Source organism: Bradyrhizobium sp. 27S5 (assembly GCF_037217225.1).
Taxonomy (GTDB): Bacteria; Pseudomonadota; Alphaproteobacteria; order Rhizobiales; family Xanthobacteraceae; genus Bradyrhizobium; species Bradyrhizobium septentrionale.
Genome location: NZ_CP147714.1, coordinates 909,427 through 1,019,869 on the forward strand (window position 1 = coordinate 909,427; position 110,443 = coordinate 1,019,869).

At 61.7% G+C, this 110,443-nt stretch carries 107 protein-coding genes and 10 pseudogenes (1 of these 117 cut by a window edge); 67 read left to right on the forward strand and 50 right to left on the reverse strand.

All coding sequences use genetic code 11. The annotated features are described in order from the left end of the window. A protein-coding gene (locus WDM24_RS04385) for a hypothetical protein (protein WP_338830567.1) crosses the window boundary here: on the forward strand, nucleotides 1-440 show its 3' portion. 40 nt of this gene lie to the left of the window's left edge; only the last 440 of its 480 coding nucleotides appear in the window; the start codon falls outside the window, past its left edge; its stop codon occupies nucleotides 438-440. A 19-nt stretch (nucleotides 441-459) separates the two neighbouring features. Then, nucleotides 460-1,362, forward strand: coding sequence for a CoA ester lyase (locus WDM24_RS04390; protein WP_338830568.1), 903 nt, complete (start codon nucleotides 460-462; stop codon nucleotides 1,360-1,362). A 14-nt stretch (nucleotides 1,363-1,376) separates the two neighbouring features. Here the strand turns inward: WDM24_RS04390 and WDM24_RS04395 are convergent, their stop codons facing one another. From WDM24_RS04395 to WDM24_RS04405, 3 genes and pseudogenes are all read right to left on the reverse strand, one after another. Then, nucleotides 1,377-2,594, reverse strand: a complete 1,218-nt coding sequence (locus tag WDM24_RS04395; protein ID WP_338830569.1) for an EAL domain-containing response regulator — start codon at nucleotides 2,592-2,594, stop codon at nucleotides 1,377-1,379. Nucleotides 2,595-2,966: 372 nt separating this feature from the next. Further along, nucleotides 2,967-4,240 (reverse strand): annotated as a pseudogene (locus WDM24_RS04400) (MFS transporter). 439 nt (nucleotides 4,241-4,679) lie between these two features. After that, nucleotides 4,680-5,714 carry an IS110 family transposase gene (locus WDM24_RS04405; protein ID WP_338826979.1) on the reverse strand — a complete coding sequence of 345 codons (1,035 nt, stop codon included), beginning with the start codon at nucleotides 5,712-5,714 and terminating at the stop codon, nucleotides 4,680-4,682. A gap of 199 nt (nucleotides 5,715-5,913) precedes the next feature. Between WDM24_RS04405 and WDM24_RS04410 the strand changes: the two genes are divergently transcribed. Next, a complete protein-coding gene (locus WDM24_RS04410) occupies nucleotides 5,914-6,720 on the forward strand; it encodes a glucose 1-dehydrogenase (protein ID WP_338830570.1) in 807 nt (268 codons plus the stop codon). A 20-nt stretch (nucleotides 6,721-6,740) separates the two neighbouring features. Here WDM24_RS04410 and WDM24_RS04415 read toward each other — a convergent pair whose 3' ends face one another. Continuing rightward, the gene (locus WDM24_RS04415; RefSeq protein WP_338830571.1) at nucleotides 6,741-7,511 is read right to left on the reverse strand and encodes a hypothetical protein; all 771 of its coding nucleotides are present in this window, start codon (nucleotides 7,509-7,511) and stop codon (nucleotides 6,741-6,743) included. Between the two features lie 75 nt (nucleotides 7,512-7,586). Further along, nucleotides 7,587-9,131 carry a sodium:proton antiporter gene (locus WDM24_RS04420; protein WP_338830572.1) on the reverse strand — a complete coding sequence of 515 codons (1,545 nt, stop codon included), beginning with the start codon at nucleotides 9,129-9,131 and terminating at the stop codon, nucleotides 7,587-7,589. Nucleotides 9,132-9,265: 134 nt separating this feature from the next. On the opposite strand from WDM24_RS04420, the gene WDM24_RS04425 reads away from it, so the two are divergent. From WDM24_RS04425 to WDM24_RS04440, 4 genes are all read left to right on the forward strand, one after another. Further along, a complete protein-coding gene (locus WDM24_RS04425; protein ID WP_338830573.1) occupies nucleotides 9,266-10,048 on the forward strand; it encodes a hypothetical protein in 783 nt (260 codons plus the stop codon). A gap of 101 nt (nucleotides 10,049-10,149) precedes the next feature. Then, complete coding sequence (locus WDM24_RS04430) at nucleotides 10,150-12,060, forward strand: propionyl-CoA synthetase (RefSeq protein ID WP_338830574.1); 1,911 nt, start codon at nucleotides 10,150-10,152, stop codon at nucleotides 12,058-12,060. Between the two features lie 407 nt (nucleotides 12,061-12,467). Then, on the forward strand, nucleotides 12,468-12,740 hold the full coding sequence (locus WDM24_RS04435; RefSeq protein WP_166302233.1) for a hypothetical protein: 273 nt from the start codon (nucleotides 12,468-12,470) through the stop codon (nucleotides 12,738-12,740). Nucleotides 12,741-12,821: 81 nt separating this feature from the next. Continuing rightward, a complete protein-coding gene (locus WDM24_RS04440; RefSeq protein ID WP_338830575.1) occupies nucleotides 12,822-13,898 on the forward strand; it encodes an acyltransferase in 1,077 nt (358 codons plus the stop codon). Between the two features lie 214 nt (nucleotides 13,899-14,112). Here the strand turns inward: WDM24_RS04440 and WDM24_RS04445 are convergent, their stop codons facing one another. After that, nucleotides 14,113-14,811, reverse strand: coding sequence for a DUF1013 domain-containing protein (locus WDM24_RS04445; protein ID WP_029077669.1), 699 nt, complete (start codon nucleotides 14,809-14,811; stop codon nucleotides 14,113-14,115). 229 nt (nucleotides 14,812-15,040) lie between these two features. Between WDM24_RS04445 and ispH the strand changes: the two genes are divergently transcribed. Genes ispH through rnhA form a run of 3 tightly spaced genes read left to right on the forward strand, consistent with a single transcriptional unit; the run spans nucleotide 15,041 to nucleotide 17,450 of the window. Beyond that, nucleotides 15,041-16,015 (forward strand): 4-hydroxy-3-methylbut-2-enyl diphosphate reductase, encoded by a 975-nt coding sequence (gene ispH, locus WDM24_RS04450; protein ID WP_166210834.1) that lies wholly within the window; start codon nucleotides 15,041-15,043, stop codon nucleotides 16,013-16,015. Nucleotides 16,016-16,020: 5 nt separating this feature from the next. Then, nucleotides 16,021-17,001, forward strand: coding sequence for a homoserine kinase (locus WDM24_RS04455; RefSeq protein ID WP_338695579.1), 981 nt, complete (start codon nucleotides 16,021-16,023; stop codon nucleotides 16,999-17,001). Further along, on the forward strand, nucleotides 16,989-17,450 hold the full coding sequence (gene rnhA / locus WDM24_RS04460; protein WP_166302248.1) for a ribonuclease HI: 462 nt from the start codon (nucleotides 16,989-16,991) through the stop codon (nucleotides 17,448-17,450). Before WDM24_RS04455 ends, rnhA begins: the two co-directional genes overlap by 13 nt. Nucleotides 17,451-17,492: 42 nt before the next feature. On the opposite strand, the gene WDM24_RS04465 is transcribed toward rnhA, so the two are convergent. Further along, entirely contained in the window at nucleotides 17,493-18,626 is a 1,134-nt protein-coding gene (locus tag WDM24_RS04465; protein ID WP_338830576.1) for a helix-turn-helix transcriptional regulator, read from the reverse strand. 206 nt (nucleotides 18,627-18,832) lie between these two features. On the opposite strand from WDM24_RS04465, the gene WDM24_RS04470 reads away from it, so the two are divergent. After that, nucleotides 18,833-21,688: a calcium-binding protein gene (locus tag WDM24_RS04470; RefSeq protein WP_338830577.1), complete on the forward strand. Its 2,856-nt coding sequence runs from the start codon at nucleotides 18,833-18,835 to the stop codon at nucleotides 21,686-21,688. Nucleotides 21,689-21,813: 125 nt separating this feature from the next. Here the strand turns inward: WDM24_RS04470 and WDM24_RS04475 are convergent, their stop codons facing one another. From WDM24_RS04475 to WDM24_RS04490, 4 genes are all read right to left on the reverse strand, one after another. Further along, nucleotides 21,814-23,037, reverse strand: a complete 1,224-nt coding sequence (locus WDM24_RS04475) for a calcium-binding protein (protein ID WP_338830578.1) — start codon at nucleotides 23,035-23,037, stop codon at nucleotides 21,814-21,816. 532 nt (nucleotides 23,038-23,569) lie between these two features. Next, complete coding sequence (locus tag WDM24_RS04480) at nucleotides 23,570-24,055, reverse strand: peroxiredoxin (RefSeq protein ID WP_166302264.1); 486 nt, start codon at nucleotides 24,053-24,055, stop codon at nucleotides 23,570-23,572. Between the two features lie 108 nt (nucleotides 24,056-24,163). Continuing rightward, entirely contained in the window at nucleotides 24,164-24,721 is a 558-nt protein-coding gene (locus tag WDM24_RS04485; protein WP_338830579.1) for a DUF924 family protein, read from the reverse strand. Nucleotides 24,722-24,746: 25 nt separating this feature from the next. Next, nucleotides 24,747-26,429 (reverse strand): long-chain fatty acid--CoA ligase, encoded by a 1,683-nt coding sequence (locus tag WDM24_RS04490; protein ID WP_338830580.1) that lies wholly within the window; start codon nucleotides 26,427-26,429, stop codon nucleotides 24,747-24,749. Here WDM24_RS04490 and WDM24_RS04495 point away from each other — a divergent pair. After that, nucleotides 26,428-26,592 carry a hypothetical protein gene (locus WDM24_RS04495; protein ID WP_338830581.1) on the forward strand — a complete coding sequence of 55 codons (165 nt, stop codon included), beginning with the start codon at nucleotides 26,428-26,430 and terminating at the stop codon, nucleotides 26,590-26,592. The genes WDM24_RS04490 and WDM24_RS04495 overlap by 2 nt on opposite strands. A gap of 17 nt (nucleotides 26,593-26,609) precedes the next feature. Here the strand turns inward: WDM24_RS04495 and WDM24_RS04500 are convergent, their stop codons facing one another. From WDM24_RS04500 to WDM24_RS04510, 3 genes are all read right to left on the reverse strand, one after another. After that, on the reverse strand, nucleotides 26,610-28,025 hold the full coding sequence (locus tag WDM24_RS04500; RefSeq protein ID WP_166302270.1) for a D-alanyl-D-alanine carboxypeptidase family protein: 1,416 nt from the start codon (nucleotides 28,023-28,025) through the stop codon (nucleotides 26,610-26,612). Nucleotides 28,026-28,227: 202 nt separating this feature from the next. Beyond that, nucleotides 28,228-30,006, reverse strand: a complete 1,779-nt coding sequence (locus tag WDM24_RS04505; protein ID WP_338695596.1) for a glucan ABC transporter ATP-binding protein/ permease — start codon at nucleotides 30,004-30,006, stop codon at nucleotides 28,228-28,230. Between the two features lie 307 nt (nucleotides 30,007-30,313). Then, a complete protein-coding gene (locus WDM24_RS04510) occupies nucleotides 30,314-31,369 on the reverse strand; it encodes an ABC transporter substrate-binding protein (protein WP_338830582.1) in 1,056 nt (351 codons plus the stop codon). Nucleotides 31,370-31,618: 249 nt separating this feature from the next. Between WDM24_RS04510 and WDM24_RS04515 the strand changes: the two genes are divergently transcribed. From WDM24_RS04515 to WDM24_RS04555, 9 genes are all read left to right on the forward strand, one after another. Continuing rightward, nucleotides 31,619-32,056 (forward strand): hypothetical protein, encoded by a 438-nt coding sequence (locus WDM24_RS04515; RefSeq protein ID WP_166302279.1) that lies wholly within the window; start codon nucleotides 31,619-31,621, stop codon nucleotides 32,054-32,056. A gap of 116 nt (nucleotides 32,057-32,172) precedes the next feature. Next, complete coding sequence (gene hisE / locus WDM24_RS04520; protein WP_166302282.1) at nucleotides 32,173-32,568, forward strand: phosphoribosyl-ATP diphosphatase; 396 nt, start codon at nucleotides 32,173-32,175, stop codon at nucleotides 32,566-32,568. A 69-nt stretch (nucleotides 32,569-32,637) separates the two neighbouring features. Continuing rightward, nucleotides 32,638-33,219, forward strand: a complete 582-nt coding sequence (locus tag WDM24_RS04525; RefSeq protein WP_029077657.1) for a YqaA family protein — start codon at nucleotides 32,638-32,640, stop codon at nucleotides 33,217-33,219. A gap of 163 nt (nucleotides 33,220-33,382) precedes the next feature. Further along, complete coding sequence (locus WDM24_RS04530) at nucleotides 33,383-33,703, forward strand: hypothetical protein (RefSeq protein WP_166302285.1); 321 nt, start codon at nucleotides 33,383-33,385, stop codon at nucleotides 33,701-33,703. Between the two features lie 91 nt (nucleotides 33,704-33,794). Beyond that, nucleotides 33,795-34,163 (forward strand): hypothetical protein, encoded by a 369-nt coding sequence (locus WDM24_RS04535; RefSeq protein WP_338830583.1) that lies wholly within the window; start codon nucleotides 33,795-33,797, stop codon nucleotides 34,161-34,163. 172 nt (nucleotides 34,164-34,335) lie between these two features. Further along, nucleotides 34,336-35,304 carry an NAD(P)H-dependent flavin oxidoreductase gene (locus tag WDM24_RS04540; RefSeq protein WP_166302287.1) on the forward strand — a complete coding sequence of 323 codons (969 nt, stop codon included), beginning with the start codon at nucleotides 34,336-34,338 and terminating at the stop codon, nucleotides 35,302-35,304. Then, entirely contained in the window at nucleotides 35,304-36,077 is a 774-nt protein-coding gene (locus tag WDM24_RS04545) for a thioesterase family protein (RefSeq protein ID WP_338695601.1), read from the forward strand. The genes WDM24_RS04540 and WDM24_RS04545 overlap by 1 nt, the downstream gene beginning before the upstream one ends. A gap of 209 nt (nucleotides 36,078-36,286) precedes the next feature. Further along, nucleotides 36,287-38,413: an ATP-binding protein gene (locus WDM24_RS04550; RefSeq protein WP_338830584.1), complete on the forward strand. Its 2,127-nt coding sequence runs from the start codon at nucleotides 36,287-36,289 to the stop codon at nucleotides 38,411-38,413. A 223-nt stretch (nucleotides 38,414-38,636) separates the two neighbouring features. Beyond that, complete coding sequence (locus tag WDM24_RS04555; RefSeq protein WP_414645809.1) at nucleotides 38,637-39,542, forward strand: alpha/beta fold hydrolase; 906 nt, start codon at nucleotides 38,637-38,639, stop codon at nucleotides 39,540-39,542. Between the two features lie 163 nt (nucleotides 39,543-39,705). Here the strand turns inward: WDM24_RS04555 and WDM24_RS04560 are convergent, their stop codons facing one another. Next, nucleotides 39,706-41,268: an AMP-binding protein gene (locus WDM24_RS04560; protein WP_338830586.1), complete on the reverse strand. Its 1,563-nt coding sequence runs from the start codon at nucleotides 41,266-41,268 to the stop codon at nucleotides 39,706-39,708. An 87-nt stretch (nucleotides 41,269-41,355) separates the two neighbouring features. On the opposite strand from WDM24_RS04560, the gene WDM24_RS04565 reads away from it, so the two are divergent. The 3 genes from WDM24_RS04565 (at nucleotide 41,356) to WDM24_RS04575 (ending at nucleotide 43,555) form a co-directional block, all read left to right on the forward strand. Then, nucleotides 41,356-42,333: a nitronate monooxygenase gene (locus WDM24_RS04565; protein ID WP_338830587.1), complete on the forward strand. Its 978-nt coding sequence runs from the start codon at nucleotides 41,356-41,358 to the stop codon at nucleotides 42,331-42,333. Nucleotides 42,334-42,463: 130 nt separating this feature from the next. Further along, nucleotides 42,464-42,733 (forward strand): hypothetical protein, encoded by a 270-nt coding sequence (locus tag WDM24_RS04570; protein ID WP_051345929.1) that lies wholly within the window; start codon nucleotides 42,464-42,466, stop codon nucleotides 42,731-42,733. Nucleotides 42,734-42,841: 108 nt separating this feature from the next. Continuing rightward, nucleotides 42,842-43,555: a hypothetical protein gene (locus WDM24_RS04575; RefSeq protein ID WP_338830588.1), complete on the forward strand. Its 714-nt coding sequence runs from the start codon at nucleotides 42,842-42,844 to the stop codon at nucleotides 43,553-43,555. A gap of 48 nt (nucleotides 43,556-43,603) precedes the next feature. On the opposite strand, the gene WDM24_RS04580 is transcribed toward WDM24_RS04575, so the two are convergent. Continuing rightward, nucleotides 43,604-45,019, reverse strand: a complete 1,416-nt coding sequence (locus tag WDM24_RS04580) for a toll/interleukin-1 receptor domain-containing protein (RefSeq protein WP_338830589.1) — start codon at nucleotides 45,017-45,019, stop codon at nucleotides 43,604-43,606. A gap of 314 nt (nucleotides 45,020-45,333) precedes the next feature. Between WDM24_RS04580 and WDM24_RS04585 the strand changes: the two genes are divergently transcribed. From WDM24_RS04585 to WDM24_RS04595, 3 genes are all read left to right on the forward strand, one after another. Further along, complete coding sequence (locus WDM24_RS04585) at nucleotides 45,334-46,473, forward strand: patatin-like phospholipase family protein (protein ID WP_338830590.1); 1,140 nt, start codon at nucleotides 45,334-45,336, stop codon at nucleotides 46,471-46,473. Between the two features lie 113 nt (nucleotides 46,474-46,586). Beyond that, entirely contained in the window at nucleotides 46,587-47,171 is a 585-nt protein-coding gene (locus WDM24_RS04590; RefSeq protein ID WP_338695619.1) for a hypothetical protein, read from the forward strand. Between the two features lie 33 nt (nucleotides 47,172-47,204). Continuing rightward, entirely contained in the window at nucleotides 47,205-48,593 is a 1,389-nt protein-coding gene (locus WDM24_RS04595; RefSeq protein ID WP_338830591.1) for a TRAFs-binding domain-containing protein, read from the forward strand. Here WDM24_RS04595 and WDM24_RS04600 read toward each other — a convergent pair. After that, complete coding sequence (locus tag WDM24_RS04600; RefSeq protein ID WP_338830592.1) at nucleotides 48,539-49,204, reverse strand: O-methyltransferase; 666 nt, start codon at nucleotides 49,202-49,204, stop codon at nucleotides 48,539-48,541. The genes WDM24_RS04595 and WDM24_RS04600 overlap by 55 nt on opposite strands. Before the next feature lie 95 nt (nucleotides 49,205-49,299). On the opposite strand from WDM24_RS04600, the gene WDM24_RS04605 reads away from it, so the two are divergent. The 3 genes from WDM24_RS04605 (at nucleotide 49,300) to WDM24_RS04615 (ending at nucleotide 51,231) form a co-directional block, all read left to right on the forward strand. Further along, complete coding sequence (locus tag WDM24_RS04605) at nucleotides 49,300-49,932, forward strand: TetR family transcriptional regulator (RefSeq protein WP_338695625.1); 633 nt, start codon at nucleotides 49,300-49,302, stop codon at nucleotides 49,930-49,932. Between the two features lie 345 nt (nucleotides 49,933-50,277). After that, nucleotides 50,278-50,580, forward strand: a complete 303-nt coding sequence (locus WDM24_RS04610; RefSeq protein WP_338695627.1) for a hypothetical protein — start codon at nucleotides 50,278-50,280, stop codon at nucleotides 50,578-50,580. A gap of 186 nt (nucleotides 50,581-50,766) precedes the next feature. After that, on the forward strand, nucleotides 50,767-51,231 hold the full coding sequence (locus tag WDM24_RS04615) for a RidA family protein (protein WP_338830593.1): 465 nt from the start codon (nucleotides 50,767-50,769) through the stop codon (nucleotides 51,229-51,231). 229 nt (nucleotides 51,232-51,460) lie between these two features. Here WDM24_RS04615 and WDM24_RS04620 read toward each other — a convergent pair whose 3' ends face one another. Both WDM24_RS04620 and WDM24_RS04625 read right to left on the reverse strand, forming a co-directional pair. Continuing rightward, entirely contained in the window at nucleotides 51,461-52,588 is a 1,128-nt protein-coding gene (locus WDM24_RS04620) for a calcium-binding protein (protein ID WP_338830594.1), read from the reverse strand. Between the two features lie 975 nt (nucleotides 52,589-53,563). Further along, nucleotides 53,564-53,806, reverse strand: coding sequence for a hypothetical protein (locus WDM24_RS04625; protein ID WP_338830595.1), 243 nt, complete (start codon nucleotides 53,804-53,806; stop codon nucleotides 53,564-53,566). Between the two features lie 276 nt (nucleotides 53,807-54,082). Here WDM24_RS04625 and WDM24_RS04630 point away from each other — a divergent pair, with 276 nt between their 5' ends. Next, nucleotides 54,083-54,268, forward strand: a complete 186-nt coding sequence (locus WDM24_RS04630; RefSeq protein ID WP_338695638.1) for a hypothetical protein — start codon at nucleotides 54,083-54,085, stop codon at nucleotides 54,266-54,268. 213 nt (nucleotides 54,269-54,481) lie between these two features. Here WDM24_RS04630 and WDM24_RS04635 read toward each other — a convergent pair whose 3' ends face one another. The 5 genes and pseudogenes from WDM24_RS04635 to WDM24_RS04655 all read right to left on the reverse strand — a co-directional run. After that, the gene (locus WDM24_RS04635; RefSeq protein WP_338695640.1) at nucleotides 54,482-54,940 is read right to left on the reverse strand and encodes a MaoC family dehydratase; all 459 of its coding nucleotides are present in this window, start codon (nucleotides 54,938-54,940) and stop codon (nucleotides 54,482-54,484) included. 55 nt (nucleotides 54,941-54,995) lie between these two features. Further along, the gene (locus WDM24_RS04640; RefSeq protein ID WP_338830596.1) at nucleotides 54,996-55,355 is read right to left on the reverse strand and encodes a hypothetical protein; all 360 of its coding nucleotides are present in this window, start codon (nucleotides 55,353-55,355) and stop codon (nucleotides 54,996-54,998) included. 31 nt (nucleotides 55,356-55,386) lie between these two features. Continuing rightward, nucleotides 55,387-55,785 carry a cytochrome o ubiquinol oxidase subunit IV gene (locus WDM24_RS04645; RefSeq protein WP_414645682.1) on the reverse strand — a complete coding sequence of 133 codons (399 nt, stop codon included), beginning with the start codon at nucleotides 55,783-55,785 and terminating at the stop codon, nucleotides 55,387-55,389. Next, nucleotides 55,782-56,396, reverse strand: a complete 615-nt coding sequence (locus tag WDM24_RS04650) for a cytochrome (ubi)quinol oxidase subunit III (RefSeq protein ID WP_338832581.1) — start codon at nucleotides 56,394-56,396, stop codon at nucleotides 55,782-55,784. Before WDM24_RS04650 ends, WDM24_RS04645 begins: the two co-directional genes overlap by 4 nt. Nucleotides 56,397-56,410: 14 nt before the next feature. Continuing rightward, nucleotides 56,411-58,183: pseudogene (locus tag WDM24_RS04655) on the reverse strand (cbb3-type cytochrome c oxidase subunit I); the annotation flags it as partial. Nucleotides 58,184-58,524: 341 nt separating this feature from the next. Between WDM24_RS04655 and WDM24_RS04660 the strand changes: the two are divergent. Both WDM24_RS04660 and WDM24_RS04665 read left to right on the forward strand, forming a co-directional pair. Beyond that, nucleotides 58,525-59,772 (forward strand): annotated as a pseudogene (locus tag WDM24_RS04660) (SulP family inorganic anion transporter); the annotation flags it as partial. Between the two features lie 718 nt (nucleotides 59,773-60,490). Further along, nucleotides 60,491-60,799 carry a cytochrome c gene (locus tag WDM24_RS04665; protein ID WP_338832582.1) on the forward strand — a complete coding sequence of 103 codons (309 nt, stop codon included), beginning with the start codon at nucleotides 60,491-60,493 and terminating at the stop codon, nucleotides 60,797-60,799. Between the two features lie 408 nt (nucleotides 60,800-61,207). Here WDM24_RS04665 and WDM24_RS04670 read toward each other — a convergent pair whose 3' ends face one another. Next, the gene (locus WDM24_RS04670; RefSeq protein ID WP_338695646.1) at nucleotides 61,208-62,104 is read right to left on the reverse strand and encodes a LysR family transcriptional regulator; all 897 of its coding nucleotides are present in this window, start codon (nucleotides 62,102-62,104) and stop codon (nucleotides 61,208-61,210) included. Nucleotides 62,105-62,381: 277 nt separating this feature from the next. Here WDM24_RS04670 and WDM24_RS04675 point away from each other — a divergent pair, with 277 nt between their 5' ends. The 4 genes from WDM24_RS04675 to WDM24_RS04690 all read left to right on the forward strand — a co-directional run bounded on the left by WDM24_RS04675 (nucleotide 62,382) and on the right by WDM24_RS04690 (nucleotide 64,961). Further along, entirely contained in the window at nucleotides 62,382-63,116 is a 735-nt protein-coding gene (locus tag WDM24_RS04675; protein WP_338830597.1) for an SDR family NAD(P)-dependent oxidoreductase, read from the forward strand. A 30-nt stretch (nucleotides 63,117-63,146) separates the two neighbouring features. Beyond that, nucleotides 63,147-63,557, forward strand: coding sequence for a nuclear transport factor 2 family protein (locus WDM24_RS04680; protein ID WP_338830598.1), 411 nt, complete (start codon nucleotides 63,147-63,149; stop codon nucleotides 63,555-63,557). Between the two features lie 77 nt (nucleotides 63,558-63,634). Then, nucleotides 63,635-64,228, forward strand: coding sequence for a malonic semialdehyde reductase (locus WDM24_RS04685; RefSeq protein WP_338701868.1), 594 nt, complete (start codon nucleotides 63,635-63,637; stop codon nucleotides 64,226-64,228). Between the two features lie 100 nt (nucleotides 64,229-64,328). Further along, nucleotides 64,329-64,961 (forward strand): class I SAM-dependent methyltransferase, encoded by a 633-nt coding sequence (locus WDM24_RS04690; protein WP_338830599.1) that lies wholly within the window; start codon nucleotides 64,329-64,331, stop codon nucleotides 64,959-64,961. Between the two features lie 326 nt (nucleotides 64,962-65,287). Here the strand turns inward: WDM24_RS04690 and WDM24_RS04695 are convergent, their stop codons facing one another. The 3 genes and pseudogenes from WDM24_RS04695 to WDM24_RS04705 all read right to left on the reverse strand — a co-directional run. Then, nucleotides 65,288-65,611: a hypothetical protein gene (locus WDM24_RS04695; protein ID WP_338695649.1), complete on the reverse strand. Its 324-nt coding sequence runs from the start codon at nucleotides 65,609-65,611 to the stop codon at nucleotides 65,288-65,290. Nucleotides 65,612-65,682: 71 nt separating this feature from the next. After that, the gene (gene hspD / locus WDM24_RS04700; protein WP_166302380.1) at nucleotides 65,683-66,138 is read right to left on the reverse strand and encodes a small heat shock protein HspD; all 456 of its coding nucleotides are present in this window, start codon (nucleotides 66,136-66,138) and stop codon (nucleotides 65,683-65,685) included. Between the two features lie 360 nt (nucleotides 66,139-66,498). Then, nucleotides 66,499-67,047, reverse strand: a pseudogene (locus WDM24_RS04705) (histidine kinase dimerization/phosphoacceptor domain -containing protein); the annotation flags it as partial. A 187-nt stretch (nucleotides 67,048-67,234) separates the two neighbouring features. Between WDM24_RS04705 and WDM24_RS04710 the strand changes: the two are divergent. The 3 genes from WDM24_RS04710 to WDM24_RS04720 all read left to right on the forward strand — a co-directional run bounded on the left by WDM24_RS04710 (nucleotide 67,235) and on the right by WDM24_RS04720 (nucleotide 68,165). Further along, on the forward strand, nucleotides 67,235-67,531 hold the full coding sequence (locus tag WDM24_RS04710) for a GlsB/YeaQ/YmgE family stress response membrane protein (RefSeq protein WP_166302385.1): 297 nt from the start codon (nucleotides 67,235-67,237) through the stop codon (nucleotides 67,529-67,531). A gap of 57 nt (nucleotides 67,532-67,588) precedes the next feature. Beyond that, complete coding sequence (locus WDM24_RS04715) at nucleotides 67,589-67,807, forward strand: hypothetical protein (protein ID WP_166302388.1); 219 nt, start codon at nucleotides 67,589-67,591, stop codon at nucleotides 67,805-67,807. Nucleotides 67,808-67,937: 130 nt separating this feature from the next. After that, nucleotides 67,938-68,165, forward strand: coding sequence for a hypothetical protein (locus WDM24_RS04720; protein WP_338830602.1), 228 nt, complete (start codon nucleotides 67,938-67,940; stop codon nucleotides 68,163-68,165). Between the two features lie 233 nt (nucleotides 68,166-68,398). Here WDM24_RS04720 and WDM24_RS04725 read toward each other — a convergent pair. From WDM24_RS04725 to WDM24_RS04740, 4 genes and pseudogenes are all read right to left on the reverse strand, one after another. Further along, nucleotides 68,399-68,709 (reverse strand): annotated as a pseudogene (locus tag WDM24_RS04725) (methyltransferase); the annotation flags it as partial. Between the two features lie 114 nt (nucleotides 68,710-68,823). Beyond that, nucleotides 68,824-69,378 carry a hypothetical protein gene (locus tag WDM24_RS04730; RefSeq protein WP_338695658.1) on the reverse strand — a complete coding sequence of 185 codons (555 nt, stop codon included), beginning with the start codon at nucleotides 69,376-69,378 and terminating at the stop codon, nucleotides 68,824-68,826. Nucleotides 69,379-69,383: 5 nt separating this feature from the next. Beyond that, nucleotides 69,384-69,737 (reverse strand): hypothetical protein, encoded by a 354-nt coding sequence (locus tag WDM24_RS04735; protein WP_166302393.1) that lies wholly within the window; start codon nucleotides 69,735-69,737, stop codon nucleotides 69,384-69,386. Nucleotides 69,738-69,913: 176 nt separating this feature from the next. Continuing rightward, nucleotides 69,914-70,150 (reverse strand): DUF6894 family protein, encoded by a 237-nt coding sequence (locus tag WDM24_RS04740; RefSeq protein WP_166212944.1) that lies wholly within the window; start codon nucleotides 70,148-70,150, stop codon nucleotides 69,914-69,916. Between the two features lie 168 nt (nucleotides 70,151-70,318). On the opposite strand from WDM24_RS04740, the gene WDM24_RS04745 reads away from it, so the two are divergent. The 3 genes and pseudogenes from WDM24_RS04745 (at nucleotide 70,319) to WDM24_RS44305 (ending at nucleotide 71,702) form a co-directional block, all read left to right on the forward strand. After that, a complete protein-coding gene (locus WDM24_RS04745) occupies nucleotides 70,319-70,594 on the forward strand; it encodes a hypothetical protein (protein WP_166212942.1) in 276 nt (91 codons plus the stop codon). A gap of 372 nt (nucleotides 70,595-70,966) precedes the next feature. Continuing rightward, a pseudogene (locus tag WDM24_RS04750) lies at nucleotides 70,967-71,619 on the forward strand (Ku protein). Then, on the forward strand, nucleotides 71,577-71,702 hold the full coding sequence (locus tag WDM24_RS44305; protein ID WP_414645815.1) for a hypothetical protein: 126 nt from the start codon (nucleotides 71,577-71,579) through the stop codon (nucleotides 71,700-71,702). The pseudogene WDM24_RS04750 and the gene WDM24_RS44305 overlap by 43 nt, the downstream one beginning before the upstream one ends. Nucleotides 71,703-72,004: 302 nt before the next feature. Here the strand turns inward: WDM24_RS44305 and WDM24_RS04755 are convergent. Continuing rightward, nucleotides 72,005-72,148, reverse strand: a pseudogene (locus WDM24_RS04755) (IS66 family transposase); the annotation flags it as partial. A 974-nt stretch (nucleotides 72,149-73,122) separates the two neighbouring features. On the opposite strand from WDM24_RS04755, the gene WDM24_RS04760 reads away from it, so the two are divergent. After that, nucleotides 73,123-73,323, forward strand: a complete 201-nt coding sequence (locus WDM24_RS04760; protein ID WP_338695663.1) for a hypothetical protein — start codon at nucleotides 73,123-73,125, stop codon at nucleotides 73,321-73,323. A 617-nt stretch (nucleotides 73,324-73,940) separates the two neighbouring features. Here WDM24_RS04760 and WDM24_RS04765 read toward each other — a convergent pair. Continuing rightward, complete coding sequence (locus WDM24_RS04765) at nucleotides 73,941-74,204, reverse strand: hypothetical protein (RefSeq protein WP_166212946.1); 264 nt, start codon at nucleotides 74,202-74,204, stop codon at nucleotides 73,941-73,943. Between the two features lie 445 nt (nucleotides 74,205-74,649). Here WDM24_RS04765 and WDM24_RS04770 point away from each other — a divergent pair, with 445 nt between their 5' ends. Both WDM24_RS04770 and WDM24_RS04775 read left to right on the forward strand, forming a co-directional pair. Next, nucleotides 74,650-74,979 carry a hypothetical protein gene (locus WDM24_RS04770; protein WP_338830604.1) on the forward strand — a complete coding sequence of 110 codons (330 nt, stop codon included), beginning with the start codon at nucleotides 74,650-74,652 and terminating at the stop codon, nucleotides 74,977-74,979. A gap of 777 nt (nucleotides 74,980-75,756) precedes the next feature. Then, the gene (locus tag WDM24_RS04775) at nucleotides 75,757-76,503 is read left to right on the forward strand and encodes an outer membrane protein (RefSeq protein ID WP_338830605.1); all 747 of its coding nucleotides are present in this window, start codon (nucleotides 75,757-75,759) and stop codon (nucleotides 76,501-76,503) included. 322 nt (nucleotides 76,504-76,825) lie between these two features. Here WDM24_RS04775 and WDM24_RS04780 read toward each other — a convergent pair whose 3' ends face one another. Then, nucleotides 76,826-77,275 (reverse strand): hypothetical protein, encoded by a 450-nt coding sequence (locus WDM24_RS04780; RefSeq protein WP_338830606.1) that lies wholly within the window; start codon nucleotides 77,273-77,275, stop codon nucleotides 76,826-76,828. Here WDM24_RS04780 and WDM24_RS04785 point away from each other — a divergent pair. Continuing rightward, nucleotides 77,274-77,528 (forward strand): hypothetical protein, encoded by a 255-nt coding sequence (locus tag WDM24_RS04785; RefSeq protein WP_166212954.1) that lies wholly within the window; start codon nucleotides 77,274-77,276, stop codon nucleotides 77,526-77,528. The two genes, WDM24_RS04780 and WDM24_RS04785, sit on opposite strands and share 2 nt — an antisense overlap. A gap of 292 nt (nucleotides 77,529-77,820) precedes the next feature. Here WDM24_RS04785 and WDM24_RS04790 read toward each other — a convergent pair whose 3' ends face one another. Then, nucleotides 77,821-78,303 (reverse strand): hypothetical protein, encoded by a 483-nt coding sequence (locus WDM24_RS04790; protein ID WP_338830607.1) that lies wholly within the window; start codon nucleotides 78,301-78,303, stop codon nucleotides 77,821-77,823. Nucleotides 78,304-79,402: 1,099 nt separating this feature from the next. Here WDM24_RS04790 and WDM24_RS04795 point away from each other — a divergent pair. From WDM24_RS04795 to WDM24_RS04805, 3 genes are all read left to right on the forward strand, one after another. Next, nucleotides 79,403-80,410: a transporter gene (locus WDM24_RS04795; protein WP_338830608.1), complete on the forward strand. Its 1,008-nt coding sequence runs from the start codon at nucleotides 79,403-79,405 to the stop codon at nucleotides 80,408-80,410. A gap of 75 nt (nucleotides 80,411-80,485) precedes the next feature. Beyond that, nucleotides 80,486-82,363, forward strand: coding sequence for a sensor histidine kinase (locus tag WDM24_RS04800; protein ID WP_338830609.1), 1,878 nt, complete (start codon nucleotides 80,486-80,488; stop codon nucleotides 82,361-82,363). A 241-nt stretch (nucleotides 82,364-82,604) separates the two neighbouring features. Then, a complete protein-coding gene (locus WDM24_RS04805) occupies nucleotides 82,605-83,756 on the forward strand; it encodes an AI-2E family transporter (protein WP_338701873.1) in 1,152 nt (383 codons plus the stop codon). A 322-nt stretch (nucleotides 83,757-84,078) separates the two neighbouring features. On the opposite strand, the gene WDM24_RS44310 is transcribed toward WDM24_RS04805, so the two are convergent. Beyond that, nucleotides 84,079-84,426, reverse strand: coding sequence for a hypothetical protein (locus tag WDM24_RS44310; RefSeq protein ID WP_414645683.1), 348 nt, complete (start codon nucleotides 84,424-84,426; stop codon nucleotides 84,079-84,081). 189 nt (nucleotides 84,427-84,615) lie between these two features. Next, nucleotides 84,616-86,304, reverse strand: coding sequence for an aspartate:alanine exchanger family transporter (locus WDM24_RS04815; protein WP_338695673.1), 1,689 nt, complete (start codon nucleotides 86,302-86,304; stop codon nucleotides 84,616-84,618). A gap of 142 nt (nucleotides 86,305-86,446) precedes the next feature. On the opposite strand from WDM24_RS04815, the gene WDM24_RS04820 reads away from it, so the two are divergent. Next, the gene (locus WDM24_RS04820) at nucleotides 86,447-86,881 is read left to right on the forward strand and encodes an HdeA/HdeB family chaperone (RefSeq protein ID WP_338830610.1); all 435 of its coding nucleotides are present in this window, start codon (nucleotides 86,447-86,449) and stop codon (nucleotides 86,879-86,881) included. A 26-nt stretch (nucleotides 86,882-86,907) separates the two neighbouring features. Beyond that, on the forward strand, nucleotides 86,908-87,201 hold the full coding sequence (locus WDM24_RS04825; protein WP_338695676.1) for an HdeA/HdeB family chaperone: 294 nt from the start codon (nucleotides 86,908-86,910) through the stop codon (nucleotides 87,199-87,201). Between the two features lie 745 nt (nucleotides 87,202-87,946). Here the strand turns inward: WDM24_RS04825 and WDM24_RS04830 are convergent. The 3 genes and pseudogenes from WDM24_RS04830 to WDM24_RS04840 all read right to left on the reverse strand — a co-directional run. Next, nucleotides 87,947-88,249, reverse strand: a complete 303-nt coding sequence (locus tag WDM24_RS04830) for a hypothetical protein (RefSeq protein WP_338830612.1) — start codon at nucleotides 88,247-88,249, stop codon at nucleotides 87,947-87,949. Next, nucleotides 88,246-88,704: a hypothetical protein gene (locus WDM24_RS04835; protein WP_338830613.1), complete on the reverse strand. Its 459-nt coding sequence runs from the start codon at nucleotides 88,702-88,704 to the stop codon at nucleotides 88,246-88,248. The genes WDM24_RS04830 and WDM24_RS04835 overlap by 4 nt, the downstream gene beginning before the upstream one ends. Continuing rightward, nucleotides 88,701-89,072: pseudogene (locus WDM24_RS04840) on the reverse strand (hypothetical protein); the annotation flags it as partial. The gene WDM24_RS04835 and the pseudogene WDM24_RS04840, both read right to left, overlap by 4 nt. Nucleotides 89,073-89,154: 82 nt before the next feature. Between WDM24_RS04840 and WDM24_RS04845 the strand changes: the two are divergent. Then, nucleotides 89,155-90,506 (forward strand): IS3 family transposase gene (locus tag WDM24_RS04845; RefSeq protein ID WP_166208706.1). Its coding sequence is split into 2 segments (ribosomal slippage): nucleotides 89,155-89,491 and nucleotides 89,491-90,506, totalling 1,353 coding nucleotides; the frame shifts between segments, so codons are not numbered across the junction. 623 nt (nucleotides 90,507-91,129) lie between these two features. On the opposite strand, the gene WDM24_RS04850 is transcribed toward WDM24_RS04845, so the two are convergent. Further along, nucleotides 91,130-91,564, reverse strand: coding sequence for a universal stress protein (locus tag WDM24_RS04850; protein WP_338830614.1), 435 nt, complete (start codon nucleotides 91,562-91,564; stop codon nucleotides 91,130-91,132). A 1,049-nt stretch (nucleotides 91,565-92,613) separates the two neighbouring features. On the opposite strand from WDM24_RS04850, the gene WDM24_RS04855 reads away from it, so the two are divergent. The 4 genes from WDM24_RS04855 to WDM24_RS04870 all read left to right on the forward strand — a co-directional run bounded on the left by WDM24_RS04855 (nucleotide 92,614) and on the right by WDM24_RS04870 (nucleotide 94,226). Next, nucleotides 92,614-92,946 carry a hypothetical protein gene (locus tag WDM24_RS04855; protein ID WP_338830615.1) on the forward strand — a complete coding sequence of 111 codons (333 nt, stop codon included), beginning with the start codon at nucleotides 92,614-92,616 and terminating at the stop codon, nucleotides 92,944-92,946. 110 nt (nucleotides 92,947-93,056) lie between these two features. Next, entirely contained in the window at nucleotides 93,057-93,200 is a 144-nt protein-coding gene (locus WDM24_RS04860) for a hypothetical protein (protein ID WP_166299031.1), read from the forward strand. A gap of 71 nt (nucleotides 93,201-93,271) precedes the next feature. Continuing rightward, complete coding sequence (locus WDM24_RS04865; protein ID WP_165127175.1) at nucleotides 93,272-93,577, forward strand: hypothetical protein; 306 nt, start codon at nucleotides 93,272-93,274, stop codon at nucleotides 93,575-93,577. Nucleotides 93,578-94,091: 514 nt separating this feature from the next. Then, the gene (locus tag WDM24_RS04870) at nucleotides 94,092-94,226 is read left to right on the forward strand and encodes a hypothetical protein (protein WP_283843081.1); all 135 of its coding nucleotides are present in this window, start codon (nucleotides 94,092-94,094) and stop codon (nucleotides 94,224-94,226) included. Between the two features lie 601 nt (nucleotides 94,227-94,827). Here WDM24_RS04870 and WDM24_RS04875 read toward each other — a convergent pair. From WDM24_RS04875 to WDM24_RS04885, 3 genes are all read right to left on the reverse strand, one after another. Continuing rightward, nucleotides 94,828-95,508 carry a Crp/Fnr family transcriptional regulator gene (locus tag WDM24_RS04875; RefSeq protein ID WP_165127173.1) on the reverse strand — a complete coding sequence of 227 codons (681 nt, stop codon included), beginning with the start codon at nucleotides 95,506-95,508 and terminating at the stop codon, nucleotides 94,828-94,830. 1,381 nt (nucleotides 95,509-96,889) lie between these two features. Continuing rightward, nucleotides 96,890-97,417, reverse strand: a complete 528-nt coding sequence (locus WDM24_RS04880) for a PRC-barrel domain-containing protein (RefSeq protein WP_338830616.1) — start codon at nucleotides 97,415-97,417, stop codon at nucleotides 96,890-96,892. A gap of 381 nt (nucleotides 97,418-97,798) precedes the next feature. Next, nucleotides 97,799-97,990: a hypothetical protein gene (locus WDM24_RS04885; protein ID WP_029079660.1), complete on the reverse strand. Its 192-nt coding sequence runs from the start codon at nucleotides 97,988-97,990 to the stop codon at nucleotides 97,799-97,801. Nucleotides 97,991-98,327: 337 nt separating this feature from the next. Here WDM24_RS04885 and WDM24_RS04890 point away from each other — a divergent pair. Together WDM24_RS04890 and WDM24_RS04895 are read left to right on the forward strand one after the other, a co-directional pair. Continuing rightward, a pseudogene (locus WDM24_RS04890) lies at nucleotides 98,328-99,162 on the forward strand (IS110 family transposase); the annotation flags it as partial. A gap of 46 nt (nucleotides 99,163-99,208) precedes the next feature. Continuing rightward, nucleotides 99,209-100,362, forward strand: a protein-coding gene (locus tag WDM24_RS04895) for an IS3 family transposase (RefSeq protein ID WP_338832275.1) whose coding sequence is annotated in 2 segments (ribosomal slippage) — nucleotides 99,209-99,458 and nucleotides 99,458-100,362 — 1,155 coding nt in all. Because the reading frame shifts where the segments join, the coding sequence is not laid out codon by codon here. Between the two features lie 521 nt (nucleotides 100,363-100,883). On the opposite strand, the gene WDM24_RS04900 is transcribed toward WDM24_RS04895, so the two are convergent. Continuing rightward, entirely contained in the window at nucleotides 100,884-101,099 is a 216-nt protein-coding gene (locus WDM24_RS04900) for a hypothetical protein (RefSeq protein WP_338695739.1), read from the reverse strand. A 121-nt stretch (nucleotides 101,100-101,220) separates the two neighbouring features. Here WDM24_RS04900 and WDM24_RS04905 point away from each other — a divergent pair. Then, a pseudogene (locus WDM24_RS04905) lies at nucleotides 101,221-101,746 on the forward strand (TspO/MBR family protein). On the opposite strand, the gene WDM24_RS04910 reads toward WDM24_RS04905, so the two are convergent. Together WDM24_RS04910 and WDM24_RS04915 are read right to left on the reverse strand one after the other, a co-directional pair. Continuing rightward, nucleotides 101,703-102,221 carry a septal ring lytic transglycosylase RlpA family protein gene (locus WDM24_RS04910; RefSeq protein WP_338830617.1) on the reverse strand — a complete coding sequence of 173 codons (519 nt, stop codon included), beginning with the start codon at nucleotides 102,219-102,221 and terminating at the stop codon, nucleotides 101,703-101,705. The pseudogene WDM24_RS04905 and the gene WDM24_RS04910 overlap by 44 nt on opposite strands. 1,099 nt (nucleotides 102,222-103,320) lie before the next feature. Next, entirely contained in the window at nucleotides 103,321-103,644 is a 324-nt protein-coding gene (locus WDM24_RS04915; RefSeq protein WP_338830618.1) for a hypothetical protein, read from the reverse strand. A 142-nt stretch (nucleotides 103,645-103,786) separates the two neighbouring features. Here WDM24_RS04915 and WDM24_RS04920 point away from each other — a divergent pair, with 142 nt between their 5' ends. Further along, a complete protein-coding gene (locus WDM24_RS04920) occupies nucleotides 103,787-104,050 on the forward strand; it encodes a hypothetical protein (protein WP_338695752.1) in 264 nt (87 codons plus the stop codon). A gap of 180 nt (nucleotides 104,051-104,230) precedes the next feature. Here WDM24_RS04920 and WDM24_RS04925 read toward each other — a convergent pair whose 3' ends face one another. Further along, on the reverse strand, nucleotides 104,231-105,634 hold the full coding sequence (locus WDM24_RS04925; RefSeq protein WP_338830619.1) for a TAXI family TRAP transporter solute-binding subunit: 1,404 nt from the start codon (nucleotides 105,632-105,634) through the stop codon (nucleotides 104,231-104,233). A gap of 225 nt (nucleotides 105,635-105,859) precedes the next feature. Here WDM24_RS04925 and WDM24_RS04930 point away from each other — a divergent pair, with 225 nt between their 5' ends. The 3 genes from WDM24_RS04930 (at nucleotide 105,860) to WDM24_RS04940 (ending at nucleotide 106,657) form a co-directional block, all read left to right on the forward strand. Continuing rightward, a complete protein-coding gene (locus WDM24_RS04930) occupies nucleotides 105,860-105,994 on the forward strand; it encodes a hypothetical protein (protein WP_338830620.1) in 135 nt (44 codons plus the stop codon). Continuing rightward, entirely contained in the window at nucleotides 105,981-106,151 is a 171-nt protein-coding gene (locus WDM24_RS04935; protein WP_338695758.1) for a DUF1236 domain-containing protein, read from the forward strand. Before WDM24_RS04930 ends, WDM24_RS04935 begins: the two co-directional genes overlap by 14 nt. 89 nt (nucleotides 106,152-106,240) lie before the next feature. After that, nucleotides 106,241-106,657 (forward strand): hypothetical protein, encoded by a 417-nt coding sequence (locus tag WDM24_RS04940; protein WP_338830621.1) that lies wholly within the window; start codon nucleotides 106,241-106,243, stop codon nucleotides 106,655-106,657. A gap of 74 nt (nucleotides 106,658-106,731) precedes the next feature. Here WDM24_RS04940 and WDM24_RS04945 read toward each other — a convergent pair whose 3' ends face one another. Further along, nucleotides 106,732-107,157, reverse strand: a complete 426-nt coding sequence (locus WDM24_RS04945; RefSeq protein ID WP_338830622.1) for a hypothetical protein — start codon at nucleotides 107,155-107,157, stop codon at nucleotides 106,732-106,734. A gap of 875 nt (nucleotides 107,158-108,032) precedes the next feature. Here WDM24_RS04945 and WDM24_RS04950 point away from each other — a divergent pair. From WDM24_RS04950 to WDM24_RS04960, 3 genes are all read left to right on the forward strand, one after another. Further along, nucleotides 108,033-109,073 (forward strand): glycosyltransferase family 4 protein, encoded by a 1,041-nt coding sequence (locus tag WDM24_RS04950; protein ID WP_338830623.1) that lies wholly within the window; start codon nucleotides 108,033-108,035, stop codon nucleotides 109,071-109,073. 63 nt (nucleotides 109,074-109,136) lie between these two features. Beyond that, a complete protein-coding gene (locus WDM24_RS04955) occupies nucleotides 109,137-109,358 on the forward strand; it encodes a hypothetical protein (RefSeq protein WP_338830624.1) in 222 nt (73 codons plus the stop codon). Nucleotides 109,359-109,468: 110 nt separating this feature from the next. Further along, nucleotides 109,469-109,981 carry a PRC-barrel domain-containing protein gene (locus tag WDM24_RS04960; protein ID WP_338695764.1) on the forward strand — a complete coding sequence of 171 codons (513 nt, stop codon included), beginning with the start codon at nucleotides 109,469-109,471 and terminating at the stop codon, nucleotides 109,979-109,981. The last annotated feature ends 462 nt before the right edge of the window (nucleotides 109,982-110,443 follow it).

Below are 110,443 nucleotides of genomic sequence, written 5' to 3' on the forward strand. Positions count from 1 at the left end.
CGTTCATGACGCTGGCGTCAGCCGCGCAGGCCGACGAATTCAAGCTCTCCAACAACCAGCGCATCTCCTGCAGCCGCGGCCTTTCCGCCGGCAAGCTCAACACCGCGACCTGCAAGTCCTACGCCTATCTGTTCAACGCCAAGACCTCGGAATATTTCCGCTGCCAGGTTTCGCTGGCGCTGACGCGGGACAACAAGGAGGTCATCAACGTCCAGGCCGACGGCGGCTGCACCAAGAAGCCGCGCATCTTCGAGACCGACGGCAATTACACCTTCGACGCCACCGAGACCGAGCCGCCGAACACCAATTCGTTCTTCGGTACGGGCGGCTATGCGATCTGGGCGAGCGACGCCAACACCCAGAAGATCCGCGGCTGCATCACCATCTCGTCCGGCCTCGGGTCCGACATCTCGAAATGCCTCGACATGACGTTCCAGTGACGGCGGTGCGGATAGCGTGATGCGCAAGCTGCGTCCAGCCTCGCTCTGCCGCTCCTGGCTGTTTCTCGAAGGCGCCAATGAGGCGGTCCTGCAGCGGGCAGCCGCCAGCAGCGCCGACGTGTTGATCCATGAGCTCGAGGATTTCACCCCGCCGCCGCTGCGCCCGAAGGCGCGGCGACTTGCGGCCGAGCTCTATGCGGCCTGGCGCGACCAGGGCGTCGTCGTCGCGGTCCGCGTCAATCCGCTGGACCAGGACGGCATGGATGACCTGGCCGCGGTGATGCAGGGACGTCCGGATATCGTTGCATTGCCGAAGGTCGCCGAGCCGTACCATGTCGTCCGGCTTGACGAGGCGGTGACGCGGTTCGAGCGCGACTATGGCATCGCCGAGGGATCGACGTCCCTGCTGCCGAATATCGAGTTCGCGCGCGGTCTGGTGCAGACGGGCGCGATTGCGGCGGCGAGTCGGCGCACCATCGGTTGCCTGATGGCCTCCGAAGATCTCGCCGCCGATCTTGGTGCCGAGCGCGGCAGCGATGGCCTGGAGCTCGCCTATGCGCGGCAGCGCTTCATCGTCGAATGTCGCGCGGCTGGCGTCGTGGCAGTCGATTGTCCCTACACCTGGAGCGACGCTGAAGGCGTCGCGCGCGACACTGCCTGGGCGCGACGGCTGGGCTACACCGCCAAGAGCCTGGTCGATCCCGCACATGCGACAATCGTCAACGGCGTCCTCACGCCGAGCGAGGACGAGCTGCGCCAGGCGGGCAGGATCGTCGCGGCGTTCGAGGCGGCGCGGACACAGGGCCTTGGACGCGTCGAGCTCGACGGCTCGCTGCTCGAGGTCCCGACCTATTCGAACGCAAAGCGCCTGATCGCGCGCGGCGAGGCGCTGCGCGCGATCGATCGCAATGCTCAAGCCTGACCAGAGGCCGCGCCTCAGGATACGACCGGCTCTTTCTCCGAGAAGTGCATGCGTGAGCGCGCGAACTTCTTGACGCCCATCGGCTTGCCGAACAGGTAACCCTGGACCTGATCGAAATCCATCTCATGCGCGGCGAGGAAATCCGCGCGCGTCTCGACGCCTTGGGCTACGACCTGCGCGCCGCTGTCGTGAGCTAGCTCAATGACCCGCCGGCACACCGTCTGCTTCAGGCGCTGGTCCGCGCAGCCGGTGACGAATTGATGGTCGACCTTGAGCTGGACGAACGGGAAGTTCGGCAGTCCAAGCAAGGACGGCCAGTTGGCGCCGACATTGTCGATCGAGATGCCGATATTGTGCAACCGTACGCGCCTCGCGACATCGATCGCAAGGTCGAGATTGTCGACCACCTCGGTGCTGTCGATCTCGATCAGCAGGCCGGCGAAGGCCGCATGATCCGGCATGCGGTAACAGAGCTCGCGTACCGCATCGTCGTCGGCGAGAAACGACATCGGCAGGTTGATCGAGAGATCGACCGGCCCGATCTGCTCGAGGAGATAGCGCCAGTCCTCGATCGCGCGCGCGATCACGAATTCGGACAGCGCATGAAAATGCGGATCGCTCTCATCGGGGATGAAGTAGGCCGGCGGCACCACGCCCCAGGCGGGATGGCGCATCCGGATCAGCGCTTCGGCGCCGCTCGGAACCAGCGTGCGGAGATGAATTTTCTGCTGATACCAAAGCTCGAGCCAGCCGGCCTTCAGCGCTTCGGGCACATCCACCGCCGGGCTCGGCGCGGGTTCGAGCGGCAGCAGCGACGCAAGACTGTCACGCAGGGTTCCCGCGCTGAACGGCGTCGACAGTGCCGGCAGCATGACGATGCCGTATTCATCGCCGATCTGCCGGACCGCCTTGACGATGATCGAGTCCGGCTGGCCGATGACGAGGACCTTGCCGCCGTAGTCCTTTCTCACCAAAGTCTCGAGAATTTTACTGACTTCGATGCCGTCAACGGACACGCCGAGCACCAGAAGATCGGGCCGTTCCGCGTCCAGGACGGTTTCGAGTTCCAAAGCCTGGCTGCATTCACTGGTGATGAAGCCGAGGTCTTCCAGCGCCTCTGCGAGGAAGGTCCGAAGGTGTTTTTTGCTGTCCGCAATGCATGCGCGTGGGGTCAGCTTGCGATGTCCGAACCATCCGGCTCGCGCGTGTCCGATGTGACTGATGTGGTTCATGCCCCGCCTTATCCGTAATTACCCCGGCCTGACTCGTACATCCAAGAGCGGCGGCAATCATGGAAATTTCTGGCTCATACATTGATTGCGCCGCTAACCTTAAAGGATTCAATTCGAATCAAATGGCGTGGGAATCGGCGCGTCTCACCGCTGTCGCGCGCGCAACAAATGCGTCATCTGACGTTCATGAGCGCGATCGCGCCGGCTTTTGACGTCGGCAGAAACATTGCGCGCGTGTTTCATCGAGAGACGGTGTTAAGGACTGTGGTGTCGCTTCGATGCAGATGTGAATCTGCGTCATTGTCGGACATCAGATCGGTGTCACGCGGCGCGATGCGTTGATTCGCTGCCGAGTGCCGACGGCGAATCGGATCATCGGTTCTGCGGTGCCAATGCAGTTGTGCGTGACGTCGTCGTTGCCATGCGCAATGTCTCCGGCATCAACGCGCAGTAGCCGATCAGCCCGGCACAAGCGACGGCTGCAAGGAACAGGAATGCGGCGTTGTAACCGGCGTAGACGATGATGAAACCGGCGACTGCCGTGCTCAGCGCGCCACCGAGGCCGGTTGCGGTGGCGATCGCGCCCTGACTGATGTTGAAATGCCCGGTACCGTGCGTGAGATCGGCAACCACGAGCGGGAACAGCGCGCCGAAGATGCCGGCGCCGACGCCGTCGAGCAATTGCACCGAGACCAGCCAGTATGGGTTGTCCGACAACGGATAGAGCGCGCCGCGAACAGCCAGCACCGCGAGCGCCGCAGCGAAGATCGGCTTGCGGCCCCAGACATCAGCCTTGCGTCCGACCAGCATCGCAACCGGGACCATCACCATCTGCGCCGCGATGATGCAGACCGACGTCAGCGAGGTCCCGAGGTTGCGGTTGACCAATGCGAGCTTCTGGCCGACCAGCGGTAGCATCGCCGCGTTGGCAAAGTGAAAGATCACGGTGGAGACCGCGAAGATCAAAAGCGGCTTGCAGGTCAGCAGCACGCGAAAGCCGGATGGCTGGTCCTGCGCCATGCCATGCTGCTCCGCGACATCGTCGAGCCCGCGCGCGACCTGGTGGTCGATGGCGGCGGCCGGGATCGACAGCGTTGCGGCGATGCTAGCGAGCGCCATCGCCGCCAGCAGCCAGAACACGACGATCGGTCCGAACCAGTAGGCGGTGCCGCCGGCGATCGCCGCGGCCACCGCGTTGCCGGCGTGATTGAACGCCTTGTTGCGCCCGGTCCGCGCCGCGAAAGCCTTGGGTCCGACAATGCCGAGCGTCACCGCGGCGATCGCCGGCGCGAACACCGAACCGGCGGCGGCCGCGAGCGCCTGGGTCGCGGCGACCAATTCGAACCGGTCGAGCAGCGGCAGCAGCAGGCACGCGGCGGTCACGGCAATCGCAGCCGCGATCATCAGGGCGCGCTTGGCGCGGCTGCGGTCGATCAGGGCACCGGCCGGGGTCTGGGCGACGATCCCGGCAATCGCCGCGATCGACATCACTGAACCGACCATTTCCGTTCGGTCAGCAGGTAGATCGCCAGATAAGGGCCGAGCCCGTCCCGCACGTCGGCGAGGAAGAAGTTCAACGCATCAAGCGCTCGCGTGGCGGTCGTCCGGGACGGCTGCAAGTCATACCTCGCCGCGGGATTGCGCATCTCAACCCGCTCGCATGCGCAGAGTTCCCGTCGTGGCGAGCGGTGCTGCCATACGGGATCCCTGTTTGGATGGGTTGACCCAGTGGGGGTGTGCGGCCAATTTCCGGCTGAGCCTAAGGGGAGAATAGGGCTCAGCGTAATCCGGGGAGGCCGGCCCCCGGATTTCGCTGGCGCTTCATCCGGGCTTCTGTAACGGGCCTTTGTAAGTCAATCCCTTTTTGCGTGATCCACTCGCCGGGCACTTGCTTCTGTACGGGATCGGCGCGAAGGCCGTCGCCTGATGGGGTGCATTGAGGAGCCGGCCGGCCAATCTACGGAAGCGTGGTTGTGAGCCACTTCCCGGATGGCGGCCTGACCGGATCCATCGTCCCGGCGCAGGGACCTCGCTCAGGGAGAGCCTGGTGTCGTGGCCCGCCCAGAACCGATTGCTGCTCCTTGCTTAGGTTGCCGAGGCCTTGGCCATCGGGTTGAACGGTTTGGCGTCGGCGAGCATGCGATGCAGAACGACGGCGAGCTTGCGTGCGAGCGCCACCTTGGCCTTGCGCAGGCCTGCGCGCCGGGCGATCCGCATCGCCCAGCCTTTCAGCGCCGAGCAGTTCCTGACCGGCTTGGTCAGCATGACGTGAGCCGCCTGATAGAGCGCCTCGCGCACGGAGGCATCGCCGATCTTGCTGATGCGGCCGGTATAGTCGGTTTCGCCCGATTGGTACTTCTTCGGGGTGAGGCCAAAATGCGCTCCCGTCGCCTTCGAGGACCGGAAGCGCTTCGGGTCGTCGACCGCCGCGGCGTAGGTAAGCGCCACGATCGGGCCGACGGACGGTGTCGTCATCAGGAGGCGGGCTTGAGGGTGCGACCTGGCGAGCTTTTGGGTGTGCTTATCCAGGCCATTGAACTCGCGCCGCAGCACGGCGTGGGCTTCGAGCAGCGCCTGTGCCACGATCTCAAGTCCGGGATGGCCCGCTACGAGCTCCCGGATGCGTTCGGCGAACGTGCGCTCGGTGGTCGTGCCGACCTTCAGACCGAAGCCGCGGAGCACGCCGCGCAGGCTGTTCTCGATGTCGCGCAGCTTGGACTGCAGCAGCTTGCGTGCCGTCAGAACCGCCCGCGTCTCCTGCGCTTCGATCGACTTGCAGTGCACCGGCCGGAACCAGCCCAGCCGCATCAGTTGCGCGATCCCGCGGGCATCGTTGCGGTCCGACTTCACCGGCATCGCCTTGAAGGCATCGCGGACGTGCCGCGTCTCCAACAGTTCGACTGCCAGGCCCGCATCCCGCATCGCTGCGTAGAGCCATTGCGACAGCGGACCAGCCTCCAGCCCGATCCGTTCCAGCACCAACCCCAGCGACCGCAACCAGGTGATCAAGGCCTCCGGCTCACTCGCAACCCTCGCCTCGCGCAAAATCTTACCTGTCCCATCGACAAGGCAGACGCTCGAGCATTCCAAAGACACGTCGATTCCTGCATAGTGGTACATGGTCGTCCCTTAATGATGCTTGGAGCGGGCTTGCCCGACTCCGTTTATTGACACCATCAGTTTGAGGGACGACCGCCTTCCAACCAACAGGCCGCTCGCGAGCGCGCTTCCAAATCGCGCCGTAGCGAGCGGGCGGCCGGCCCGTTACCCCATCTACGGGCCTTATTCGGGCGACAAGAACAACAACGGAGAACAAACGATGGATCGGCTCAAGGGCAAGGTTGCGATGGTGGTCGGCGCGGGCTCGATCGGGCCCGGCTGGGGCAATGGCAAGGCGACCGCCGTGACCTTTGCGCGCGAGGGCGCGAGCGTGTTCTGCGTCGATCGCAACGGCGCGGCGGCCGAGGAGACGGGCAAGATCATCACCGAGGAGGGCGGCAAGGCGACCGCATTCACCGCCGACGTGTCGCGCGCTGCCGAGGTCGAGGCGATGGTCGCGGCCTGCCTGAAGGCCTATGGCCGCATCGACGTGCTCGACAACAATGTCGGCATCGCCGAGGTCGGCAGCGTAGTCGAGGTGGCGGAAGCCGATTGGGACCGCGTCTTCGCGGTCAACCTCAAGAGCGCCTATCTGTCGATGAAGCACGTCATTCCCGTCATGATCAAGCAGGGCGGCGGCTCGATCATCAACATCTCTTCGATCGCCTCGATCCGCCACGTCGGCATTTCCTATGTCAGCTACAATGCGAGCAAGGCGGCGATGAACCAGATGACGCGCTCGACCGCGGTCGAGTTCGCCTCCAAGCATGTCCGCGTCAACGCGATCCTGCCCGGGCTGATGAAGACGCCGATGGTGGCGCATTCGACCGGGCTGGCGCAGAGCTACGCCAAGGGCGACGTCGAGGCGATGTGGCGCGCCCGCGACGCGCAGGTGCCGATGGGGCACATGGGCGACGCCTGGGACGTCGCCAATGCCGCGCTGTTCCTCGCGTCGGACGAATCGAAATATGTCACCGGCATCGAGCTCGTGGTCGACGGCGGCATCACCTCCAAGTCGGGCGCGTGAAGTCGGGCACGTGAAGGTGGTTACTGCGCCAGCGCCAGGATGCCACCGGCGAACGAATGCCAGGCGGCCGAGATGCTGATCGGCCAGTTCAACAGCTTCACCGCGACCAGCGCCAATCCGCCATAGATGTAGACAGGGTGCGGACGGCCGCGGGTGCGCCAGTCGAATATGATCGCGACGACCAGCAGCAGATAGGCGACGAATGCCGGTGCGATCGTGACCGGGACCGGCGGTGGCCCCGGCGGGCCTGATGGTGCGAGGAAGGTCAGGAACCAGCGCGCAACCGCAGCGTCGAGGATCGAAATGGCCGCGAGCAGCATCAGCCGCTTGTGTGCTTCGCGGTCGCGGACATAGATGATCGCGAGCGCGAAGACGACGGCAAAGAACACGATGCCGCTGAACGGAACGATCGAGAAGGCGATGCCTTCGTTGATCTGCCCGATCGCGGCCGAGCGCTTCATGACGCTGATCGAGGCCATCAGGCCCAGCATCGTCATGGCGGTCGCAAGCGACACGCCGATCATGCCGACCCGGCGATGCCGCACGATCCGCCCCGAAGCCGCAAGCCAGCTCTGGAATACGAAATAGAGCGTCCAGGCGAAGAACAGCAGACCATGCAAATGCACGACAGGGGGCGCTGCCAGCGAACCCCGCGCCATCGGCACCCAGTAGGTCGGGGTAAAGCCGAGCAGGGCGACCGCCATGCACGACAACGCCATATAGAAATAGAAGAACTGCGCTTCGATCTTCGCCGAGGCGCGTTGTGAATTGCGATCGATGAGGATTGTCATGATGTTGGGTCTGACAAATCCGGCGATGGTTCAACCGGGCCCGGCTGCGAACGATCTTGTGAAGACGGCGGGCCGTCACGCTTCAGCGCTGAGTTCGGCGCGGTCGAGCTCTTCTTCGACCAGATGGAAGGCGTCGTCACCGATCGCCTCGGTGTGGCGCAAATTGAGCAAGGCCTGACGCGCTGCTGCGATTGCGCGCCGGCGCAGCGGATCGGCCGGCAGCTCGCCCGAGGCGATGCCGCCGTCCGGCTCGGTCTCGGCGCGCAGCAGCACCGCGCGGTATTCGAGCCGGAGGATCTCGGCCTCCTCGGAGGGGTCCGCATCGATTTCGTCCAGCGCCGCGCGAAAGGCGACGCCGCGGGCGTGCGCGGCCTCGCGCGCGATCGGATCGTCGTCATCGAATTTCATCGCCAGGATCAGCGGCCGCAGCGTCAGGCCCTGGATCACCAGCGAGCCCAGCACCACGGCAAACGCCGTCAGCAGGATCAGGTCGCGATACGGAAAATACTCCGGCAGCGCAAACGCGGCCGCCAGTGTGACGATGCCGCGCATGCCGCACCAGGACACGACGATACTACGCCGCAGCGACGGCACCGCCGCCACCACGTAGCGCGGAAGCAGGCTGCGCGCCTTCAGGGCACGCAGGAAGGCGCCATAGGACATCACCCAGGCGATGCGGACCACGACCACGACCGCGAGGATCGCAGCGGCAAAGCCGCAATATTTCCACCGCACCTCGTCGTCGAGCTCCGACCAGATCGGACGCAGCTGCATGCCGATCAGCATGAAGGCGAGCACGTTGAGGACGAAGATCACGGTTTCCCACACCGTATAGGACGACACGCGCAGCCGCGCCGATGTGCGGGCCGGAGCGGTGCGGGCGATCGTGATCGCATAGGCGATGATGGTGAGGATGCCCGACAGCCCGATATGCTCGGCGGCGATCCACACCATGAAGGTGCCGCCGAACTGGGTGATGATCGCGCTCGGCGCCTCGGTGATGCGGCGAGTGATCATCATCCAGACCTGCGCGAACAGATAGCCTGCGGCGAGGCTGCCGACCAGCGCGACCGCAAGCGACGGGACGAATTCGCGCACCTTCATGTGTTCGGCCGCGATCAGGCCGACGGCGACGCGATAGATCAGCAGCGAGCTGGCGTCGTTGAGCAGGCTCTCGCCTTCGAGGATCTTCTGGATCCGGTAGGGCAATTTGACCTGGCGCAGGATCGCGGTGGCTGCGGCCGCGTCGGGCGGGGCGACGATGGCGCCGAGCGCGATTGCAACCGGCCAGGGCATGTCGGGAAGCAGCCAGCGCGCCACCACCGCGACCGCCACCGTCGTGATGCCGACCGCGACCAGCACCAGCGTCGAGACCGGCAGCCAGTTGTTGCGGAGATCGCGCAGCGAGGTGTCGAACGCGGCATCGAGCAGCACCGGCGCGACGAACAGGGCCAGCGCCAGTTTCGGTTCCAGCGCCCAGGACGGGCCGGACGGCACGAAAGCCAGCAGCACGCCGCCGACCGCCAGGAAGGTCGGGTAGGGCACCTTGATCTTGCGTGCCAGTGCCGACAACGCAACGGCCGCGAGCAACAGGCCGATGATCCATTCGAACGTGAGCAAGGCGAACCCCCAGTGCAGCCGATCGTCGCAATTGACGTATAATCCAGCGTGTGGTTTTGCGGCAAATGGCGCGCTGCCGGAAATCGGGGACCGGTGGTTGGGTGCGGGAGAGGGATGTCTTGTCGGCGATTGGGATGCGACGCAATTCTGCAAATCTGGTCTTGAATCTGGCTTTGGCGCTGCTGTGCATTTGCCTGGCAGGCGCGCTGACAGCAGGCGTTGCGCGTGCCACGAGCAGCGAGCCCGGCAAGGATGTGCAGGTCGATGCCGGCCCCTGCATCGCGGCGGTTGCGGCGGCGGATGACGACAAGACCATCGATGTCTGCGGCGCGCTGATCGACAATGAGAAGGCGGCGAAGCCCGATCGCGTCAAGGCGCTTGTGGCGCGCGCGAGCGCCTATGATCGCAAGCAGATGATCGATCGCGCGATCGCCGATTACGACAGCGTGCTCAGGCTCGATCCCTCGCTTGCCGACGCCCATAATGCGCGCGGCGAGCTGTGGCGCCGCAAGGGCGACCGGCCGAAGGCGATCATGGATTTTGGCGCCGCCGTCAAGCTCGACCCCGATCACGCCGCCGCCAAGGCCAACTACAAATCGCTGTCGCTGGAGCTGGAGCGGATCGGCGCCATGATGGCGGTTGCCGGCAAGCCGAGCTTCGATTGCCGCACGGCACGCCGCGCGGTGGAGAAGGCGATCTGCGCCGATCCCGCGCTCGCCGATCTCGATCGCGAGATCGGCGCGTCGAGCTTTCGCGCGGTACACGAGTCGAAAGACCCGCGGCAGGCGCGCGAGCTGCAGCGTGTGCAGGATCAGTTCATCGCCCGCCGCAACGCGGAATTCGGCCAGCCGGGCTATGATTTGCAAAAGGCGATGCGCGAGCGGCTGCAGCGGATCAACGGGGTCGACGGCTACTAGCCGGACCCGGCCGAAGGTCGCGGTCATTTCGGCTTGAAACCCGGCCGCTTCCCGTGACAATGGTCGGCAAATGACGCGCGACCGCGCGAGGGAGAAACGCGATGAACAGCCAGCAGATGAGCCGGTATCATGAGGTGCATGCCCGCTCGCTTCGGGACCCCGAGGGCTTTTGGGCGGAAGCGGCGCGCGAGATCGACTGGATCGAGCCGGCGAAGAAGATCTTCGATCCCTCTATGGGCGCCTATGGCCGCTGGTTCACCGGCGCCGTGGTCAACACCTGCTACAACGCGCTGGATCGCCACGTCGCCGGCGGCCGCGCCGGCCAGGTCGCGCTGATCCACGATTCTCCGCTCACCAACACGATCACCAAATTCACCTATTCCAAGCTGCTCGAGGAAGTGCAGACGCTCGCCGCGATCATGCAGGATTTCGGCGTGAGCAAGGGCGATCGCGTCATTCTCTATATGCCGATGGTGCCGGAGGCGGTCGTCGCGATGCTGGCTTGCGCGCGGATCGGCGCGGTGCACAGCGTGGTGTTCGGCGGCTTCGCGGCCAAGGAGCTGGCGACCCGGATCGACGACGCCAAGCCGAAGCTGATCTTCTCGGCGAGCTGCGGGCTCGAGCCCGGCCGCATCGTGCAGTACAAGCCGCTGCTCGACGAGGCGATCCGGCTCGCCGGCGCCAAGCCCGAGACCTGCATCATCCTGCAGCGGCCGCAGCAGGCTTGTGAGCTCACCGCGGGCCGCGACCACGACTGGGCGACGCTGCGCCGCGCCGCGTTCGATGCCGGCAAGGCCGCGCCCTGCGTGCCGGTGCTGGCCACCGATCCGCTCTACATCCTCTACACCTCGGGCACGACCGGAATTCCGAAGGGCGTGGTGCGCGACAATGGCGGGCATCTCGTTGCGCTGAAATGGTCGATGTACAATCTCTACGGCGTCAAGCCCGGCGAGATCTGGTGGTGCGGCTCCGACATCGGCTGGGTGGTCGGCCACTCCTACATCGTCTACGGCCCGCTGATCCATGGCGCGACCTCGATCATGTATGAGGGCAAGCCGGTCGGCACGCCGGACGCCGGCGCGTTCTGGCGCGTGATCAGCGAGCACAAGGCGGTCGCCTTCTTCACCGCGCCGACCGCGTTCCGCGCGATCAAGAAGGAGGACCCCGAGGGCAGGCTGCTCAAGAGCTACGACCTCTCGAGCTTCCGCACCCTGTTCCTCGCCGGCGAGCGCGCCGATCCGCCGACCGTGGCGTGGGCGGAGCAGCAGCTCAAGGTGCCTGTGATCGATCACTGGTGGCAGACCGAGACCGGCTGGTGCATCGCGGGCAATCCGGTCGGGCTCGGCATGCTGCCGGTCAAGCATGGCTCGCCAACGGTGCCGATGCCGGGCTATCAGGTCGACATCGTCGACGAGGCGGCGAAGCCGGTGGCGGCGGGCACGATGGGCTCGATCGTGATCAAGCTGCCGATGCCGCCGGCCTGCCTGCCGACGCTGTGGCAGCAGGACGATCGCTTCAGGGACGCCTACCTCACCGAATTTCCCGGCTACTACAAGACCTCGGATGCCGGCTACAAGGATGCGGACGGCTATGTCTGGGTGATGGGCCGCACCGACGACATCATCAATGTCGCCGGCCACCGGCTCTCCACCGGCGGCATGGAGGAGATCCTGGCCTCGCATCCCGATGTCGCCGAATGCGCCGTACTCGGCGTCAAGGATGCGATCAAGGGCGAGGTGCCCTGTGGCTTCCTGGTGTTGAAGGCCGGCGTGACCAAGCAGCCCGCCGACGTCGAGAAGGAAGTCGTGGCGCTGGTGCGCGAGAAGCTCGGGCCGGTTGCCGCGTTCAAGCTCGCGATCACAGTGGCGCGGCTGCCGAAAACCCGCTCCGGCAAGATCCTGCGCGGCACCATCAAGAAGATCGCGGACGGCGAGCCCTGGACCATGCCGGCAACGATCGAGGACCCCAAGGTGCTCGACGAAATCGGCGAGGCGCTGAAGGGGAAAGCGTAGCTCCTTCGGTGCGAGAAGCGACGAAGCAATCCATTGTCACTGCCTGCCGGATCGATGGATTGCTGCGTCGCTTCTGAGAGAGTGCCCGTGTGAACCCCTCTCCCTAACCCTCCCCCGCAAGGGGGGAGGGAACCCTTCCGCCGGTGGCCTCCTCACGTAAGACGAACTGAACGGCATGCAGTTGCTGCATCATGTGAGGTGAGCACGCTGGTCAGGCTCCCTCCCCCCATGCGGGGGAGGGTTGGGGAGAGGGGTGGCCCCGGGCGCGATGATCGATGCTTGCGCGATCGTCCAACTCGCTCGCCCACTCTCGAAACGCACCCAGAAGCAAAACGGCCTTGATTTTGATGGATTGCCGGGTCATCCCGGTTTTCCAACGCCATACCCCACGAGATACGGACCCACGGATGCGATCCATTTCCGCACGCGCGCCCATTGCATTGCTGCTCGCACTGCCGCTGCTGGCAGGCTGCCTCGAACGCGGGCGATCGCCAATCGCGGAGAGCATGGGCGACGACGACCAGTACTGCCAGGCCAGCGGCAAGGTTGCGGTCGGTTCGCCCGAATATGTCGCCTGCCGCAAGGACCGCGACGTGCAGCGCCAGAACGCCGAAGCCCGCACTGATCGGCGGCAGCGCGACCTCGGCGAATACATGATGAACAATCCGGACCGGCACTAGGCGCGTGATGACGGCCCGGCCGGCGGGGTATGCGCGGACTGGACGAGACCTGATCTTGTGCGTGTGGAAGGCGAGCTCGCGTTGGAACGTGACAGGATCGGAGAGCTCGACGGGCTGCGCGCGATCGCGCTGCTGACCGTCGTCATCTGGCACTATTTCGGGACGCCGGACGGTCCGCAAGGCTCGCCGTGGAAACTGCTGCATGTCGGCCGCTTCGGCGTCGATCTCTTCTTCATTCTGTCCGGCTATCTCATCACGGATATTCTGCTGCGGCACCGCGCGGCCAAACAATACTACTCGGCCTTCTACGGCAGGCGTGCGTTCCGCATCTGGCCGCTCTACTATTTGATGTGCGGCAGCGCAGCGATCGGCTGGTATTTTTCGCTAAGCCCTCATTTGTTTGACACCAGGGGCGTGCCTGGCTGGCTGTATCTGTTCGGCTTGCAGAATTTCGGAATGGCCATGGCCCAGACCGATGGCGCCTACTGGCTGGCCGTAACCTGGTCGCTCGCGATCGAGGAGCAGTTTTATCTGCTGTTTCCGTTGCTGGTCCGGAATATCCCGTCCGAGCGGCTGTTCGCGATCTTGCTCGTCCCGATCCTGATCTGCCCGATCGGGCGCCTGATCGACAGCGCGCTGCCGGATGCCTATGGCTGGTACGTGCTCCCGCAATTCAGGATCGATTCGCTTGCGATCGGCGCGCTGATCGCCTGGTGGCGTCTCTATCGCAAGCCGGATGCCGAGATATCCGGACGCGTCGCCGCGATCCTCAAATGGTCGAGCATTTCGCTTCCCCTGCTGTGGCTGTTCGGGTGGAAGCGCTGGTCGGTGGCGTTCTCGCACACGCAGGTCGAGATCTTCTTCGGTTCTCTGCTGTTCGTCGTTCTGGAAAATCGCGGCTCTGCAAAACTCGCGATCCTGCGCAGCTCGGTCGCGAACTTCTTTGCCAGAACGTCCTACGCGGCGTACCTCACCCACCACGTCATCGTGTACCTGCTGTTCGCCGTGCTCCATGAACCCAGGACAGTCACAAGCCTCGCCGGCATCTTGCTGACCTTCGCCGCGCTTGCCCTGACGTTCGCGCTGTGTGCGCTGAGCTATCGATATTTCGAACGTCCGCTGCTCGACTTTGCCCACCGGCGTTTCTCGTTCGGGTGAGCGAAGCCGGTGAGAGCATTTTCGGTTCTGATTGAATCAGAACCGAAGCTCTAGCTTGTTGTTTGGACGCGTTTTCTTTACGCGAACCGGCGTCCACTTCGCTCGAAAACGCTATAGCGGCGCGCCGCGTGCCGGATCGGGGCAACTCGTGCGCAAACAAAAACGCGGCGAGTTGCCCCGCCGCGTGTCGTCGTCCGGTGGTCGCGCGAGGCGCTTACTGTTCGTCGTCGTCGGCCTTCTTGCCGCCGATCGTCTTCAGCTTGGCGAACACGGCATCGACGTTGAGGTCGTCGTGCTTCTCGATCGGCTGATCGTCCAGTTCGTCCTTGCGCGTGGTCTCGGAGGCCGGCAGCAGCGTGGCGCCGCCATAGACGGTCGTGGTCGGCTTCTCCTTGGCGGCGCGCTGCACCTCGAAATCGAGCTCGATCTGCGAGCACAGGCCGAGCGTCACCGGGTCCATCGGGGTCAGGGTCGAGGCGTTCCAGTGCGTGCGGTCGCGCACGCTGGCGATCGTGGTCTTGGTGGTGCCGACCAGGCGCATGATCTGGGCGTCCTTCAGCTCGGGATGGTTGCGCACCAGCCAGAGGATCGCGCTCGGCCGCTCATGGCGGCGCGACACCGGGGTATAGCGCGGGCCCTTCTTCTTGGCGGCGGAGGGCAGCACCACCTTGCTCTCCTGCAGCTTGAGACGATAGTTCTGGTCCCTCTCGCCCCGCTCGATCTCCTCGCGGGTCAGCTGGCCATTGGAAATCGGGTCCATGCCCTTGATGCCCTGGGCGGCGTCGCCATCGGCGATGGCGCGGACCTCCAGGGGGTGCATTTTGGTGAAATCGGCCACCTGATCGAACGTGAGGGCGGTATTGTCGACCAACCACACGGCAGTAGCCTTCGGCATCAGCGGTGCGTTGCTCATGGCAAATCTCCTTTGTGCTTCGCCCACCTCTGTCGAGGCGAAGCTGGTAGTCATCGGTGATGACGGGAATTATGGCGCCTATATAAGCCCTCAGGGGGGAATGGCGCAATGGGCCAGCAAAATCGCCTTGACAGCGCCCGAAAGCAGTCCCAAGTCCTTATCCTAACTGGCCGTTCCCCGCCCGCCGGCGAGGGGTGATTCGGTCCCGAGATTGCTCCGAGACAGACCGATGTCAGCGAAAAAACCCGACCTTAGAATCGTGCTTTGTTCCCCCCGCGGCTTTTGCGCAGGGGTGGTCCGCGCCATCGACACGGTCGAGCGTGCCCTTACCATTTATGGCGCCCCGGTCTACGTCCGGCACGAAATCGTCCATAACAAGTATGTGGTGGACAGCCTGAAGACCAAAGGCGCCATTTTCGTCGAGGAATTGGCCGAAATCCCCGACGATACCAACGCGCCCGTGGTGTTTTCGGCCCACGGCGTTCCGAAATCGGTTCCGGCCGAGGCGAAATCCCGCAATTTCTTCTCGCTGGACGCGACCTGCCCGCTGGTGACCAAGGTCCACCGCGAGGCGGCGATCCATTTCAAGCGCGGCCGCGAGATCCTGCTGATCGGGCATTCCCATCATCCCGAGGTTGTCGGCACGCTGGGCCAGCTTCCGGTGGGCGCCGTGACCCTGATCGAGACCGCCGACGATGCAAAGACCTTCGTCCCGAAGGACCCCGACAACCTCGCCTTTGTGACCCAGACCACGCTGTCGATCGACGACACCGCGGAGATCGTGGCGCTGCTCAAGCAGCGCTTCCCGAACGTCAACGGTCCGCACAAGGAAGACATCTGCTACGCCACCACCAACCGCCAGCTCGCGGTGAAGAAGGTGGCGCCGGTGGTCGATGCCCTGATCGTGGTCGGCGCGCCGAACTCGTCGAACTCGCAGCGCCTGCGCGAGGTCGCCGAGCGCGAGGGCTGCCCGATTGCGGTTCTTGCCCAGCGGGCCAGCGATCTCGACTGGAGCAGGTTTGAAGGCATCACGAGCCTCGGCATCACTGCGGGCGCATCGGCGCCGGAGGTGATCGTCGAGGAGATCATGGGCGCCTTCGCCGAGCGCTACCAACTGCACGTGGAGACGGTCTCGGCCGCGGAAGAGAACGAGTTCTTCCCGCTGCCGCGTTCGCTACGGCCCGACGCTGCCGCGGCGGAATAGACCATATGGCGGTCTACACCGACGTTGCCGCCGAAGACCTCGCGGAATTCCTCAAGAGTTACGACATCGGCGAATTGCTCTCCTACAAGGGCATCGCCGAGGGCGTCGAGAATTCGAACTTCCTGCTGCACACCAGCCAGGGCGCCTACATCCTCACGCTCTATGAGAAGCGCGTGGCGGAGGACGACCTGCCGTATTTCCTGTCGCTGATGGCGCATCTCGCCGAGCGCGGCGTGTCGTGCCCGCAGCCGGCGCGCAACCGCAAGGGCGAGGTCTACAGCCGGCTCGCCGGCCGGCCCGCGGCGATCATCAACTTCCTCGAAGGCGTGTGGCCGCGGCGGCCGAACGTGGCGCATTGCGGAGGCGTCGGCGAGGCGCTGGCCAAAATGCATCTCGCCGGCCGCGACTTTCCGCTGGTCCGCAACAACCCGCTGTCGGTCTCCGGCTGGCGGCCGCTGTTCGATCTCGCCGCCGCGCGGGCCGACAGCGTGCAGCCAGGCTTGCACGACTTCATCGCGCGCGAGCTCGATCATCTCGAAGCCGCGTGGCCGGCGGATCTTCCCGTCGGCGTCGTCCATGCCGACCTGTTTCCCGACAACGTCTTCTTCCTCGGCGACAAACTCTCCGGCCTGATCGACTTCCCGTTCGCCTGCAACGACATTCTGGCCTACGACGTCGCGATCTGCCTCAACGCCTGGTGCTTCGAGCCGGATCTTTCCTTCAACGTCACCAAGGCGCGCGCGCTGCTCAATGCCTATGGCAGGGGGCGGCCATTGTCGGCGGCCGAGGAGGCCGCGCTGCCGCTGCTCGCGCGCGGCGCATCGATGCGCTTCCTGCTGACGCGCCTGGTCGATTTCCTCAACGTCCCCGAGGGCGCGCTGGTGCAGCCGAAGGACCCGCTCGAATACGTCCGCAAGCTGCGCTTCCAGCAGAACGTCGCTGCCATCAACGACTACGGCATCACGCCGGCGGGATGCGCGGCGTGAGCGACAAGCCGCATGTGATCGTGTTCACCGATGGTGCCTGCTCCGGAAATCCCGGACCGGGCGGCTGGGGCGCGATCCTCAGATTCGGCGACGTCGAGAAGGAATTGAAGGGCGGCGAGCCGCACACCACCAACAACCGCATGGAGCTGATGGCGGCGATCTCGGCGCTGGAAGCCCTGAAGAAGCCCTGCGCGGTCGACCTCACCACCGACAGTCAGTATGTCCGCCAGGGCATCACCGGCTGGATCCACGGCTGGAAGCGCAACGGCTGGCGCACCGCGGACAAGAAGCCGGTCAAGAACGTCGAACTGTGGCAGCGCCTCGACGCCGCGCTGAAGCCGCATGAGGTGCGCTGGCACTGGATCAAGGGCCATGCCGGCCACGCTGAGAACGAACGCGCCGACGAACTGGCGCGCGAGGGCGTGGCGATGGCGCGGCTGAAGGGCTAGGGCGCGTGACGTGGAAGATGGTCAAACCCCGCCATCTTCGAACTACCCCAACATCGTAACCAATCTGATCAGCTCGGACTGGCGATGGGTACCGGTCTTGAAGAACACCGACTTCAAATGGTTGCGCGCCGTTGCCAGAGAGATTTCCAGTTTCTCCGCGGCGGCGTGAATCGGCAGGCCGCCGGTTAGCAACGCCGTCAACCTGGCCTCTGCCGGTGTCAGATCGAATGCCTGCGCGATGAGCTTCGCATCCAGCGGCGGGGGTGGCGACAGGTTGGAGAAGACCAGCATCGCGCGAGCGCCCAGGAAGACGCTGCTTGCCGCACCGTCGACCGGCAGCACGCGGATCAAGGCGGGAGGCTTTGCGGCGCGGCGGACCACGATCGGCTCCGTCGGCAGCGCAACGCCGTCGGGCGACGACCGGATCAAATCGACAAGGCGGTGATATTTCGCCATCGCCTCCTTGTCGCGGAGAGCAAGCCGCCTGTTCCGGACCAGAATGTCCTGATCGAATCCGGCATCGGCCGCCGCATTGCAGCTCAACACAAGGCCCTGCCGATTGAGGACGAGAGCAGGCCGCTGAACCTTCTCCAGCACGCTGGTCATCGACGAGAGGGCAACTCGGCCGACTGCCGTCGCCAGTGTCGCGGTCTCGGTCAATCTTGGCGCAAGACGGGCAAGCGCCCGCTTGTCCGCCGCGTCAAACGGCTCCTCGTTTTGGGTGCGCTGAAGCGTGAGTGCCCAGGCGGCGGAGTCGGCCCAAAAACCGATGCCGGCAAACCATTTGAAGCCGAACGGAAACAGGACTTCATTGTACATCGGATCAGCCCGGATTTGCTCGGGCGTCAGCAGGTCCTGATCGGTGACGACCTCTCCGGCCATCATGCGCGGAAATCCGATCGCACGCGGGTCCTTGGTCTGCCAGTCGTTGGCAAAGTAGTGCCGGGTGGCTTCGTCGATGGATTTCGTTCGCGGCACGTCCGGTGTCCGAACGTCGCTTTGCAGCAGCAGAGCAGCTGATGCGCCAACCGCCGCGCAGATGCTTTCCATCAGCTCTGGCCACAGCAATGGATCCACCACGGCACCGCCGAGGCGGCTCATGACTTGGGTCAACCGATCGTGGTCTATGGCTTTCGGACTCAAGGGGAGCGTCGTTGAACAGGCGGCGGGAAACATCCACAAATACAGACGGATGGGGCCCCGCAATATCGGGACTGTCGCGGGTGTGCGCAATTGTCGCACCCAAATGGGTCAGGATCGAACCCTGGCCTGCATGATATCCGGATCGAGTCGTTGTCTTCCTAGGCAAGTATCTGACTGAATTGAAGATTTGTTCGATCCGGTGGTTCGGATCGTCTGCGATTTTGATTGGGGGATTGGGGATGGGATCTTTTCAGGGGACCGCGGGTGACGACACGGTTACCGGCACAGCCAACGGTTCAAACACCAACGATACCCTTCAGGGGCTTGCCGGAAACGACACCCTGATCGGCGGAGACGGCGCGGACGCCCTCGACGGCGGTACCGGCATTGATTTCGCGTCCTACGCGGACGCGCCGGCCGGCGTGGTGGCAAATCTCGTCAGTCCCGGACTCAACACAGGCTACGCACTGGGCGATACCTACACCTCGATCGAAGGCCTGATCGGAAGCAACAGCAACGACACGCTGACGGGCGACAGCAGCAACAACCTGCTTCGCGGCGGACTGGGCGCGGACGTCCTCGACGGCGGCGCCGGCAGCGACACCGCCGACTATTTCGGAGCTTCGGCGGGACTGCTGGTCAGCCTGGCAAATCCCGCTGGCAATACCGGCGAGGCCGCCGGCGACACCTATACGTCGATCGAGAACATCCGCGGCTCGGCCTTCAACGATACGCTGATCGGCGATGGCAACAACAACACGCTGCGCGGCGGCCTCGGGGCGGATTCTCTCGACGGCGGTGCCGGATTCGATTTCGTATCCTATGCGGATTCGACAACGGCAATCACCGCAAGCCTTGCCAATCCGGCATCCAACACGGGCGAAGCGGCCGGCGATACCTACGTCTCGATTGAAGCGATCCGCGGCAGCGACTTCAACGACTCGTTGACCGGCGATGCCAACATCAATTTCCTGCAGGGCGGTGTCGGCGCCGACACGCTGGACGGCGGGGCCGGTTTTGACTTTGCCGACTATTTCAACGCAAGCACCGCGATTGTCGCCAATCTCTCGGATGCATCGGCGAACACGGGCGAGGCCGCCGGCGACGTCTATGTCGGCATCGAAGGGCTCAGAGGCGGCGCATTCAACGATCTCTTGGTCGGCGACAATAATGGCAATTATCTGCGGGGCGGCCTCGGCGCAGATACGCTGAACGGCGGCGGCGGCCGCGATGTCGCCGATTATGGCAATGCCAGCGCGGGTATCGTCGTAAATCTCAATAACCCTTCACTGAACACGGGCGAAGCCGCCGGAGACGTGTACGTTTCGATCGAGGGCATCCAGGGAAGTAACTTCAACGATACGCTGATCGGAGACGCCACGGCGGACACTCTATTCATCGGCGGACTTGGCGCCGACTCGATGGTAGGTGGCAGCAGCGGCATTGATGCGGCCTCGTATATAAGTGCGACGTCCGGCGTCACTGCAAGTCTCGCTAACCCGGCAGTGAACACCGGCGAAGCAACTGGAGATTCCTATAGCGGCATTGAGGTGCTGATTGGCAGTGCGTTTGCCGACCATCTGATCGGCGATGCCGGCAACAATCCGCTCGACGGGCGCGGTGGGGCAGATACTCTCGATGGCGGCGCCGGCTTTGACACCGCTTCCTACGACCAAGCATCAGCTTCTGTGGTGGCCAATCTTGCTGACAGCTCGCAGAATACTGGTGACGCGGCCGGCGACGTCTATAGCTCCATCGAGGCTCTGTCCGGGTCGCGTTTCAATGACACGCTTGTCGGAGATGCAAACGACAACATTCTGAGTGGCGGTCTCGGCGCCGACGCATTGAACGGAGGAGCAGGCAACGATATCGCCTCCTATTCCCGGGCCAGCTCCGCCGTGGTGGCTAGCCTGGCAAACCCGGCTGCCAACACCGGCGAGGCGAGTGGAGACATCTACACCTCCATTGAGGGTCTCGACGGCAGCAGTTTCAACGATACGCTGACCGGTGACGGCGGGAATAATGTCCTTAGGGGAGGCGGAGGGAACGATTCGCTTGACGGTGGGTCTGGCACCGATACAGCGTGGTTCTTCGGCAACCGAAGCGCATATACGATCACCCGAACTAGTCCCACGAGTTCGGTCCTCGTCGCCGGCGAGGGATTGGACACGCTGACCAATATCGAATTGCTGCATTTTTTCGACGTGACCCTGAACGTTGCGGATCTGCCGATCGCGAACACCGGGACGGCTGGTGCCGATAATCTTTACGGCGGCGTGGGCAACGACTCGCTCGTCGGGCTCGGCGGCAACGATGTCCTGATCGGTTTTGCCGGCGACGACGTCGGATATGGCGGCGACGGCAATGACTATTTCTATGCCGGCTCCGGAAACGACATTCTTGTGGGTGATGCTGGTCTCGACGTTCTCCTCGGCGAAGCGGGCAACGATTCCCTCTATGGCGGGTCCGGCACCAACTATCTGTTCGGCGGCGACGGCAACGACCTCATCATTGGTAACGGTGGGATCGTCGGAGCAGGGGATGTCAATGTGATGTTCGGAGAGGCCGGCGCCGATGCCCTGTATGGTGGCGCCGGCTTCAACTATTTCTATGGCGGCGCCGGCGTCGATACGATGTTCGGCGGCAGTGGTCTCAACATCTTCGTCTCCTCAGGCGAAACGGATGGCAACGTCATCTACGGCGGCGCGGGCCAGAACTACGTCTATGGCTCCAATGGTGGCGATACCGTCACCGGCGGCGCCAGCGTTGACGTATTCCTGATGGGCTCGGGCGCGGACAACATCAGCGGAGGCGGCGGAGTGGATTATGCCTGGGGTGGCGGGGGCGCCGACACCTTCTCCATCAGCGACACGACCTCTGAGGTCATGGTCATCCAGGATTTCAACACGGGTGGGGTCAACGACTTCCTGAGCTTTGCCGGCACATCGCTGCATTCGTTTGCTGATGTACAAGCAGCCGAGACCTATGTCGCCGGCATCAACACGACCATCATCACCGATGCGGCAGGCAATGCGGCCTGGCTGATCGGGATCGCACCGGGACAGCTGGATGCGAGCATGTTCAAGTTCAGCTAGGACCTGCTCGACCATTTTCCGGATGCACGGGCTCGCGCGCGACGCGACCTCAACGAGGTTTCGGGCCGTGCCGACGAGATCATTGAATGAGACCGCACCTGCGCCGAGGCAGGTGCGTCTCAGCCTTAGCCAAACTTGAACATGCTGGCGTCCAGTTGTCCTGGTGCCAAGCCGATCAGCCAGACCGCACTGCCCGCGGCGTCGGTGATGATGGTCGTGTTGATGCCGGGTGAGTAGAACTCGGCGGCCTGAACATCGGCGAACGAATGCAGTGACGTGCCGGCGAAATTCACCAAGTCATTAACGCCGCCCGTGTTGAAGTCCTGGACAACCATGACCTCCGGCGTGCCGTCATTGATCGTGAACGTGTCGGAGCCACCGCCGCCCCAGGCATAATCGACACCGCCACCACCGGTAATGTTGTCGTTGCCGCTGCCCATCAGGAAAACGTCGACGCCTGCGCCGCCAGTGACCGTGTCGCCGCCGTTCGAGCCATAAACATAGTTCTGGCCTGAACCGCCGTAGATGAAATTGCCGTCGGTCTCGCCCGACGAGATGAAGATGTTGAGGCCGGAGCCGCCAACCATCGTGTCGACGCCGGCACCGCCGTAGAAATAGTTGGTACCGATGCCGCCGTAGAGAAAGTCCGCGCCGTCGCCGCCGTACATGACGTTGACGTCGGAAGCCGTCGCTCCGCCGCTTCCGATCAATGTGTCATCGCCGCTGCCGCCGAACAGATAGTTGAACCCGGTGCCTCCGTAGATGAAGTCGTTGCCTTCTGCGCCCAAGAGCACGTCAAGCCCATCGCCGCCGACCAGCGTGTCATCGCCGCCATAGGCATAGATGTAATCATTGCCGCTTCCGCCATAGGCCGCGTCATCGCCGATCGTTCCAATGAGGATGTCATTGCTGGCCGAGCCGGACAGCAATTGGCCGGCAACCAGGTCAAAGCCGCCGTCGCTGAAGGGGCCGGCGGAATAGACCACCGATGTCGTGCCGAAAACCCCCGGATGGATTGATGAATCTGCAAAAAGCTCGTTCGGCGCAATTGAAGTCGTGAAGGTGAAGCCAGTGAGCGATTGGCCGGGCTGCAGCGCGGTGGCGGTGGAGTCTGCGACCCAACGGACGCTGTAGCCGTTCGCCGGGGGGACACCGTCCGTGATGCTTGCGGTCCATCCCGAAGGGGCGACGAAGGTCGGAATCTCGCTCAGGTAGCCCTGGCCGGGCAGCCAGGAGAACCAGAATGTACCAATCGGGGTGGTACCATTGTCGATCAAGGTGATCGTGTACTGATAGCTTGTCGGGGAAAGCTGCACGAATCCGATGAACGCGGATGCTTTTTCAGCCATGACGGGCCTCCCTGATCAGTGCGGCCGAACATTAAGTTATTGGAATTTAATCGACTTGAGCCGAAATCAGCGCAGCATCAATGCTCTGCGTGTTGACCAAACACCGGCGCGCCCGGGAAATTCCGGCAAGCTCGGGGGAGGCGGGACGAAAAAGCCGATCCGCGGAGGGAACCCTTCATCCGGCACAGATTGCACGTAGCCGGCCCTGCGTAGGGTGGGTCAAGCGTAGCGAAACCCACCATTTCAGTGCACGGCACGAAGTTGATGGGTGTCGCTGCGCTCTACCCATCCTGCGAAGCTACAACGCGGCGATCCCCAGCTATCGCCACGCCCAAAACTGTCATCGCCCGCGAAAGCGGGCGATCCAGTATTCCAGAGACAGTGGTGATTGAAACGAGAGGCCGCGGCGTACTGGGTCGCCCGGTCCCGTCTACGCCAAGGCTTCGACGAGGCCATAATCATTGGCGCGCCGAAGCTTTAGCGAAGGCGGCGAGCCGGGCGACGACAGCCAGGTTTGCGGCGAAAGCTCAGCTCAGAGCTGCCCGAGCAGTGTGTCGCCGCCGGAGACTTCGACCTTGCCCGGGGCGGGTTCGAGGTTGAGCTTCTTCACCACGCCGTCCTCGACCAGCATCGAGTAGCGCTTGGAGCGGATGCCGAGGCCGTTGCCGGAGGCGTCGAGCTCCATGCCGATCGCCTTGGCGAAGTCGGCATTGCCGTCGGCGAGGAACACGGCTTCGTCGCGCTGGTCGGTGTCGCGCTTCCAGGCGTTCATCACGAAGGCGTCGTTGACCGAGACGATCGCGATGGTGTCGACGCCCTTGTTCTTCAAGGCGTAGGCATTGAGGAAGATGCTCGGCAGATGCATCTTGTGGCAGGTGCCGGTGTAGGCGCCGGGCACCGCGAACAGGGCGACCTTCTTGCCCTTGAAAATGTCGTCGGTGGTTTTGACCTGCGGCCCTTCGGCGGTCATGACGCGAAACTTGGATTCCGGCAGCTTGTCGCCAACATTGATCGTCATCGGTGTTCTCCCTCGGTGAAGCGGAACTCTCTTAAACCCGGCTGCGGAACGGCACAATACGACCTGGCGGAAGAACGGCAATGCCGGATGCTGGTCACCGTTCCGTCATCAGCCGGAAAACCCGCCGGCGTCGAGAAACGCCTGCTCGTCCGCGGTGGTTTGGCGGCCCATCACCCGGTTACGGTGCGGGAAGCGGCCGAACCGGCGGATGATGTCGGCGTGGTCCTCGGCATATCTGAGGTTGTCGGGATGGCCGCCGCATTGCCGAAACAGCGCCACGCAGCGCTGCTGGTCGGAGAGATGCTCCGAATGCTCGAAAGGCAGATAGAGGAATTCGCGCAGCAGCGGATCGATCCGCGCGTCGACGCCGCGGTCGATGGCCCGGCCTGCCACCTCGCGCGCCAGCGGATCGCTGGAAAAGGTCTTGGCGTCGTTACGAAACAGATTGCGGGGAAACTGGTCGAGCACGATGGTGAGCGCCAGGGCGCCGTCGTCGCTCGCCTCCCATGACGACAGCTCGCCGGCAGCCGCCTTCTGCCAGGTGGCGAGGAAGCGGCTGCGGATCTCGGCATCGAACGCGTCGTCGCGCGTGTACCAGCGGTCACGGCCGGCCTTTAGCCAGAAGGTGATGATATCGGCCGGCGTCGCGAGGCGCGCGTCTGTCATGTCCAACGCTCGCCTCGCCGGTCTCTTACGCCGCAGCCTTCTTCTCGTCGCGCAGCTCGCGGCGCAGGATCTTGCCGACATTGGTCTTCGGCAAATCGGTCCTGAACTCGATCTGCTTCGGTACCTTGTAGGCGGTGAGCTGGGTGGCGCTGAATTTGATGATGTCCTCGGCGGTAATGTTCGGGTCCTTCTTGACCACGAAGGCCTTCACCGCCTCGCCGGACTTCGCGTCCGGCACGCCGATCACGGCACACTCGAGCACGCCGGGATGGCTCGCGAGCACTTCCTCGATCTCGTTCGGATAGACGTTGAAGCCCGAGACCAGGATCATGTCCTTCTTGCGGTCGACGATCTTGGTGTAGCCCCGCTCGTCCATCACGCCGATGTCGCCGGTGCGGAAATAGCCGTCCGCGGTCATCACCCGCTCGGTCTCGTCGGGCCTGTTCCAGTAACCCGACATCACCTGCGGACCCTTGGCGCAGATCTCGCCGGCCTCGCCGATCGCCAGCTCATTGCCGTCGTCGTCACGGATCGAGAGCCATGTCGACGGCACCGGTAGGCCGATCGTCCCGGAGAACTCTTCGATCGTCGCGGGATTGCATGTCAGGGTCGGTGAGGTCTCCGACAGGCCATAGCCTTCCGACAGCGCGGTGCCGGTGACTTTCAGCCATTTTTCCGCGACCGGCCTTTGCGTCGCCATGCCGCCGCCGTTGGCGATCTTCAACTTGGAGAAGTCGAGCTTGTCGAAGCCGGGCGTGTTCAGCAAGCCATTGTAGAGCGTGTTGACCGCCGGAAAGAAGCTGACCTGGTACTTCGACAATTCCTTGATGAAGCCGGCCATGTCGCGCGGGTTCGGGATCAGCAGATTGGTGCCGCCAGTTCGCACGCCAAGCAGGTAACACGCGGTCAGTGCGAAGATGTGATAAAGCGGCAGCGCGCAGACGATGATCATGTTGTCGACATGCGGCGGCTTCTTCAGCGCCGGCTGCAGCCAGGCGTCGTTCTGCAGCACGTTGGCGAGCACGTTCTGGTGGATCAGCGTGGCGCCCTTGGAAACGCCCGTGGTGCCGCCGGTATATTGCAGGAAGGCGACGTCCTGGCGCGTCAACGTGGGCTTGGTGAGCTTCATGCCGCGACCGGCCGACAGCGCGTCGTTGAACGAGACCGCGCCCGGGATCGACCAGGCCGGCACCATCTTCTTCACGCGGCGTATCACCAGATTGACGATTACGCCCTTGAAGCCGAGCAGGTCGCCCATGCTGCCGACGATCACCTGCTTGACCGCCGTGTTCGCCAGCACCTTCTGCACGGTGGTGGCAAAGTTCTCCAGCACGATGATCGCCTCCGCGCCGGAATCCTTGAGCTGATGCTCGAGCTCGCGCGGGGTGTAGAGCGGATTGACGTTGACCACGGCATAGCCGGCGCGCAGCACGGCGGCGGTCGCAACCGGGTATTGCAGCACGTTCGGCATCATCAGCGCGACCCGCGCACCCTTCTGCAGGCCCTTGCTCTGCAGGTAGGCGCCGAGCGCCGACGACATCTCGTCGAGCTCGCGATAGGTGATCGACTTGTCCATGCAGATGAACGCCTTGCGATCGGCGAACTTCTTAAAGCTCTCTTCCAGCAATTCGACCAGCGACGAATATTGCGTGACGTCGATATCGGCGGGCACGCCGGCCGGATAGTGCTTGAGCCAGATGCGCTCCATGGTGGTCAATCCCCTCTCTCAAAATTGCCTGGTGTCCCGGATTGCTTCCGGGTTTCCGGCGCTTTGGCCGGCACTTGGTCGGCTGTTGGCCGCGTTATTTTCGGCAGTATTGAGCAATGCCGCGGTCAATGGCAAGCCGCGCTATCGACGCATCGGGGAATAGGAGGGCCGGCTGCGCTGCTAGCCGGCCGGCTTGGCGTCAGCCTTCGGCTTGTCGGCCGCCTTCGGCTTTGCCGCCACGGGCTTCGCTGCCGCGGGCTTGGCGGCAGGCTTTGCGGCCGCCGGCTTGTCCGCGGCCGGCTTCGCAGCTGCGGCATCCGGCTTGGCGTTGGCGTGACGCACCGGCTTGGCCGCCGGCTTGTCGGATTTGGCGTCGCCCTTGTCGGCCGCCGCATCGGGCTTCTTGGCCGCGACGCGGGTGTGCTTGCCCTTGCCGCGCTTGACCGGCTGCATCTTCTCGGTGTCGGCCTCGACCGCGGCGATCAACGCGGCGCCGGTCTTGGTCGGGCCCGTATAAACCACGACCGGCTCCGACGCCGCCGGCGCCTGCGCCAGCATCTCTGACGGTTTCGGCATCGCGGCCTGCAGGCCGGCGGCGAAGAAGCTCACGCCGCCTTCGCCGTTGGTGGTCGAGCCTCCGGCGCTGGCGACGGTGTCTTCGCCGTCCTCGTCGCTGGCCGGCCGCTTGTGCTTGCCGCCGCACATCTCCTCGCGCAGGTTCGGCGGCGAGGCATCGATCGGCACCAGATTGTCGACGGTGCCGAGTGAGGGCCGCAGCCACGCCAGCCCGTTATTGGCAAAGCCGCGATCCAGGAGCTGCGCGGCGCGGATCGCGCGCATGCGGCCCGAGGAGGCGCCGAGCACCACCGCGATCAGTCGCCTGCCGTCGCGCGTCGCCGACGCCACCAGATTGTAGCCGGAGGCGCAGATGAAGCCGGTCTTGAAGCCGTCGGCGCCGGGATAGCGGCCGATCAGCTTGTTGAAGTTCGGCGTGATGCGGCGGCCGAAGCGGATCGACGGGATGTGGACGAAATATTCGTATTCCGGCAGGTCGCGGATGATGGCGCGGGCGAGGATCGCCATGTCGCGCGCCGAGGTGATCTGGCCGTCGGCGGGCAGGCCGTTCGGGTTGACGTAGCTCGTTTGCGTCATGCCGAGCTTTTGCGCGGTCTGGTTCATCATTCCGGCAAAGCCGTCGATCGAGCCGCCGACGCCCTCGGCGAGCACCACGGCCATGTCGTTGGCCGACTTCACCAGCATCATCTTCAGCGCGTTGTCGACGGTGACCTGGGTGCCGGGCCGGAAGCCCATCTTCGAGGGCGATTGCGAGGCAGCGGTCGGCGAGACGGTGAGCAGCGTGTCGAGCGACACGCGGCCATCCTTGACCGCCTTCAGCGTCACATAGGCCGTCATCAGCTTGCTGATTGACGCCGGATACCACGGCATCGTCGCATTGTCGGCCTGCAGCACCTTGCCGGAATCGGCCTCGACGACCAGCAGCGCCTCGGCTTGCGCCAGCTGCGGCGTTGCGATGGCGAGCATCGCAACAGCCAGAATCCATTTCAACGACGGGCGCAGCGGGCGAGGAAAATGCACGAGTCCGGTTCCGGTCCTTTGAGACCCGCCTTAAAACAAGGAGGTCTTGCGATTGTAGCGTACGGGTTTCAAGCGTGTCCGGCGCCGCGTTGCGGCGATGCAAACCCTATACCGGCTTGCCAGCAGAGAACAGAGGCCGGGGGATTATATCGTGGACGAAATCGGCTGAATTTCGGCAGCCGCCTCAATTGGAAAGCCGGAATTATGGTGTCTCGATGCCGGCGCGTGCCTGCTCATGGACCATGAACTGGGCCCGCGCGAGCTCGGCAAAACGCCCGCCTTTCGCCACCAGTTCATCGAAAGTTCCGCTTTCGATCACCCGTCCCTGGTCGAACAACAGGATGCGGGTGGCGTGGCGGATGGTGGACAGGCGGTGCGCGATCACAAATGTGGTGCGGCCCTTCATCACTTCATCGAGAGCGGCATTCACCTTGGCTTCCGTGACGGCGTCGAGCGCGCTGGTCGCCTCGTCGAGGATCAGGATCGGCGGATCCTTCAAGAGCGCACGCGCGATCGACAGCCGCTGACGTTCGCCGCCGGAGAGCATACGGCCGCGCTCGCCGGCATGGGTGTCGAATTTCTTGTCGCTGCGCTCGATGAAATCCAGCGCCTGCGCCCGCGCCGCGGCGGTACGCAGTTCCTCGTCGGTCGCATCGGGCTTGCCGACGCGCAGATTGTCGGCGAGCGAGCGGTTGAACAGCAGCGCCTCCTGGAACACCACGCCGATGTTCCGCCGCAGCGCCGTCAGCTTCAGCGCGCGGATGTCCATCCCGTCGATCTTGATGATGCCGGATTGCGGATCGAACGCGCGATGCAACAGCGCAATCGCGGTGGACTTGCCGGCACCGGTCGAGCCGACCAGCGCGATGGTCTGGCCGGGCAATGCGGTGAAGGAGAGATCCTCGATCGCCGGCCGCTTGCCGTCATAGGAGAACGAGACGTTGTTGAACTCCACCAGGCCGGACAGCCGTCCGGGATCGACCGCGCCGGGCCGGTCGCGCACTGCCGGCACCGCATCGAGCACGTCGAAGAACTCCTGCAGGCGCGGCGCTTCCATGAACACGTTGTTGATGAAGCTCACCACCTGCTCGAGCTTCTGGATCAGCATGGTGGCGAACGAGACGAACATCACGATCTCGCCGACCGTGGTGAGGCCCTCGTTGTGGAGCGCGATGCCGACGGTGAAGATCGCGAGCACCGTGATGGTGGTCGAGGCGCGGGTGATCACGGTGACCAGCGCCCACCATGACAGCACCGGCATCTGCACCGCGAGCAGCTTGTCGGCGACGTAGCGCAGGCCCTGCACCTCGGAGTCGATCCGCACGAAGCTTTGCACCAGCGCGACATTGCCGAGCGCGTCGGAGGCGCGCGCCGACAGGTCGCTGTAATAGGCCTCCACCTCGCTCTGCATGCCGTAGGTCTTGCGCACCACCAGCGTGGTCAGCACGGTGAACACGACGCAGAGTATGAACAGCAGGATTGCCAGCCGCCAGTTGATGTAGAGCGCGAGCGGCAGCAGCACGATCAGCGACATGATGGCGGCGAAATGCTCGCGGAAGAAGCCGAGCCAGAGTCGCCACAGCGCATCGGTGCCGTTCAGCATCACCTTCATCAGCCGCCCGGAATGGGTGCCGGAGTGGAAGGTCAGCGGCAGCTGCATGATGTGCTCGAAATAATCGGTCAGCACCGCCTGGCGCTGGCGGTGCGCCAGCCGGTCGGCCTGCAACGCGACGATCGCGCTGCAGCCGATCGTGAACAGGCCGAACGCTGCCCATGCGATCAGCAGCGGCCATGCCGAGGAGGTCGCGAACAGTCCGGTGACCGGCCGGCCCGACAGCACGTCGACGATCTTGCCGAACAGCACCGGCTCGGCGAATTGCGCGCCGGCGAGCAGCACGTTGGCGGCGGCGAGGATCCAGCCGAGCCGCGCCTCCTTGCCGAGCAGTTCGAGGACGCGGGTATAGAGGCGGAGCATGGACATGCCGGCGGGACTCGTAAGCGGTGGACGCCCGGTCAGGCGGGACGCGATTTAATCAGGGTTCGCGATGCAGGGCCAGCGGGCGGAAGTACATCACGCTCTGTCATGGCCGGGCAGAGCCGTCCAAAGGACGGCGTCGCTTCCGCTCGCCCGTAGCCGTCCGAAGGACGGCGTCGCTTCCGCTCGCCTATGGACCCGGCCATCCACGTCTTTCTCGCAAGCGATCACCGAAGACGTGGATGCTCGGGTCGTCTGCGCGAAGACGCGCTTCGCGCTTTTGCCCAGGCATGACGAATACGGAGAGCTGTCCTCAATTCACAAGCCGGCCGTCGATCGGCGGCAGGAACTGGTCGTCGAAGATGTCGGCGGCGTGCGGCCGCTTCTGGAATTTGAAATCCTCCGCGAGCTGATCGATCGACCGCTCGAAGCGCTCCGCCTCGATGCCGCCGATGCCGTCGCGCTTCACCTCGCCGGTCAGGATGTTGTCGCGGATGATGGCGCGCAGCCGCTCGAGCTCCAGATCGCGCGAGCCGCCATCCATCCGGCTCACCACCTCGCCGGCGGCGCGCCCCGGGTCCTTGATGGCGAGGTTGGTGCCGCCGATCACCGCGCGCACGAAACCTTTCGCCGCATCCGGCTTCGCCGCGGCAAGGCGCGGGCTGACGATGACGGCAAACCCATAGGCCTCGCAGCCATAGTCGGCGAAGCGCAGCACCGCGAGATCGTCGGCCGGCACACCGCGATCCCGTAAATTGATCGCCGAGAGATAGGAGAAGCCGGTCACGGCGTCGACCTGTCCGGCGGACAGCATCGGCTCGCGCACCGCGGCGCTGATCGTGTTCTGCTTCACGCTCGAGAGCTTGATGCCGTTCTGCTTGGCGACGGCGGGCCAGAACAGGATCGAGAGGTCGCCCTCGGCGACGCCGAGGTTCTTGCCCTGGATGTCGGTCAGCGCATTGATGCCGCGGCTCTTGCGAGCAATGATCGCGTAGGGCGCCTGGTTGAACAGCACCAGCACCGCCTTGACGGGCGCCGCACCGGGCTTGTCGCGAAAGCGGATCAGCGTGTTGATGTCGACCAGCGCGAAGTCGCTCGAGCCGTCGGCGACCCGCGCGATCGCGTCCGCGGAGCTGGTGGCGACGTTGGTGCCGACCGCAAGCCCCTCGGCGCTGAACAGGCCGCCGGCCTGCGCCATCACGAACGGCGCGGCGGCAGCATCAAGCGGACGGTCGAGCGTGAACTGGATGGCGAGCGGCGGCGGCTGGTCGCTGGCACGGAGCGGGGTGACGGCCGGCCACGCGCCGCCCGCGAGGCCGATCATGCCGGCCAGTATCCAGCGGAGAACGGTGGTCCGAGTTACCTGCATCATGACATCCGGGAGGCGAGACAAAGTGCCGCGCCGGCGCGCCTGCTTCATGGCATCGAATGCGCCAGGGCAACGTGCAATTTCAAGCGTTATTTGCAGGCATTTTGCCCCAGGCAAGGTGAATGGCCGATGACTGCCTTGTTTTCGCCTAGGGTTGTTCAGCTTGCATTCGGTTTGGGGAACCTAATCTGGAGGGACTGGTTAGCTAACCAGGGCCCGTCGGGCCGGCTTCCATAAAGGATGACTGCAATGTTTGCGCGAAAAGGTGTTTTTTCGTCCATTGGCCGCGCAGCCACATTGGCAACGGTTGCTGCTGTGGCGCTGACGGCCGTTGAGCCGACGATGGCGTTCGCAGGCTCGGCTGCGGCGGGCAAGGCGGCCGCTGTGACCACGTCGCACGGCACCAGCGGCGCGACCGATATCAGCGCGCGCCGTCGCTACTATGGCGGAGGTGGCGCGGCTGCCGCGGCCGCGTTCGCCGGAATCGTCGGCACGGGTCTCGCGATCGCCGCGACCCAGAGCCGCCGCGATTACTACGACTCGTACGGCTATTACGACGGCGGCCCGGCCTATTACGGCGGTGGCCCCGCCTATTACGGTGGCGGCCCGGTCTACTATGGCGGCGGACCCTATGGTTACCACGGCTATTACGGGCGCCGGTCGCAGCTGCCCTATACGCCGTACTGAGACTGCCGGCGGTTCTCAGAACTGTCACAAACGATCAATCCACCGGCCTCAGGCCGGTGGATTTTTTCATGAGCGCCGTTAACACGCTGGCGACGCGTTTCGATTAGGTTCGAAGGATGAGTGATTCGATCGATCGGCTCTACCAGGCGGTGATCGCGGCCAAGGATCTCGATCCGGCAACGTCGCGCACGGCGCGGCTGTTCCAGCGCGGCCCGGCCAAGATGGCCAAGAAGCTAGCCGAGGAAGCGATCGAAGTCGTGATCGACGCCGTCGCCGGTAAGTCGGATGCCGTGGTCCGTGAAAGCGCCGACCTGTTCTACAACCTCACCGTTCTCTGGGCGTCGGCCGGCGTCAAGCCGGAGGACGTCTGGCGCGAGATGGAGCGGCGCGAGCGGCTACTCGGGATGGCCGAGAAGCTGCCGAAGTCGCCGGTCAAGCTGCCCAAAACCGCGCCCGTCCCGGTGGTTCGGCGCCGAATTGTCGCGCTGGAGAACCGGCTGCGTAAACGGTAGCCCCAAATCGTCCCAAATCAGCCCAATCCCGGCATGGACAAATCCGCTCCATGATGGTTCATCGCGCCCATGTTGAAACGGATTTACGACTGGTGCGTCGAGGCGGCCGACAAGCCCTACGCACTCTGGATTCTCGCGGCCGTCTCGTTCGCTGAGAGCTCCTTCTTCCCGATCCCTCCCGACATCATGCTGCTGCCGATGTCGCTGGCGCGGCCGAAGCGGGCGTGGTGGTTTGCGACGGTCTGTACGGTTGCGTCTGTCGCCGGCGGCGTGCTCGGCTACGCGATCGGCGCGCTGCTCTACGACTCGCTCGGGCAGTGGCTGATCCATCTTTACGGCCTGTCCGACAAGGTCGACGCGTTCCGCGCCTCCTATGCCGAATGGGGCGCCGTGATCATCCTGCTGAAGGGGCTGACGCCGATCCCCTACAAGCTCGTGACCATCACCTCGGGCTTTGCCGGCTACAACATCTGGCTGTTCGTCCTGTGCTCGATCGTCGCGCGCGGCGGCCGCTTCTTCTTCGTTGCGGTGCTGCTCAACCGCTATGGCGATGTCATCCGCGCGGAGCTCGAGAAGCGGCTCGGCCTGTGGGTCGCGATCGGCGCGATCGTGCTGGTGCTGGGCTTTGTCGTCGCATTCAAGCTGATCTAAAGCATGATCCGGAAAATTGTGACGCGGTTTTCCGAAACAACCATGCTCAAGAAAACCGACCGTCTTTGCCGATGGGAGGGTTTCGCGTACGCTGACCTGTATGGCTTTGACCGGCACGATAGGGCGTCCTGACCGTGGTCCTTTGGGACCCGAGGAGGAGGTCATGCACCGTCTGTCGGATGCGTTTCCGGGCATTCGATTTCAGTACGAGGCGGAAGAGCCTCCCGGATCGGTCGCCGCGCGTGCGCAGATGTCCATTCTGCTGCGGGCATGGCTCTTTCTTTTTGGCAGCGATACACCCTACCCGAGGCGTCAGGGCTATTTCGAGAATGGAAAGGGAGGATCGGTCGAGTTCTATTTCGAAGCAAGACAGCCAGTCCGGTCGATCACGGCAATCTCCTACGGAATGACGGCGGGCCTGGACGACAACTTTGATCGGCTCTATGCGGCAACCGGTTGGAAGATTGTGTATCCGCGCTTTTGATCGACCAAGATCACTCAAGCTTGCGCAGACCGCGCTCGGCGTGCAGTCGCCCGCGCAACAGCCTGTTGAATCTTGGCCGCAACAGATCGAGTTGCCGCCGGCGCCGGTCGAGCGCGAGAATCCCGGGCTGATCAACGAAATCGGAAAGCTGTTCGAGAAGTCGAAGTCGGCGCTGCCGGCGCTGAAGAACCCCGGCGAGACCATCAACGACCTGTCGAATATCGCGCGCCCCTCGACGGTGGTGACCGGACGCGCGGCCTGCGTGGTGGCGTCGAACGATGCGCCGGATTGCAAGATCGGCGCCGACCGGCTGTGCCAGAGCAAGGGGTTTCGGGAAGGAAAGGGCATCGATACCGACGCCTTCGAGAAATGCTCGCCGCTGGTCTATTTGCCCGGCCACAAGCGCGGCCCGAACGACTGCAAGACCGAAAATTTCGTGACACGGGCGATCTGCCAATAAGGCGGGCAAAACCACGTCTGGGATGCCAGACGCCTTTAAAAAATGCCGTGCCTGGATGAGGTTTTGTCATTCATTTTGCAGCGCCATAACGCAATACTTGACACTGGAAAGATTCTTGTTGGAATGACGGTCAGCAATCGAGACCAACGATCAACCCGAGGATCCGCACCCAATGTCCATGCCTGCTCTGTTCAAGGGCCGCCTGTCTCTTCCCGTGATCGGGGCGCCGCTGTTCATCATCTCCGTGCCCGACCTCGTCATCGCCCAGTGCAAGGCCGGCGTGGTCGGCTCGTTTCCGTCGTTGAACGCGCGGCCGCCGGAACTGCTCGACGAATGGCTGTACCGAATCAAGGAAGAGCTCGCCGCCTATGACAAGGCCCATCCGGAGCGGCCGTCGGCGCCGTTCGCGGTCAACCAGATCGTGCACAAGTCGAACAACCGGCTCGATCACGACATGGCGCTTTGCGAGAAGCACAAGGTGCCGATGATCATCTCCTCGCTCGGCGCGCGCGAGGAGCTCAATCAGGCCGTCCACGGCTGGGGCGGCATCGTCTTCCACGACGTGATCAATCAGAAGTTCGCGCACAAGGCGATCGAGAAGGGCGCCGACGGCCTGATCCTGGTCGCGGCCGGCGCCGGCGGACATGCCGGCACGCTCTCGCCGTTCCCGTTCGTGTCGGAGACACGGCAGTGGTTCGACGGACCCATTGCGCTGTCGGGCACGATTGCCAACGGCCGCGCCATCCGCGCCGCGCGCATCATCGGCGCCGACTTCGCCTATGTCGGCTCCGCCTTCATCGCAACGCAGGAAGCGAACGCGGTCGAGAACTACAAGAGCATGATCACCAATTCGTCCGCCGAGGACATCGTCTATTCCAACTTGTTCACCGGCGTGCACGGCAACTATCTGAAGCCGTCGATCGTCGCGGCCGGCATGGATCCAGAAAACCTGCCGACCTCCGATCCCTCGAAGATGAGCTTCGGCACCGATTCGTCCGGCGAGCGCGCCAAGCCGAAGGCCTGGAAGGAGATCTGGGGCTCGGGCCAGGGCGTCGGCAGCATTTCCAAGGTGGTGCCTGCCGCCGAGCTGATCGCGCGCTTCAAGAAAGAGTACGACGAAGCGGTCGATCCGGCGCTCTGATGGAGCCGATCTTTCGCGTTGACGGCGACCGCGTCGTCACCAGTCCCGACGCCGCGGGTCCATGGGATCCGCGGATGCAGCACGGCTCCGCGCCGGCGGCGCTCGTGGTGTGGGCTGCCGAGGCCATCCCAACGCCGGTGCCGATGCGGATCGCGCGCGTCACGATCGACCTGATGCGTCCGGTGCCGGTGGCGCCGCTGACGATTGAGAGTGAGATCCTGCGCGACGGCCGCAAGATCCAGCTCTGCGGCGTCAGGCTCTTCGCCGACGGTGTCGTCGTGGTCTCGGCCAGTGTGCTGAAGATCAAGCAGCAGGCGGCCGAGCTGCCGCCTGATGTCGCAGCACTTCCGGTCGATCTGCCGGGACCCGACGAATGCATGGTCGAGCCTGGCAACCTTGCGAACAGTCCGTTCGTGAAATGCATCTCGATGCGGGCTGCGCGCGGTCGCTTCGGCGTGATGGGCCCCGGCGCGATCTGGTTCCGCGTCGACCGTCCGCTGATCGCGGGCGCCGCCGTCTCGCAGGCGATGCGCGCGGTGGTCGCCTCGGATTTCTCCAATGGCACCTCGCCGGCGCTCGATTTCAACCAATGGACCTTCATCAACGCCGACCTCACAGTGAGCCTGGCGCGCGAGCCGGTCGGCGATTGGATTCTGCTCGACGGCGAATCCTGGATCGGGCCTGACGGCGCCGGCCTTGCGATGTCGCGGCTCGCCGACCAGCGCGGCTATTTCGGCCGGGCGGTCCAGAGCCTGGTGATCGAGCGGCGCTAGCGCAAGGAACCGCTGCCAAGCGGCTGCCCTTGCAGCAAAAATAAACCGGCTTCCCGGGAACGGTTGGCAGCACCAGCGAGTTTCGCTCCCGTGAGGGGCCCCATGATGCGTATCGATCCCACCGCCGGTATCGTGGCCATGGCCGCCCGGCGGCGGTGTGACGTGGCGCCGGTTCGTGGTGAAGCTCGGCAGTCGCAGGGGCGGTCGCGATGAGGCCCGGCCCGTCCTCGGAACGCGCGGTCATCCTTGCCGCAAGCGAGCGCGACGCCGTCAAGACGGCCCATCTGATCAAGGAAGCCGGCTACTACGCCAATATCTGCGGCGATCTCGCCGAGCTCGAGCGCCAGGTCGCAAGCGGGGCGGGCCTTGCCATCATTGCCGATGAGGCGATCCGGAGCGCCGACCTCGCCCGCCTGACGCGCTGGTTGAACGAGCAGCCGTCATGGTCGGATTTCCCGATCGTGCTGATGAGCGAGGGCGGCGGGCCCGAGCGCAATCCCGAGGCGGCGCGACTCGGCCGCGTGCTCGGCAATGTCACCTTCGTCGAGCGTCCGTTTCATCCGAGCACGCTGGTGAGCCTGGTCGCCGCGGCGGTGCGCGGTCGCCGCCGCCAGTACCAGACCCGCCAGATCCTGGAGGATCTGACCGAGAGCGAAGGCCTGTTGCAGACCGCGCTCGATGCCGGCCATCTCGGCGCGCTCGAACTTCATCTGCCGGATTTCGAGCTCGAAGCGTCGCCGACCTGCAAGAAATTTTTCGGGCGCAGGCCCGGCGATCCCTTCACCTATCCGGAGCTGCTGGACGCGGTGCATCCCGACGACCGCGCCCGCCGCAGCGGAATCGTCGAGCAGACGCTGCGCACCGGCGCGGATTACCGGATCGAATATCGCAACATCTGGCCCGACGGCAGCCAGCATTGGCTCGACGTCCGCGCCCGCGCGGTGCGCCGGCCCGACGGCAGCATCCGCTCGCTGGTCGGGGTCTGCTCCGACATCACCGCGCGCAAGACCGCCGAGATCGAGCGCGAGGCGCTGCTGGCGCAGCTCGCCGCCGAGCGCACCGCGCTCGCCGAACTCACCGCGACGCTGGAGCAGCGGGTCGAGCAGCGCACCGCCGACCTGATGAAGGAGGTCGCCGCGCGCGAGCGGGCGCAGGAGCAACTCCGCCATGCCCAGAAGATGGAGGCGATCGGCCAGCTCACCGGCGGCGTCGCGCACGACTTCAACAATCTGTTGATGGCGGTGATGGGCAATCTCGACCTGCTGCGCAAGCGGATGCCGGAGGATCCGCGCCTGCGACGGCTGGTCGACGGCGCGCTGCAGGGTGCCGAGCGCGGCGCCTCGCTGACGCAGCGGCTGTTGGCATTCGCGCGGCAGCAGGATCTGCGCGCGGTGCCGGTCGATCTCGGCGCGCTGGTGCGCGACATGAGCAATCTGCTGGAGCGCTCGCTTGGACCGCGCGTCATGCTGCGGCTCGACATTCCCGCCGGCTTGCCGCCGGCCTGTGTCGACACCAACCAGCTCGAACTCGCGGTGCTCAACCTTGCGATCAATGCGCGCGATGCGATGCCGGATGGCGGCACGATCGAGATCAGTCTCGCGGCCTTGCAGGCGAAGAACGATCCGGCCCTGCAGCCGGGCAATTACCTGAAACTGTCGGTGGTCGACGGCGGCACCGGCATGTCGCCGGATGTGCTGAAGCGGGCGATCGAGCCATTCTTCTCGTCGAAGCCGGTGGGCAAGGGCACCGGGCTCGGCCTGTCGATGGTGCATGGGCTCGCGGTGCAGCTCGGCGGCGCGCTGCAGCTGTCGAGCGCGGTCGGCAAGGGCACCACGGCCGCGCTGGTGCTGCCGGTCGCAACCGCAGCGCCGGAGGCCGAGAGCCCGGCGCCTGCGGCGCAGACCGTCAAGCGCTCGGCGGTGATCCTGCTGGTCGATGACGATCCGTTGATCGCGATGTCCACCATGGAGATGCTGGAGGACCTCGGCCATCGCGTGATCGGCGCCAATTCCGCACCGCATGCGCTCGATATCATCAGGAGCGACCAGGAGATCGACCTGATGATGACCGATCACGTGATGCCCGGCATGACCGGCATCGAGCTCGCCGCGGCCTCACGCAAGCTGCGGCCGCAACTTCCCGTCCTGCTCGCCACCGGCTATGCCGAATTGCCCGACGGCATCCAGGTCGACCTGCCGCGGCTGGCCAAGCCCTACCACCAGGATCAGCTGCGCGAGCGGCTCGATCAGTTACTGGGGCAGGGGGCTGGTCAGCGTACCGCCGCCACCAGCGCCGACAGTCGCGACACGCCTTCCACGCTCTCTCCGTCACCCTGAGGAACCGCGCTTGCGCGGCGTCTCGAAGGGCAACGGCCCGGCCGCGGTCGCGCGTGGCCGACAATGTCGGAAACGTGATCTGCGCGTGACGGCTGGGCGGGAAGGATGCGCGCGTGATCGGTGTTGCTCACATCACGTCGAAGAACGCCGAGCACCACGCAGGAGCTGCCTTATGAAGATGCCCACCCGAATAGCGATGTCTGCCGCTCTGGCCGGCTTGGCCATGCAGGCCTCGGCAAGCGACCTGCAATCGAGTCGACGGTCGATCTCGTATCACACGGTGGATATCCTGGGCGTCAACATCTTCTACCGCGAGGCGGGGCCCGCCGACGCACCGGCCGTGCTGCTGCTCCACGGCTTTCCATCCTCATCGCGGATGTGGGAGCCGTTACTGCCTCTTCTCGCCGACAAATATCACGTGATTGCCCCTGACTATCCGGGGTTCGGCAACAGCAGCGCGCCGGCGCCGTCCAGCTTCGAATACACCTTCGACAACCTCGCCCGCGTGACGAGCGAGTTCACGACAAAGCTCGGGCTCGCGCACTATGTGCTGTTCATGCAAGACTATGGCGGGCCGGTCGGCTTTCGCCTGGCGCTTGCGCACCCCGAACGAGTCCGCGCGATCATTGTCCAGAACGCGGTCGCCCACGAACAGGGCTTGGGCCCGCTTTGGGAAGCGCGCAGGAAATTCTGGGCGGATCCGGCGCACGAAGTCGACAAGCTCAAGGCCAACTTCACGTCCTTCGAAGCGACGCGCCAGCGTCATGTCGGAACGAGCCCGCATCCCGAACGCTACGATCCGGATCTGTGGGTCGACGAAGCAGCGTTTTTGTCCCGCCCGGGCCAGGCCGACATCCAGACCACGCTGTTCCTGGATTACCGGACAAACCTTGCCTCGTACCCGCTATGGCAGAAATGGCTTCGCGAGGCGCAGCCGCGAACCCTCGTCGTCTGGGGCAAATACGACCCGTCGTTCACCGTCGCCGGCGCAACCGCCTATGCCGACGATGTGCCGGGAGCCGAGGTACACATCCTGGATGCGGGACATTTCGCGCTCGACGAAGCGACCGACGAGATCGCGACGCTGGTTCGCGGCTTCCTTGCGCGTCTCGACCGGCGCAAGGAGTAACGCGGAATGTGCCGCCGCCGGCGGCCTCTCCCCGTCACCCTGAGGTGCGAGCGGAGCGAGCCTCGAAGGGTCGACGGCCCGGCTGGGGCCGTGCATCCTTCGAGACGGCCGCTGTGCGGCCTCCTCAGGATGACGGTGATAGGTTTTGCGCGCGCCGCGGTGCTCACCCCACCATGCGGTCGCGGCCGGTCCAGAAGCGGGCCTTCAGCACCTTCTTGTCGACTTTGCCGACGCCGGTCATGGGCAGCTCCTTGACGAACTGGATCTGCTTCGGTGCATGCGCCGAGCCCTTCTTCGCCTTCACCAGGCCGATCAGTTCGTCGGCGTCGGGTGTTGCGCCCTCGCGCGCCACCACGACGGCGGTGACGGCCTCGCCCCATTTGTCGTCGGGCACGCCGACGACCGCGACCATCGCAACGTCAGCGTGCTGCGACAGCACATCCTCGACCTCGCGCGGAAAAATGTTGAAGCCGCCGGAGACGATCATGTCCTTCTTGCGGTCGAGGATGAACATGTAGCCGCGCTCATCCATGCGGGCGATGTCGCCGGTGTGCAGCCAGCCGCTCTTCAGCGTTTCGGCCGTGATGTCGGGCCGTTTCCAATATTCGGCCATCACATGCGTGGCACGCACGCAGATCTCGCCGGCCTCGCCGGTCGCGACCTCCTGGTCGTCCTGATCGAGGATCTTGACCTGGCAGGCGGCGATCGGGAAGCCGCAGGACAGGAACAGCTCCGGCGTCTTCGGATCGTGATCCGCCTTGCGCAGGACCGAAACCGGATAGCATTCGGTCTGGCCGTAAAGCTGCGAGAACACCGGGCCAATCCGCTCGATGCCCTCGACCAGCCGGCTCGGCGACATCGCGGACGCGCCGTAGAGCAGGAGCTCGAGCGAGGAGAGGTCGGTCTTGTCGAGCGCAGGATGATCCAGCATCACATAGATCATGGTCGGCACGAACAGCGTGAAGTTGATCTTCTCGCGCGCGATGGTCTTGAACACGGCCTCCGGATCGAAGCCCTTGAGCATGTGCACGGTGCCGCCGCGCATCAGCGTCGGCAGCACCTTGGTGCCGGCCACATGGCTGATCGGCGCCACCGTCAGATAGCGCGGCGTCTCCGGGATTTCGAAGTCGGCGAGGATGGCGGCGGCGAAGCCGCCATATTCGCGATGATGGCGCAGCGCACCCTTGGATTTGCCGGTGGTGCCGCCGGTGTAATTCAAGGTCGAGATGTCGTCCGCAAGGGCGAAGTTCTTCGGGCTTGCGCTGCCCGTACCTTCGACTGCCTGCAGCAGGTCGGCGCCGTAATCTGCCGGGCCGAGCGTGAACACGGTCTTCAGCCCGGACGCTTTGGCCGCGAGCTCGCCGCCGCGATCGCGAAACGTGATGCCGTCGACGATCAGCATCTCGGCCTCGGAATCCTCGATCTGGAACAGCTGGTCGTCGAGCGAGCCTAGCGGATGCAGCCAGGTGATCGCAAGCCGCGACAATTGTGCGGCGACGCCGGCGCACCAGGTGTCGGCGCGGTTGGCGGTGAGAAAGGCGACGCGGGTGCCCGGCGCAAAGCCGAACCGCACGAACACGCTCTGCATCCGTCCGATCAGGTCGGTCGCGCCCTGATAGCTGAGCGAGCCGCCCGGCCAGGCGAAGGCCGTGCGCGACGGATAGCGCGCCAGCGCCCGCACGGTCTGCTCGCAGACCGCCGGAAATGCATAGAGCGGATTGCTCATCTTGTTCTTCCTCCCGCCTTTGTCTTTGGCTTCTCTCGTGCCAATGTTGCGGGCAACGCTAACACAAGGCTGCACGGAAGAAACAACTTGTCCGCTGATCTTCTTGCGCGTTTTCGCGATCGCCTTCGGCTGCCGCTGATCGCGGCGCCGATGTTTCTGGTGTCGGGCGTCGAGTTGGTGGTAGCGGCCTGCCGCAACGGCGTGATCGGCTCGTTTCCGACGGTGAATTGCCGTGAGACGGAACAGCTCGATGCCTGGCTCGGCGAGATCGAGCGCCGCCTGCAGGCGCATGCCGATGCGAACGGCAAGGCGGCGGCGCCGATTTGCCCGAACCTGATCGTGCACCGCTCCAATGCGCGGCTCCAGCAGGATCTCGCTGTGCTGCTGCGGCACAAGGTCGAGCTCGTGATCACCTCGGTCGGTTCGCCCGCACCGGTTCTCGCGCCGTTGCATGATGCCGGCGCGCTGGTGTTCGCCGATGTCGCCTCGATCCGCCATGCCGAGCGCGCGGCCGCCGCCGGCGCCGACGGGCTGGTGCTGCTCACCGCGGGTGCCGGCGGGCAGACCGGCTGGCTCAATCCGTTCGTGTTTGTGCGCGCGGTGCGCGGTTTCTTCGATGGCCCGATCGTGCTTGCTGGCGGCATCAGCGACGGCCACGCCCTGCGCGCCGCGCAGGCGCTCGGCTGCGATCTAGCCTATATGGGCACCAAGTTCATCGCGACGCGCGAGAGCATGGCCGACGCGAGGTACAAGCAGATGCTGGTCGACAGCTCTGCCGACGACATCCTGCTGACGACGGCGTTCACCGGCCTGCAGACCAACATGCTGCGGCCCTCGATCGAGGCCGCCGGTCTCGATCCCGACGACCTTCCGACGCGGGGCGCGATCGACATCGGCAAGGACATCGACATCGGCGCCCGCGAGAGCCGCCCGAAACGCTGGCGCGACGTCTGGAGCGGTGGTCATTCCACCTCGGGGGTGACCGGAGTGCTTGGCGTCGACGATCTCGTGGCGCAGACGGTTGCGGAGTACGAGGCGGCGAGCGTGCGGGTGCGGCTCGCCTGATACCAGACCCAGCTGTCGCTCAAGTCCCGCCTGTCCGCTTAACGCGGCATTAACCATGCCAGTCCCAACAATGGCGCCATGGGACGGTCTGCCGCCACGGCCGGCCGCCCGGCAGTTGTGGGAATGCGACATGGCTTTTGAGGCGCTTTTCGCCAAGGATCTGGCCAAGGATCTGGACAAGACCCCGGCATCGCTCGACGAGCTCCGGACCCGGGTCTTCTACGCCCTGCAGCGGCATCCGCTGTGCCGTCAGGTCGAATTCGACATCGTCAGCACGCCGCGGACCCGGCGCACCAACTGGACGGTCAGCCTGCACTCGGTCCAGCCGGGGGCGCTGTGGACGGCCCATGAGATCGTCGCCGACATCCAGGAAGCCTATGAGCTTGCCGCCGCGGCCTGATTTTCGGGCCGTTTCGGGACAATTTCACCTATTTGGCATCGTCATGGCACGGTAACGCCGCATTTGGCGGTCAGCCTGCGGTGATACTGGCAGGGAATGGAGTAATTTTTGACCAGAGCCATCACCCTCGCCGCGCTGACATGTTTCCTCCTTGCCGGCGCTGCGATCACAGCCATTTTGGGCCGCGACAGCCTGCCGGCGGCGCAGGCTGACATCGGCCCGGTCGCCAACCGCGCCAGCAAACAGGATAAGCTCGCGGTCACGACGCTTGCCACTGCCGCCTTTGATGCGCCCCAGCCGACTGAGCCTCCTGCCAATCCGTCGCCGCTCCTGCTGCGGGCGCAGGCCGCGATCCCGGGCGCGACCGACACGGTGCGCCAAGCCTATGCCTCCGCCGAGCCGGCCGATATCGGCCTGCCGAAGCTCACCGACCCGGTCGATGCGGCTCAGCCGAAGGCCGCCGAGCCGGCCGCCGCACCGAAGCCCAAGGCCGCCGCCAGGCCGGCGCCGCAGAAGAGCTACGCGCTGCTCAGCGACGCGCAGATCGCTGGCATCAAAGACCGCCTCAAGCTGTCGTCGTCGCAGGAATATTACTGGCCGGCGGTCGAGACCGCGCTGCGTGCCGTGGCGCGCAAGATCCACGCCAAGCGCCAGGGCGATCCTGCGGCGGGCACTATGCCGATCGATCCCGATTCCGACGAAGTCCAGCAGCTGAAGTCGGCGGCGATGCCGCTGCTGTTCCAGCTCCGCGAGGACCAGAAGAACGAAGTGCGCTCGCTGGCCCGCCTGATCGGACTCGAACGGGTCGCCGCGATGATCTGAGTGCCGGGTCCGGTCGAACCGGACCTTTGCTCCAGCTTCGCGGGTTTATTACATCGGCCGCAGTTTCTCGACCCTGCCCTGGGTTTCGACAAGCAGCTGTTTCATGAAATCCTTGTTGCGCTTCAGCCAGGGCTCCAGCGTCTGCCTGATATCGCCTGGCGACCTCTTCTCGACGGCCTGCGCGAGCCGGGTCTGAAACGTCCCCCAATCCTTGAACATCTCCTTCAGCAGCGCATCGTCGGAGATGTTGATCGCCGACTTGATGTCGCCGACGGTTTCGAGTTCCCGCATATTGCTCTGCCGCAGGATCGAATCCAGATTCTCCAGGCATTCATGGTAGCGCTCGAGCAGATCGTCCCATCGCTTGGCGTTGACGTCATCGTCCATGCCCTCGACCGCGTTGTACAAGGGTTCGAGAAACGACCAGCGGAAGCGCCTTGCCAGCCGCAGCAGGATCGACAGGAAGACGATGTCCTTTGGCATGTTCTGCGCGACCATCAGGCGGGGATCCTCGCTGAAGGGCGGCATCGGGACGAAGATGAGGACGACCGAGAACGGCGTGTTGTCGAGATATTCGAGCCGGGCAATGACCGGCTGATAAAGCTTCAGGTCGCGGAATATTGGGCTCAGCACCTGTTCACGGCTCCGCCGGCTTGCGATATCGACGTCGGCGAACGAGTTCGCGACATAGTTGGTCAGTTCGTCGAGCCAGGCGCCGCTGTCGTAGCGGTTTTGCGCGCGGAGCAGGTCCTCCCAGTCGAGCTCCGCCGTATCGGGACCGGACAGCAGCGTGACGGTGGCGGCATCCGCCTCAAGCCTGGCATCCTTCAGGAATCCGCGCGCGCGGTCCGCAGGGGCGAGCGGCGCCAGCGAATCGGCCTTTTGCCGGAATGACAGCTCGTCGCTGAACACGATGCGAAGTCGCAGCCGAAACAGCTCCTCCGGACGGGTGATCTGCATGAACTGCGCGTGAATGTCCTTCGCCGCATCGTTGAACTCGCGGGCGTGGTTGGCATTCAGTCGCGGCCTGAGCGGGACGTTACCGAAGGTCGGCTTCACGAACAGATCCTCGAGAAACCGCCGCACATCGTCTTCGCCGATGCCGTAGAACTCGTTCTCCGCCAGCATCGGAAACGACGGCGAACTATCGACCGAGAACCACAGCACTTTCGACATCAGCTTCAGCGCGCGCTTGTAGCCGTCGAACTGCGAAATCTCCGACGCGCACCAGGTCCAATTGTGCTCGGCATTGGTGTGGATGAAGATCAGGCAGTCGGCCCTGGCCGTGTTGTCGATCATCCATTGGCGCCACTCCGCGCCGCCCGGGATTTCCTCGCACACATAGCACTCCACCGGACGCTGGCGGTCGAGGCTGCTGAGATATTCGAGCCGCGCCTTGAGCAGGCGCGCGAGATATCTGTCTTCGGCGCGATGGCTGAGAAAGACCGAGAAATCATCCGGCATGGCACAACCCGATCTGCATGAATGTTATGCGACGGCCGGCCGCATCTTCGTCGGCCAAATTCCGCGGCCCGCCGCGGACGGAATGATATCCCGTCTTTGAAATCCGCGATCGCCGGGCAAGAAAAAGAAAACCGTCTGCCAGTGAAATATCTCACTATACCTTAGGGTGTATCGCGTGCAAGCTGACTGCCGCGGAGAGCCGGCGCGCGAAATTGTCCGGCCCCGGCATCGAATGACTAAGATTGTAAGCAAGCCGATGCGCCGAGTTGGGTGCATCGCTTCATTTCATGACGTCATGGTTCCGCGGGGCAATTATGCCGAAGACCAAGCAGCAGCATTTCGATCGCGACGCCGGACCGAAGCGGATCCTGGCTCTCGATGGCGGCGGCATTCGCGGCATTCTGACGCTCGAATATCTCGCCGCGGTCGAAGCGATGTTGCGCAAGCGGTACGGCAAGGACGATCTGCTGCTGTGCGACTATTTCGATCTGATTGGCGGCACCTCGACGGGATCGATCATCGCGGCCGGACTGGCCTGCGGGATGACGGTCGACGCCTTGAAGAAGCTTTATCGCGGGATCGGCACCGACATCTTCCAGGGTTCGTTCTGGCGGCGCGGGCTGCTGGCGCCAAAATTCAAAGCCGACGCCTTGCAGCGCGCGCTCGACGCGCAGCTCGGCGCCGACACGGCGCTCGGCGGCGATCGCATCCGCACCGGGTTGATGATCATGACCAAACGGCTCGATACCGGCAGTCCCTGGCCGCTGCATAACCATCCGGGCGCGCCCTACGCAAAGCAGGACGGCGCGTTGCGGCTGACCGAGGTGGTTCGCGCCAGCACCGCGGCGCCAACCTATTTCGAACCGCAGAAGATCACGATCTCGGCGCGCAACGGCAGCACGGTCAGCGGCGCCTTCGTCGACGGCGGCGTCAGCCCGTTCAACGATCCGGCCCTGCAACTCCTGATGCTCGCGGCACTCCATGGCCATGGCTTTCGCTGGCATACCGGCAAGGACAATCTCCTGCTGATCTCGGCCGGTACGGGCGTGTTCAAATCGACATTCTCGACGGACGAGATCGTCCACATGCCGGCGGCGGAGCAGGCCGTGCGGTCGCTGCAATCGCTCATGGATGATTGCGGACGGCATAATCACGGCATGCTGCAATGGCTGACGAACTGCCTGACGCCGTGGATGATCGATCGCGCGGTAGAAGACATGGTGGCCGACAGCCAGAGCGGGCCGCAACTCGCGACCTATGCGCGCTACAACGTGCTGCTGGAAACCGACTGGTTGAAGAAGACGGTCGCCATCGACCGGACGCCGGACGCGCTGGTGAAGATCGCGGCGATGGACAACCCGAACAACATGGACGAGCTCGCCGACATCGGACGACTCGCAGCAATCAGGCAGGTCAAGCCGGATCACTTCCCGCCGGCCTTCGATATCAAATGATGCCGCGCGGAGCGGCTTCTCAACACGTAAATCCCAGTTTCGACAACCAAATCGCCTTCAGCTAAGTTCGCCACCGAGACACAATGATCCAATCATTTAGTCGAGGTGTCGCGATGACCACAGAGCCGGATGCCAGATCACCGAACAAGGTGGTTCTCTTCAGCGGTCACATGATCGATGCGCGAGATCGAAAAACGCCCCGCTTTCCGCCGGACAAGGAGCCGGCAGCCGCCGCTGCAATCGCCGATGCGCTTTCGCGGATTGGCGCGGCCGAAGGCGATCTTGCCATCTGCGGCGGCGCTTGCGGCGGTGACCTGCTGTTTGCGGAAGCTGCTCTGGCGCGGGGCATGCGGCTTGAGATCTATATTCCGTTCGACGAGCCGACCTTCCTTGCCGGTTCGGTGGATTTCGCCGGCGGCAACTGGCGCGCGCGCTATTTCGCGGCCAAATCGCGCGCGACGCTCCACGTCATGCCCGACGAGCTGGGGCCGCTGCCGGCCGGCGAGAACGCCTATGAGCGCGACAATCAATGGATGCTGGAGCAGGCCGCGCGATATGGCGGCGAAAGGATCGCCTTCATCTGCCTGTGGAACGGCGAGGGCGGCGACGGCCCTGGCGGCGCCAAGCACCTGATGGAGGAGGCGGGGCGCAGGACGACGTGGATTTACTGGCTGGATACACGAAAATTATGGGACTGAAGGATTTGCAAGATGCCGTCGTGTTTCATGATCATGCCTTACGGCCGCAGGGCGACGCAGAATGACTCGGGCCGCGGACCGGCCGAGATCGATTTCAATGCGCTTTGGGATCGCGGCTACGTTCCGGTTATCAAGGATCTGGGCTACGAGCCGGTGCGCGCGGACCAGGACACGAGCGCTTTGATCATCAGCGAAATGCTGGAGCGCCTATACTTCGCCGATCTCGTGCTGGCCGACATGACGATTCCGAACGGAAACGTCTATTATGAAGTCGGGATCCGCCACGCCGCTCAGAAGACCGGGTGCGTCCTCCTCGCGGCGGAATGGTCGAAGCAATTGTTCGATGTCGCGCAGATGCGGACTGTCCGCTATCCGCTGTCCGAAGGTGACATCAACCCCGCCACCGCCGCGGCGTTCCAGGCGTCGATCAAGGGGGAAATCGAATTCCGCCGTAACGGCATCTCGCCGATGCACCAATCGATCCCGGGCTATCCCGACAAAGTCGATCCACGCAAGGCTGTAACGACGCGGGGCCAGCTTGCGGAGCAAGCCGCATTCCAGACCAAGGTACGGGCCGTGCGCGCGGCGCCCGCGGCTGAGCGCATGAAGCGGGCGCAGGCGTTGATCGCCGCTGAGGGAAATCCGCCTGCAAGCTATGCGAAGGCCCTCGCTCTGTTGTTGCTGCTGCGCGATTGCGTCATCGATACTGACGACTGGAATGTTATGCTCGACTTCACGCAGAACCTTCCGGACTGCTTTGCTGACGAGCCCGAAGTAAAGGAGAACCGCGCATTTGCGGGGGCCCAGGTGGGAAACCACATCGAGGCCATCGCCGAGCTTGAAACGTTGATCGACCTCGCGGGACCGACGCCCGAGCGCCTGGGTCTGATGGGCGGCCGTTACAAGCGTCTCGCTGACGATGCTGCGGCCAACGAACGAGTCACGTATCTTGCCGAGGCCATCAAGTATTACGAACAGGGAATGGATCTCGATCTCAACGCCTATTATTGCTCCAGCAACCTGCCCCGTCTCTATCGTGCGCGCGGCACGGAAGGTGACGAGGATCGCGCGCAGGCGACGGTGAGGCTTGCGATCGCCGCGTGCGAGCGTGCCCGGCGGCTGAATGTCGCTGACGAATGGCTGCGCCCGACGCTGCTTGCCGCGGCCTTCGATCTCGGCGATCCCGACAAGGCTGACAAACTCGCCACCGAGGTGATTGCCGAGGGTCAGGTGAAATGGAAAGTGCGCAGCGTTCTTCGCGATCTCAGGGCCAGCGTCTTGTATGTTGAGGACGCCGCGAAGCGGGCGCGGCTGTCCGCAATCATCGACCAGATCAAGGGGCCCGACGAGCCGCCGGGGCCTCCGCCTCAGCCAAGCCGCATCGACAGCTCGACGTCGCCGCCGAACGGCACCGACAGATAACCGCTTGCCGGCGAGCGCACGCGCGCCAGATAGTCGGGGCTGTCATCGGCGTTGTCGGCGACCACGAAGGCGCCCGGCCTGAGGCGGCTCTCGACGAGATCGAGGATCTCGGGATAGAGCGCCTTGGCGCCGTCGAGCAGCACGAGGTCGATCGTATCAGGCAGATCGGTGCGCAACGTCCGGAGTGCGTCGCCCTCGCGGATCTCGATCAGGTCGTAGAGGCCGCCGGCGACGAGATTGTCCCGGGCGTGCGCCACCTTGGACGATTCGAACTCGCTGGTGATCAGCCGCCCGCCGCCATTGTCGCGCAGCGCGGCGGCAAGATGCAGGGTCGAGATACCGAACGAGGTGCCGAACTCGACGATGCTGCGCGCGCCGCTGCCGCGCGCCAGCATGTAGAGCAGCGCGCCGGTCTCGCGCGAGACCGCGAGCGGCACGTTGTTGAGGCGGCTATAGAGCGCGCGGTAATCGGTCTTGCTCCGCATCAGGCGCGTCCGCTCCTCGTCGGTGAGGTCGGCCACCGCGAGCTGGGTTTCTTCCTGCGCGGCGGAAGCCTGCTCGAACAGGCGATCGAACAGGCCCGCGAGCTCAGGTGAAATGAGGGTGGTCATATCGGGTCTCTCGGTCTGAAAGCGGCGCGTTCTTGCGCCTCGTCAGAAATACGAATAATTATTCGCATTCGCTAATCGCATTCCCCAGAGCGTTCATGACCGAGCGTCGAAGCTCTTCAATTTCCTCGCGAAAACAACCGCAACAGGCCCGCTCGGCCGAGCTCGTCGCGGCGATTCTCGATGCCGCTGTTCAGGTTTTGACCAAGGAGGGGGCGCAGCGTTTCACCACGGCGCGGGTGGCCGAGAGGGCCGGCGTCAGCGTCGGCTCGCTGTACCAGTATTTTCCGAACAAGGCGGCGATCCTGTTCCGGCTGCAGAGCGACGAATGGCGGCAGACCACGACCCTGCTGCGCGACATCCTCGAGGACGCAAAACGGCCGCCACTCGACCGGCTGCGCACGCTGGTGCACGCCTTCGTCCGCTCGGAATGCGAGGAGGCCGCGGTGCGCGTCGCGCTTGGTGACGCCGCGCCGCTCTATCGCGATGCGCCGGAAGCGCGCGAGGCGCGGACGTCGGGCGAGCGCATCGTCGAGACCTTCATGCGCGCGGCCTTGCCGAAGGCGTCCGACGCGGTGCGCGCGATGGCCGGCGATCTGATCGCGACGACGCTGAGCACGGTCGGCAAGGATTTTTCGGAAAGCCCGCGAACGCAGGCGGAGATCGAGACCTGCGCCGACGCCATGGCCGACATGTTCTGCGCGTATCTGAGGAGCCTTGGACGACGCTGAGGCGTCTGCCATCGCGCCGCGGCCGCGCCACGCGTAGCCCGACAGGGCGAAGCGTGGTGCCCAACCCGGATCCTTCGCAGCTGTCCTTCAAACCGCCGCTTTAGCGGTCCATGACAATCCCCGCCAGGCGTCGTCTCCCGGGTGAAACACTTCATAAGCGGAGTTCCGCTTCGCAACTGACCTGGCGCGCAGCGCGGCGTCAGATCGCGGCAAATATTCTTCCTCGATCTCGGCCGGGTATGTTACGCAACGGGTCGTTGGTCGGTCGTCCCTATGAGGAAGGTCACTGACGCCTTGCGGGCTGGCTCGACGCGTGTCGCAACGTGCAGCCCCGATCGCTGGCAGATGATGTCCGACGGAGATTTTCAGATGAAGTTTATTCCCCTCGCGGCGGTTCTCATCCTTGCCTGCCAGGCTATTGCTTGCCACGGCGCCGCCGCTCAAACGTCCGGATGCTCGGCGATCAGCAATTCCAATGACCGGCTGGCCTGCTATGACAAGGCCGCCGCGATCACGGGTGGAAGTCCGGACAAGGGCAAGACCGCCTTATCGGATCCGTCGGCCAAGCGTGGCAGCGTCGTCGAGATGCTTGCTGATGAAAATGCAAAACTGAACGCCAAGCTCAAGACCATCTGCCGCGGCTGCTGACACTGCCCCATGGCAAGCGATCTGATCGCGACGACGCTGGGCGCGGCCGGCAGGAGCTGAGCCGCCGGCGCAATTGCTCCGAGAGCATGATCTCGGTACCGCTTCACGCCGAACTCGGCTATCAGGGGCGCCCGGCGGAGGTCACGCCGCGATCCGAGAAGAGGGCCAGTTCGCTGGCAAGCAACCGTGAAGCTCGAACAACGTCTGCACGAACTCAACATCGAGCTGCCGATGTCGGCGGCGGCCGGCGGCGCCTATGCACCGGTGGTGGTCCACGGCGACACGATCTATGTCAGCGGCCAACTTCCGCGCGATGGTGACAAGGTGCATGTCGTCGGCCAGGTCGGTCGTGATGTCACCTTGGAAGACGCCAAGCGGGGTGCGCGGCTGGCGCTGATCCGCGGACTGGCCGCGATCAAGGCACATCTGGGGTCGCTCGACAATGTCGCGCAGATCTTGAAGCTCACCGTGTTCGTGCACAGCGCCGCGGATTTCAGCGGTCAGACGGCAGTCGCCGACGGCGCGTCGGAGCTCATCATGGAGCTGTTCGGTCCCGAGCGCGGACTGCACCCCAGGACGAGCGTCGGCGTCGCGCAGCTGCCGCGCAACGCAGCGATCGAGGTCGAGTTGATCGCTGCGCTGGCGCGCTAGAGCGTTTTCGAGCGAAGTGGACGCCGGTTCGCGTGAAGAAAACGCGTCAATACAACAGGCTAGAGTTTCGGTTCTGATTCAATCAGAATCGAAGCTCTAGCTTAAGCCGCTTGGTCGCGCCACACGCAGCAACAGTCAAACGATCAGGGGCCGCCTCGGTTGGCGGCCTCGTTCGCTTCATTGTCGTCGATGTCGCTTCGATCGCGGCCCGCCGGTTCGCTCCGGCAGATCAACTGACGATCAAGAAGTTCGCCGCCGTGAGCGTGCCTGCCGTGGCGCCGTTGAGCCAGACCGCGGTGTCGCCGTCGACCTGGACAACGAAGTAGGCGCCGTTTTGGTAGGAGTGCGACAGCACGTCGGCAAAGAAGCTGAAGCCGGAGCCATTGAGTTGCACGACGTCGGTCGCGCCATTCCAATCCTGAACCACCTGCACGCTGGGCACGTCATTGGAGACGAACGTGTTGCTGCCGCCGCCGCCGAAATAGTAGTTCACCCCCATGCCGCCGTCGAAATAGTCGTTGCCGACGCTTCCGAGCAGGATGTCCGAGCCATCACCGCCGTACAGCGTGTTGTTGCCGGCGCCGCCATAGAGGTAGTCATTGCCGCCGTAACCGTAGAGCACGTCATTGCCGTCATCGCCGTTGAGTACGTCGTTGACTTGCGAACCGATCAGCACATCGTTGCCGGTGCCGCCGTAGGCGTTTCCACCGCCAGTCGGCAGATAGATCCAGTCATCCCCGCCGCCGCCTTCCAGAAGATCCACGCCGGCGTCCCCGACGATGGTGTCTTGCGCGCCCCCGCCGTAGACGCTGTCATCGCCCAGGCCGCCGTAGATCGCTGATCCGCCTGTGCCGTTGGTGCCAGTCAGCACGATGAGATCGTTGCCATTGCCACCGAATGCAAATGTCGTATCGCCAATGGCTGCGTAGCCGCCAAACAGGCTGTCGTTTCCGTCGCCGCCATCCCAATACAGAACGGTTCCGGTCAGCAGGTCATCCCCGGTACCGCCGTAGGCAACCCCGCCATAAAAGCCGCTCAGAGATGTATTGATGGTGTCGTTTCCATCGCCTCCGAAAGCGCCGCCTTGACCGGTTGCGGTAATCGAATCGTTGCCCCCGTCGCCGTAGAATGCACCGATACCCGAGAGAGTATCGTTTCCACCCCCGCCGTAGATTCTTATGCCTGGGCCCGTGGGGCTCCCTCCGGAAAGGCTGTCATTCCCCTCACCACCATAGAGCGTTTGTCCGCCTCCGGTGGTGGCGTTGCCGTTGAGGGTGTCGGCGCCATCCAGGCCATACATGACGTCTTCGTTGCCGGTATGGCTGTCATCGCCCAGGGTGCCGACATAGGTGGTCATGATCTCTTCCTGCTTTCCAGACGCTCCTCCGGGGATGATGGCGGAACGATCCCACCCAGGCAAGCTCCAGGGTTGATAGCTCCGCTGCCGACATCCTCACGTTGGGATATCGCGCAGTCAGCGACGACGGCTGTTTCCGGGCTGCGTGAGATCGGCTTGCAGAATGCCGGCGGCGCGCATCTTGACGATTTCGGATCAGGATTGCGGCGCGGGCTGCGCGCGCTACTGCAGTTCGCTTGGGGCAGTCCGTCTTCGCTTTCGCGCTGCTCAAGCTTCGCCGGACACGCTTCGCCCTTCTGGCCATCGCGCGGCTGCGCCACGCGTAGCCCGAAGGCGAAGCGTGGTGCCCCTGGCCGGCAATCGCCTAATACCATAACCGATTGAATTTAAAACTGTTTTTGTCGCCGATTGCTGCCGATACCAGCAGAAATACCAGCAACGTGATGCTCGGTATTAGCTCGCAAAAATAAAAGCAAGCTCCTCGGCAGTCAGCAGGCACGGCGGCAGCAGGCACGGCCCATGCCGTTCCGGTCACCACAGTCGTCCGACCGGAATCGAACCCGGCTCTGATCGAATTGCTGCGGGATCGACCTAACTCAATATCGGGAGGTCAAGGACGGGTCTTGTCATACGTAGCCGATCCATTAGCCCCGACGATGTCAAGCGAGACACTTACTTCGTACTGGATGACTTCGGCGGTCAACTCGGTTGCGGTTGGCACAAGACCGACGTCGAAAAGCGCTGATCGCGCGACGTAGTAGATGTCCAATGCGCTCACGACACGGAGAAATAAGCGCGGCGGCGCGACGAGGTGGTGAGGCGCTTGCTTGGCAAGGGCGACAAGAACAAGCCTTGCGGTATCTATAAGCTTGCGGCCTATTGGGCCGAGTACGTGCGTTTAGCGTAGCATTGGTCGCATCGCCTCGACAGCTCACGCGCCAGTGCGCCCGCTGTCTCGCTTCGGAGATCGGCGGCCTAGCTCGCTCTCGTTTCGACCCGTGGCAGTGAAGCGTGATATTCGTCCACGCTCTCGAGGTCAATCATGGTCTTGCCTCCCATCTTGTATGCCCTGATCCTCTCGTGGGCGATCAGCTCATAAGCCTTAGTCTTTCCGAATTTGCCATTGCGGCAACCGTCCTTGAACTCGACGAGGCCACGCCGCTTGTTGTTATCATTGTCAACCATGGTTCCTGCACGTGCTTCGATGATCTCCGCCATGGGATCAAGCCCCGCTGAGCGAGATAGGCATTTCCATGGCGTGACTTACCAGGAAGACGCTGCTTTTGTGGTAGCTGACGAGTTTCCTGCTGACTTGTTTCGACGCCATATGCGCATGGCCCAACTGCCCGGGATGCGCTGATCTAAATCTCTTACGTGCCAAACAAAAGGCTCTCTGATGCCGCTGCTAACGCCCGCGCACTGTAGAGTGCAAATCGGACAGACACCGGAAGCGCTCTTGGCGAGCTCGAGCAGACCAATTTCGACAGCTACCAAATGCTGCGGATCGATCAGGCGCCGGCCATCGAGGTCCATATCGTGCCGAGCACCGAACCGCCCGGCGGCATGGGCGAGACCGGAACCTCGGGCATCGTGCCTGCGATCAGCAATGCGATCTTCGCGGCCACAGGCAAGCGGCTGCGCAAGATGCCGGTCGATCCCGGGTTGTTGAAGCGGACGTAATGAGCGGTTGGTTGCGGTAACCGGAGCTGCTGAAGTCCGCTTTTGACCTAAGCGATTTCGACCGCAACTTCGTTGTCACTGAAAGGGGCGCGCGCCTGCCGCCCAGGCAGCAGGGTTCGTAGCGGTCAACTCGGACGGACGGCTGGCGGACAAGCGGGCTTGCGGACGCTGGTCTCAAGGCCGTTGGGCGTGCTGGACGTGGACCGACGCGCTTCAATTCGCCTTCGGCGCCGGGCGGCGCGGGACGATCGTCATCGGAGTGAACTCATAGACGGCTTGGCCATCCTGGTTGTACATCGTCCATTTCATATTCACCGTACCCTGCGGTTTGCTCTTCGAAGGGGTAAGGCTTTCGACCTCTCCTTCCAAGCGCAGCACATCGCCGGGACGTACTGGCGCCAGCCAGCGCAAGCCGCCTCCCATTCCGATGATCGGATGATCGCCGAAAGGTCGGCTTTCCACCAACAACCTCATTGCAAGTGAGGCCGTGTGCCATCCGGATGCCGCAAGGCCCTTGAAGAAGGTCCTGCTAGCCGCTTCTTCATCCAGATGCATCGGCTGCGGGTCAAATTCGGCCGCGAAGCGCTTGATTTCTGAAGCGGTGATCTGCGCTTCACCCGACTTGAACTGCATTCCGACGGAAAGATCATCAAACCACGCGATCGCCGTCATGAGCTTCTCCTTCCTACGGGCTGGATCACTTGCGCCAATCCGCCGTAGCTGTGCGCTAGTTCCGCTGCGCGGTCCAGTAGCCCGAGCAGCGCGCGGATCCCGAATGGCCACTCCACGTGCCACGGCCGGAACTGCTTGCGAGCCTGCCCGAACCGGAAGCGTACTTGTCGTGCACGGTCACGGAAGCGCGGACCGCACCCGAGCGAGCCACATAACCGCTGAACCGCACCAGATTTGGATGTGTGACGATTCCGTTGCTGATGTTGACAGCGAAGTTGTAGGTCGGATCGCATGCGCCTCTCTGCGTCACGAAAATGAGGTCCCAGGATCCGTCATAGGCCGAGCTGGCTTGTGCGACAGAAGTCAGGGCGAGGCAGCCCGCGACCGTCGCGGAAAACAAGAGCGGCTTTATCATCGTCGTTCTCCAAAGCGTTGTACGTGTTGGGTCATGTAGCCATCTTCAGCGTTGCATCTGCAGGTTCATGAGCTCGGGATGTCCCATCATCATGTTCTCGTTCAGATTGGTCATGATCACGAGCGATCCGTACGATAAGCACGCCAAACGCCAGCGCCAGGACATTGTGGCTGCTGTCGGGCCCGGTCGTGATGTGAAGAAAGAAGACCAGGTGCACCCCCATCTGGGCGATGGCGAGGACGGCGAGTCCGGCCGGCACGCCCGGCGCCCAGATCGCCGAGGTGTTTGCCACCCAGAAGGATGTGGCCGTCAGGATCACCGCCAGTAGCAAACCGATCGTGTACACAAGGAAGCCGGAAGAAGCTCTTTGCTCCGAGGCCGGGATCGCTGGCCTGTCTTCCGGTGCAACATCCCAACGCATTTCAGTCATGGAAGGACTCCCATCAGATAGACAACGGTGAAGATCAGAACCCAGATGATGTCGAGCGCATGCCAGAACAATGAGAAGCAGTGCAGACGGCGAACCACGACGTCCTGAAAACCTCTCAATGACAGCTGGACCATCATGAGAGCCAGCCATGCCAGTCCGAACGTCACGTGCAGCCCGTGACTGCCGACCAGCGTGAAGAAGGCGGACAGGAACGCGCTGCGTTGCGGCGTCGCTCCTAACGCGATCATGCCTTGGAATTCGCGAAGCTCGAGCGAAAGAAATGCCGCTCCCAACAGGAATGTCGCCAGGGCGCCAACAAAGACGACGTGATACCGCCGCGCATTGATGGCCAACGACATCATGCCGCAAGTGTAGCTGGAGAGCAGGAGAAGCGCGGTTTCTATCGCAACGTTCCGCTGGTCAAACAGCTGAGCACCGGTGAGGCCGCCGGCACTCGCTTTTGCGAGCACGGCATAGCTCGCAAACAGCGCCGAGAACATCACGATGTCGCTCAGCAGGAAGATCCAGAACCCGAAGCCTGCGACCACTCGCTTAGGCGCGGGCCCGGCTCCGCTTGCATTCAGCAGTTCGCCTCGGCGGACTGCATCCATCTCAACTGCGACGTTCATGGCGATACCTCCACCGGGTGTGCGCGATCGAACAGGCGGATCTCATCTGCGGAAATCTCGACTTCGTCCTTTCTGCGGAACATGAAGGCGAGCAACGTCACGGCCGCGCCAAGAACTCCGAAGCCTGCCATCCACCAGATGTGCCAGATCAGGGCGAAGCCGGTGACTACGGCAAAGAACGCGGTCACGAAACCGACAGGAGTGTTCTTGGGGACTTCGATCGGCTGGTAAGCGTGCTGCCGCAAGGGCAGCTCCTGCTTCGCTAGCAGGCGCTGCTTCTGCGTCCAGAATGCATCGAGTCCGTCAACGCGCGGCAGGACCGCAAAATTCCAGGCCGGGGGCGGCGACGCGGTAGACCATTCCAGTGTGCGGCCATTCCACGGATCACCCGTCGTGTCGCGCAGTTGCTCGCGGTGACGAATGGACACCACGATCTGGACGATCTGACAGATGATTCCGGTCAGGAAGACGAGTGCGCCTACCTCGGCGACCAAAAGCCAAGGCTGCCAAGAAAGGACGTCGTAGTGCTGCAGACGGCGGGGCATGCCCATCAGCCCCGTCACGTAGAGCGGCATGAACGCGAGATGGAAGCCGATGAACCAGCACCAGAAGGCGGCCTTGCCCCAGCGCTCATCCAGCTTGAAGCCGAACGCCTTGGGAAACCAGTAATTGTAGCCAGCGATGCACCCGAACAGCACGCCCGGGATGATGACGTGATGGAAATGGGCGACCAGGAAGACACTATTATGGACCTGCCAATCGACCGGGGGCAACGCCAGGAGCACTCCAGTCAGGCCACCGAAGACGAACGACACCATGAAGCCGATCGTCCATAACACCGGCACCGTGAACCGGACCCGCCCGCCGTACATTGTAAACAGCCAGTTAAAGACTTTGACGCCGGTCGGCACGCCGATGATCATGCTCGTGATGCCGAAGAAGGCGTTGACGCTCGCGCTGGCGCCCATGGTGAAGAAATGATGGAGCCAGACCGTGTAGGAGAGGACACAGATAGCCATGGTCGCGAGTACCATCGAGCGATAGCCGAACAGCGACTTGCCCGAAAAAGTGGCGGTCACCTCGGAAAAGATGCCGAAGGCCGGGAGAACCAAGATGTAGACTTCGGGATTTCCCCAGACCCAGAACAGGTTCACATACATCATCGCGTTGCCGCCGGCGTCCACTGTGAAGAAGTGGAAGCCCAGGTAACGATCGAGGAGCAGCATTGCGAACAGCGCGGTGATCACCGGAAAGGCGGCCACCATCAGCAAATTCGATGCAAGCGCTGTCCAGCAGAAAACCGGCATGCGCATGTAGCTCATTCCGGGAGCCCGCATCTTCAGAATCGTCGTGACAAAATTGACGCCGCTCAACAATGTCCCAAGCCCGGATAATTGCAGCGACCAGAGGTAATAGTCGACGCCGACACACGGCGAGAATTGCAGCTCGCTCAACGGCGGATAGGCAAACCAGCCGGTCTTTGCAAACTCGCCGACTGCCAGCGATACGTTCGGGAGGAGAACACCGGACGCGGTCAGCCAGAAGCTGATCGAGTTCATCGTTGGGAACGCGACATCGCGGGCGCCGAGTTGCAGCGGGACGGCGAAGTTCATCAATCCGATCACAAGCGGCATGGCCACGAAGAAGATCATGATCGTGCCATGTGCCGAAAAAATCTGGTCGAAATGCTCAGGCGGCAGGTACCCCTGAGCTCCGCCGGCCGCTACCGCCTGCTGGGTGCGCATCATGATTCCGTCCGCGAAACTGCGCGAATGCCGCTGTGCGGGGATCAGCCTTCACTAAAAAAATTGAGCGGATGCGCGCGCCCGAGTTGGCGCCACTTTTAACAAGCACTGAGGGGGCATCGAGTTCCTCGAAGTCGAGGTGGTAATCGGCGCAACTGGTATCCGATGGTTTCCCATGATCTTTCCAGTGGTCAAAATTGCTCACAAAGAACAGATCACGTTTAATCAATGTCGGCGGAGGGATCGTCGGACCTTCTGTTGGAATAGGTCGTCGATTTGACGCACCGATAGCGTCTATTGTGGTAAGATGCGCTTCTGGGGCGGTCGCACGCCACAATCCTCGAAATACAGATCGGTTCGCGACCATGCCTGATGGGTCCGCCACCGCCCATACTTATCGTCCGAAAATTGTCACGGTGTTGGCGGAGGGTTATAACTTTGACTGCTTTCGGCGGGATATGTTGGCGGCACTTACCGTCGCAATCGTCGCTCTGCCGCTGTCGATGGCGATCGCTGTAGCCTCGGGCGTTTCGCCGGAACGAGGGTTATATGCCGCCGTCATTGGCGGTTTCTTAGTGTCGGCGCTAGGCGGGAGCCGTTATCAGATCGGCGGTCCCGCCGGTGCATTCATCGTTCTTGTTGCAGCAACCGCTACGAAATATGGCCTGGAAGGGCTTTTGCTCACGGTTTTCCTCTCCGGGCTGATGCTCACCCTGATCGGTTTGCTTCGGCTTGGTTCGCTCATTCGCTACATTCCGCATGCCGTGACCGTCGGCTTCACTTGCGGGATTGCGGTTACGATCTTTGCCAGCCAGCTCAAGGATCTCGGCGGCCTGAAATTACCCGGTGTCGAACCCGGGCAGCTCTTGCCCAAGCTCGCAATGCTCGGCCGGCCGTTACCGACCCTTAGCCCGGCTGCGTTTGCTGTTGGCGCGGGCTCCGCCGCCTTGATTTTCTTGCTGCGACGCTTGCTGCCAAATTGGCCGGGAATGTTGATCGCTGTCGTGCTTGCCTCAGTAGTCGCGTGGCTGTTCCATTTGCCGGTCGAGACGATCGGCAGCCATTTTGGCCAGCTCCCGAATGGCGTGCCTTCCCCCCGACTGCCATCGTTCTCAACGCCATCCGTGCTTGGAGTGTTGCCGGCCGCGCTCTCCTTCACGTTGCTTGGGGCAGTCGAGAGCCTTCTGTCCGCCAAAGTGGCGGATGGCATGACAGGACGCAAGCACCGCTACAATATGGAAGTAGTGGCGCAAGGCGTTGCGAACATCGCTTCTGCAATATTCGGCGGGATCAGCGTGACCGGAACGATTGCGCGCACGGCGACCAATATCCGCGCCGGTGCGTGCAGTCCGGTCTCCGGCATAGCTCATGCCGTCTTTCTCCTGGTTTTCATGTTGGTCGCAGGACCGCTGGCGAGCTTCATTCCCTTGTCTACGCTGGCCGGCGTACTGGTGGTGGTCTGCTGGAATATGGCCGAGAAGGACGATTTCTTACTCCTGCTTCGCGATTGGCGCGGCGGCAGCGTACTGCTGGCCACATTCGGCCTTACGCTCGTCGAGGACCTTACCTTCGGCATCATCGCGGGATGCGTGCTGGCAGCGGCGTTCGCGATCTTCGACCGAATCAAGCGGCGACGACGGGGGCATTCCTGAGAAATGTCGAATTTTCTAGCGCACCAATTGTTGCGGTCAAGGTACCACGTCTGAGTGGCCCGTCCTGACACAAAACAAGCGGTTAGTTGGGTGGGCCAGTGCATGTCCGCTCTGCCCAGTATTTCAGACATCAACTTGTTCCGCTATTGCCAAAGGCGCCATCGACCTGGATGCCGAGATACCGGGCCGTGCTTTCGATCTTGGTATGACCGAGCAAGAGCTGAACAGCCTGAATACATCGCGGTTTAGAGATTTGCTTCTTAGGGTAACCGACAAAGACCAGCGCTAACAAATCCACCAGTTGCTGGCGGAAGAGGAAGCTAAAGCACTCCCTCGAAAACTAGGGCCGCCGCTAGAAATGATCAGAGCAGATTGATCGTCGCCGATGGTTCATGGAGCAGTGTCAGGACCAATCGCCGTCGCTCACACGCCGCGCGCCAATGTTGGCTCTCTAGACCCGCCCGAGCACGGGGATGCTGAGGACTCCGCCGACGTGGAATGGGGACCTTTTAAGCTAAAAAGACGGCCGGAGTTCCACGGTTTTGTCGGCATATCTTTTCACCGGAGTGAGCAAAATTGACCACTTACTCCGGTGCATGAAGGGCATATTCAATCATCCCTCATACCGGTGAAGCTCATGCGTTGGATGATTTCTGGATTCCTTGGAGCCGTTGCAACTATGGCCCTACAGTTTCCGATCCTTGCTCAGCCGCTTCGTGGCGACGCAGCATCTGGCCGCCAGATCGCAAACTCGCAATGTAGTTCGTGCCATCGCGTCCTGCCGATCCTATTTCCCGGTAGAGGTGAGACTTCGATGATCGACAAAGATGGTCCTCCCAACTTCCAGAGCGTCGCTGACATGACATCGACGACCGAACTTTCATTGAAAGTGTTTCTGCGTTCTAACCACAAGAATATGCCGAATCTCATCCTTACCGAGGCGGAATCAGACGACATAATCGCGTACATCTTGAGCTTCAAGAAGTGATCAGTGTCGTAAGCCCATCAGACTGATATACAGACATATTCCTTCACGTCCCCGGGCTTTAAGCGATGATCTTCAAGTTCGTTGATATTTCGCAGCTTCACAGCATTTCGGGCCGATTGCGAGGTTAAAGATTGCAAGATTGCGACTTGAGCCCGCGATTCCTTCGGATCGTTGGCGATCAGCTAAGGTCCAGAAGCTTATTTAAAAGAATGCTGCAGATTGAGGATGGAGAAGATTATTGGATCTCGGCGATCTTCGGTCCACGACGCTCTCATTGATTAGCCCGACACCGCCGCCGTCGAGAAAGCGGTAGCACCATCGGCCGTCCTGTTGAGGAAACGATCTGGAGACCGCGCTTCGTGCAGCTCCATCCGCAATTGAATTCAACCACCGGCAACCTGCCAGGCGTCAGTCGCGCGATGTGGACTGCCCCGCGAGAAGCGGAGCGTGCGCGGCGAGTCGGCGGGATACGAACTCCGTGAAGAGCCGCACGCGCTTCGTCTTGCGTGTCTCCCCCTGTGTGAGAAGCCAGAGTGTTCCGTACATGTGCAGGTCGGTGCCCGGCACCCTCACTAACAGGGGGTCGGCATCTCCGATAAAGCACGGCAGCGTCGTGATCCCGATCCCTTGCCGTACAGCAACGATCTGCGCCTCGGCGTCTGATGTCCTGAATGGAACCCCCGCGGCGCGAACCTCACCCTCGCTGGCCCAATCCGGAATTCCATGAATGCTGATGACGATCCACCGGATGGGATCAGGCGCGCCGGTACGCCATGCGGCCAGTCGATCGCGAGACATGTAGACACCGCCGAACAGCTCCGGTCCTTTCAAGCCGTGAAGATTGAGCGGCAGGGTTTTGCGGTCGTAGACGACGCGGATCGCCACGTCGGCCTCCCGGTTGGTCAGGTTTGCCAGTTCGCCGGACGACAGGATTTCCATCTCGATGTCCGGATGCAAGCGCGCGAAATCGGCGAAGTCCGGCATCAGCAGGTGTGTCGCGAGGGGCGGCGCCAACGTCACCCGAAGTAGCCCGCGCACGCTCTGGTCGCGACCCAAGACGCGCGTCTCCAGTTTGAGCGACGACGCTTCCATCTGCTTCGCGAGTTCGAGGACCTCCTCGCCCGCAGCCGTCAGGCGGTAGCCCACAGGCAGCTTTTCGAACATGAGCGCCCCGAGGCGTTCCTCAAGCTGGGCGATGCGTCGCAGCACGGTCGCGTGGTTCACACCAACGCTTTTGGCGGCAGCCCGCACCGAGCCGCCGCGCGCGACGGCAAGAAAGTAACGAATGTCATCCCAGTCGATCATGGTGCAATCCAGCACCACGCGGTGCGCCTTCCAAAGCCCGCATCTAACGGAGCGTATAGCAGTATTGGCGGAAATCATAGCTTGGGGCGACGAGCCCAGCCCAATTCAGACCGGCAACCATGGATCATCGCGGCCGGCATCAATCATGGACCCGGATCGTTTTCGCACCACCGATGTGCGCTTTTCCGCACTCAACGCCTGACCCCGGCGGACCTATGTCGAGGTTCTCGGGGGCGTCCCCAAACGATCAGAGGCGGAAGCCTGGAAGGAAGCAGTCATGGGAAAGCTTGAAGGCAAGGTTGCAGTCATCACGGGTGGATCGAGCGGCATGGCGCTGGCGAGCGCCCAGCGGTTCGTTGAAGAAGGCGCCTATGTTTTCATCACGGGCCGGAAACAGGAGGCGCTGGACCAGGCCGTCAAACTGATCGGCCGGAACGTGACCGGCGTGCGCGGCGACGCGGCCAATCTCGACGACCTCGGCCGTCTGTTCGACACGGTCAAGCGGGAAAAGGGCAGGATCGACATCCTGTACGCGAGCGCTGGCACGGGCGAAGCCGTCCCACTGGGCGAGATTACCGAGCAGCATTTCGACGCGACCTTCGGCCTGAATACGCGCGGCACGCTGTTTACGGTCCAGAAGGCGTTGCCGCTGTTCAACGACGGCGGATCGATCTTCATGACCGGGTCAGTTGCTTCGATCAAAGGTTTTCCTGGTTACAGCGTGTATGCGGCGAGCAAGGCGGCGCTGCACGCATTCGCACGCGGTTGGCTCAACGAACTCAAGGGCAGGAATATCCGGGTGAACGTGCTGCACCCAGGTCCGATCGCCACACCGATGCAGGACCAGGTTCTCACCGAGGAAGCGAAGCGGATGTTCGAATCCCTGATCCCGCGGGGAAAGATGGGTCGTCCCGAGGAAATTGCGGCAGCCGCGCTGTTTCTTGCTTCAGACGATTCGAGCTTCGTGAACGGGGTGGAGTTGTCCGTCGATGGCGGCTTCTCGGCCATCTGAATTCGCGTCGAGCGAAAACGGAGAGATACGATGAGCACCGAAGAGAATGTCAAGCTTGTGAAGAATTTCTTTGCAGCCATGGGCAGCAGCAACGCGCGCGATCTGCTGGCGTTGGCTGCCGAAGATATCGAGTGGATCATTCCGGGCGAAGGCTGGCCGCTGGCAGGCACGCACCGCGGGCACGCGGAGTTGGCGGCTGTGCTCAAGAAGGCGTCCGAAGAGGTGGAAACGCAATACCCGAAGCCCCCCGAATTCGTGGCGCAGGGAGACCGGGTTATGGTCGTCGGTGTCGCTACGGGAAAAATCAAAGCCACGAACAGGCCGTTCAAGGACGAGTGGGTCTTCGACATAACCGTTCGAGACGGCAAAGTCGCCCGCATCCAGGAATACATCGACACGCAAGCACTGGCGCGGGCCTCGCAGATCGACGCAAGGACCTAGTCAAGTTCGACGTGTGAGTCGTGATGGCATATCGCGATGTTGTGCCGACCAACATCCATTTCCTGAAAGGGCCCCCTATGACATCCCCTCTAAACGATCAGTCGCTTGATCAAATCTTCCGCTCCGCCCGCACCCCCAACGGATGGGCAGATCGTCCTGTAAGGGACGATCTGGTACGCGAGATTTATGACCTACTGAAATGGGGACCGACATCCGCGAACAGCAGCCCCGCCAGGTTTGTCTGGGTGCGTAGCGCCGACGGAAAGGCAACGCTTGCCGGGCTTGCCGCGGAGCCGAACAAGCCCAAAATTCTGAAGGCTCCCGTCACGGTCATCATCGGCCACGATTTGGATTTCGCCGGCGAGCTACCAAAGCTTCTGCCTCATAATGCCGAGGTCATGCAGAAGTATTTCGCGGCACCAGGCGTGGGCGAGGCGACGGCAATGCGAAACGGAACGCTGCAGGGCGCTTACCTCATCGTCGCTGCGCGGGCGTTGGGGCTGGACTGCGGGCCCATGTCCGGCTTCGACAACGCCGGCGTGGATAAAGCGTTCTTCTCGGGCACGCGGGTTCGGTCGAACTTCATTTGCAGCATTGGTCACGGCGATCCAGCTTCCGTGTTTCCACGCAACCCTCGCCTTAGCTTTGAGGAGGCCGGTCGCTGGGCGTAGGCCCACCCGTCTAGCGTGAGCTTTTCGGGGTCGACGGCGAATGAGCCGTGGATCGCCGTCCCGCACGCTCGTCGAATTCCCAAACGTAATGGAGATCCCAATGTACGACCAATTCAAGCTATCCGAGTTAATCCGATTCGCGCGCGTGGATGCCGGCGCCACCATCATCGACGTTTACCCAGGCGACGGCGACTGGACCCGTCTCTTCTCCGACGTCGTGGGACCCGAAGGACGGGTCTACAGCTTCGTGCCGGCCGAAGTCGCCCACTTCAAGAACGATCCGGTCGGCCGAATGCGGACGCTTGCGAAGGAGTCGGGCCGGGAGAATGTCGAAGCCGTCTCGGCGGACCTCGTGGCGATGCCGGAGGTCACGCAACCAGCCGATGTCCTGTGGTTGCACCTGTTCTACCACGATCTCCACGCTGCGCTGATCCAGGCCAGGGGCGCGACGGCGGCACAATTCAATCGAGCCGTCTACGAGCGGCTGAAGCCCGGTGGGTCTTACGTCATCGTCGATCACACCGCCGCCGTCGGGGCGGGTACGGGCGACGCCCAGTCGCTGCATCGGATTGAGCCTGCATCCGTTCGCGCGGAGGTGGAGGCGGCCGGCTTCGTACTGGACGCGGAGAGCACCATGCTCGCGAACAAGGACGATCCGCACTCGATGAAGGTGTTCGATCCCGCGATCAAGGGTGTGACCGATCGCTTCGCCCACCGTTTCACGAAGCCCTGATAGGTCGCGGGAGGGACTGGTGCGACCTGACCGACGGGAAGGCACGCTTGTCGCGTCTCGACCTGTCTGCCGGCGCGCGGCGGTCACAAGCATCTCCCGCTGCGCGCAGGTCTTCTTCACCCAGTCGTTGCTTCGTCCGGTCGGGTATCGAACGGCCGGTACTGGCGCAAAGGAGCCATCCAAGCTGTTAAAGAGGTGGCCGTTGGACGGCTCCATCTAAGCACGTGCGCGGGACATCGACGATCAGCTAGTGCGAGTGACGTCAACGGGCGAGATTTCCTCTGTCATCTTCATCGCTCCTGACAGTCTTTCGTCATATGCGTGGTCTAAGCCGCGATGGCGCGCTCGGTGGACCGCAGTCTGCAGGCTTTCCCGCCCGGCGGGTGGCGAGGCCCGCCGTCCAGGTCGCACAGGGCTTCCAAGATGGCGTCGATGCTGACTGGCGCCTTTAGACCTGCCGGAGCGCGCAGTGCCGGGCAAGACGCGATCGCCGATGCATCGGAGGCCCAGGAAGCAAGGATCGCTCGCTTCTCGGCCAGCGTCAGGTCCGGATGCGCTACCACGTCCTTGGGATGTTCGAAGACGGTGCCGGGGTGCAGCAGCGCCTGGAAGTCAAATACGTTGTCTTTGATGGCGGTCGTCGGCCGCATGGTATCCTCCATTCAAGACGAGTGGGGCGGCAGCCCGAGACAACAATTCCGGGCCGCCGCAGGGTGTTCGCTCAGGCCGCCTTGGACTCGATCTGATGCACGTTGGCCGGCTGCGCGCCATTGATGGCGATCCGCCGCGGCCTCATGGCTTCTGGGATTTCCCGGACCAGTTCGATCTTGAGCAGGCCGTTGTCGAAGGCTGCATCCTTGACCTGCACGTAGTCGGCCAGGTTGAACCGCCGCTTGAAGTGGCGGGTCGAGATGCCGCGATACAGGAACTCGCGCTCGGTTTTCTCGGTCTTGCCGCCTTCGATGGTGACGACGTTCTGCTCTGCAGTGATCGAGATTTCATCGGGCGAGAAGCCCGCAACCGCCAGCGTGATCAGGTAACGGTCTTCCTCGATGCGTTCGATGTTGTAGGGCGGGTAGCCTCCCTCGGCGCCGCGCTGGGCGGTTTCGGCGAGGTCGAAAAGACGATCGAAACCGATGGTCGACCGGAAGAGGGGAGCGAAGTCATAAGTGCGCATAGCCAGATCCTCCTAGGAGCAAAATGGTTAATAGCGGCACCGGACACGACCGGTGCCCGTCTCAGGTCCCGGGCCCATCAGGCGCCCGGGAGCCACCTTGCGGCGGCGACTTGGAAAATAAAAAAACCGGATTTTGGTTTCAAGAGGGAGCCCGAAAATTTTTCAATATCCGTCTAACGGCCGGCTGCGGTCGGCCCCTAGGGGCTGGAAATCGTCTCCCCCCAGCGGTGGCGCTGTGCTACGTTTTCCGTGCGGCCCGCCACGCCGCAGCCTCTTATTTGACGGGACTACTCATGCCCACCCAACCGGGGAAGGAGTCGGTATCGGCGCCCACGGCTGCCGCCGATCTCACCAGGGAGGAGCGGAAATCATCAGAGGATCGAAAGCGCAGCTTATCCTGTGCGCCACGGTTTCCTGCAGCTTCCGGCAAAGCTCGCCCGCAAAGTCGGCGATGTCAACAAAGCCGATCTTGTTGCTGCGCCATAAGTGGTCGTGGACCTGGGCAATCGTGGTGATGCGCGAAGCCGCGTCTTTCAGGGCATTTCGGACATCTTCCGACTCCGCGTTGCGCCCCTGCACGCGCAGCAGACCCACGACCGACGCCAGGCTGTTCTTGACGCGGTGGCTCATCTCGCGCGTCAGCATGGCCTGGTGGTCGAGTGCTTCCTTGAGGTCCGCGTCAGCATGTTGTCGCTCGATGGCAATACCGAGCAAACCAGCGAAGCCAGCAAGGAAGTCGGCATCCGCGGCATCGAACTGGCCGGGGTCGGCACTGTCGACCTCGAGAATACCGAACGGCACATTTCCCTCCCCGCCTCTCGCGATCAGGACATTGATCGCCCGCTTGATCCCGTGATCCGACAGCAGCATGGGCGTGCGAAAGCGTGTTGCAGCTTGCAGATGTGGCGAACGGGAGATTTTGATGATCAGTCCAGAAGCTCGCAATGCGATTCAGATCGACCGAGTGTGTAGCGCCGCGATCTGCGAGGAAATAGGTGCTCGGCTGCGGATCAGACTGGCAGGCGAGCATGACCGATTACCGCTACACCTGATTACGCTGATGGACGTCATTCGGACCAACGATTGAGGTAGCAAGATGAATATGTCGAGCGAAAGCCTCTTGGTCATACTGTTCGTAGGTCTCGTTGCAGGCTGGTTGGCCGGTCAGATCGTGCGCGGGACCGGATTCGGGATCGTCGGCGATCTGATCATCGGTATTCTCGGCGCCTTTATAGGCAGTTGGTTGCTGCCCCGGCTCGGCATCCATCTCGGCAGCGGCATCATCAGCGCGATCATCAACGCCACCATCGGTGCGGTACTGCTGCTCTTCGTGGTGCGGCTTCTCCGCGGTGGCGGTGGATGGGGAAGCAGATGGCGCGGCCGTTGGGGGTGACCCAATGCCCGCGGCTCGTCCGTCTGCCGCGTTACTTAGCTCCGGGATCGATTCCAGATGAAAGACTTCTCGAATGCGTCGTTTCCGCCTGAAACGATTGCGATCATGAAAGCGGCGTTGGATAGCGCGGTTGCCTCGCTGCCGGATCCCGTCAGTTCCGCGCATGTCCAGGCGATCGCGGAAACGATTCTTCGTACCGCCAAGGACGGCGAACGAGACCCCGCTATATTGCGAAGAATGGCATTGATGGAGCTCCAGATCCTGACACGCCTTTGATCGGTCCGCAGGACTTCGAGCTATCGCCCGACCTGCGATCCGTTGAAAGGAACGATTGCTCCTCGCCGGGCTTTATGCATGCAGTCGTGGCCTGGATGTGTCCACCGAAAGGGTGGAAATGCCTACAGTCTTGGTTGTCGAAGATGAGACCCTGTTTACCGATATCGACATGCCCGGCTCCATGGATGGGCTGAAATTGGCCGCTGCGGTAAGAGACAGGTGGCCTCCGGTTCACATCATAATCACCACCGGCAAGGTGCGGCCGCTGGAAATCCCGGCGAACGCGCTTTTTATTCCCAAGCCTTATGTCGGCAAGAATGTTGTGGCGGCGATGAGAACGTTCGAAAATATGAATTAGAGCCAGGGGCGAGCGGGTCTTCGCTTCCGAGCGGCTCAAGAGCTCGCTTGCCTAACTCAATCGACGCATCGCGGTCTCATTAAACGAGCCAAAGGGCACAACAATCCAAATTGATGTACCACTCGATTAGAGGAAGGTCCGCCCATCCCACTCCCCTTCGGGTTCCGTCACATCGCCACATCATGCCGAATGGAAAAACACCACCAATGCGCCAGCAAGTCGGCGCCGGGACAGGGCTTCACGAACCGGTAGAAAAAGGTCTCGCCCTTGATCGAGGGTCGAACCTTGATCGAGTGTGGATCTTCCTTGTTCGCGAGCATGGTGCCTTCCGCATCCAGTACGAAGCCAAGCTCAATCCGATGCAGCGACTGGGCGTCGCTCGTGCCCGTTCCGACGGCGGCGGCGTGGTCGACGATGACCCGCCGGGCTTCAGCTGCTCGTAGACAGCTCGATTGAAGTCAGCCGCCGTCGCGCCGGTGGCCTGGATTAGCGCGGTGGGGAGATCGTGATAGAACGGGTGCAGCCACAGAACATCCGCTGGTTGCGCGGCCAATCGCCCACTGTAGAAAGCAGATGTGCGTTTCTTTGTTTGGCGCTGACGCGAAGTTTGACATCAAGAAGAAAATCTCAAAGCTGTGCTACGCAGTGCTGAGGTCGGTCAGGTGCTGGTTGTTGACAAGCGAATTTTGTCTTCCTGAAGCGTGAATCGAATGAGGGATATATCTGCGCGAGTGAGAGCGCGTGTCACGTCTTCCGGGATGGCTTCCCCGTCGGGCAGGACGAGAAATCGTTTGCAATCGCCATCCGGAGAAGCGTCATGGACTACGACTTGACCGATTGCCGTGTAGAGGGCCTGACGCTCACAGCTTGTCTTCACCTCATAGATTTCTCGCACCACGCCGCGCGCCTGCACACCCAGATCAACGTAAGCGTCTTTGAAGATTTTCTCGCCCGACTTTAGCGTTCGTCGTCGCCACTGGCGCACCGCATCGACAATATCACCATGACGAGAGATGTATTCGATTTCTTCTATGCGTCGCCGTCGCTTTTTGCCGGAAAATTCGTCAAAGTAGTTGCCGTAGCGCCGCTGCGCTGCGCGTGCTTGAGGTGTATTCGTCTCTCCCCTCTTTACCGCATCCTTGAATTCTATAGCCCTTTGTACGAAGCGGGCGATATCGGCAGCGGTACTCTTCGCGTCGACTGGAGCGACCACGATTCCTAGGCGAATTTAGAACCGATGACGAGAAGGACGCTTGGCAACAAGGCTACATCGCTTCCATCGAAGTATTGATGGACCTGCATCAGAACTTGCCTGAGAACCTGCATGGTGCCTTGTGCGCTGGTTGGTGGTGCGCTTTTGAGGACGCGACAAAACGCGGTCGATAATCGACTGAGAACGACAAGCAACGAGCAACGCCCATCACATCGAGCAAGCGACATCGAGAGCTGCGCGCCCATCACTGCGACCGCGTCACCGCGCTTAACTAAGACGTTCGCAACAGAGACAGAAGCTAAGGATTTTGGGCGAACCAAATTCAACGACGGTTTGATCGTCACTGCCGGAACCATCATCCCGCACCTGCCGAGAGTGTCAATCCCATCGGTAGAAATTCCAGCGTGGCTTGAACCGCGCGGCCAAGTTGATCCAGATCAATAACGACCTCAGGCGTCGCGGCCTGATCTCATGGCAGGCGCGATTTGTGCCTGACTATCTCCATCAGGAAGACAGCTAGGCGAAGCCCTGATGATCAAGAATCAAGGCGCTTCATCGTCCACAGGACGGCCACATTGAGAACCCGATCGGCTCCATCGCGAACTTCAACTGCCGCATCTCGAAACCCGCGCTCCAGCACCTGGTCACGGACAAGGTCGAGCAGCGAGCGGCTCGCCTCTTCCTTGACTGCCTCGAGGCTGTCAAACTCCAAGCCTTCTTCATCGGGCGCGAGGACGCCATCTTCGCGTAGATCGAAATAGTAGCGTGTCATTGGCAATGAATTGCGAAACGTTGATCTCGTTCCAGCGAGTGGCGCGTGAACGCCAGCTCCTGCGTACCAAGTTCCAGGAGGCAATAGCGGGTACAATTGGGCGGGCCCCCAGGGCTGACTTGACTGGGGTGCTATAACTGGTGGTGTCGATCGATTCGAGACCACATCATGAAGAGCAACGCACAACGCCGCCTGCCCCTGCAGGCCAACCGCCCCGCTTATCGCAGCCTCGAAGGCTGGGCGCTGGGCACTCTGATCGAACACCACGCCGTTCGCGAATGTGAACACCACGGACACGCGCTCGACCGCAACGATCCGGATGCAAGGAACCGCGCCCGTGAGGCGGCTTGGAACCACCCCTTTCCCGGCGCCACCCCCGAGCAGTGCCTGGCCGCGATCGAGGACGTTTTGCGCGGGATCGGCGATAGCTGTCCGGACTGCTAGATCCTAAAATGGACGTTTGTGCGGGTCTTCCGCCCGCTGAGTCCGCGCCGTGTTTTGGTCTAGGCGTGCTCGCTCACTCCATCGCAGCCGCCCTGCTCGTATGACGCCATAGGTGAGCGCGGCGCCCAGCAGAAAAGCACCTATGAGCCATAACACCATCAGATAAAAAGCCTCGCCCGGCACGGTCGCTCCCGTGGGTTGGTTCCCGGGCAAGTGCCGGCCGTGCGAGCAGTTCCTATCGGCTGATGCGCCTAATGTCGCGCTTGCGACTCCATTTCCCTGCCCCTCCGCCTATATTGGACTCATTGAGTTTAGGTGGAGTTTGAGTATGGCCCCGCGCGCCAATTGGAAGGATCCTTGCGGCTGTCCCTCGTGACGTGCCCGGTCGCACTGTTTCCGGCGACCTCTGAATCCGACAAGATCAGCTTCAACCAGATCAACAAGAAGACCGGTCACCGGATCAAGTATCTCAAGGTTGACGCCGACAGCGGCGAAGAGGTCGCATCAGACGACATCGTCAAGGGCTACAAGGTCGACACCGACCAATATCTTGAGGTGACGAAGGACGAGCTTGAGAACATCGCGCTCGAATCCACCCGCACCATCGAGATCGACGAGTTTGTGCCAAGAAGCGAGATCGACGATCTGTATCTCGTTCGGCCCTACTCATCGTCCCGGACGGCAAGGTCGGCCACGACGCTTATGCCGTTATCCGCGAAACCATTCGCTCGCTCGACAAGGTCGCCCTCGCCCGCGTGGTGCTGACCAACCGCGAACACGTCATCGCGTTAGAGGCCCGCGACAAAGGGCTGATGGGCATGCTGCTCCGCTATCCGTACGAGGTTCGAGACGCCGCGGAATATTTCGACGATATCCAGGACGTGAAGATCACCAAGGACATGCGGATCTCGCAAAACACATTGTCGAGCAGAAGTCCGGCCATTTTGAGCCGACAAAATTCGAAGATCATTACGAGCATGCCTTGCAGGAGCTGCTCGACAAGAAGCAAAAGGGGCAGCCGATAGCGACGGCTCGCAAGGCCGCCCCGAGCGATGTGTTCAACCTCATGGATGCACTAAAGCAGAGCATCAACGGGATCATCCAATAAGTCGGCGCCGGCGGCGAAACCAGCGAAGGCCAAGAAGGCGAAATCCAAGCCTCGCCGCAAGGCCGGTTGAGCGATGAAAGATACGGTCGAGTGGCACTCGCCATCTGGGCTCGATGCCTAAGCCATTGAGGCCCTTGCCAAGGCGCGATCCCTGCCGCCAGGACAAGCTCGCACGGAAGGAAACTTGCCGGCGCTCTTCGTGCGGCGGCCGACAAAATAGCCGGCCCTCGGTTGCCGCGCCGTGGCCGCCCGCCAGGCTGATCATGCCAGTTAATCTTTTCGAACCTTGTCTTCCAACTCGCGCGCCCGTCGTGAAGGAAGCGGGTGAATGCATTCCAGCGGCTAAGGCAGTAATTGATCGCCTTGGTCGTATCGTTGTTCCTGGAGTGCTTGGCGCGCTGCTCGCGTAACCACGCCTCTAGTTCAACGATAAGTGGACGGCTAACTACCGATTATTTGACGTAGCCGACACCCCTGCGCTGCCGCCGCACAGCTACCTCTTAGACTCAAGATAAGTGGTCCATGCAGCGCTGGCTAACGGCTGCGACGTTTGTTGAGCGCATGTCTTTTCGACTTGGGCCGCTATCGCCGCCTCGTCAATCTTCGCCTGTGTTTGATCGCTTGCTGCAGCAACGTAATTGAGTCCCGTCCAGAAACCGTAGATCCAGGTGGTCCCCTCTAATCGACGCGCTTGCGTAGACCGCCAGTGGACGCAACTCATACGCCCTATTCCGATCATATCGACCGAAATTTTGGCATCTTGCGCTGAGACCAGGCAGGCCGGTGCGGCAAAGACCAGCGCCCCAATCAAAACTCGTTTTATCATGCGTCAAATCCGGGCCCCCCTACATCATCATTACAAATCAGGCCGTAGCGTGACGGTTGATCGCGGTTGGAAACGACGGTTCGACGATCCGATACCATTGTCCCGGGGGCCGCCAGCTTGTCACGCTGCAGGACGCCAAAAACTACGCACGCCCTAGCTTTCTTCCTCTGGCGGTACTTCCGGAAAATCAGGGCCGTCGAGGTAAGCTTCAAAACTGCCCGGTTGCGCGCTTTCAAAATCGTTCTCGATTGTCACGACTTACAAGTCTGATTTGATGCGACTGGAAGTGGACAAGGGGTCCTGAAATTGAAAGCACGTTGCAGCGCGGCACCGGTATGCGCCGTCCTGACGGTTCTTTTTGCAAGCAGCTTGCTTTTGAACGGCGGTCTCAGGCGACGCCCGGAATTTCGATTGTACGAGGTCGATCTCGCCCGTCCATATCCAACACCACGCAAAGTAATCGCTCCGTGTCGTTTTTGTCACATCCGGCAAAGAAACGACCGCACGAGCACCAGCTTTGATACAGCGTTAATTGCCGTGTAGCCGTTAGAGGGTAAAGGTGTTCGTGCTTAGGTACCCATCTCGGAGATCACGATGTTGAAGTTTCTGGTTGTTGGAGTTGCGACTTTCGGTTTCATGGCTGCTGCCAGCGCTGCCGACCTCCCTCGTCCGCAGCCGGTTACTGCAACGGCTCCGGTTGGCAAGATGCCAATCGGGAAATATCCGGTTGGCAAGTACCCGGTCGGAAAGTACCCGGTTGGAAAAGCTCCTGCTCCGATCGTAACGAAGGGCTAGATCACCGCCGAATATCTATCTGCCTCAAACCTGTGTGGCAGTCGCGGCGCCGCGCCATCTGCAGGCTTGTTGCATCCCGGGCAGTGCGCGCCGGCACCGCCGCATGTGCAGGCCGTTCTCGAGGTCGCCGTCCTGTGGACGGCGAAGCGCCTTGATTCTTCCTCATAGGGCTTCGCCTAGCTGTCTTCCTGATGGAGATAGTCAGGCACAAATCGCGCCTGCCATGAGATCAGGCCGCGACGCCTGAGGTCGTTATTGATCTTGATCAACTTGGCCGCGCGGTTGAAGCCACGCTGGAATTTCCACCGATGGGATTGACACTCTCGGCAGGTGCGGAATGATGGTTCCGGCAGTGACGATCAAACCGTCGTTGAATTTGGTTCGCGCAAAATCCTTAGCTTCTGCCTCTGTTGCGAACGTCTTAGTTAAGCGCGGATGTCGCCGCCTTGACAGCGTGCCATCTGTCGGAACTTCAAAAGTGACATACCACGTGTGCTTCATACCGCGATACCGCCACCCAGTATCGGTCGCCTGTTCTCCGCGCCGGGACGATAAAAAGCCATCACCGGGATGAAGCGGTGACGGCTTCTCTTTCGCTCGTGACCGCGAACAAGCTCTTACCGCCGCGCCCCAACGCGATTGACGCCACCATTCATGTTGCCACCGGCGTTATGACGAACCGCAGCGCGTGCCACCGGACGAGGCCTCAGCACGACGCCTGCGCGGGCAACGCAACCAGCCGGATATTCAGTGTACTGGCAGTACACGACCGCCTTGGCTGGCGCTGGATTGAGGGTGACGCCTGCAAGCCCCAACAGGGCGCTAGCAGCAATCCCGGCAACAGTCGCTGACTTGATCGAAAGACGCTTCCTCGAATGCATCGCGGACCTCCCTTTTTCGTGCCTGCGGAACAGATGCACGGGAGCCGCCTCAGGTGCGGCTGAACATAGCGTAAGCGCCAAAGGATCGCTGACGTTGACCTAGATCAAAGGAGCTGGGACGCTGTGTGGCCTTCTAATGGCCTCGACGCTGGTAGCGAAGAGGGCGGCGCGTGACAATCGCTCGTTGCTGGGGCCATCCACCAGCCCGCTTGGAGCGGCGGCCCGGATGGTCACATGAACAAGGCAAATGCAGTAAGGGCGACCGTGCAAATTCCGAGCACGACAATGCCGATGTAAAAGAAAATCTCTGGCATAGAGCAAGCCTCTGGTGCTTGCTAAATCAGCACACGGCCCGGCTCTCGTCTGAGCAAAATTGCTCACTTTTCCTCTCTTGCGGGGGAGCGCCCGACTACATCAAATTAGGACCAGCACGGAAAGTGCGATTGTGGCGCAACCGGCTATCGTTATTGCGTCCCATTTCATGGAGCCGTTGCCGTTCCGCTCGTTGATTTGGATCAAGAACGAATTGCGACCTATTGAAATTTATGTGCCCAGAACAGTGAATAGGCTTCTCGATGTGAGCGATGGCGATTTTATTTCGCTGTGTATGTCGATGGCTTGCCGCCCGGAGAGATCAGCCCGCGTGACACTGCAAAAAAAAGCCATGGGCGCGGCAAGTGTGTCCGAGATCGCACTTTTTCGTCGGCTTCTGGGCGTATTGCGGGTGTGGGATATCATCATCACCGCCCTGCCTTCGGCTGTTATCGGTGACTGAGAGTGTTGCGCTCCCGCCTGACCCATGGGGAGTGCATCACATGCCGGAATGTCATTCCCCTCGCATGATCGAGCGATCTCGCTGCCCCAAGTGCGACATTCGCATGATGCTGGTCTATGTCGAGCGCAGTTTTGCTGGTCCCGATTTGCACACGCTTGTATGCCCTAAGTGCGAACTGGCGTACAAGGCGCTGGCAGACCAATGAAAGAACCAAGCGGGCTGGCTCATCCGCCCTTTCACCAGAGACCGCCGGTCGTCAACGATCAAGCCAGCAGCGCGTAGGAAAAGGCAGGAGGGGCTAAATGCAGCGGGCCTGATGCAAACGCGCAGTGCTCTGACGCGCACCACGGGCCTCCCTATTCGCTTACCGGGTCCCTCGGGGCGCGTCATGAACCGCCGGGACCGCGCGACCGCATCCATTGAAGAAATCTGGCGCGAGAAAATCCGTGGTTGCAGCTTCAGGCGAGGCAACACGTCTGCCTAGGACGCGCCCAGCTCGACGAAGGTCTCGCTGCATTTGCGGGCACGATCAATCCGCACTCACCGAAGCAGCTTGTCCCAGCTTCCCAGATCTTCGCCTGGCTCGCCGATGAAGACGCGAGTGGCGAAAGGCCTCACGGCAACGACCAGCAATAGTGCAAGGTGTCGTGCATAAACCTTTGTATATGAGTGTTGCCATTTTGTTACGGAGGTCTTGCCCGACACACACTACGCTCTAGGCTGGTAGTGCAAGTGGTTTGCACGCGAGCGTGCAGTTGAGAGAGAGGGGACACTGGGATGAGAAAGTTCTTAGCCGCCGCTGTCAGTTTCGCGGCAATTGCCATGGCCGCCGCACCTGCATCGGCCGCCGACATGGCCGTCAAGGCCCCGCCTCCGGCTCCGCTGCCGGTGATCTACAACTGGAGCGGCTTCTACATAGGCGCCCACGGCGGCTGGGGACAGAGCCGGAATTGCTGGGATTTCGTGGGGGTGGCCGGTACGGTCATCGGTGACGGCTGCCGCGAGCGGTCAGGAGGCCTCGTCGGCGGGCAGATCGGCTACCGTTGGCAGGCCAATCAGTGGGTGTTCGGCCTGGAAGCCCAGGGGGATTGGGCTGATCTCAGCAGCCAGCGTGTCAGTATTATCGCTCCGGCGTTCTCGACCCGCACGACAACGGACGGCATCGGGCTTTTCACCGGCCAGATCGGCTACGCCTGGAACGCCTCACTGTTGTACGTGAAGGGCGGCGCGGCGGTCACAAGCAATCGTTTCAGCATCCTTAGCACGCTTACCGGCGCCGAACTGGCCTCCGCAAGCGCGACCCGCTGGGGTGGGACCGTGGGTGTGGGCTGGGAGTACGGCTTTGCACCAAATTGGTCTGCCGGTATTGAATACGACCACCTGTTCATGGGGGACGCGAACAATTCGTTCTCTGTCGCCAATCCGATTGTTGCCGGTGCGCTCAATCGGATCAGCCAAGACGTCGATATGGTCACCTTGCGCATCAACTACCGCTTCGGCGGTTACGGCGCAGCGAGATACTGACCTCGTCCTATTCCAACTTTTCCCGTAAACTGGGCCGGCAGAAATGCCGGCCGATTTTGTTGGAGGGAATATGTCTGAAGAACCCGTCAGACGGGCGATCCGACCGCAATCGAACCGCCGCCAGGCTGCTGCCGTGGTTGCAGCTTCAGGCGAGGCAACACGTCTGCCTAGACGCGCCCAGCTCGACGAAGGTCTCGCTGTATTGCGGGCACGATCAATCCGCACGTCCCAAGGCAACTCATTCCGCCGTCCCGCATCCAAGCTTGGCATATTGATGAACAATGAAATGCTGAGCGAGATACAGGTCCCGACCGGACGCCGATCACCAAGTTCCGAAGCCGGACCAGCCGAACTGCCCTCGTCGTGCCGCCAGAAGCATCTGCGGTTGGACGTTTCGCCTCGGTCGAGCCGCAACATGCAACTTCTTGCGTTGTCGCTTGCGATCGACGGTTTCAGGCGGGCGTGTATCCGGCAGCATCGCGAAAGAATTCGCTACCCCCGGGCTCTGTGCGACGGTAACGGGCGATTCGGTCACATCCGACGAAGTTGCGACCTCGGTCGGCTCGGCCACGGGCGCAGTGGCGACGATCACCGGCGATCGGGTATCGAAGTCAACACGCTCGGGCCATTTGCGATCCGAGTGGATACGTATGGCCGGCCGGTTCGCAGCCGCCTGATCGACGGTCGGGGCTCTCGGCAGCGAATAATCTGCAACAAAGAGCAGTGCGAGCAACACTGCTCCGACCTTCCAGAAATATGCCGCCAGTGGCATGCCGGTCGCTCCGGTGCGCCCCGAACCATTGACCTTGGGCTCGTCCTGTTTCGTCGTCTATCGAGCCGCACGGCGGCGACTGGAACCGGTTCTGGCTCACTTTGCCCGCGCCATCATCATTGCCCATCGTGCTCTGTTAATAGACACCGCGCCGCACGGCGCGCCGTGTTTGGCGGAAATCGCGACGGTCGACACGACGCGCAGTCACGCGGGCGCGCCGGTACGTGATGGCCTGCGCTTGATCAACGCTTAACTCCACGCCGCGCGGTGTCACCTGCGGCGAGACCGGAACGGTCGCCAACATCACCGCTGCAAACAGCAGTCCGATAAGTGAGAAAGCTCTCATTGCACCTACTCCCTGTTGTCACATTGGGTAGACGGCAAAGGCTGTCTGGTCTGTGTGCCTATTGTCGACAACTGTTATAGGCAATCTGATAGATCGGCGGAGTGTTGATCTAGGTCAATCATTAATACTCTTTCGTCTGAGCAGATCGCAAAAAGGCGGCCGAGAAAGCCGCCTCTTTCGCGATGCGTAGGTGGGGCCCCTACTGACAGAAATACATCTGACCGTCGTCAAGTTTAATTGCGCCACCCGGCGTGCATTTAATGCTGTTACGCGCCGAGTAATCATCCCATCCGGAATAACCGTAGTAGGGGCTATGTCCGTGGTAAGCCCTGTGGACGTAGTGAGCTTGCCCAAAGTAAGGATCAGTTTGGGCCGCGTAAGCGCCGCGCCAATTGTTGTTTCCCCAATTGTTGTTTCTAGGCGCAGCCGTGGCGGCGATAGCGGCACCCGTGCCGACCGCTGCGACGCCTGCGCCGACAACACCTGCCCCGTAGTAGGCCGCCCGTCGGTTCTGACGACGCGCAACGCCCGCAACGCTCACGGGGGTTAGCGGGCGACCAACCCGCGCCTGGGCGCTCTCGACTGACAGCGAGATGCCGCCTTGCTCAGCCCAACCAAAGGAGAACAGTGCTGCACAACCGAAGGCAGAAGCTGCAAGCGCTGCCTTTCTTACATACTTCATGAGTCTCTTCTCCGTTTTGAGGAATACCCACTCCATCCTTCACCAATGAATGCATGCCTTCACGCGTATTGACGCAGATCAACGCGGCTAGACGTTCAGCCGGGGCATCGGTCACGTTCCCGTTATCGCGCGATATAGCGGACCCAGTCCTGACCGACCGCAAGACGCCCGAGCGGCTGATGTCTCTGATGGGTCAAACACGGAAGTCGGAACACGCAACAGTAGCGTCCGCTTCACCCCGACACCGGACTTTCGATAGCCCGCGCGGCACTTCCGAAAAAGGCCAAGAGGCGACATGGGATCGCGTCAATAAATGAAAGAAGCCGCCAACTGAGGCGGCCTCTGGTCGAGCGCTCCGGCAACACCTTTTTTGGGGCCACGGGGCCGGTACTGGGGCCATCTACCGGCCCGGGTGGTCGGTCGGGCCAGGTTGCGGGGAATTACCCTGAAATAAACATAACGGCGGCTGCCAGTGCGACAGGGCAAAGCCCGAAAACTACAGCGAGCACCTTGTAGAGTAGGTCGTCCGGCATAACGCAACCGTCCTCTCTTTTAGGTTGAAGACGTAAGCCGGGAAAACTCGGTAACGCCAGTGCAGTTTGTGCCAAGCCATAAAAGTTATATCACCGGAACTCCGTTCACCCACGGAGAGCGCCGGAAGGCGCTCGGCTACATCGTGAAGATGACAATCAGGATCAGCACGGAAAGTGCGATTGAGACGCAGCCAGCCATCGTTATCCGATCCCATTTCATGCTGTGAACGTTTGAAGCTGTGGCCGGTCCGCTCGTTGATTTGGGTCATGAAACGCATTGCGACCTGTCGAAACTTATATGCCTAGAACAGTGAATAGGGCCTCTCTGTAGTCCTACCGAGAACGGGCGAGGGCGCTGCGATGCCGGATGTTCGTCATCGTTCCTTAAGGGTCCTGTCGAGGCGCAACTTATGCGGGGACCGCGCTACCCCGGATACCGATTTCGACGAGATAGATCGCTGGGCCTTTGCGTAGCTCCTCGTGCCTGAAGCATAAAACGATGACGAAGGTTGCCAATGGACCGTTCGATCCCTTGAACCGACAAGGTCGCTTGGTAGGATGCTTCGATGAACCGGCATGGCGTTGGGGTGCAATTGACGGTCAGTGATGCGCCCGTTGTGGTCGACGCAAGCTCCGATGCGCCTGAAGCGCGTGTCGCAAGCCGGCTCTCTCTCTGCTTGGCATACGGAATGATCGCCGCTTTGTCCGTGGTCTCCAATGCGAAGGCACAGGAGGCAGAGCCGCGATCCTACTCTAATACGCCTATCGGGTTGAATTTTCTGATCGCGGGTTACGCTTACTCGCAAGGCAAGCTCGCGTTCGATCCCAACACGGCGATTGCCGACACTACATTCCGCTCCGACACCGGGGTGCTGGCCTATGTTCGGTCCTTCGAGCTTGCGGGCCAGTCTGCCAAGCTTGATGTGATCGTGCCGACATCGTCCTTCGCCGCGCATGGCCTCGTGAACGGTGAGCCGCGCGAGCGGGAGACGTTGGGCTTGGGCGATCCGCGATTTCGCTTCTCGGTCAACTTGTTTGGGGCACCCGCGCTCTCGGCGAAGGAATTCGCCAGCTATCGGCAGGATCTAATCGTCGGAGTAAGCATGCAGGTCTCCGCGCCGGTCGGGCAGTATGACAACGCGAAGCTGCTCAACCTAGGCGGAAATCGCTGGTCATTCCGGCCCGAGTTCGGGATTTCAAAGGCATGGGGTCCATGGACCGTCGAGCTAGCCCCAAGCGTAACTTTCTTCAGCAACAACACCGACTTCTTCGGCGGCAATACGTTCTCGCAGGCTCCGATCTATGCCGTGCAGGGACATGTCATCTACACGTTTCAGTCCGGCGTATGGATGGCGCTGGACGGGCTCTATTTCGCGGGCGGCCGCACGGCCCTCAACGGCGTCAAAAGTGATAACGAGCAGGCGATAACGCGAGCTGGCTTGACGGTCGCCTTGCCGATCAATCGACAGAACTCACTCAAGCTCTCTGCCAGTACCGGCATCACGACCCGCACAGGAAGCGAACTGACGGCAGTTGCTATCGCATGGCAGTATCGTTGGGGCGACGGATATTGAGGAAGGATGTCGTATGGCAGGGCGACAGTCCGTAGCGCTCGATCAGGCGCGGGCCATCGTCGCGGTAAGACAGCAATGCAGTTTTGGCTAGTTGCCTTATCATGGCGATCTTGCACGTGGACCTTCGCCGCTGCGCTGGCGGTCGCATTTTTGCTGGCGACGCTGGGTCAAAGTCAGGCGGCTGATCCAGGGCCCAAACGAGTTCTGATGCTGCATTCATTCGGTCCTCGTTCCAAACCTTGGAGCGACTACGCTCAGGCCATTCGCACAGAAATAGACCTGCACTCGCAGAGTTCGGTGGAATTTCTGGAACATTCACTTGTGAATGCCGGCCAATCTCAGGAAAAATTGGAAGGTGCCGTCGTTGAGTACCTTAGCACCCTCTACACGGACCATCCGCCCGACCTTATCGTGGCCCTCGGCGCACCGGCAGCCAGTTTCATCCAGCGCCATCGTCAGCTTATTTTTCCAATGGTGCCGATGATCATTACAGCCGTAGACCAGCGCTTAGTTCAATATGAAAAACTGACGGATAATGACGCTGTAGTGTCGGCCACGAATGATGTTCCGTTTCTCTTCGAGAATATCATGCGCGTCTTGCCCGACACAAAGACCATCGCAATTGTAAACGGCACTTCCCAAATAGAGCGATTTTGGACGGAAGAAATGCGTCGAGAACTCGCGCCACTCGCGGGCCGGGTCGAGCTAAAATGGTACGATGAACTTCCATTCGACGAGCTTCTTAAGAAAGCAGAACATCTTCCGCCTCATACCGCAATCTTCTTTGTTCTAATGAATGTCGATGCGGCAGGGATAACACACGAAACGGGCAATGCTCTGAATAAGCTCGCTGCCTCAGCCAGCGCGCCGATTTTCTCTTTCGATGGTTCTTTTTTCGGAGAGAATGTCGTTGGCGGACCGATGTTCTCTCCGCTTGAGGGAGGGCGGATAGCCGCAGCCGTTGCCATTCGCATCCTTGAGGGAGAAAAAGCAGGCAATATCAAAACTCCGGCCATTGAATACGCGTCGCCAAAATTTGACTGGCGGCAAATGCAGCGGTTTGGGATCAGCGACAGTAACCTGCCTATTGGCAGCACCGTCTACTTCCGACAGCCAACGGTTTGGGAGCGGTATAGGTGGCAGATCGCATCCATCGTCGCGGTTCTTCTGATACAGATCGGGTTTATCTCGGTCCTGCTGCGTGAGCATCGTCGGCGTCAACTTGCCGAAGTGCAGGCGCGGCAGCGCATGGCTGAACTTGCTCATGTCAATCGCTTCTCGACTGCTGGTGAACTGACCGCCTCAATCGCTCATGAAATCAACCAGCCGCTCGGGTCCATTCTGACCAATGCCGAGACCGCAAAGGTAATCCTGCAATCTCCCAGCCCTGACATTTCCGAACTGAACGAGATTGTGGACGATATTTTGAACGATGACCGGCGCGCTAACGAGGTCATCCGGAGTATGCGCAGCCTTCTGAAAAGGGCACCCTTCGAACTGAAACGTCTCGACCTCAATGACGTCGCGCGGGAAACCATCGAATTTCTCTCGGCGTTGGCTGTCGCGCGAAAGGCCGAGTTGATCGGCGTGATAACGCCGGGTGCGCTTCCGGTGCTCGGCGACCGCATCCAGCTTCAACAAGTCATTCTGAACCTTGTCGTGAACGGGATCGACGCGATGAAGGACATGCCGAGCGAAAATCGCATCATCAGCATCCGAACTTCGCGGGTCGAAAGCTTCGCTCAGCTATCCGTGTCAGATCATGGTCCAGGCATTCCCGAAGACAAACTAGAAAGGGTCTTCGCGCCGTTCTACACCAGCAAGGCCGAAGGCATGGGGATGGGACTATCCATCGCGCGCACTATCATCGTGGCACACAAGGGGCTGATATCAGCGAGAAATAGGGATCACGGTGGCGCGTCGTTTAGGATCAGGCTTCCTCTTGTTAGTTGACCCAGAGCGGCGGCTCCGCGCCGAAAGCCACCGTCGAGCCGATCCATCCGAAGGCCATGCCGGTGGCTGCAAGAAGGCGAGTGGATCGGTCGTCAGTCAGCAGGGCGGCGCACTTGCCCGATCCCGCCTATGGGCCTCCCGGTCGGTCGTGTTCGCTTGATCTGGATCAAGCCCTCCGCGCGAGAGGGGGGACTAGGCTCTCTCACCCGCAACTTGCGTGGCCAAGGCTGAAGGCGCGTCCGTGAGAACACTGCGTCAGATCATCTCCGGAGACGAGATCATCCAGCTTGTGATCCGGCTGGGTTTGCTCGCGGTCCTGATCGCCTGGACACTGCTCCTGATCCGTCCGTTCGTGCCAATCCTGGCCTGGAGTGTCGTGCTCGCCGTTGCGCTTAATCCGGTGTTTCAGCGCCTCGCCAAAATCCTCGGCGGCCGGCCCAAACTTGCGGCAGCGATCCTAACCCTTATCAGTCTTGCCGTTGTCATCGGGCCCGCGACGTGGCTCGGCATGGGCGCAGTCGACGGGATCAGGGATCTTGCCGGTCAAATGACGGCGGGCGAGATGTTGGTTCCTTCGCCACCTCAATCGATCAAGGATTGGCCACTCGTCGGGCCTCGGCTCTTCGATCTCTGGGATCAGGCCTCGACCAATCTGCGTTCGCTTCTGCGCGAAGTGGTGCCCTATCTCAAGCCCCTCGCGACGACCTTGCTTGGATTTGCCGGCAATGCCGGTGTGGGGACCGTGAAGTTCCTGCTGTCCGTGGTCGTGGCTGGCGTCCTGTTTCCATATGGCCCGCAGCTCGTGGCCGCGGGTCGTGACTTTCTGTCACGGATCGTGCCGGACCAGAGCGAGCACTTTCTGGACCTCGCGGGTACCACCATCCGTGCGGTCGCCCAGGGTGTGATCGGCGTCGCGATCCTCCAATCCTTGCTCGCCGGCATTGGGTTCAAGCTGGCCGGTATCGCCAGCGCGGGACTGCTGGCGTTCGTGGTGCTATTGCTGTCGATCGTGCAGATCGGCGGAACGATCGTCATCCTGCCGGTCATTATCTGGATCTGGACCGACAAGGAATTCCCGATCGCACTTCTGCTGACGGTGTTTCTCGTGATCGTATCAGTGCTCGACAACATCCTAAAGCCGCTCGTCATGGGGCGAGGCCTTACCACGCCCGCACTCGTCATCCTGATCGGGGTGATCGGGGGAACCCTCGTCCACGGCATCATTGGCCTCTTCATCGGACCGATCATTCTGTCGGTGGCTTGGGAACTGACGGTTGCCTGGATCCGTACCGAACGCGCTCCGCGGCGGGGAGATGTTGGCTATGGGCCGCCGCGCTCTCTTGATCTGCATCAAGGCGTCTCTTCAGCCCCTTCGCTGGATAACAATCGCTGACCCACCAAACCAAGAGCATGGCCGAGTCCGCGATGGGAGCACGCGATGGCAGTCCAGTTCCTGCTTGGCACCGTCATCAGCGTGATCAACATCGTGATTCACGCGCTCGTGACTGTCGTGGCAATCGGCATCGCCCGCACCGCCGGATTGTAGCACACGGCACTGCCTCGATCGCACCTGATGGCTGTGATGGTCACGACAGCCGTCATTTGGTGGTCGCACACACGGTCGAGGTCCTGGTCTTGGCGCTTGCCTACGCCATGGTCGACGCGACCACCGCGACCTGCTGCAAAGGTGATGATCGCCCTGACCTGCGGCGGGTTCACACTCGACAGCGCGATGGAAGCCCAGCCGCGGCGGACTGTCCGACGACGACGTCGTCCTTCGGGAGAACGCGTTTCTCGGCTACCATGTAGTCGATGATCCAGAGATCGACCTGCGCCACCGAACGCCCGGCGTCGGGAAAGCGGATTGGTACAGTTTCCGACCATGGAGAAGAACGGCCCGTAGAGACCGTGCTCGGGAATGTCGATGGCGGCTGAACCATATCCGCTGCCGACCGGCGCCACCACGAAGTAGCCGCGTTGGCGAACCACTTCGCGGCGTCGCGGAATTCCAGCAGCGGAAAGAAGCCGCGATCGACCGGCTTGAGCGAGACGCCATGGTTCATGACCGCGAGCGGGAAGGGGCCGTAGCCGACGGGGCGAACATCGAGAGTGGCAGCGGCAGCGCCCAGATCTCCTCCTAGGTACGGACATTGTCCGCGGCGATGGACGGCAAGCCGAAGGCGGCAAGGAGCCCAAAGCCCTCAAGAGCGGTCGGAAGATTGCGGCCAACTGCCTACGCATCGTCGCCGCCGTCAGCCGGTATAAGTGAGCGCCACGATGATCGGGCCGAGCACGGTCAGGACGACATTGCCGATGGCGTAGGGCACTGCGACGCCGAGTACTGGGGTCTGACTCTCGGCGACTTCGCAGGCTCCGGTCACCGCAGCGTCGACGGTCATGGCGCCAGCCAGCGCCCCACAGGTGATGACCGGATTCATGTGCAACACATAGCGCGCAAACAGCGTCGCGACGATCAGCGGCACCAGCGTGACGACCAGGCCCATGCCCACCAGCAAGGCCCCATGCGCCTGTATCGCAGCCCAGGCCGCGGCTCCGTTGCCGAGGCCGATTGCTGCGATGAAGCCACCGAGCCCGAGATCGCTCAGTGTCTGCTGTGCCGCGCGTGGTAACGCTCCGATGGTCGGCCGGCGCGACCGCAGCCAGCCGCAGACGAGGCCAGCGATCAGCGCGCCGCCGCCGCCGCCCAAGGTCAGCGGGATGCCGCCGACCCTGAAGCTGACGAGACCCGCGAGGAGGCCCGCGGCGATGCCGGTTGCGAGAAAGGCGATGTCGGCGCGGTCGCCGGAGCGCAGGATCTGCCCGACCTTCGTGGCGGCGCGCTCGATGTTGTGAGTGCTGCCGACGAGCGTCATGACGTCCCCGACATAGACGCGGGTGTCCGGGCCCAACGGGACCTCGCGGCCCATCCTGGTCAGCGTGCGGAGATAGACGCCGCGGGCGTCGTTGCCGACGCGTTCAGCGATCTCCTTGATCGATCGGCCATGGAGATGGCGGCTGTCGACGAGGACGTCGATCACGTTGCCCGGGATTGCCTTCAGGATTTCGTCGGCATCGATTTCGTTGCCGATGACCGGCTTTGCCGCGACGAGGGCAGCGGTTCGCCCGGCGACGACGATGTCGTCGCCGGGTTCGAGAATGGTGTCGAGGCGCGGCTCGATATCGGCTCCCTGCCGCACGATTCGCTCGACGACAGTGCGGCTGCCGATTTCCTCTTCGACGTCCTTGACCGTGCGTCCCGCGGCGGCCAATACCCGGTACGCGCGCGCCTGGAATTTGCGATAGTGGAGATTTTCACTCTGCGGCGGGTTGCCGCCGGAAAGCTCCGCCTCCAGCTTCGCCGCCTCCGCCTTCAAATCGATCCGCATCAGTTTCGGTGCGACAAACGGCACGTACAGGAGCGTGAGAATATAGCCGAGGACATAGGTGACGGCGTATCCGGCTGCGATGTTTGCTTCCTGCTGCTTCAAAGCATCACTGGACAGGCCGACCTGCGCGAGCGCTCCGGACGCCGTGCCGATGATGGAAGATTGCGTCAGCCCACCGGCGGCAAGTCCCGAGGCCGTGCCCGGATCGAGCTTGAACGTGAATGCAAATATCAAAACGAGGATGAGGCCTGTGCTGCCGAGCACGAGCGCCATGCCGACCTGCGCCAGGGTGCGGATGCTCAAGGAGGCGAAGAATTCGGGGCCGGACCGGTAGCCGATCGTGAACACAAACAGGCTGAACAGAAGCACGCGCAGCACCGACGGGAATGTAAAGGTCCCGAGCTGACCAATGAGAACGGCCACCACCAGTATGCAGGCTGTCGTTCCGATCGAGAAACCACGAATCTTGACTCGGCCCAGCACCGTGCCGATGGCGATCGAAAGCAGCAGGAAGATTTCCGGAGCGGTGGTGATCATCCACCTGACGGTACCCATGGCGCATGCCCTCCAGCCATTTGCGCGGAATCTGGTCAGTGAAACCCGGCGACGCTTGATTCAGATCGATCCTCGCACGGTTGAGAGCCTGCGGCCTCAAGGCCATCGTCGATAAGAGGGGCACGTCTCGGTGCTTCGGTGCTTGCCAACCTTCTGCAGCGCGGCACAAAAGAAAGAGCTTGATCTAGATCAAACCCGCCGCCGCGTTTCGCAGATTGATCTGAATCAATACTGGCAGCCGATTCTCCTTCCTGAATGCGCCTCATCGGTGACGGAGTTGATTATGCGGAAATCCGTGCTCTATCTGATCCTCGCGGGCGCGACCTGGCCATGCGCAGCCCATGCGCAAGTTAAGATCGATCTGGCCCGTGTGACATGTGCCGACTATCTAGCGCTTTCAGCCGAAGACTCGGCGGTCTTTTCTGCGTGGATGAGCGGTTGGTTCAATCAGAAAACCGGTTACGTGTTCGTTGACTTGAATGCCTATGCTCGAAACGTCGCGAATGTGAAGTCGTGGTGCGCTTTAAACCCGACGCAAACCGTGATGGCCGGTCTTCAACGCGCAACGGCTCAATAGCGACCACAAGCGACACTGGAGGCCTTATGAAACGGACCATCATTTCCAGCTTCTGTGTGTTGATCCTGATGAATATTACGCCAGCCCACGCCCAGGTCGTGATTGACCTTTCGGTGCTCACCTGCAAGCAGCTCCTTGATTCAGATGCCGAGCGACAGGCCCTGATAAGTTCGTGGATGGGCGGCTATTTCAGCGCGACAAAGAATCTCAGCGAACTCGACATCCGCTACGTTAAGCGGAACGCGAAGGTTGTAGGCAGCTACTGCAAGACGCACAGGTCGGATACCGTCATGAATGCAATGCAGAAGAACTGGCACTAGACTTAGCGTCCGGGCCTGCCGGCACTCTCTTTTGGAGGCTGGCCCACGATGGGGTTGAGCCGAAGTTGCCAGCTTAAGGGCGGATCTTCGCGGTTGACCAGGTCGACATCGTCACATGCAGTATGAAGCCCGGCGGCGCGCATCTCCGCGGATCCGTCAGCAATACTTTTTGCCTGGCTCAAATCCAGCGCGGTGTTAACGGGTCATTCCGGTCGCACATCTGCGGACGGCTCGGCGAGTCCGGTGCACCGTCGTTCTCTCGACGCACACTCCGTTGACGCGTGTCCTACCCGCGCCGCAGGCAGCAGCGATCCGGGTGATCATGGCGTCCGTCTGATAGACCATCGGCGGGGTCACCGCTGGCGCTGGTGTCGCAATCAACAAGGCGAAGACAGCAACACCCGACGGGTCTGTCGAAACCTCGCGCGCGGGAGCTTGCTTTTGATCTAGATCAAACCTCCAGTTCATCTACGTGCTCCATCACTGTTGCAGTGACAGTTGTAAACACGGGTTGCCTGCTTGAAGGGCTGGAAGCTGGTACGCACCGTATCAAGTTAAGGATGTCGCTGATGAAAGCGCAGGAACCACGGCCTGACTGGGCGCGGACATTCCCTTCTCGGTGAGCAGGTACAAAAGCAGCAAACGTCATCCTCATCCTAGGCCCTCCCGCGGTTTCGACACCAGCTCTGAGACCAGCCAATTTCTGGTGAAGAAGAAAGACCATAGGCGCGAGATAATTTAAAAGCTACGTAAGCCTCATTGAGGCCGCTTCAGATGGCGGCTCTCTCGTGAACAGATCGTTTCCGGCCTGCAGCATCTTCACGTAGGTCCCGCTTTCGTGCTTCTCCAGCCAGTCGTGCTCGATGGCGTAATTGAGCCCGGCGGTGTACTCGGCTGGCGAAGCGCCGTCCTTGTCGATGAACGGATAGTTGATTCTCTCGATGTAGATCCGGCCGTCCTGGATCGGCTCGAACGCTCGAGCGTGCTCCATGATCCTGCGGGCAGCCGTCTCGGGATCTGCCCAGAGGCGCCCTTCCTTCATGTTCATCGTCGGATTCCATCGCGCTTCTGCGCGGCGTAAATGTGTGGGGTGTGGATTTGGCTCTCAGCGGGCCGATGGCTATCAAATGTTGCGCCACACGGACAGCGCATCAGCGACGATGGCTGTTGAGAAGGCAGCTTTTCGCCGCGCGCCCACATGGCCTGCTTGCGCTCGATCCAGTCGCGCTGGTCTCGCCAGGCCTGGAAGTCCGCCTCTGTCAGGGACGGCAGCAGTAATTCCCATTCGGCCTCGAACGCCGCGCGCGCCTGGTTGAAGGTCCCGGCCGGGCCGCCGGTCGATCGGTCGCATCCCGGATAGAAGCCGCATTTCCATTCCCACTGTTCGGCGTGGTTGGGCACGCCGGAGTGCAGCCCGATCGAGCCGACCTGGACGTCACCGTGGAAGATGTTCCACCTTTCAAGTGCGGCGTTCTTGTCGCGTCGGCGCGTCAGCTCGGTCATGACTCGTCTCTGATCGGGCAGCGCTGCCAGAGCTGCAGCAACTCGGCGGCAGGCCGCTTGCCGGCCTTGCTGCATTTCACGCAGCGCAGGCGGCCGGCCAGATCGTGAACCCTGGTCGTCGGAACGTGGCGAAGCCCGGCCAGGTCGACCGCCCTCGGCGTCTTGCAGCGCGAGCACTTGATCTCGAGCCACGGATAGCCGGCGTTGATGGCCTGGTCGATCGAGGGCGAGGGGTCAATCGGGCCGCCGTCGGCCCATATCCTCTCGTTCCAGCTTTGGCAGAGCAGATCGTCGGCCTCGCGGATCAGCGCCTCGCCGGCGGCGCGCTTCTCGGCCGAGCGGGTGGAGAGGATCGTCGTCACCGCCTGTTTGCCGTCAGGGCGTGTGAGACAAATTGAAGGATTTTGCGGAGGGAGGATTTCTGGTTCATCGTAGCCACCAGGAGCGAAGATGAAGCAGAAATCCGGACCGGGCAAAGCGCCGGCAGAACAGGTACTAAGGGACATTCGGCGCCAGACCCGCCGGCAGTATTCGGCGGAAGAGAAGATCCGCATCGTGCTGGAAGGACTGCGGGGCGAGGAGAACATCTCCGAGCTCTGCCGGCGTGAGGGCATTGCCGCCTCAATGTATTACGGCTGGTCGAAGGAGTTCCTCGAAGCCGGTAAGCGCCGCCTGGCGGGCGATACGGCGCGTGCGGCGACCTCCGGCGAGGTGACGGATCTCCGTCGTGAGACGGCCGCATTGAAGGAAGTCGTGGCCGACCTCACCCTTGAGAACCGCCTACTCAAAAAAAGCATGAACGGGGATGGGGAGGACGAGGCATGAGATATCCTGCGTCCGAGAAGGCCGAGATCATCCAGTTGGTCGAGCAGTCGCACCTGCCGGCCAAGCGCACGCTGGACAAGCTCGGGATCCCACGCGCCACGTTTTATAGATGGTATGATCGCTATCGTGATGGCGGCGTCGAGGCGCTGGCTGACCACCGGTCTCGACCTGACCGGATATGGAATCGCATCCCCGACGATGTGCGGGGCCAGATCATCGACCTGGCGCTGGAGCTGCCCGAGCTGTCGCCGCGCGAGCTGGCCGTGCGGTTCACCGACGAACGGAAGTATTTTGTCTCCGAGGCATCGGTCTATCGGCTGCTGAAGGCGCATGACCTCATCACCAGCCCCGCCTATGTGGTGATCAAGGCGGCGAACGAGTTCAAGGACAAGACCACCGCCATCAACCAGCTCTGGCAGACCGACTTTACCTACCTCAAGATCACCGGCTGGGGCTGGTACTACCTGTCGACCGTGCTCGATGACTTCTCGCGTTACATCGTCGCCTGGAGGCTTGGTCCCACGATGTGTGCCTCCGACGTCACGGCCACACTCGACCAGGCACTCGCGGCCTCCGGCCTTGACCACATCACCGTCGCGCACCGGCCGAGGCTTCTCAGCGACAATGGTTCGAGTTACGTCGCGGACGATCTGGCCAGGTGGCTCGAACACAAGGGCATGCAGCACGTGCGCGGCGCTCCGTATCATCCCCAAACCCAGGGAAAGATCGAGCGCTGGCATCAGACCCTGAAGAACCGCATTCTGCTCGAGAACTATTATCTACCTCACCACCTCGAACGGCAGATCGGCGCCTTCGTCGAGCATTACAACCACGTCCGCTATCATGAGAGCATCAAAAACCTGACCCCGGCTGACGTCTACTTCGGCAGAGCCGAGACCATCCTAACCGAACGACAGCGCATCAAGCGTGAGACCATCGCAAACCGCCGCTTGCAGCACCAACTGCAGGCCGCTTAAACTCCAACAACAGATGAGCCAGAGCCTCCCTTCTCGAAAAGCCTGATTAGTCTCAAATTATCTGACGACGGACAACCGCTTCTTCAACGATCCCACCAACCTCGAACTACGTAAGGCGCATCGGCTGACGCGGGGGTTCTAAGCGAGCGACGACAACTGCTGCCGCTATGATTCTAATTCGCGACGTTTGTGTTGGTTTGGCGTCGCGAAGCTGCGAGCGGGCTTATCCTTTCCACGCTCGCAGTCGAAAGGGCGAGGCGGGTCATCATTCTCCTTCCCGTCTCCCTGTTTCCAGGGCGCGTGTCCATCACGACTCTTGTCATGGTGATGCTCTGGCGCGGCAAGACGGCGAGTGCCGCGAAACAAGTAACCGCCGCCAGCCGGGGCCGAGGAGCAAGTGCCTCGATGCCCCGGCACCTTTGGCGTTATCCCGGCACGGACGGGACCAGTGCCACCCCTCACACTGCACTTTCTTCGGAAAGGAGTGCGGGACGGCGATGACCCCTACGAGAACGAAGCCTACCGGCTGTGGGCCATCAAGCAGCGGGGCAGGCCGTGACATCCCACTACCGGGCATTATCTCCGGCGCGTTTATTTGGCCCATCGAGCGGTCTGCTGCACATTCATTGACAAACCAATACGGGGGTTTTCGCGTGCGTCAGCACCTTGTTTGTCACACTGCCGATTAGTAGCGCGGAAAGTCCGCTGCGCCCATGCGATGACATAACAATGAGATCGCAGCCTCTGTCCTCGGCTGCTGCGATAATGGCTTGATGGGGTTGTCCGTTCTCTACTTGAATTGTCTTGCAGGAAACACCAGCCTCCTTGGCCGCATTTGCCGCGCGATCCAACACGCTCGTGGCCTGTTCCTGGCGCAGCTCAGCATATTTTGCGAGTGTTTCAAGGAACGGAGACCCTCTTCTCATTTCTGAAAGCGGCTCCACAACGAAGATTACAGAAACTTTGGTTCCAAGGGATTTCGCCAGCGCCAACCCATGCGCCACCCCATGCTCCGCAAGTTCCGACCCATCTGTCGGAATGAGAATATGCCGGTACATGCTTCACTCCCGATTGTCTTGACCTATCGCTGCCTTCCGAAGGTAAAGCTGGGCCCGCGTTTCGGATACGGCCTTGAGATAAATCAATCTATCGGCCCATCGTGCCGCGACCCAGATGTCCACACATCGGGCGCGCTCACCATGCGTCAGGCAAGCGTGGTAACTGCTTCGCTTTCGCCGTTTCCTCGACAAGCAACGTCAGCAGCATTGCATCCCGTAATCATCCCGTGACGGATTGCTTTCGCTTTCCGCGATCAGCTTGCGGTAAAGCGCTACGTTTTCGTCGTGGAAGAAGGAGTTCATTCCGATCTCCCAACAGAGGGTAAGGTCTGGGCCCCAAGCGGCCATAGTGTCTGGTTCCCGACACAACGCAAGGCTTATTAAGGGGCATGGCAAACAAGATGATGGAGCATTACTGTCGAATCTGGCCAAGCGGGAAACGCTCAAACGGCTGCTCGCAGGGGAAGAGGCTAAATTGATTGCGGGCTAGCGAGACTACCAAGGAAAGTGAGAGTTACTGGTTTTCGGCCCAAGGACGCCAGTGCGTCGGGTTGATGGTGACGCGCTGATTGGTTTGCGCGTTGATCCAGCCACAAAAGATACGACGGCAAGCAAACACTAATGCATGCAGGGAGTCGCGTTCTACCACCGCTAGCTCAAGTTCGCGATCAAACGGCGCGGTCGAAATGTCCTCCCACACTGACGGATCACGCCTCGGATTGATCTCGCGGATTGCGGACTACCTGCAAGCCTCAACTGGACAACGCGATAAGCGACTTGAAAAACGACTATCACTGGTAGGGGCACCGGGTGCTTGCGAAAGATCAACTGCGTCGGATTACCTCATGGAGGCCAGCGGTCAAATTGCGCGACCTCGCTTGAGCGCAGCAGAACCGCTGTTCCTTTCGAAAGAATCCGCAATGTCCGGAACCAGACACAATAGCCCGCGTTTAGCTTACTTGATCTTGCGAGCCGATCTCAACGGCCTCTGTTCGGACCCGGGGAACTGATCAGGAAACTCAAAAACTGGATCTCCTTTGGAGGCTATCATGGATGGCACTCGAAACGAACGCGCATGCGCGCGTGCACAGCACCTCTTGGCACAAATCGCACCCTTGCTCGATGACGCTGAAGTCCAGCGCTTGCGTGAACTATCTATGGATTACATTCGCGAAGCCGAAAGAATTGAAGAAGGCGTCACAACTGTGGAGTCCAGCGAACAAATCACGACGCGCTTAGATGCGGTAGCCCGCGACTTTTTTGCTCGTGCTCTTCACGAAATGAATCAACAAAAGGGTCGTCGTCCACCGCGAAGTAAGGTCGCTGTCAACGGACATCGCAAAGGCCGGGCGCGCGCCTGGCTAGTTGACGAGGCTTCATAACGAGGCGCGGGCCCGATGTTGGACTGTTTTGACTAGCCGACATTTGACTCGCTATTTGCTTTTCCGAGGTGCAGCATAAATCGAAGCTGGCTCCATCGAAGGAGTGAGCCATGTCGGATTTTATCTTCAAAAGCACTCTTGGCCATCGAGACCATGCGCGGAAGGTCGCCACGCTCCGCGAGTTACTGGCCGAAGAAGATGCCAATCAAGCTGAGTTCCACACCAAGAGGCTAAGACCGAACGTGGCGCAGTGAGGTCGTCGCAGCCCAGTTGAGCTGAAAAAGCTTTGCTTGCCGTCGGAAACCATCATCGTCAGGAGTTAAACATGGCCCTCCTAAGACGCGAGTTGTACCGTCAAGTTAGAGGCCCTGAGGTCACCCACGCGGATCGGTGCGCGCTGGTCTTCGATACGGACACCAAAAGCTTGTATGTCGAGCGCGAGGTGGCGGATTTCGACGCACGCGTCAGCGGTACGATTGACATGCAAACCGCCGCAATGGATATCGCGGACTATCTCAAGCAAGGTGGCCAAACAGCCGGGCACCGCGAATTGTGGCGGCTGCTGAGGACACTCTTCAAAGACACTGATGATACCGAAGAGATGATCGGTTACGTGCGCGCGCTCCGATAACCTCTCTGCTCGCTAGTCCAATCTGGCCACACGCAAAAGCCGCCAAGGTTTCCCTCAGCGGCTTGTGCCGTTGCGTTGCGTTTGCGTGGAGGTTTGCTGCGCCGAGCGGTGCTCGAACGTAGCCCAAGCCTGCCACCCACAGGACGCACAACCTTCATTGAATGAGCAGTGGATGCGTCATCGCATGAGGCAGTCGATGCGTTGCCTGTATGTCGGGGCCGACGTATCCCCGATGGGGTATGATGTGGCACCGGCGACGGTGCTGATCAAGTGAGTGCCGCTGTCCTATAGATGAAATCCTTCACTAGTCGGGAGTTCCGTATCTAACATCTCTGGCTGACATCAGACTTACGACAGTCCTCTGAGGGAACGGGAAGAATGGGCCGACACCCAAGTTACGGGGCAACCAGGTAATCGGTTGCGCGAGCCAATGGCGGAACTAACTCAAATTGAATTGGGTTTTCGTTATTGGTGTCAGTTCGGAAGTCCGGTTATGTGTAACAAGTGCGCGGAGTTGGATGAGAAGATCGCGCACTACCGTTCGCTCAGGATGCGGATCACGGATCAACTGACCCTAGACGGTCTCGCGCTTTTGATTGAGCAGTACGAAGCCGAGAAGCGCAAGCTACATCCCGAACCGAAAGAGTAAGGCCGAGTGACGAACGCGAAGAGGTTTCATCTGCGGCGTTTTCTCGACCGCTCGACCAACAGCTGCCAGCTGGCAAGCGGTACAACGGTGCGCTTACGGTCCGCGCTCGCACGCCTCAAGGCCGCCGGTTCAATTCGGCGGTTTTTCTTTGGGTTTTGAAGGAAGCGGCGAGGGGCTGATCCGGCTTTTTAGATTGATGCCTTTCGGGCCGGCGCGCTTCCACTGGCCGCGCAAATCTAGCGGCCCACCGCCGTTCGAACTTTCTTTGAATATCCCGAGGAACGTAGCTCATAATCCACCTTCCGGTTCAGCCCCTCGATGGAGCCTCAACGCGCAAGGTGCTCTAAAGGATCCTCATTTGCGTGACGCGGTCCTTTTTCTTTTCAGGCGAACAGGTCGTTTCCGGCCGGGAGAATCTTCACGTACGTCCCGCTCTCGAGATCTCCAGCCAGCCTTGCGCGATGGTGTGCTTGAGGGCGGCGCCATATTCAGCAGGTGTGCCCTTGTCCAGGTACGGGAAGGGCCGGTGCGATGTCCGGCGCGAAGAGTTTAGTCGCCGCTAACGACGCGACGGTTGGCGTTGAGGCGCAATTTTATCGTTTTACAATTCGCGCTTGATCTCGGGCTTGTCGTACAAGACCGCGTTCAGCAATGAGCTGTTGACCTCGATTTTTCCGTTGTAGCTGATGAAGCCGAGCTTGCGGAATCTGTTCATGAAGAAGCTGACGCGGGATCGCGTCGTTCCAATCATTTCGGCCAATGTCTCCTGGCTGATATTCGGACTGATCGGTTGAGGGTTGCCCTCCTTGCCGAAATTCGCCAGCAGGAGCAGCAGGCGCGCCAATCGTTTTTCACTGGAGTTGAAGAGCTGATCGATCAAGTCCTCTTCAATCCGGCTGTTGCGGGTCAGCAGATAGGCTATGAACACCTCCGAAAACTTGGGTTCATCGTGCAATGCCGCGACCATGGCGGTCTTCGTTATCGCGGTCACCAGGCATTCCTCCATCGCTGTCGTCGTCGCGATACGCAGCGAATGGCCGTTCATGCAGCCTTCGCCAAAGAACTGGCCGGCCTCCAGAATGCCGACCACGGCTTCCTTGCCTTGCTCTGATATGACAACAACCTTGACCCGGCCTTTCTGGATATAAAAAACCGTATCTGCCACGTCGCCCTGCGCAAAGACGATCTCATCCTTGCGAAACGCGAGGATGGTCTTCCCTTCGCCTAACTTGGCGAGAAACTCCTTAGGATCAAATATTGCGTGGTTGGTATTTTCTGGCATGTCCCGTTTCGTCCCGCGCGGTGGGACACCTAGCTTACCATTCAGCCGCGGACGTTCGAAGTAAAAGTGCCGTACCATGGCAGCTTTTCGCAGCCAGGATGGGAGTACCCGGCTGCCGATAAGCTAATCGAGCGGTCAGCAGACCAAGCCCGAGCCGGACCCAACAGGTCGCAGACACCGCCTAGAGTGGCGGCTAGATCGCAACTGCAAAGCTTCCAGTCGTCTTGCATTCCGGGGCACTCGAAGGTACGGACTTCATGACCGGGTTGAGCAGGCTCGATGCAAGCCAACCGCATAGGCTTGCCACACCTGGAGCACGGAAGAATTCCGATCTCCGCGCGGCTGTATAGTGGATTTGGCTGGATAGATGACATCATGCATCCCCCGTATTTGGCGGGAGCATTGCTGATCTCTCTGTCGCCGATAACTGCCTATTGCGGACGGCGATGGAGCTAGTCTTGCCCGACGCAACAATTCGGGCTGGTCAATATTGACCACTATTGAAAATTTCGTTCAGCAAGACGGCCCCAATGTAGGGACACTGAAGCCGTCTAAGCAGGACGCCGTGGGCAGGAAGGCGATCCAAGCAGCGTTAAGACTCCCGAACAACACTTGTTCCGGGTCATTATATTGTGGGTACCGAACCGGGGACTTCCGGTTCACCTCGAAGAGCCGACATTCCAGTGGTCATACCTACCTATGGGCCACAACTCGGACTCATGAAGTGCGGCAAACGACATCCATGAACTGCAGTGACTCAATCACCTCGTCGGCGCGGCTCGATCACTCGACCAGCGCCCATCGCGCTCCGTTAATAAACGCCACGCCGCACGGCGCGACGCGTATGGCGGTACACGCGACGGTCGACACGACGCGCAGTCACGCGAGCACGCCGGTACGTGTAGGCCTGCGCTTGATCAACGCTTAACTCCAAGCCGCGCGGTGTCACCTGCGGCGAGACCGGAACCGTCGCCAACACCACTGCTGCAAACAGCAGTCCGACAATTGAGAAAGCTCTCATTGCATCTACTCTATGTTGTCACACACCAAGTCGACTCACTCATCTGCAAAAGCCCGACGGACCGCGTCGGGCTGATTGCTAATATGCGTCGTGACCGGCAATCAGCCATTAAGTGCAGGATAGATCGGCGCCGTCTGTATAAAATTGATCATCGCCAGAAAAAGTTTATTGGCGTTGCTGCGCTCGCCCAAAGGACTCCTTCATATTGGTCAGAATGTCGCACAGACAATCCGGTCAAAACCAATGGCTCCGATGGTGGCGAAAAGAGAGGGCGCCCCCTAGCAACGGACGCGTCATCGATCCGGCCACTCAAACAAAAAGCCGCCCCGGTGGGAGGCGGCTTCGGATCGCAGGCGAGAGTTAGTACTTAAACTCCGGCATGGCCTTCAATTCATCCTTAGTGGCGTTAAGCACTGCGTGATCAGGGTACCAACTCTTACTGGCGCTAGTGGTGGTGGTTGTCGTGGTCGTAGTTGCGGCACCGGTCGTGGTTCGCGTGGTGCTGTCTGGAGCGGAAGTCGCTGCAGGAGCATTCGCTGGGGCGGACGTTGTCGACGCAGTTGTCGAGGTCACCGGTTGGTCAACCCACTTCAGCTTATCGAAGGTGACTGCCACGTAGTGTTCGCCCAAGCCGAGAACGCCACCCACACCCAGAATGACATTGGCCACCTTGCCTGACCTATCCAAGATCACCTCGTTGATATCACCGATCTTCTCGTTTGCTTCATTGTACACATTCACGCCGGCGAGCTTAGACGCGCGCCATTCACCCACCTTGTGCGTGGTGGCAGTGGTAGTCCAATCCACCTGGTTCGTGGCTTGCGCCGACGCCGCGCCGGTCATCGACGCAGTAGCAAGGAATGCGATTGCAAGGCATTTCGAAATCATGATGTTCCTCCATTGGTTAGGGGAACAACAGGGCGCAGAAAGTTTGGTTCCAGTGATGGAACGGAAGTTATCCGTGCTGGTGAGGTCTCTGAACTGACCCTGTCCCGTGCCACAATCGCCTCGACCCAAGGCGGCGCGATTGCGGACACGGGACGATCCCGCCAACAGCAATACCGTTCAGTTAGGGACGGGAGCCCGCGCCGCATGACTCGGCAAAACGGCAGCGGAGCCGGCGAACGCAACCTAGAAAATTTGAAGTCTTCGGCTTTCAAGAAACTGATGGGGACCGCCTAGCAGTTCCCAAGCCCGCCTAAGACGAAGGCGCGCTCCGAACGCATGAGAGAGCCACGATGCTTGCGTGGAGCCCCTGCCGCTGAAGGGCTAGTTTTGAGCTTTGCCCAGCTTGCGTCGGTAGTAACCGTGTTTTTGCACGGTCAACTTGATCTCGTCGCTTACTGCAGCAGCCGCTTTCTTCTTCCGCCATCGGCCCGGGTTTTCGTGGATCGGGATCGGTTTCCCCCTCGGGACCACGAGCAGATAGTCGCGTTTATAATTTAGATACACATCAAACATGCCGTCACTTCCAGCGCCCAGCTGAACTTTTACAGCCTCTTGGACTGGAATGGAGTTACTGAAGTGCAACAGATCTATGAGGATTGAGCACACGAATTGCTGGGGTGAGCTCATCGCCGCATAGCTAGTCGGTTCGGCGCGACCTTGGTACCACCGAGGTATTGGGCCGCGACCTCCGAAACGAAACGGGTCACAAGGCGCCATCCCTGCGGTCGGACCGCGTGTCCGCTTTACCTCTCGAAAGCGGACATCCGGATTTATGATGGGGTGGACGCCCCGCCCGACGGCATCGATGTGCCAAAGTGGAGGTGTTGAGCACCACTTAAGGGAGGCGTCCGTGTCAGAGGTTATCATAATCGGTCTGGATATCGCCAAGCATGTTTTCCACGCTCATGGAGCAGACGGGAAAGGGCGAGCTATATTCAGCAAACGGATCAGCCGAGGAAAGCTGCTGGATTTCTTCGCAGCCCACCCGAGTTGCACGGTAGCTCTGGAGGCATGTGGCGGAGCCCATCACTGGGCCCGTCAACTCGCCCAGCTTGGCCATGAAGTTCGGCTGATCCCTCCCGCCTACGTAAAGCCGTTTGTGAAGCGGCAAAAGAATGACGCGATCGATGCCGAGGCGATCTGCGAAGCAGCGCAGCGGCCGAGCATGCGGTTTGTGGCCGTGAAGAGCGAACAGCAACAGGCGGCGGGTCTGGTGTTTCGGACCCGTGACCTGTTAGTGCGGCAGCGAACGCAGCTCATCAACGCGATCCGGGGACACCTCACTGAATATGGTTGGGTCGCACCTAAGGGGCCGTCGCACGTGGCGATGCTTACCGACCTGATCGAGGAAGAAGAGATGGCCAGTTCGCCTTCCCAAAGCGGCCCACGCCATGTTCCGATTGATGTTGGACCTGCTGACCGACCTCAATGGCAAGGTCGCGGACCTCGACCAGGAAATCGCGCGACGTGCTCGCGAGGACGAAGTATCGCGCCGGCTAATGACCGTTCCCGGCATTGGCCCAATCTCCGCCACCGCGATCGCCGCTCTAGCACCGCCGGCCGAGACCTTTGCCAAAGGGCGTGACTTCGCCGCTTGGTTGGGTCTCACGCCTCTTCAAAGATCGACAGGCGGCAAGCAGAAGCTCGGTGCGACATCCAAGATGGGCGAACTGAGCTGCTGCCGGTTTGATGGACACCGAGATTAGGTGTTTCATGAAGCCGGAGGTGGCGATGAAAAGACGGAAGTTCAGCCGCGAGTTCAAGGTCGAGGCGGTCAAGCTGGTGCGGGAACGTGGGGTGTCGGTGGCGCAAGCTGGCCGTGACCTGGATGTTCATGAGAATGTTCTCCGCAAATGGGTGAAGGAGTTGGGCTCCGACCCGGCGCAAGCCTTTCCCGGCCACGGGCAGATGAAGCCGGAGCAGCAGGAGATCGAGCGGCTGCGCCGTGAGGTCGCCAAGCTGAAGGCCGAGCGGGATATCCTAAAAAAGGCCGCAGCCTACTTCGCGAAGGAAGCGACATGAAGTTCGCCTTCGTCGCGAAGCACCGGACGATCTGGCCGGTGGCATGGCTATGCGATGCGCTGGGAGTGTCGCGGTCGGGCTTCCATGCCTGGCTGAACCGCTCTCCCAGCGCCAGATCCCGCAGCGACGAGGAGCTCGGCGGCAAGGTCAAGGCCAGCTTCGCCGCCAGCGACCGCACCTATGGCGCACGCCGGGTGTGGCGTGACCTGCTCGCCGACGGGGCGGATTGCGGCCTGCACCGGATTGAGCGGCTGATGCGCCTGCAAGGCTTGCGGGCGCGGCCGCGACGTCGGCGCTTACCGAAGGACAGCGGCGATCGACAGCTCGAGACCGTACCGGCGAACCTCCTTGACCGGCAGTTCGCCGCCGAGCGGCCGAACCAGAAGTGGATCGCCGACTTCACCTATCTCTGGACGGCCGAAGGCTGGCTCTATGTCGCAGCGGTGATCGACCTGTTCTCACGCCGCGTGGTGGGCTGGTCGATGAGTGCCGCCATGACGGCACAGCTCGTGACGGACGCATTGTTGATGGCCGTCTGGCGGCGCGGCAAGCCGGATGCGCTGTTGCATCACTCCGACCAGGGCAGCCAGTACACCAGCGAGCAGTTCCAGCGCCTGATGGCCGACCACGGCATCGTTTGCAGCATGAGCCGCTCCGGCAACGTCTGGGACAACGCGGCGATGGAGAGCTTCTTCTCCTCGCTCAAGACCGAGCGTACGGCCAACAAGATTTATCAAACCAGAGATGAGGCACGCGCCGATGTGTTCGACTACATCGAACGATTTTACAACACGACCCGCAGGCACTCGACCATCGGCTATCTCAGCCCGGTTGAGTTCGAGCGCAAGGTGGGATTAGCTTAAGCGGGTGTCCATCAAACCGGCAGCAGCTCAGCGTTCCTAACTAGAAGCGGGGCGCTCGCGCGTTCACCGATCAGGAGGTGCATAGCGTCGTCCGATCGTCGAGTTTAGGCTGTTCCCGATCAGAACTGCCTAAACGGGCCACGTTGAGTTACATTGCCGTCGGTCAGCTCGGTGTCAGCGCGCGATTGGCTTCCGAAAGCCCAAGCAGCCATGGAAGCGGCCGGGCTCACTTGTCGAGAGGAAGGGACCACGAAGGACCAATCCAAATAGAAGCGCCGCTAGCGCGAGCTTGGACGGGCGAGGAAGTAAAGCAGGTTAGGTCGCTGGAAAGGGCACACTGTCAGTGCGCGAGGGTCTCACGGAGCAGTCCGCTCCGCTTTGGCCAATATCGCCAAGTCTATTACACTCACATCTCATGCCGGCGCCACACTGGCATCCGCGCGGGTCTTTCGTCCACCCTAGGTGCGGATGGTTCTCGCACATCCAGCCGAGGCCGCCACAGATCGAACAGTTAGGATTAATCATGCCGCGAGCAGGCGCTTGTAACGCCGGTAAGCGTCAATGGCATGGTTTGCCAGCACAAGCATACGATGCTCGCCAGCCCGGGACATGTCGTCGATATTTCTAAAGAGAAAGCGGCTCGCGTCGCCAGGGTCTGCAATTTCACCCGATCGCTCGAGGAAGTCCCAGGCAACCTGGACCGACTTCTCTACGACGATTGGCAGCGTCTCGCTCATAGGAAGGAAACTTTGGTCGATCTTGATAGTTCCTCCGGCAAACTCCGATACACTGGGCTCTTAGCGCGGCCGCCCTTTAACGCCGTTACAAATCACCGGCCTGTTCGCCGTCGTCGAGCCCATGAAACCACGAAAACTAGCTTTGCTGACTTTTCTTGCCGGAGTCGTCGGTTCTGGCTGGCTGATCGGAGCAACCAACTTGCCGGGCATGGTACTCCGCGCTTCGAAAGCCGGCATTCAATCTTCCAAATTGGATTTTTTCGCCAACCTGGACGGCCCTCTATGTGATGATCGCGATCGCTGGCTAGCGTAAATACCTGCAGGAGCGAGATGGCGCAGCCTCGCAAGTCTGGCTTGGAGAGATGGTACTCAATTTCCTTTAGTTTCCCACCGTCTTTCGATTTCATAGTTTGGCAATGGGTATCGTCGTTATCCTGCTAATGCTAAGTCTAATTCTGCTGTTCATTCGTCTGCAATGGCGCGCAAATCGGCTCGCGGCGCTTCTATTCGTTCCTTACGCGTTTGCATCGCTATTAAACGTCGCTCTGTATCGATTTCGCGTGCACCCATCTTTCCACTGTGCGATCCATTCTGCAGGGCAGCCTAAAGGACCTCGACGCGAACGTCGACAACGCCACGATCCATAATTCCCAGGCTGCGCGCAGCGCCGTGCGAAAGGTCGAGTACGCGACCCCTGATGTTTGGTCCGCGGTCAGTGATGCGGACGACGACTGATCTTTCGGTCACAAGATCAGTTACGCGGACTTTTGTGCCGAACGGCAGGCTGCGATGGGCGGCAGTTGGCAGCTCGCGGTCGAATGCAACACCGCTTGCTGTTTTACCCGTCCGATACGAATAAAACGAAGCCTTGCCAGAGAAGGTGCGGCTGGCAATCCGCGTGGCGGGTTTATCTTCCGAACCGTCCGGTACCTTTTCAGCGGTTGGAGGCTGCCCTTTTGGATCTTCCTTCGTCTGATCAGGTGTCGGGGGAGCGGGGTCCGCGTGCGCCTTCGGGATGATAGACCATCTCTCGTCGAACGTTTGCGCTGCAACAGGATTTGCGAAGGTGGCGGTCGAGACCGATACAGCCGCTATTGCAATAATCTTCGGAAAAGCACGCATGGCACGCTACCTCACCAAAAAGCAATAAAGAACAATGCGGCGTACTAGGCAGCGTTCCCATGCATCGAAATAGGTGCGTTGCTTTGCGTACATATTCGCATAGGAACAAGAGGGGATCGTGCAAATCACGAGGTCGAGCCGGGCTGCTTAGCTAGGTCAAGCTTACGGGGGATGAAGCGTCCGGCTGTGCTTGGCATGTTCGTTTACGCGCCGTGACGACTGGATTGTGATCTTGCGGGCGACCCATCTGAAGCAGTGCATGATTGCGTTGCACAACGAAGTTCGGGGTTTAGAAAGAATGCGGCGGATGTAAAGTTGGCCGTAAGCTCACACGCCCGGGACCTTTGGCATGCGGCGAACACTGCTGATCAATCCTTTCAACTTGCTCGCCGAAACACCAAGCCGGGGTGCGGGTTCAGCTCAGCGGTCTACGCCAATCTGCGCCGGCTGCGGTTCAGACGACATTGTTTGTCACGCAACCATCCAGTGGAGTAATGAAGCGCAAGACTGGCAATTGACCAGCACGTTCGGGCAGCCCGCGCAGTGCAATCGCTGCAAGTCCGCGTGCAGCATTGAATGGATCACGGTAACCTAGCCGCTGGGTCTGTCTGTGAGCCGGGCTGTCTGACCATGATTGCCGGTTCCACTCGACGGGGAGCAACTTAAGTAAACTTGCGAGATCAAGCCCGACCGGTTGTTGGCCGTTGAGAATTGCTTCAGTGAGCATGGGCGAGAGAAGCGTCAGTCTCAGCACTCGGCAAAGATAGGATTCGTTGATTCTTCTCGGCCTTTGCCAACTCGCGGACGGAAGCAAATCGCTTCGACTCAAGCATTCCACGCCATCGATGGGCGCGAGCAATCGCACGGTGGGCTTCGGCGGGCGATTGCGTGCTTCGTCGTGTCGGGATCGCCTTGGTGATCGTTGACGCGCAGTCCAATCATCTTTGTCGAGCTGCGGAGCGGGAGCATCGCGTTGGGAAGAAAGGTTAGCGTGGGATTTCGGTCGCATTTGACACGCGCCAGAGTGCGTCGATTCTTCTGATCTCCAAAATGTCGGGTCGCGGCAACAGCGATCTGGTTTATCGGTTCAGACGTGCGCCTAGTGCAAAGTTGCAACTTTCTTACCGCACCGGGGCCGCTCGAGCAGAACCTCCTTCAAGTGATCACCACTGGCGATGACGACCACGAAGTTGAGTTTGCCATCCTGCTTCATCAGGCCTCCGGCGAGAGCGCTTCCGTCTGCAGCTTTCTCGGCGATGCGTACGGCGTCCGACAACTCTTGCTCAACTATCTTCAGGGCAATGATTTTGTCCAGATCCTCTCGGTCGAGCTCCTTCGGTGAAGATGAAATTTCCTTTTCCGTCACGCTGCCGGTGTTCGCATCTAGCGATGGCGGCAGGCGCGTACGCCGTTTCGCTGCCACTTCTGCTCTGGATGTCGCCGGTCATCGCAGGGCTGCTGTTTGCCGTTCCCATAGGCGCGCTGACTACCAGGCCCACGACCGGCAAGTTGTTCGCCACCCCGAAGAACGAGCGCCCCCTCCGGTCCTGCTTCGGGCGAACGAATTGAGCGCGTCGGTGGATGTAGGAATCAAACCCGCGTTGGTGGAGTTGCGCGAAGACGCCGCACTCCTAGCCTTCCACATCGCGCAGCTGCCGCCTCCTCGCGCCGCTCGACCTGACACGATCGATGCAAACCTGGCGGTCGGCCGTGCCAAGGTCGAAGCGAGCGACACGTTCGAGCAGGGCGTTGCGCATCTCTCGTCCCGGGAGGTTTTTTCGATCCTGAACGACGACACTATGCTGTCGGCGTTGTTGCAAAAGCGATGAACACGCGCCGGGCGCACGGAGACCAGGCCTGGGCTCGAACTAGGATAGAAAGTAGTCCGCTCCTTTTGCATTGAACTCCACCGGATCGATCGGACCCTCGACCCGTCATGGGAGGAAAATCAATGTCCCTGGCAATAGCGGCCGACGGGCCTGGTAGAGATTCGTGTTCCCGGAGGGCGCCTATCGGCGAGAGGCAAGGGTTGGACCCGAAGCCTTTGTCTGATCCGTGGGGCCGCTCAGCAGCGTCGCTCGCCTTTCGGCGACGGCATGATCGTACAGTTCAAGGACCAGACCGAATGCCGCCAGGTCCTCTTGTTCGAGCGTTCCATCATCGTAGCACTTCAGGGTCTCGCCGATGATCGCATCGACTTCGCGCTGCGACGTCAGCAGGTCCTGTTCGGACTCGGCATCGCGAACCTCCCGGACTACGGCCAGAATGCGGTTGCGATGGCTGGTGGTGTCGTCCCGGTCGTCCCGGTTCAGATAGCGACGCAGCCAGGCGGCGGCCGAACCGATCCCGGAAAGAAGAAGCAAGGCGAACCAGAAGTAGTCGCTGTACTTGTCCAGAAAGGTTCGCTCGGTCCCGTTGATGACCGCCGCGGCGCCCCGATGCACGGAGGGCTCCGCCTCCTTCTCCGTCTCGGGCTTCGTGATGTGCGCGGCGCCGGCGACACGTTGCGCGATCGTGTCGCGGACAGCGAAAAGCTGCCGGTAGAAGGCCGCCGCCTTGGCTTCTGACAGTTCTTTTCTGGCCAGGATGAGATGGTTGACGCTGATGGTGTCGACCTTGTCCTCGGGCCAGGCCGGTTTCGCGTTGAAGACGCTGCCCGGAATTTCCTCAGCTTCGTAGCGGGCGTTCTTCAGAGCGATCGCCTCGGATGCTTCGACCGGAAGAAACTTCGGAGCTCCGCGCGATCGCGAAGTCGCGGCGATCGCGGCGGCAGTGATCTTGCTGTCGAGCGGACCGACGGCGAGATAGGCATCGAGGGTGGCGTCTTGCGAAAGTTTTTCGATTTCTTCGGTCCCGAATTGGACCGTCGCTACCTTGTCCGGCTCCACTCCGGAGCCCACCAGAATGGTCCGCAGGAGTGCGAGGTTGGCTCCGGTCCGTCCTATAATGCCGACCTTGCGACCCGCCAGATCGGCGATCTCCCCGATCTTGCCGCTGGCCTTCTTCTTGGAGTCTTTGCCCGGTCGCCCGGAGGGCGACCACAGGACAACGTAGTTCTTCCGCAGGACCGCCAGTGTCTGCGCGTCGGCCGGCATGCCAAGGTCGCCGCGACCTATCGCCAGGTCGGCTTTGCCGGCGCCGAGCAGAGCCAAGGATTCGGCCGCTCCTTCGGTCGTGATCGGGGAGAGCCTGACGGTCTTGCTTTCCTCTTCGAAAGCCTCGGCCATCGCTTGGACCACCTGATGATCGTCGCTGCCTGCGGGTCCGACGGCGATCCGGAGGATCTCGGGCTGCAAGACGTAGAAGAGTGCGGCCGCAGCGGCGCCGAAAACAACAAATCCCAAAACCAGCACGATCAATAGCCGTCGTTGGCGTCGATCGTGAGCACTCCTGACTGGATCGGAAGGTGACATCAGCAGAACCTAGGTGAACAAACGCCTGCTTGGGAGCTGCAAGTGCGCCGCCGGGAACTTGGGCGAACCAGTGTGTGACCGGAAGGTTCCATCGCGCGCGCGAGAACAAGTTCACGAAGGGCCCGGATTCCGACTGCGAAGAATAATTCCTCGGGCGCCGATGGCGGAACCTTGCCATCATTCGAAGGTTCTCGATGCTGCCTGATATGGCGGCGGGAGAAAAACATGAACAAGCTTCTACTGACGACCGCGATGGCGATGATCTCGGTGGGCGCGATGGCGCAGTCCACGGTCGTAACCGCCACCGGCACGGGTCCTGCTGCCGCCGTGCAGATCGAGCCGGAATATGACCCGCGTTAAGATCGTGGTGGGCCAACCCGTGCCGCGCGAGGTCGAGCTCGAGGCCGTGCCTGCCGATTGGGGTCCGTCGCTCACCAAGTACCGCTACGTCTACTCGGGCGAACGCGTGAGGCTGGTCGATCCGTCGACGCGCACGGTCGTACAGGAGATCGACTGAATCCTTCGAGGCGGGTCGCTGAAAAATCGGTCCTCGTGCCGATCCGGTCCCGGCCTATTTCCAGATCTCTTCTTTGCGAGCGCCCGTCCATGCCCATCATCCGATACTTCGTCTTCGTCGGCGGACTGCTGCTGGCGCTGCTCTTCGCGGCGGACCGGTATCTGCCGGCTCCCGTCGAGCATGCCGGCGCAGCTGATCCCGATAGGACCACCATCCGGAACAGCTCGGCGACAAGTCTTCCGGAGAAGATCGTCTTCGACACGCGTCCGTGCGCCGACGCCCTGCAGATCGTGCAGGCCGAGCCGACGAGCAACGAACCGCAGCAGCCGATGCGGGAGGTGATGGCAGCCCTCCCTGCAGCGCCTCCTTCCGAGATTAACAAAGAAACGCAGACCAGGTCCCGGGCGGAGCCGCGCTCGCGTGTCAAGCAACTGACGAGGATGTCGAGAAGAGCTCCCGGTCGGCTGGCTTTCGAACGCCACGACCTGTTCTTCGGAGATTGGTGAGCGGAAGACGGGCCCCATTGCTAAAAGGCCGCGCCTTTGGTGCGCGGCCTTCGTTGCGTTTGGATGGACTAGTTTCACCAGTGGTGGTGGCGATGCCAGCATTGACGCACGACCGGATAGGATCCGCGGTAATAGGCGTAGGACGGGCGCACGACGCGGCGATAACGGTAGCCGTAGGATACGGGCGCCGTGTAGTAGGTCGTGGTGTAGCCGCCGCCCCAGCGATAGGGTTCGTCGTAGCCATAATCGTAGGCGTAGGGACCGCCATAATTGCCTGCGCCATAGTAGCCGGCGCCACCGTAATAGCCGTCGCCGGGTCCCCAGCCGTACGCCGAGGAGGCAAGCCCGCCGATCACGGCGCCCGCGACCAGGTCGCCGGCAATACCCGGTCCCCAGCCGCCCCAGCCACCTCGCCAGTGAGCTTCGGCCGGAGACGTCGTGGCTACCGAGGCCAGACCAAGGGCGCCGACCGTCAGCGCTGACATTGCAATCTTCTTCATCGGACTCCTTTCATATTGCGCATGCCCCGCCGATAACGGGAAAATTGGCTTGCTGCTGTCCTCGGCGGAGAGCGGCAATGGGAGCTCGGCGCCGGGCACCGTCGTTCGAAGCTTAGCGCTTAAAACACAACGCCCCCACGCAGAGGAGTTCGGTCCGGAATGCTGCGGCGCGAGAAGAGCTGCACAAAGAGGCATCTGAAGTGGCGGCGTTAACAATGTTGAATTCGCCAACTGAGTTTTATGATCGCCTTTAGCGGTTCCATGTTCGATCCGGGCCACGACTGCGCTTCTGCGCGCCGTACTCGACGAGGTTTCCGAAGACATCTCGCATTTCGAAACCGGGGCTCGCACTCACGTCGCTTGAAGGACTCTGGAAGCTGCCGCCAAGGGCGCCGGCGCGCTGCGGCGCGTGCGCGAGCGCGTGCGAAGGCGTCCTGACTCCTCCTCTCTTCGTCCAGGATCGGGAAAAACCGGAAACTTTCCGGGCCGCCTTGAGTTGCCAGCGATTGAATGCGGTCGCCGGAGCGCGAAGATGGTCGACGAAGTCGTGTTGAAGATAGCCGCGGAGACCGCGTGGACGATCTACCGCTCAAGGGACCCCGACGTCGATTCCCTGGATAACCGGCGCTTCCTGCTGGAGCGCCACCCTGCAAAGGAGATGGGAAGAGCGACGGAGCGATTCCGAAGAGCTCGCCAGCTTCGGGATCGCCTACCTGGACCGACTTCCCCGCGACGAATGCTAAGGGCGATGAAGATGCTCGTCGTGCGGGTGGCCCGGGGAAGCACCAGGCCCAGTTGGACACTGCTTGCGATATCTTCGCTCGTTTCCGCCGCCATCGTGATGGTCCTGCGCTGCGCTTTCGGGGCCTAGACCGATGCGGATCGCCCAGCTTGCTCCGTTGGCCGAGAGCGTCCCTCCGAAACTTTATGGCGGTACGGAGCGCGTGATCGCCTGGCTGGTGGACGGGCTTGTCGAACTCGGACACGACGTCACTTTGTTCGCGAGCGGCGATTCGAAAACGAAGGGAAGTCTTCACGCGGTATGGCCACGCGCGCTGCGCCTAGGGCAAAGGGGCGTTGATCCGAACGCCGCCTGCGCGCTGCTGATCGAAGCGATTGCCGCGCGGGCGAGCGACTTCGACGTGATCCACTCTCATGTCGACTGGCTGTCCCTTCCGGTGTTGAGCCGGACGGGCGTGCCCTATCTCACGACGATGCACGGACGTCTCGACCTTCCTGGGCTGGCCGAGGTAATCGGGGCCTTTCCGAATGCGGCCTCCGTGTCGATCTCGGACAACCAGCGTCGGCCGCTCCCGGACGCGAACTGGATCGCGACTATCCAGCACGGTCTGCCGAAGGACCTCTTTCGGCCCTCGTATGAGCGCGGTTCATACTTGGCTTTTCTTGGTCGGCTGACGGCGGACAAGGGACCCGAAGAGGCCATGCGCATTGCACGTGCTGCCGGGATGCCGCTGCGGATCGCCGCCAAGATACCGCGCGCGGAGACGGCCTACTTCAAGAAGAAGCTTGAACCGAACATCGACGGCGAAGAGGTCCAACTTGTCGGCGAAGTGAACGAAGTGAGGAAACAACCGTTCCTCGCCGGGGCCGCCGCGTTGCTGTTTCCGATCAATTGGCCGGAGCCTTTCGGGCTCGTCATGATCGAAGCGATGGCGTGCGGGACGCCGGTGATCGCCTACCGCTCGGGCTCGGTGCCCGAAGTGATTGAAGACGGCGTTACCGGCTTTATCGTCGACAACGAGGGGCAGGCGATCAGGGCGGTGAACGATCTGGGCCGACTGGACAGAAGAGCAGTCCGCGCGCGGTTCGAGGATCGCTTTACCTCGAGCCGGATGGCACAGGACTACGAGGCCCGATATCGCGAGCTGGTCGCTCGCGCGAAAGATCCGTCCTGAGCTCCGCCCGATGCGGAACGGCTTCGCCGTCCCGTCGTTGAGTTGCTGATCAACGAGGCGCGCATGAAATCCATTTTCTCAACGACGGCCGTTTTGATTCTTCTCGCCACGCCGGCACTGGCGGAAGAAGCGCCTGTCCAGCTGCCGAAAGTCCGGACGAACGAGGCCGCGAAGGAAGCGGAGGACTGTTCGAAGCAGGTGTGGCCACATTTCACGCAGGCCTGCCTACGCGCCGAAGGTAAGGGGATCGCTGCCGTCCGCCGGGTTACCACCGAACGTCGCTAACGATTTCGGATCCTTCGGGTCTGCGCTCCACGCAGGAACAAGTGGCAACGGGGAACGTTGGAGGGGCGGGCATCCAAAGGGCTGCCGGCTCACGTTGGAGGAGATGATCGATGAAAAGCTTTCTTGCCGTTGCTCTGATTGGGGCTGCCGTGATCGGCGGCTCTGCGTTCGCGCAATCCACTCAGCCGGCGGATCGCGCTGCGCCGGCAGCGACCAGCCGGCCGACCGACGCCAAGATGGCGCTTAAGGGAAGCTGGCGCGCCTCGAAGCTGATGGGCCTGAATGTCTACAACGAGGCTAACGAGAAGCTCGGCGACATCAACGAGCTGCTGGTCGATAAGAGCGGCAAGATCGAAGCCGTAGTTATCGGCATCGGCGGCTTCTTGGGAATGGGCGAACACGACATCGCCGTCTCCATGGACAAGTTGAAGTTCGTCGAAGAGCCGGTCCGGACGAGCTCGACCAGCAGCTCGACCACCGCGCGCGATACGACCACGGGGACGGCGTCGACCAACACCTCGAATCGCAACGCGAACGATTGGGTGCCTGACCACGCCGTCATGAGCGGCAACAAGGAACAGCTGAAGGCGCTGCCGCAGTTCAAATACTCGGATTACAACTGAACAGAAGCAAACGCTCGCGTTCAGGTTCGGCACCTATAGCTGGTGATCGATGATTTTCGGCAGGGGCCCGCCTCATGACACGCGGCCCCTGCCGTTCGCTGCCGGCGAACATCCCAATTCAGGTCGCTTGGACGTTCGAAGCCGGCATTATCGTGAAGGTCTAGAGAAGCACCGCATGGATGCGGCGGTGGGTTACTTCGGCCGCTGGAGTTCGGAGGATCGCAGCCGCTCGCCCATATGTGAGCCGGTTTCAGTCTGCAGGGCTTTCTTCAGATAGCTTCCCGATCAGGCCCAAGCGCGAGCGCGTCGGCTTGCAGGCGGAGGTGTTGCGCCTCATCAGCTAGACGTTCTTCCAACGATTGGGTTTGCTTGAAACGACGCCGCTGCATTCACGCTGCTCCCGCACTGTTCTCTCCATATTTGATATGATCAGGATTCAAGCGGTCCACCGGCGAAACCTTC

What these genes read in the sequence shown, in the direction of transcription:
- WDM24_RS04390 (WP_338830568.1), top strand. Translation starts at nt 460, where the DNA reads ATGCGCAAGCTGCGTCCAGCCTCGCTCTGCCGCTCCTGGCTGTTTCTC.
- WDM24_RS04395 (WP_338830569.1), bottom strand. Translation starts at nt 2,594, where the DNA reads ATGAACCACATCAGTCACATCGGACACGCGCGAGCCGGATGGTTCGGA.
- WDM24_RS04405 (WP_338826979.1), bottom strand. Translation starts at nt 5,714, where the DNA reads ATGTACCACTATGCAGGAATCGACGTGTCTTTGGAATGCTCGAGCGTC.
- WDM24_RS04410 (WP_338830570.1), top strand. Translation starts at nt 5,914, where the DNA reads ATGGATCGGCTCAAGGGCAAGGTTGCGATGGTGGTCGGCGCGGGCTCG.
- WDM24_RS04415 (WP_338830571.1), bottom strand. Translation starts at nt 7,511, where the DNA reads ATGACAATCCTCATCGATCGCAATTCACAACGCGCCTCGGCGAAGATC.
- WDM24_RS04425 (WP_338830573.1), top strand. Translation starts at nt 9,266, where the DNA reads ATGCGACGCAATTCTGCAAATCTGGTCTTGAATCTGGCTTTGGCGCTG.
- WDM24_RS04430 (WP_338830574.1), top strand. Translation starts at nt 10,150, where the DNA reads ATGAACAGCCAGCAGATGAGCCGGTATCATGAGGTGCATGCCCGCTCG.
- WDM24_RS04435 (WP_166302233.1), top strand. Translation starts at nt 12,468, where the DNA reads ATGCGATCCATTTCCGCACGCGCGCCCATTGCATTGCTGCTCGCACTG.
- WDM24_RS04445 (WP_029077669.1), bottom strand. Translation starts at nt 14,811, where the DNA reads ATGAGCAACGCACCGCTGATGCCGAAGGCTACTGCCGTGTGGTTGGTC.
- ispH (WP_166210834.1), top strand. Translation starts at nt 15,041, where the DNA reads ATGTCAGCGAAAAAACCCGACCTTAGAATCGTGCTTTGTTCCCCCCGC.
- WDM24_RS04455 (WP_338695579.1), top strand. Translation starts at nt 16,021, where the DNA reads ATGGCGGTCTACACCGACGTTGCCGCCGAAGACCTCGCGGAATTCCTC.
- rnhA (WP_166302248.1), top strand. Translation starts at nt 16,989, where the DNA reads ATGCGCGGCGTGAGCGACAAGCCGCATGTGATCGTGTTCACCGATGGT.
- WDM24_RS04465 (WP_338830576.1), bottom strand. Translation starts at nt 18,626, where the DNA reads ATGTTTCCCGCCGCCTGTTCAACGACGCTCCCCTTGAGTCCGAAAGCC.
- WDM24_RS04470 (WP_338830577.1), top strand. Translation starts at nt 18,833, where the DNA reads ATGGGATCTTTTCAGGGGACCGCGGGTGACGACACGGTTACCGGCACA.
- WDM24_RS04475 (WP_338830578.1), bottom strand. Translation starts at nt 23,037, where the DNA reads ATGGCTGAAAAAGCATCCGCGTTCATCGGATTCGTGCAGCTTTCCCCG.
- WDM24_RS04480 (WP_166302264.1), bottom strand. Translation starts at nt 24,055, where the DNA reads ATGACGATCAATGTTGGCGACAAGCTGCCGGAATCCAAGTTTCGCGTC.
- WDM24_RS04485 (WP_338830579.1), bottom strand. Translation starts at nt 24,721, where the DNA reads ATGACAGACGCGCGCCTCGCGACGCCGGCCGATATCATCACCTTCTGG.
- WDM24_RS04495 (WP_338830581.1), top strand. Translation starts at nt 26,428, where the DNA reads ATGGTGGTCAATCCCCTCTCTCAAAATTGCCTGGTGTCCCGGATTGCT.
- WDM24_RS04490 (WP_338830580.1), bottom strand. Translation starts at nt 26,429, where the DNA reads ATGGAGCGCATCTGGCTCAAGCACTATCCGGCCGGCGTGCCCGCCGAT.
- WDM24_RS04505 (WP_338695596.1), bottom strand. Translation starts at nt 30,006, where the DNA reads ATGTCCATGCTCCGCCTCTATACCCGCGTCCTCGAACTGCTCGGCAAG.
- WDM24_RS04510 (WP_338830582.1), bottom strand. Translation starts at nt 31,369, where the DNA reads ATGCAGGTAACTCGGACCACCGTTCTCCGCTGGATACTGGCCGGCATG.
- WDM24_RS04515 (WP_166302279.1), top strand. Translation starts at nt 31,619, where the DNA reads ATGTTTGCGCGAAAAGGTGTTTTTTCGTCCATTGGCCGCGCAGCCACA.
- hisE (WP_166302282.1), top strand. Translation starts at nt 32,173, where the DNA reads ATGAGTGATTCGATCGATCGGCTCTACCAGGCGGTGATCGCGGCCAAG.
- WDM24_RS04525 (WP_029077657.1), top strand. Translation starts at nt 32,638, where the DNA reads ATGTTGAAACGGATTTACGACTGGTGCGTCGAGGCGGCCGACAAGCCC.
- WDM24_RS04530 (WP_166302285.1), top strand. Translation starts at nt 33,383, where the DNA reads ATGCACCGTCTGTCGGATGCGTTTCCGGGCATTCGATTTCAGTACGAG.
- WDM24_RS04540 (WP_166302287.1), top strand. Translation starts at nt 34,336, where the DNA reads ATGTCCATGCCTGCTCTGTTCAAGGGCCGCCTGTCTCTTCCCGTGATC.
- WDM24_RS04545 (WP_338695601.1), top strand. Translation starts at nt 35,304, where the DNA reads ATGGAGCCGATCTTTCGCGTTGACGGCGACCGCGTCGTCACCAGTCCC.
- WDM24_RS04550 (WP_338830584.1), top strand. Translation starts at nt 36,287, where the DNA reads ATGAGGCCCGGCCCGTCCTCGGAACGCGCGGTCATCCTTGCCGCAAGC.
- WDM24_RS04555 (WP_414645809.1), top strand. Translation starts at nt 38,637, where the DNA reads ATGCAGGCCTCGGCAAGCGACCTGCAATCGAGTCGACGGTCGATCTCG.
- WDM24_RS04560 (WP_338830586.1), bottom strand. Translation starts at nt 41,268, where the DNA reads ATGAGCAATCCGCTCTATGCATTTCCGGCGGTCTGCGAGCAGACCGTG.
- WDM24_RS04570 (WP_051345929.1), top strand. Translation starts at nt 42,464, where the DNA reads ATGGCTTTTGAGGCGCTTTTCGCCAAGGATCTGGCCAAGGATCTGGAC.
- WDM24_RS04580 (WP_338830589.1), bottom strand. Translation starts at nt 45,019, where the DNA reads ATGCCGGATGATTTCTCGGTCTTTCTCAGCCATCGCGCCGAAGACAGA.
- WDM24_RS04585 (WP_338830590.1), top strand. Translation starts at nt 45,334, where the DNA reads ATGCCGAAGACCAAGCAGCAGCATTTCGATCGCGACGCCGGACCGAAG.
- WDM24_RS04590 (WP_338695619.1), top strand. Translation starts at nt 46,587, where the DNA reads ATGACCACAGAGCCGGATGCCAGATCACCGAACAAGGTGGTTCTCTTC.
- WDM24_RS04595 (WP_338830591.1), top strand. Translation starts at nt 47,205, where the DNA reads ATGCCTTACGGCCGCAGGGCGACGCAGAATGACTCGGGCCGCGGACCG.
- WDM24_RS04600 (WP_338830592.1), bottom strand. Translation starts at nt 49,204, where the DNA reads ATGACCACCCTCATTTCACCTGAGCTCGCGGGCCTGTTCGATCGCCTG.
- WDM24_RS04605 (WP_338695625.1), top strand. Translation starts at nt 49,300, where the DNA reads ATGACCGAGCGTCGAAGCTCTTCAATTTCCTCGCGAAAACAACCGCAA.
- WDM24_RS04610 (WP_338695627.1), top strand. Translation starts at nt 50,278, where the DNA reads ATGATGTCCGACGGAGATTTTCAGATGAAGTTTATTCCCCTCGCGGCG.
- WDM24_RS04620 (WP_338830594.1), bottom strand. Translation starts at nt 52,588, where the DNA reads ATGACCACCTATGTCGGCACCCTGGGCGATGACAGCCATACCGGCAAC.
- WDM24_RS04625 (WP_338830595.1), bottom strand. Translation starts at nt 53,806, where the DNA reads ATGGCGGAGATCATCGAAGCACGTGCAGGAACCATGGTTGACAATGAT.
- WDM24_RS04630 (WP_338695638.1), top strand. Translation starts at nt 54,083, where the DNA reads ATGCTGCGGATCGATCAGGCGCCGGCCATCGAGGTCCATATCGTGCCG.
- WDM24_RS04635 (WP_338695640.1), bottom strand. Translation starts at nt 54,940, where the DNA reads ATGACGGCGATCGCGTGGTTTGATGATCTTTCCGTCGGAATGCAGTTC.
- WDM24_RS04640 (WP_338830596.1), bottom strand. Translation starts at nt 55,355, where the DNA reads ATGATAAAGCCGCTCTTGTTTTCCGCGACGGTCGCGGGCTGCCTCGCC.
- WDM24_RS04645 (WP_414645682.1), bottom strand. Translation starts at nt 55,785, where the DNA reads ATGACTGAAATGCGTTGGGATGTTGCACCGGAAGACAGGCCAGCGATC.
- WDM24_RS04650 (WP_338832581.1), bottom strand. Translation starts at nt 56,396, where the DNA reads ATGGATGCAGTCCGCCGAGGCGAACTGCTGAATGCAAGCGGAGCCGGG.
- WDM24_RS04665 (WP_338832582.1), top strand. Translation starts at nt 60,491, where the DNA reads ATGGCCCTACAGTTTCCGATCCTTGCTCAGCCGCTTCGTGGCGACGCA.
- WDM24_RS04670 (WP_338695646.1), bottom strand. Translation starts at nt 62,104, where the DNA reads ATGATCGACTGGGATGACATTCGTTACTTTCTTGCCGTCGCGCGCGGC.
- WDM24_RS04675 (WP_338830597.1), top strand. Translation starts at nt 62,382, where the DNA reads ATGGGAAAGCTTGAAGGCAAGGTTGCAGTCATCACGGGTGGATCGAGC.
- WDM24_RS04680 (WP_338830598.1), top strand. Translation starts at nt 63,147, where the DNA reads ATGAGCACCGAAGAGAATGTCAAGCTTGTGAAGAATTTCTTTGCAGCC.
- WDM24_RS04685 (WP_338701868.1), top strand. Translation starts at nt 63,635, where the DNA reads ATGACATCCCCTCTAAACGATCAGTCGCTTGATCAAATCTTCCGCTCC.
- WDM24_RS04690 (WP_338830599.1), top strand. Translation starts at nt 64,329, where the DNA reads ATGTACGACCAATTCAAGCTATCCGAGTTAATCCGATTCGCGCGCGTG.
- WDM24_RS04695 (WP_338695649.1), bottom strand. Translation starts at nt 65,611, where the DNA reads ATGCGGCCGACGACCGCCATCAAAGACAACGTATTTGACTTCCAGGCG.
- hspD (WP_166302380.1), bottom strand. Translation starts at nt 66,138, where the DNA reads ATGCGCACTTATGACTTCGCTCCCCTCTTCCGGTCGACCATCGGTTTC.
- WDM24_RS04710 (WP_166302385.1), top strand. Translation starts at nt 67,235, where the DNA reads ATGAATATGTCGAGCGAAAGCCTCTTGGTCATACTGTTCGTAGGTCTC.
- WDM24_RS04715 (WP_166302388.1), top strand. Translation starts at nt 67,589, where the DNA reads ATGAAAGACTTCTCGAATGCGTCGTTTCCGCCTGAAACGATTGCGATC.
- WDM24_RS04735 (WP_166302393.1), bottom strand. Translation starts at nt 69,737, where the DNA reads ATGATGGTTCCGGCAGTGACGATCAAACCGTCGTTGAATTTGGTTCGC.
- WDM24_RS04740 (WP_166212944.1), bottom strand. Translation starts at nt 70,150, where the DNA reads ATGACACGCTACTATTTCGATCTACGCGAAGATGGCGTCCTCGCGCCC.
- WDM24_RS04745 (WP_166212942.1), top strand. Translation starts at nt 70,319, where the DNA reads ATGAAGAGCAACGCACAACGCCGCCTGCCCCTGCAGGCCAACCGCCCC.
- WDM24_RS04760 (WP_338695663.1), top strand. Translation starts at nt 73,123, where the DNA reads ATGTTGAAGTTTCTGGTTGTTGGAGTTGCGACTTTCGGTTTCATGGCT.
- WDM24_RS04765 (WP_166212946.1), bottom strand. Translation starts at nt 74,204, where the DNA reads ATGCATTCGAGGAAGCGTCTTTCGATCAAGTCAGCGACTGTTGCCGGG.
- WDM24_RS04775 (WP_338830605.1), top strand. Translation starts at nt 75,757, where the DNA reads ATGAGAAAGTTCTTAGCCGCCGCTGTCAGTTTCGCGGCAATTGCCATG.
- WDM24_RS04785 (WP_166212954.1), top strand. Translation starts at nt 77,274, where the DNA reads ATGCCGGTCGCTCCGGTGCGCCCCGAACCATTGACCTTGGGCTCGTCC.
- WDM24_RS04780 (WP_338830606.1), bottom strand. Translation starts at nt 77,275, where the DNA reads ATGCCACTGGCGGCATATTTCTGGAAGGTCGGAGCAGTGTTGCTCGCA.
- WDM24_RS04790 (WP_338830607.1), bottom strand. Translation starts at nt 78,303, where the DNA reads ATGAAGTATGTAAGAAAGGCAGCGCTTGCAGCTTCTGCCTTCGGTTGT.
- WDM24_RS04795 (WP_338830608.1), top strand. Translation starts at nt 79,403, where the DNA reads ATGAACCGGCATGGCGTTGGGGTGCAATTGACGGTCAGTGATGCGCCC.
- WDM24_RS04800 (WP_338830609.1), top strand. Translation starts at nt 80,486, where the DNA reads ATGCAGTTTTGGCTAGTTGCCTTATCATGGCGATCTTGCACGTGGACC.
- WDM24_RS44310 (WP_414645683.1), bottom strand. Translation starts at nt 84,426, where the DNA reads ATGAACCATGGCGTCTCGCTCAAGCCGGTCGATCGCGGCTTCTTTCCG.
- WDM24_RS04815 (WP_338695673.1), bottom strand. Translation starts at nt 86,304, where the DNA reads ATGGGTACCGTCAGGTGGATGATCACCACCGCTCCGGAAATCTTCCTG.
- WDM24_RS04825 (WP_338695676.1), top strand. Translation starts at nt 86,908, where the DNA reads ATGAAACGGACCATCATTTCCAGCTTCTGTGTGTTGATCCTGATGAAT.
- WDM24_RS04830 (WP_338830612.1), bottom strand. Translation starts at nt 88,249, where the DNA reads ATGAACATGAAGGAAGGGCGCCTCTGGGCAGATCCCGAGACGGCTGCC.
- WDM24_RS04835 (WP_338830613.1), bottom strand. Translation starts at nt 88,704, where the DNA reads ATGACCGAGCTGACGCGCCGACGCGACAAGAACGCCGCACTTGAAAGG.
- WDM24_RS04850 (WP_338830614.1), bottom strand. Translation starts at nt 91,564, where the DNA reads ATGTACCGGCATATTCTCATTCCGACAGATGGGTCGGAACTTGCGGAG.
- WDM24_RS04855 (WP_338830615.1), top strand. Translation starts at nt 92,614, where the DNA reads ATGGATGGCACTCGAAACGAACGCGCATGCGCGCGTGCACAGCACCTC.
- WDM24_RS04860 (WP_166299031.1), top strand. Translation starts at nt 93,057, where the DNA reads ATGTCGGATTTTATCTTCAAAAGCACTCTTGGCCATCGAGACCATGCG.
- WDM24_RS04865 (WP_165127175.1), top strand. Translation starts at nt 93,272, where the DNA reads ATGGCCCTCCTAAGACGCGAGTTGTACCGTCAAGTTAGAGGCCCTGAG.
- WDM24_RS04875 (WP_165127173.1), bottom strand. Translation starts at nt 95,508, where the DNA reads ATGCCAGAAAATACCAACCACGCAATATTTGATCCTAAGGAGTTTCTC.
- WDM24_RS04880 (WP_338830616.1), bottom strand. Translation starts at nt 97,417, where the DNA reads ATGATTTCGAAATGCCTTGCAATCGCATTCCTTGCTACTGCGTCGATG.
- WDM24_RS04885 (WP_029079660.1), bottom strand. Translation starts at nt 97,990, where the DNA reads ATGTTTGATGTGTATCTAAATTATAAACGCGACTATCTGCTCGTGGTC.
- WDM24_RS04900 (WP_338695739.1), bottom strand. Translation starts at nt 101,099, where the DNA reads ATGAGCGAGACGCTGCCAATCGTCGTAGAGAAGTCGGTCCAGGTTGCC.
- WDM24_RS04910 (WP_338830617.1), bottom strand. Translation starts at nt 102,221, where the DNA reads ATGCGTGCTTTTCCGAAGATTATTGCAATAGCGGCTGTATCGGTCTCG.
- WDM24_RS04925 (WP_338830619.1), bottom strand. Translation starts at nt 105,634, where the DNA reads ATGTCACCTTCCGATCCAGTCAGGAGTGCTCACGATCGACGCCAACGA.
- WDM24_RS04930 (WP_338830620.1), top strand. Translation starts at nt 105,860, where the DNA reads ATGAACAAGCTTCTACTGACGACCGCGATGGCGATGATCTCGGTGGGC.
- WDM24_RS04935 (WP_338695758.1), top strand. Translation starts at nt 105,981, where the DNA reads ATGACCCGCGTTAAGATCGTGGTGGGCCAACCCGTGCCGCGCGAGGTC.
- WDM24_RS04940 (WP_338830621.1), top strand. Translation starts at nt 106,241, where the DNA reads ATGCCCATCATCCGATACTTCGTCTTCGTCGGCGGACTGCTGCTGGCG.
- WDM24_RS04945 (WP_338830622.1), bottom strand. Translation starts at nt 107,157, where the DNA reads ATGAAGAAGATTGCAATGTCAGCGCTGACGGTCGGCGCCCTTGGTCTG.
- WDM24_RS04950 (WP_338830623.1), top strand. Translation starts at nt 108,033, where the DNA reads ATGCGGATCGCCCAGCTTGCTCCGTTGGCCGAGAGCGTCCCTCCGAAA.
- WDM24_RS04955 (WP_338830624.1), top strand. Translation starts at nt 109,137, where the DNA reads ATGAAATCCATTTTCTCAACGACGGCCGTTTTGATTCTTCTCGCCACG.
- WDM24_RS04960 (WP_338695764.1), top strand. Translation starts at nt 109,469, where the DNA reads ATGAAAAGCTTTCTTGCCGTTGCTCTGATTGGGGCTGCCGTGATCGGC.